The organism is Brucella sp. MAB-22, from assembly GCF_025908475.1.
In the GTDB taxonomy this organism is placed as follows: Bacteria; Pseudomonadota; Alphaproteobacteria; order Rhizobiales; family Rhizobiaceae; genus Brucella; species Brucella anthropi.
The window spans coordinates 1430550-1542510 of sequence record NZ_CP109782.1 but is presented as its reverse complement, the minus strand read 5'-3'; the positions used below and the strand labels follow the sequence as shown (position 1 = coordinate 1542510).

Sequence of the window (111961 nt, the reverse complement as noted above, 5' to 3'; positions counted from 1 at the left end):
TGATGAGGTCTATCCGTTCTTCGTCGAGATAGGCAGCAAGCCCATCAACACCTCCGAAGCCACCGCTTCGAACCGTTCCGGTCAGTTTGGCTGGATTGCTGGTACGCCCGGCAAGCGAGGTAATGGCATTGACGGGCAGCCCTGCGAAGGCCGTTGCAAGTGCCGCAGCCTCGGTCGTTCCGCCGAGAATGAGTATCTTGGGGTCAGACGCGCGCAAGGATATTCCCACTGCGATCAGTTACGATAATCTCGACCGCGACCGGCGCGCCGCGAAGGGTTTCGAGCGCGGTTTCCTTCGCCTTGAGCGCAATTGGCGTGGCCATGTCGAGGCCGATTGATTGAGTCAGTTCAAGTACTTCCAGCGCAGTGTTCGCAAAGAGAATCTGATCCTTCATGCTTTCCGGCGCGCCAGCCTTTTCGGCGAGGGTCCAAAGGAAACTCTTGTCCACTTGCGACCGTGAAGAATGGAGGTCGAGCGCACCTTGCGCAAGCTTCGTCAGCTTGGCGAAACCGCCTGCGATCGTAAGTTTGTCGATAGGGTGCTCGCGCAGATATTTGAGCACACCGCCAGCGAAATCGCCCATGTCGAGAATGGCAAAATCGGGCAGATCATAGAGCGCCTGCGCGGCATCCTCGGACGTCGAACCGGTCGCGCCGAGGACATGTTTCTGCCCGGCTGCGCGTGCAACGTCGATGCCGCGATGGATCGAATGAATCCAGGCCGAGCAGGAAAACGGATGAACCACACCCGTGGTGCCGAGAATGGAAATGCCACCGACGATACCGAGACGCGGGTTCCATGTCTTTTTGGCAATCTCTTCGCCGCCGGGCACTGATATCGTAATGACGATATCCGCGGGCAGGCCGTATTCGGCGCAAATCTGCTCGCAGATTTCGGTCATCATGCGGCGCGGGACCGGATTAATAGCTGCTTCGCCCGGAGGGATTTGAAGGCCAGGTCGCGTAACTGTGCCAACGCCTTCACCTGCACGAAAGACGACGCCGGTTCCGGGTGGGGCCGGGAATACGGTCGAGATGATCGTGGCACCATGGGTCACGTCAGGATCGTCGCCTGCATCCTTGACGATGCCTGCCATCGCATAGCCATCGCCCAGCCCTTCATAGGCGAGCTGGAAATAGGGTACTTCCCCCTTGGGCAGAATTATACCGACGGGATCAGGAAATTCACCGGTAATAAGCGCCGTCAATGCCGCCTTGGTGGCAGCGGTTGCGCAGGCGCCCGTGGTCCAGCCGCGGCGGAGCTCGGCTTTTTCCTGACTTTTATTCGTTGGAGCGGTTTCGTCATTCATGGACGCCTTATAATGTATCTGATAGCTGTGCCGCCAGATAGAATAGTGGTTGATGAAAATGAACAAGGCTGAAGAAACGGCTGCATGTGTCATTGCGAGGAGCAAAGTGACCTTGCCTGCGATGGAGCCCGGCCATGTCTGGCTCGTTGGGGGCGGGCCGGGCGATCCCGGTCTTTTGACGCTTCACGCTGTCAACGCCCTGCAACAGGCGGATTTCATCGTTTACGACGCGCTGGTGGATGATGCCTGCCTGTCTCTCAAGAATGCAGATGCTGTTCTGGAATATGCAGGCAAGCGCGGCGGCAAGCCTTCGCCGAAGCAGCGTGATATATCCCTGCGGCTTGTTGAACTTGCGAAACAGGGCAAGAAGGTGCTTCGCCTGAAAGGCGGCGATCCGTTTGTTTTCGGACGGGGAGCAGAAGAGGCGCTGACCTTGGTGGAACACGGTGTTCCGTTCCGCATCGTTCCCGGAGTGACCGCAGGAATCGGCGGCCTTGCCTATGCAGGCATTGCAGCCACCCATCGCGATATCAATCAATCGGTGACCTTTCTGACCGGTCACGATGCCAGCGGCTCGATGCCTGACGGAATCAACTGGACTGGGATCGCCAAGTCTGCGCCGGTTATCGTCATGTATATGGCGATGAAACATATAGACCTTATCGCCGGGCGGCTGATCGAGGCCGGGCGTTCGCCGGATGAGCCTGTCGCCTTCGTGTGTAATGCAAGCCTCCCCAACCAGACCGTACTTGAAACGACATTGGCGCGGGCTGCAAAAGATGTTGAAGCGGCGGGGCTGAACCCGCCTGCAATTGTGGTCGTAGGTGAAGTGGTTCGTCTGCGTGCCGGGCTGGACTGGATGGGGGCGTTGAACGGCAAAGCCCTGTCCAGCGATCCGCTTGCCAGACGAAATCAAAATGAGGGAGTGCGAAGCGCATGAAGGGGTTCATGATAGCAGCGCCGGCTTCCGGGTCTGGCAAGACAACGGTAACGCTGGGTTTGCTGCGCGCCCTGAAACGGCGGGGAGAAGCGCTTGCGCCGGTCAAGGCCGGTCCCGACTATATCGACCCCGCCTACCACAAGGCTGCAAGCGGGGTGGATTGCTTCAATCTGGACCCTTGGGCGATGCGCCCTGAACTTATCAGTGCACTGTCCTCCCGCATGACGGAAAGTGGTGCCAAGCTATTGGTTGCCGAGGGCATGATGGGGCTCTTTGACGGAGCGATGGACGGCAAAGGTTCATCTGCCGATCTTGCCCGGCTTCTCGATCTGCCGGTGGTGCTGGTGGTGGATTGTGCCCGGCAATCACATTCCATTGCCGCTCTTGTCTGGGGTTTCAGCCAGTTTCGCAAGGATGTGCTGATTGCGGGCATCATCCTCAATCGCGTTGGCAGCTCCCGGCATGAGGCTATGTTACGCGGCGCATTGGAGCCGCTCCGTATTCCGGTTCTTGGTGCATTGCCCCGCGATACTGCTCTTTCCTTGCCGGAAAGGCACCTGGGGCTGGTGCAGGCGGGCGAGCACTCTGATCTTGAGAGCTTTCTCGAACACGCTGCAGATGCAATGAAAACGCATATCGATCTCGATGCGTTGCAAACGATCTGGTCGCGACCGAAGCGCTTCGATGCGATGGCCAATGTGCCGCGCTTGAAGCCGCTGGGCAACCACATTGCCGTTGCCCACGATGACGCATTTGCCTTTGCCTATGCGCATTTGTTTGAAGGCTGGCGCAGGCGAGGGGTGGAGATTTCATTCTTCTCACCGCTCGACGATGAGTCTCCGAGACAGGATGCCGATGCAATCTATCTGCCGGGCGGCTATCCTGAATTGCATGCAGGGCGTTTGGCGCAGGCAGGACGTTTTGAGGCGGGCATGCGCGAAGCTGCAGCCCGTGGGGTAACAGTTTACGGCGAATGTGGCGGCTACATGGTTCTCGGCGAAAGCTTGCAGGATGCAGAGGGTGTCATACACCCGATGCTGGATCTTCTGCCGCTAGAAACGAGCTTTGCAAAAAGAAAGCTGCATCTCGGCTACCGCATGCTGGAACCGCTTGCAGGTGCGCCTTGGACCGAGACATTGAAGGCGCATGAGTTTCACTATGCCAGCATCGTGCGTGAAGGAAAGGCTGATCGTCTTTTCCGTGTGCGTGATGCTGTCGGCGACGATGTTGGCGAGGCAGGCCTGAGAGTCGGCTCCGTTTCAGGCTCGTTCATGCATGTCATCGATTTTTGCGGAGAGAAAGCTTGAGTGCAGAAATCGAGCATGGCGGCGCGCTCGACAAGGCCGTCGCGCGTTTTGGTGGCAGGCCGCAAGACTGGCTCGACCTTTCGACGGGCATCAATCCAGAGCATTTTCCGCTTCCCGAACTGACACCTGAAATCTGGAACCGTCTGCCTGATGAAGGATTGTTACAGGAAACGTTGCGACTGGCCCGCAGCTATTATCGGCTGAACGAGAAAGCACCGATCGTTGCAGCGCCGGGCACGCAGGCTTTGATCCAGCTCGTTCCAACGCTGATCGCGCCGTCGACGGTAGCCATCCTCGGACCGACCTATCAGGAACACGCTGCTTCGTTCGCCGCTTCCGGCTGGAAGGTTGTGCAATGTGTGACGCTTGATGAAATTCCGAATGAGGCAACAGCGGCAGTCATCGTTAATCCGAACAATCCCGATGGTCGCGTGATTTCGAAAGAGGCTCTCCTGCAACTTGCACAGAAACTCGGTGCTCGCGGCGGGTTTCTGGCTGTTGATGAGGCGTTCGCCGACGCGCATGAGGCTGTCAGCATTGCGGCAAATGCGGAAGATGCACCGATGATCGTGCTGAAATCCTTCGGCAAGTTTTTCGGGCTTGCTGGCGTTCGTCTGGGCTTTGCAATTACAGGCGGTCGTCTTGTTGAAGCGTTGGAGCGGCGGCTTGGACCATGGGCGGTTTCTGGCCCGGCACTGGCAATCGCCAATCATGCTTTCAGCGATGCCGGAACGCTTGCGGATTATCGCGCCCGTGTTGATCTGCGGCGGGCGGAGTTGTCGGCTGTTCTGGACAAAAGCGGTCTGAAGGAAATTGGCGGCACGGCGTTATTTTCTCTCGTCGAACACGTGGATGCAATCGGGATTTACACCAGATTGTGCGAGAGACATATTCTGATCCGGAAATTCGATTACGCCCCGCGCTGGTTGCGCATTGGTTTGCCTTTGGATGATGTGGCGCTTGCGCGGTTCGAAAAGGCGTTGAAATTTTGATTCAGTTTTTCTGGTCAAGCTCATGGAAATAAAGCTGATTATTCTTTCGCTGGCGCTTCTTCTGGATCGCTTTGTCGGCGACCCGCCGCAGCTATGGCAGAAGGTGCCGCACCCCGTCGTCCTGTTCGGGAAAGCAATTTCGTGGGGCGAAAAGCGCTGGAATAATCGCAATCTCTCTGCCTCAGAACTTCGCCGAAACGGCATGTGGCTGACGATCGGGCTGGTGATGGCCTGTGTGGTTCTGGGGCTCGTCCTTGAACTCTCGTTACCCTTCGCCGGGACTGCCGGTGCAGTTGCCGAAATCCTGATCGTGACGGTGTTGCTTGCACAGAAAAGCCTTGCCGATCATGTGCAGGCGGTCGCACTGGCATTGCGTGAGGAAGGGATCGAAGGCGGTCGTCGGGCTGTGTCCATGATCGTCGGGCGCAATCCCGAACATCTCGATGAAGGCGGTGTCAGTCGTGCAGCGATAGAAAGCCTCGCGGAAAACGCTTCAGATGGTATCGTTGCACCTGCGTTCTGGTTTCTGGTCGGTGGGCTACCCGGTTTGTTCGCCTACAAGCTGATCAATACCGCTGATTCCATGATCGGCCATCTGAATGATCGCTATCATGACTTTGGTCGTTTTGCCGCAAAGCTGGACGATGTCGCTAATTATATCCCAGCCAGACTGACCGGACTGCTCGCCTCCCTTGCCACCGCGATCACGAAAGACAGGCTTTCAGGCAAAGAAGCGTTTTCCGTTATGCGCCGTGATGCACGTCTGCATCGCTCGCCCAATGCTGGCTGGCCGGAATCGGCTTTTGCAGGCGGGCTGGGGCTGGCGCTTGCCGGTCCGCGCCAATATGGGGCGGAGAAAGTCGAAGGGCCGATGCTGAATGCATCCGGCAAGCGCGACGCCAACGCTGATGATATCGATGCCGCGCTTCATCTTTTCTGGTCGACGATGAGCCTGATGACCGGACTGATGATTGCTGCAAGCCTGATTGGGCTACTTGTCGGCTAGCACGAACCGCTTGCCATCGAACCGCTGCAGGCGGTTCGGGTTGTCGGTTCGGACACCATTGCCATCGAACTTGATCGAGCCAAGAACGGTTTCAAAGGAATTATTGCGGAGTGTGTCGATAATCGGCAGCTTCTGCTCGTCGGCACGCTTGATCACATCCGCAGGGATTTCCGCACTGGCATAGCCAATGATTGCATAGGCGTCTGCAAGTTTCCCGGCTTGACGCAATGCATCGATTGCTGGCTTTGCCGTCGAGAGTTCCTGCGGACGGAGCGGGGCAATCATCAACGTGCCCTGACTTAGGGGTTGTGTGCCGGGTGCTGCGTCAAGAAGACTGCCGCCTGCAATTGTCAGCGGGTAGTTGAGCGCGGTAGCGCTTGCGCCTATAGCCGCGATATCGTCGCGTTCACCGCCGACATAAACATGGGTAGCGCCTGCGCGCCGCAGCCGGGCGACCAGAGCATTCTGGTTATCGAGACCCGGTCTGTAGGTGTCTGTGAAAACCGGCTGTAGTTGTTGCTCTTTAAGGCTGGCTAGAACGCGTGCAGCTCGTTCGCGTCCTTCGATGGTACCATCATCGATGATTGCGAAGGATTGCGCGCGCCAAAGGCTGCCAAGGAAGCTCCCGGTTGCCTGTGTTTCCTTGTCGAGGCCGGTTGCAAGACGGAATACCGCCATCGGCACGGGGGCACGTCTTTCAGTCAACGTGGCTTCGCTGACGCCTGATGTCACAACAGGTATGTTGCTGGCTGCGAGAACCGGAAGTGCTGCTTCAAGCGCTTCCGGGCACAGAAAGCCGGTGACGACCCGGACGTTTTCCTTGACGAAGCGTTCTGCGGCTTCCTTGCCGCCTTCAGCATCGCAGCGATCATCGAAAATAACGAGTTCTGCGCCTTTTGCAGTGGCGGCTACACGAGCGCCTTCCGCCAGCTGATTGCCCAATGGAGCGAACGTTCCGGACAGCGGTGCTGCGAGCCCGACGCGCATATCCTCCGCCTGCGCCAGTACTGAACTGGCCAGCAGTATAAGGATGATACTTGTCAGTACTGCGGTCGGACGTTTCCCAAGCTCGATCACGTGATCCGTCTTCATTAAACAATTCGTGGCATTTTCAACGAAAAGTGGGTAGCTGTTTCCTGGCCTTTGTGCAATGCCCGTTATGTGGGGCCCTTATTTGGGCTCGTTATGCGGGCTTGTTACCAGGGTAGCTGGCTTCAGATAACATGCCATAGGGCGAGACGGATTCTGTTGGACGTGCAAACGATTAAGAACATCATTTCAAGTGCAGCTTCGGTGGAATCCAAGTCCTATCGGGATGCCATGAGCCATTACGCCGGCGCAGTACAGATCGTCACGACTGCCGGTAGTGCGGGAAGGCGTGGTCTGACGCTGACGGCGGCCTGTTCGGTTTCGGATAATCCGCCGACGATCCTGATTTGCCTGCAAAAGATTCATGAAGAAAACCGGCTGTTCATCGAAAACGGCGTGTTCGCCGTCAACACGCTCGCGGGGTCGCACCAACAGCTCGCAGACGCTTTTTCGGGCCGTATCGGCCTGACCCAGGATGAGCGGTTCGAACTGGCGCGCTGGGATGTTCAGGTGACCGGAGCACCCATATTGCAGGGTGCACTTGCTGCTTTCGATTGCCGGGTGGTCAGCGTGCAGGATCACTCCACGCATCACGTCCTTTTCGGGGAAGTCGTGGGCCTGCGGTCCAAAGCCGAGGACGAGGCGCTGGTCTATCTCAACAGGCGCTATCATACGCTGGAGCTGTAATCCGATGAGTCATAGAATGTTGAAGCATGGAATAGGTGGCCTGTTTGGGGCATTGTTTCTGTTTTCAACTGTGATGGCATCCGGGGCAGCGTCTTTGCCGCCATACAAGGACGATTATTTCGCCTATCCCGGCATTATCAGCAGCGCTGACAATGGTGATTACAAGGTTATCGATTACAACGAGATGCGCGATATCAACGGGCGCGATGCGGTGCCTGAAAAGCGCGTGAAAGATGCCTATGTCTCGCTGAAGGCGCGCGCTTACCAGAAGGACGTTACCTTTCAGACTGCTGCCGGGTCGGTGAAGGCCATGACAGCAGGCAAGCGCGAAGGCGCGTCCTTTATCGTCATCTACCTGCATGGTAGGGGCGGTAATCGCCTGCAAGGTATGAATGATTTTACCTTTGGCGGCAATTTCAACCGTGTGAAGAATCTCGCGGCACTGAATGGCGGTCTCTATATCACGCCGGATTTCAAGGATTTTGCCGATGCGGGTGAGGCGCAGATTGCCGGATTGATCGAAGCAGCCAAGGCATCATCACCGAGCGCTCCGTTGATCCTGTCCTGCGGCTCGCAAGGCGGAACACTATGCTGGCGCATAGCGGCTAATGAAAAGGCGGGCAACCAGCTCGCAGGCCTTATTCTGCTCGGCTCGCTTTGGGATGACGGATTTTTCAAGTCACCCGCATTCAAGAAACGTGTGCCAGTCTTCTTCGGACATGGCAGCCGTGATCCGGTTTTTGCAATCGACAATCAGGAGGCTTTCTATCGCGAGATCCGCAAGCGCGCGCCGGGTTATCCGGTCCAGTTCCGGCGTTTCGAAAGTGGTAATCACGGCACGCCGATCCGCATGTCCGACTGGCGCGAGATACTGAACTGGATTCTCGCAAAACAGTGATGCCAGACTGTGGATGCGAATCGAAATTCTGGCAATGTGACCTTCCTGCCACTCGACAATCGAGCAAAACCGAATAGTTATCGAACTTAAAATTTTACCTACTCAGCAGATCCTATGAGGTAGATCATGTACGGACGCGCCCGCACCGGAGCCCGTTTTCTAGCCATTGCCATGTTGGCCCCGCTTGCCGCTGCCTGCACGACGACTGTACCAACCACGACGGCGACGCCGGGCAAGACCGATGCCCCGATCAGCGCGCCGACGATTTCGATGCCTCGCTTCACGCCGACGGCTTATGTCGATCCGGCGCTCGCGCAGCCGTGCATCACTGCTGCTGCCAACAAGTATTTCCTGCCGGAACACGCTATCTCTGCCATCAACTCCCGTCCGGGTGCAGCAGGCGGCACCGATGTCGATCTCAAGGTCGATCTGCGTACCGCTGTTTGCCAGCTGACCGCCAAGGGCGGTGTGCGCGCTGTTATCGATACGTCGCCGAAGAGCGCCGATCAGGTTGCAGCTGAAGCGGCAGCAGCCAAGGCCGATGCAGCCGCCGCTGCCCAGCCGAAAAAAGCTAAGGCGAAGAAGAACTGATTCAACAATCAGGGATAACACATGAAAAAGGCAGGGTTTTCCCTGCCTTTTTTGTTTGTCATTTCTCTGGCTTTTCGCCGTACCAGCGCGGTGTATAAACCCACTCCCTGCCATCAGACTTCGCAAAAACTTGCGTGTGGGACGAGCCGACAATCACAACGGTTCGCATATCGACATCATCTGGTGTCAGTGCGCCGAGCATGGTTGTCCGTGTAGTCTCAGCCGGTCTGCCTATGTCGCGCCCAAGGACAACGGGCGTTTCGGGAGACCGATATTGCCGCAGGATTTCAAGCGCGCGACCAAGCTGATGCGGACGTGCCTTGGAGATGGGATTGTAGAACGCCATGGCGAGATCGGCTTCGGCGGCAAGCGCAAGGCGCTTCTCGATAATTTCCCAGGGTTTCAGATTGTCCGATAGCGAAATAATGCAGAAGTCGTGTCCAAGCGGCGCTCCGATCCGCGATGCGGCGGCCATTGCAGCGGAAATGCCGGGCTGGATGACGAGCTCCACGCCGTGCCATGCCGCATTTTCCGTTTCGTGAAGCGCCTCCACGACTGCCGCAGCCATGGCGAAGACACCGGGATCGCCCGAGGAAACCATGGCGACATGTCGCCCGGAAGCAGCGAGTTCGAATGCATGACGTGCCCGCTGCATTTCTTCCCGATTATCAGTCATATGAACGATCTGATCGGCGCGGAAAGGACGAAGGTTTTCTTCCGCCATCCGCACATAGGTCTCATAGCCGAGAATGTCTTCGGCCTGTTCCAGTTCGTGCTGAACGGCAGGCGTCATCAGCTCTCGTGATCCGGGCCCAAGGCCGATGACGACGAGCTTGCCGCGTTTTCGACCGACAAACAGAACATCTGCCGGGCTGGCAGCCACCGCAATGGCAAGCCCCTTGGGCTCTGTCAGCTCGACCGGGTGTTCCACCGAATGAAGAACGATCGCACGAGCATCGGTTGCATTCGCCACATAGCGCAGAGGAACACCGAGGTTCGCCGCAGCCTCTTGGAGCCGCGGCGAAGTGCAGTCTTTTTCGCGGGCGAGAAGCAATGCCAGAGAGGCCGGGGCAATGCCTGCATTGGCGAGAGCATCTTCAATATCGTTCTGAATGTTCTCGCTGACCCTATCGATGCCAATCGCCACACTGCGTGGATGATAAATAAGCTCGTCTGGCTGAGGCGTACGAATATGGGGCGTTATGCTAATCGTCAACGCACCGTCATTGGCGAAAGGCAGTTTTGAATTTTCAAGCCAGCGTGATGTTCCGTCAAACCGCACCTTCTGTCCCGCAAGCAGGTTCGACGTGAATTTTTTTGCGTCGTCAGGATTAGCAAGGGTCAGTTCGGCTGGTGGGTGCAGGAGGTTGATCCCGAAGCGTAGCTCGCCGGATGTGGTGATGGCAGGAGCGACCTCAAGTGCTGCTGCAATCTGCCGAGCCATGTCATTGACACCGGAGAGACCACCCAGAAGCGGCACAACTGCGCTTCCATCTTCGGCGACAGCAAGAACCGGCGGTTCGACACGTTTGTTGTGCAGAAGCGGTGCGAGTGCGCGAATGATGATACCGGCTGCGCAAAGCGCAATGATGGGGCGGCCCTCCTCATAAAGCGACCTGACCGCATCGCCGAAATGCACGAAGGTTTCATCCAGCGACGCAACACGGTTCTGGAGGCCGCGTACTTCGGCGCGTTCCAGCACCGATGCGATCCGCCGCGCGGCAGGAACCGCCGCTTCTCCAAGAACCAGAATTGCGGGAATCACGCGCCGTTCCATTTTTGCCCCGGAACGAGAATGATTGAGAAATAGGGACAGTCGCTACCATTGACTTCGGCGAGCGGCACAATGCGCTGATTGGCCATGGTGGCGCGCTCAACATAGAGCGCACGGTCCATGAGACCGAGTTCGCCCAAAACAACACGAACCTTATCGAGGTTTTTGCCAAGCTTCATGATAGCTGCAGCGCCTGTATCCGCGAGCCGCCGCGTCAATTCTTCCGCGCTCATGACGCCGGAGAGAACGGACAATGTCTGATTGCGATAGACCAGTGGCGCGCCCAGCACAGCCGAAGCGCCAAGAACGGAGCAGACGCCGGGGACTATTTCCGTTTCATACTGGTCGGCAAGCCGGTCATGAATATACATGAACGAGCCATAGAAAAATGGATCACCTTCCGCGATCACGGCTACATCCTGACCGCTATCGAGGTGGCTCGCTATCGTGCTCGTTATCTCGCCGTAGAAATCGCTGACGATCTGTTCGTAATCCATATGCGCGGGAAGCTTTTCCGTCGTCACTGGATAGATCAACGGCACCAGAACCTGTTCCGGTGAAAGATATTCCTCGACTATTGTGAGGGCATTGCCCTTCTTCCCCTTGGCGGCGTGATAAGCCACAACCGGTGCGCTTTTGAGGAGGCGCAGGGCTTTCAGCGTTATCAGTTCGGGATCGCCGGGGCCGACGCCCAGACCAAACAGTCTGCCTTTTACCGTCATTATTCGCGCTCCGACGCGAGTGCATTGACTGCCGCTGCCGTCATGGCACTGCCACCGCGTCTTCCCCGTATAATCACATAAGGTACACCGCGGCTGTTTGTGGCGAGTTCGTCTTTGGATTCTGCCGCGCCGACAAAGCCGACCGGCATGCCGATGATGAGCGCAGGTTTTGGCGCGCCAGCATCCAGCAATTCGAACAGGCGGAAGAGGGCGGTCGGTGCATTGCCGATTGCAACAATGCTGTTGCCGAGATGCGGGAGCCAGAGGTCGAGCGCTGCAGCCGAGCGGGTATTGCCGATCTTCGTTGCAAGCTCAGGAACCGATGGGTCGTTCAGCGTGCAGATGACTTCATTATTGGCAGGCAGACGAGAGCGGGTAATGCCTTCGGCCACCATGCGTGCATCACAGAGAATGGGCGCACCGGCGAGCAGAGCGTCGCGTCCGGCTTTGCCGGCTCCTTGCGAGAAAGCGAGGTCACTGACCACATCCACCATGCCGCAGGCATGAATGACACGGACTGCAAGCTTTTCCAGATCGGCTGGTATCCGGCTTAGATCGGCCTCGGCGCGAATGATGGCGAAGGACCGGTCGTAAATGGCCTGCCCATCGCGAATATAGTCTGTCATGGTGACCGCTCTAATCAGTGTCTGGCGTTCAGAAGGCACGCCGCTTCGTCAATGGTGATATCAGTCGCCAATAGCCGTCCAAAGCGCGATGGTCCAGCCCCGTCTTGCGGAAACGTCTCTTGCGCGTAAAGATCGTAGCGACCTGTCGAGCGCGCCAGAAGCGTGTGCGGCAAAGGTGCAAGTGCTGCGCATGACTTGGCGCATCCCGTGATGTGCACGGATGATTTTCCCGGCGCCAGATATGTTGCCAGCCTTTTACCGTCTGTCTGTGTGTCGGCGAGTGCGGAGACGCAGCCATTTGATCCCGAACAGGCACGAAGCCGCGCATGTGGGGCCTCGGCTTTCGTTTCGAGGTCAAGCGAACGAAGTTTTTCGGTTACTTCACCAATCTGGGTTTCGCCTACATAAGACAGGATAACGCCTTGCCACGGCATCAGACGCAGTTCACGCCTTCCGCTGTCGGAGAGGTCTGCCAGACCTGCTAGTTGCGCCGATGTCAGGCGTCCCATGAGCGGCATGGCGCCGACATAAAATGAACCGTCAGACTGCTGGTTGTTGCCGAGATGCGAAAATGGCATCGGTGCCTTGCGCTTCCAGCCGGTTGCGGGATGAATCGGGAACGACAATTCCCGGCTCAGACCTGCCACAAACTCTGATGCTGGGATGGCTTCAAACAGATGTTTCATCCGCGCAAAGCTGCCATGGCGTAAAAAACGATGCAGCATCGCTTCGATGAAGGGCAGGGCATGTTGCGCGTCTACAGCCCCCAGCGCTTCCCTGTCGGGAGACGAAGCAAGGCCAAAAGCAAAGGTTTCGCCGTCTATCGCCGAAAGCCAGATGTCACCCGGATGAGAAATCATCGCGCAGTCTTCGCCGCCGTCGATCTGCAGCGAGAATTTCGGCGACAGGGCGTAAAAGGCCTCATTCGCCTGCAGCATGTCCAGCACAGACGATGCCAGTCCGGTGACGTCGCATATCTGGCCCCGGTCGATGCCAGCGGTGGGGCTGACCATCACATTGCGAATATCATCCGCGCCGGGATTGTCGGCGCCAAGGCCAGCCGCCTGAAGTGCCGCGACGGCATTGTTCCAATGTCTGGGCGCAATACCGCGCAACTGGATATTGGAGCGAATCGACAGCTCTATCGCGCCCGCATCGAAACGTTCGGCTATTGCTGCAATTGAACGCGCCTGATCGGCAGAAAGGCGACCGAGCCTCAGTTTGATACGGGCAATAGCCCCATCCCTGGCCATAACCATACGCGAAAGACCGGGGCAGGCGTTGCGCCTGTCGGGTTGGGCTTGCCGCGACTGAGTGATTTGTTGGCTCGACATTTGAGCCTTATACGCCTTGCCGCTTGCACTTGCTACTGCCCCGCCATACGAACAGGGAAAAGGAGCATCGCGCATGGCACGCTGGCTGACAGTGATCGGAATCGGTGAAGATGGACTGGATGGGCTTGGGAAAACGGCCCTCGCGGCGCTCAATTCCGCTGCGGTCATTTTTGGCGGCAAGCGTCATCTGGATTTTCTGAGTGGCGATATCAAAGCTGAACGCGTGGCCTGGCCATCTCCATTCGACGAAGCTTTCGCGATGATTGAGGCGTATCGCAGCCAGCCGGTGGTTGTGCTGGCAAGCGGCGATCCAATGTTTTTTGGTGTGGGAGCGACTTTGTCCCGGCATTTCTCGCCAGAGGAAATGCTTGTTCTTACCTATCCGTCCTCTCTTTCGCTTGCTGCTGCACGCATGGGCTGGCCGCTTCAGGATGTGCGAACAGTCAGTGTGCACGGTCGCCCGTTCGAGCTTTTGCTCCCGCACATTCTGCCGGGCGAGAAACTTCTTGTGCTCAGCAATGACGGTTCGACGCCAGCAAAAGCCGCGGCAATGCTCAAGGACAAGGGTTTTGGCCAAAGCCTGATGACGGTGCTTGAACATATTGGCGGGCCGAAGGAAGGCCGGGTTCAGGGTTCCGCCGAAAACTGGTCGCACGGGCGATGTGCTGATCTTAATGTGCTGGCAATCGAATGTGTCGCTGCGCCGGAAGCGAACGTGTTTTCTCCCGTCGCCGGTCTGCCCGATGAAGCGTTTGAGAATGACGGACAACTGACCAAGCGCGACGTTCGTGCTGTCACTCTATCGCGATTGCAGCCATTGCCGCGGCAACTGCTCTGGGATGTCGGCGCCGGTTGCGGATCGATCGGTATTGAGTGGATGCGCGTTCATCCTTCATGCCGCGCGATTGCCATCGAAGCGAATGAACAGCGGCAGGAGATGATCGAGCGAAATCGCGGGGCATTGGGCGTTCCGGGATTGCAGTTGGTTAGGGGCGAAGCACCGTTAGCGCTGGAAGGGCTGAATGCGCCGGATGCGATCTTCATCGGTGGTGGCGTAACGGATGACGGCGTGCTGGAAGCCTGCTGGAACGCGCTGAAACCGGGTGGCAGGCTTGTCGCGAATGCGGTGACCTTGCAAAGCGAGATGCTGCTTTTCAACTGGCGTGAGAAATTCGGCGGAGAATTGACGCGTCTTGGCGTTGCGCAAGCGGGTGCACTTGGCTCTTTCGATGTCTGGCGACAGGCACTGCCCGTCACAATTTATTGCGGGTTCAAATCGAAATGATGACTTGAATAGTCATGTTATATTCGGGTAAGGCTGGGGAAATTGTTTCCCAAAGGAGGACGGGCATGTCCGAACTCAACGCCAATACCCGCTTTGCGCTCACAAATGCCGGTCATGTGGTCAATCAGCTCCTCGATCATTTTGTCGAGCATGCCGACGTGCATCGGCAGGGCAGCACGGCCAAGCTGGTGCTGAGCTTCGGTCAGGCTGATGTGCAATGGGATGATGAAACGGTTAGCGTCGACGTCAAAAGCGAGGACGAAACCGGTCTTGCCTATATGAAATATTCCATCGCCGAGCATGTGCTGGAATTTCTCGACAAGGGCAGCGCCAAACCGAAAATCATCTGGGAAGGTGATGGGGCCGCCGGGTTGCCGCTGCCTTACTTCCGCGAGATGCAGGTCGTTGCAGTATCGAACGTAACGCCGCATATGCGTCGTATTCGTCTGAAGGGCGACAACCTGTTCCGCTTCTCGCAGTTGGGTCTTCATATCCGCCTGCTGTTTCCGCCGGAAGGTCTTGCCAAACCGCAATGGCCCACAACCGGCGAAGATGGCCGTCCTGTCTGGCCGGATGGCGAAGCCAAGCTTGCCACACGTGTCTATACGATCCGCAACATCGATAGCGTAGCCGGCTGGGTGGATATCGATATGGTCGTCCATGGCGATGATTGCGACGCGCCGGGTTCCGGCTGGGCTGTCAGCGCCAAGCCGGGCGATATTGTCGGGATGACCGGTCCGGGCGGCGGTGATGCAGGCGATGCGAAGTGGTATCTGCTGGCGGGCGATGAAACCGCGCTGCCCGCCATCGGGCGCATTCTGGAACGGTTGCCGGAAGGCACCAAGGCGGTTGTGCGCGTCGAGATCGGCAGTGCTTCAGAACAGCAGGAACTTGTCTCGCGAGCTGATGTCGATCTGCAGTGGCTGAACCGTGATGGCGCGGAAGCCGGAACGACGACATTGCTGCAGGATGCGGTGCGTGCGGTCGAACTACCGGAAGACGAGGAAGACATTTACGTCTGGGCCGGTTGCGAGTTCAACGCATTCCGGTCGATCCGCACCTATATGCGCAAGGAACGTAATGTTGCGAAGGATCGCCAGCTTATTGTCGCCTATTGGCGGCGCGGGCAGGATGGCGACACACCGCGCAAGGCATCCGACGATTGATGCAATGAAAAAGGGGACCGGCAGGTCCCCTTTGTTTTTTCGCATGTCTTTATCCCCCAAACCGGTTGCCACTTTGGGGAGGCAGGTCGTTGGTTTACCTGCGGAAGCCTTCGCTGGCCCGCATCAGGTTCTTCGTATAGTCGGCATGGATATTGCCGCTGACAAGATCGTCTGCCTGCAGCTGTTCCACGACCTCTCCATTACGCATGACAGCAAGCCGGTCGCACATATGGGTCACAACGCCAAGATCGTGGCTGACCATGACGAAGGTCAGGTTGCGGTCACGCCGAACCTGTTCGAGCAGGTTCAAGACTTCCGCCTGAACCGATGCGTCGAGCGCTGAGGTCGGTTCATCGAGCAGCAATATGCTGGGTTCAACGATCAGGGCGCGGGCAATGGCGATACGCTGGCGCTGGCCGCCTGAAAGCTGGTGCGGATAGCGAAAGCGGAAGCCGGAACCGAGGCCGACTTCATCGAGCGCCTTCACGATGCGCTGTTCGGTGTCGCCGACGCCGTGGATGGCAAGCGGTTCCAGCAGCAGCCGGTCCACCGTTTGCCGGGGATGCAGCGAGCCATAAGGGTCCTGAAACACCATCTGGACATTGCGATAGAATGCCTTGTCGCGCGGCGTCTTCAGCAATTGCCCGTCTATGCGGATTTCGCCGTCTTCAACGGGTGCCAGTCCTGCAACGGCACGCAGCAGGGTCGACTTGCCGGAACCGGATTCCCCCACGAGACCGTAGGATTCGCCACGCGCTACGTCGATGCTCACCGATTTCAGCGCATGGAAATGGTCGAAATAGACGTCGATATTGTCGACGCTCAGTGCAGATGCCGTGCTCATAGTTTCCCCTGTCATAGCTTCCAAGCCTCCTCGCGCTGCAAGGTTGGCAGGGGATGGCGATCGGCTCCGATTTTCGGCATGCAGTTCAGCAATCCTTGCGTATAGGGATGTTTCGCATTGGCGAGGTCCTTTGCCGCAATTTCCTCCACGATCTTGCCCGCATACATGACGATAACGCGGTCGCAGAATGAAGAAACGAGGCGCAGGTCGTGGCTGACAAAGATCAGACCCATGCCGCGCTCGGCAACCAGCTTATCCAGAATGCCGAGCACTTCGAGCTGAACCGTCACGTCGAGGGCCGAAGTCGGCTCGTCGGCGATCAGCATTTCCGGCTCGGCCACCAGCATCATGGCGATCATCACGCGCTGGCCCATACCGCCCGAAACTTCGTGCGGATAAAGGCTCATGACGCGTTCAGCATCACGAATCTGCACGGCTTCGAGCATGGCGATTGAGCGCTTGCGGATTTCATCGCTGCTGAATTTACCATGGGCCTTCAGCGTTTCGGCGATCTGCTTGCCGATAGTCATGACAGGATTGAGCGAATATTTCGGGTCCTGCAACACCATGGCTATGCGGCCACCGCGCAAGGCGCGGCGTTCACGTGCCGATGCCTTTAGAAGATCGATGCCATCGAACTCAAGTTTTCTGGCGGTGATCTTCGCATGGAGCGGGGTAAGCCCCATGATGGCGCGGCCGGTCTGGGATTTGCCAGAACCGGATTCGCCAACAATGCCGAGACGCTCGCGGCCAAGCTCGAAGCTGACACCGCGCACGGCCTCGATTGCGCCTGTGCGCGTCGGGAAGGTGACACGCAGGTCTTCAACGGTCAGAAGAGGCTTCATTGGTTGTTACCCCGCGGATCGAGCGCATCGCGCAGGCCATCGCCCAGAAGATTGAAGCCAAGGCTGACGATCAGGATCGCAATGCCCGGCATGGCGGCAACCCACCACTGGTCGAGAATGAAGCGGCGACCGGAGGCGATCATCGCGCCCCATTCAGGCAATGGCGGCTGAGCGCCGAGGCCGAGGAAGCCGAGGCCCGCTGCCGTCAGGATGATGCCTGCCATGTCGAGCGTCACACGCACGATCAGCGAAGATGTGCAGAGTGGCATGATGTGGCGCACGACGATACGGATCGGCGAAGCGCCCATCAGGCGAACAGCGGAGATATAATCCGAGTTGCGCACCGTGAGCGTTTCCGCACGCGCAATACGCGCATAGGGTGGCCATGAGGTGATCGCGATGGCGATGATAGCATTTTCGATGCCGGGTCCGAGAGCAGCAACGAAGGCCAGCGCGAGAATGAGCTTCGGGAAGGCAAGGAAGATATCGGTGATGCGCATCAGTACGGCATCGACCCAACCACCGGCATAACCGGCGACAGTACCGACCAGAAGGCCGATAGGCGCGGCGATGATGGCGACCAGCAACACCACATAGAGGGTGAGGCGGGAGCCATAGATCAGACGCGAAAGAATATCGCGGCCCTGATCGTCGGTGCCGAGCAGATAGCCGGGTGTTCCCGGCGGCAGCAGGCGGGCATTGGCGAGATCGCCGATAACCGGCGAATGCGGCGCCAGCACATCGGCCAGCGCTGCGACGACGAGCAGGCCGATGATAATCAGAAGGCCGAGGACGGCCAGCTTGTTGGCGGTGAAACGCCGCCAGACCATATAGGCGCGGCCAAGACGGGCCTGGGTGCGCGATTGGGGTCGCTCGGTAAGCAGCCATTCACGCCATGAGAGGTTGGAAATATCTGTCATTTGGCTCATCGTACGCGCGTCCTTGGATCGAGAACCCGATAGAGAAGATCGGACACGAGGTTGAGCGCGATAAAGACCGACCCGATAACGATAGTGCCACCGAGAACGGCATTCATATCAGCGTTTTGGAGGGAATTGGTGATGTAGAGTCCGAGGCCGGGCCAGGAGAAGATGGTTTCGGTCAGAACCGAACCTTCCAGAAGTCCGGCATAGGAAAGCGCAATCACAGTCACGAGCGGGACGGCGGCATTGCGCAGCGCATGGCCCCAGATGATGCGGGTTTCCGAAATACCCTTGGCGCGAGCAGCAACGATATATTCCTGTTCCAGCTCATTGAGCATGAAGGAACGGGTCATGCGGCTGATATAGGCCAAGGAGAAGTAGCCGAGCAAAGCCGACGGCAGGATAAGGTGGGAGACGATATCCTTGAGAGCTGGCCAGTCGCGCTGGATGATCGCGTCGATCAGGTAGAAACCGGTGATCGGAGTGAACGTGTATTCGAATGTGATGTCGATACGTCCGGGACCCGAGGTCCAGCCGAGCCGCGCATAGAAGATCAGAAGTGCCAGCATACCGAGCCAGAAGATCGGCACCGAATAGCCAACGAGGCCGATCACGCGCACAATCTGGTCGACGAGGCTACCACGCTTCACGGCGGCGAGAACGCCGAGCGGAATGCCGAACAAAGCGCCGATGATGGTGCCGACGGTAGCGAGTTCCATGGTCGCCGGGAAAACGCGGCGAATGTCGGTCATGACCGGATTGGTCGTCAGTACCGAAGTGCCGAAATCGCCTTGCAGCACGCCCTTAACGTAAAGATAGAACTGCTGGTAATAGGGCAGGTTGAAGCCCATCTCTTCCCGCACGCGCGCCACGACATGCGCAGGAGCACGGTCGCCGACGATGGCAAGCACGGGGTCGATCGGCACCACACGGCCAATAAAGAATGTGACGGCCAGAAGGCCCAGATAGGTCGTGATGACGATAACCAGAAAGCTGGCTAACGACGCGGCAAGGACCGTTGAACGCCGGGGCGCTCGCCTTACCTTTTTCGTGGTTACAGTGTTACTCAATGTTTTGACCGCTTCCGACAATGAGAACATTTCAGAACAGGGGTGATCTGAAGTCCCAGTCATCTTTGCTTGAAAAGCCCTAGAACGGTTTTGATGAGCCGTTCCATTTCGTGTTGTGACGCATTTCCGGACACGAAAAAGGTTCGCTGGAAACGCTCTGGAGCGGCTTTCCTTTTTGATTCAGAAAACCGCTCCATCTTCTTGTTTTTAGGCCGATTCAGCGCATGAAAAACTTTCATGCGCCAAGGCGTGACCGACTATTCCTTGCTGACGTTCGCCAGGAAGTTGGAGTCGAATGTCGGGCCGAGCTTGTAGCCCTTCACGTTGCCGCCAATGCCGGCAACTTCAACCTGCTGGAACAGCATGACGAACGGGCTCTGGTCGAGAGCTTCCTGTTGAAGCTTCTTGTACTGTTCAGCACGCTTGTCGTTGTCGCGTTCCAGAAGAGCTGCCTGCGTCTGCTTGGTTAGTTCCGGGATGTCCCAGGCGTTGCGCCATGCAAGCGTCTTGGTCGATGCGTCGTCGCTATTATCCGGGTTGCTGGTGAAAGCTTCGGCGTTGGAATTCGGATCCCAATAGTCCATGCCCCACTGGCCGATATACATGTCGTGGTTACGGGCACGATACTTGGTCAGCGTCTGCTTGCCGTCGCCGGGGATGATTTCGATCTTCACGCCAGCCTGAGCCGCAGTCTGCTGGAAGGATTCGGCAATGCCGGTGACCGGCTGGCCGTTACGGACGTCGAACGTGACCGAGAGACCGTCCTTCAGACCCGCCTTGGCGAGAAGTTCCTTCGCCTTGGCAACGTCGAGCTTGTAAGGCGCAGCATCGAGAGAACCAAGAACGCCCTTTGCCTGATAGGTCTGGCGGATTTCACCAATGCCCTTGATGAGGGTCGAGCCGATTGCATCATAATCGACCAGATATTTGAACGCTTCGCGAACTTCCGGCTTGGCCAGATTTGCGTTCTTCTGGTTGAGGCTGATGTAATAAACCGTGCCCTTGGCAGCGCTGGCGGTCGTCAGCTTGTCGTTCTTCAGAACGGCTTCGTAGTCGCCCGGCTCCAGATTGCGTGCCACATCGACGTCGCCGGATTCAAGCATCAGGCGCTGCGTCGCGCTTTCCTTGACGTGACGATAGAAGACGCGCTTGAGCTTGGCCTTTTCGCCGTAATAATTGTCGTTGCGTTCCAGAATGACGACTTCATTGGCGCGCCATTCGCGGATCGCGAACGGGCCCGAACCTGCCGACTTGGTCTTCAGCCATGCGTTGGCATAGTCGGTGTCGTATTTGTAGTCGTCGGTCGGCGTAACCTTCTCGGCGTGTTCTTCGAGGAGCTTCTTGTCGACGACAGCAGCGACGGTCGCGGTCAGGCAGTTCAGCACGAAGCTTGGTGCATACGGCTTGTCGACGGTGAAGACGAAGGTAGTATCGTCAACAGCTTTCGCCTTTTCGTTGACGTTATCCTTGGTCAGGCCGAACTGGGTCAGGATGAAGGCCGGGCTCTTGTCGAGACGCACGGCGCGTTCGAAGGAATAAGCCACGTCAGCGGAGGTAATCGGGTTGCCGGAAGCGAACTTGATGTCCTTCTTCAGCTTGAACGTATAGGTGAGACCATCGTCGGAAACGGTCCAGCTTTCAGCGACGCCCGGTATGACTTTCGACGTGTCGTTGATATCGAGGCGAACGAGCATGTCATAAGCGTTGCCGATGAATTCGGCCGGGCTCAGTTCGAAGGATTCTGCCGGGTCCAGCGTGATCGTGTCATCGATGGCCCATGCCTGAACCAGCGTGTCGGCTGGCGTGGCCGACCAGGCTGGATTTGCGGCCAGTACCGCGGCAAGTGCTGCACCCGCAGCCAGAATACGAAAACGTCCGAAATGCATCATGTTGAGAGTCCCCTTCCTATGATTTTGTTTGGGATTTTGTCTTTGTTTTTTCGCACATCTTGTTCCGAAAACCGTTTCACACTTTTCGGGATGCGCACCAGATCAGGCCGCTTCGTGCCAAGCCTGTTTCAGAACCCGTACCCAATTGTCCTGGCAAAGTTTTGCTAGCTCTTGTTCACTATAGCCCGCTTTTCGCAGTGCATCGACAAGGTTTTGCGTGCCTGCGGCATCGCCGATTTCGGCTGGAATTGTTGCGCCGTCATAGTCCGAACCGAGCGCTACGCAGTCGATGCCCATGCGTTCAACCATGTAATCCACGTGGCGAACTACATCGGACAGCGGCGTGTTGGCGTCTTCCTTACCGTCCGCGCGCAGCATCGTCGTGGCGTAGTTCAGTCCGGCAAGACCCTTGCTCTCGCGGATCGCATCAAGCTGACGGTCGGTCAGGTTGCGGGCGACAGGGGTGAGGGCGTGTGCGTTGGAATGGCTGGCGACCAGCGGCTGATCGCTCAGTTTGGCCACATCCCAGTAACCTTTTTCGGTGATATGCGCCAGGTCGATCAGAATGCCCTTGGTGTTGCACGCTTTGACCAGGCGCTTGCCTGCATCGGTCAAGCCCGGGCCAGTATCGGGGCTCATCGGATAGGCGAATGGAACACCGTGAGCGAAAACGTTGTTGCGGCTCCACACCGGTCCGAGTGAACGCAAGCCGGCAGCATAAAAGACCTCAAGAGCAGCCAGATCGGCATCGATGGCTTCGCAACCTTCCATGTGCAGCACAGCGGCGAATGTGTCGCTGTTCAGCGTTTCGTCAAGGTCGCGGCCATTGCGGCAAAGCTTCCAGCCTCCGGCAGCTTCCAGCTTCAACGCGATGGCTGCGATTTCGAGAGCTATGTCGAGGGAGGGGCTGCGTTCCAGCGGCACTGAAAGCGGCGTTTCGTAGTGGCCATTGGCATCCGGCTTGCCCAGTTCGATATGCTCGCCCGAAGGTATGTAGATGGCGCATATTCCACCGGCGAGACCGCCTTTGCGCGAACGGGGCAGATCGATATGGCCGATATCCGTCCCGTCGATAAATTCCTTGATCGGGTCTTGGCCCTTGCGGGCATTTTCCCAAAGCCGCAGAAGGACATCGTTGTGTCCGTCAAAAACGCGCTGCATTCTTTCATTCCTGACTGCATGGTCTGCGACAGCAGAGCCACATATCCAAGTGTTCAGGCGCGAGGAGACAACACGGCAAGGTAAGATAACCTCCCGATATGGTGGTTGAGCTTTTCGCTCTTATTGTTCCCCGCACTTCCACTACCAATTTATAATCGGTTAGTGCCTGTCGGAGTCAAGCCATCGAATGACGTAGTCAGACTGCGAAATGAAGATAAATTTATGCAAAACGAAAGGGCTGCGCTATGAAACGCAGCCCTTTGTGCAAATGCAGAATTGCTTGATGCTAAAACAGAATGAAGTTTCGCATCGGATTGCGAGGTCTCAAGCATTTCCTGTTTCGCTTGAATCGTCGGAAATGCTCTAGCTGCTTGTTTTTAAGCATGTCCTTATCCCGAAACCGGTTCCCACTTTCGGGAGACATGCTCTAGAACTTGTAGTTCAGACCGGCCTTGATCGAATGGTTCTTCAGATTGTTGCGCTGTTCCACGCCGTTGACGCGGGACTTCACGTCGTTAAAGCGCTGGAAGTCATATTCGGCCTTTACGGAAAGCGGGCCGCTCAGGGCCTGTTCAACACCAGCGCCAACCAGTGCGCCACCTTCCCAGCCCGGAGCCGAGGTGGTGTTGTCCTTGGCCTTGAAGCGGGTCACGCCGTAACCAGCCGTGCCGTAAACGAGCGTCTTGTCGAAAGCATAGCCGACCTTGCCCTTGGCATTGCCGTTCCATGACTGCTGAAGGCTGCCGCCATTGCCGATGCGATGTTCGGCTTCGGCGAAGTTTCCTTCGAGTTCTCCGCCAAACACGATATTGCCGCTCTGCATGTTTTTGCCCACGACAACGCCGCCAAGAGCACCAGTGCGGTTGGTGAAAGGACCGGGGACTCTGGACGAAGAAGCGCCGACCTGTGCGCCGATATAGTTGCCGGACCAGTCATGCGGGCCTGCGGCGACAGGATCATTATAGGAATAGTCGGTTGCTCCCATCATGTCGGCAGCGAAAGCCGAACCTGCAAAAGCAACGATTGCGGCGCCAAGCGCCACTGCGGTGATAGAACGCTTCAACATTTTTTACTCCGATTTTCCCGTCTGGAAACGCTGGCGGGAAACATGCCTGAATTCATTATATCCATCGAAAGGCTGTGCCTTCGAACTGGCTCTCGTCTCACCTCTGATTGTGTCCAAATTTAAGAAAATTCGAGCGATTTCCATGCAATGCGCAACCATTCTTCGCGCTATGCTTAACAATCGGTAACTGCTGGATGCGGAAATTTTTGTTAGATCAATCCCAGTCCACGGAAGCTGGCATGGCCGTGCTTTCCGACAATGACATGATCATGCACCGTGATGTTGAGTGCTTTGGCAGCGTTGACGAGCTGTTTGGTCATGTCGATGTCGGCGCGCGATGGTGTCGGATCACCGGAAGGATGGTTGTGGACCAGAATAATGGCGGTGGCGGAGAGTTCCAGAGCCCGTTTGACTACTTCGCGCGGATAGACCGGCGTGTGGTCCACCGTGCCTGTCTGCTGGACTTCATCGGCGATCAGTTTGTTCTTCTTGTCGAGAAACAGGATGCGGAACTGCTCGCGGGTCTCGTAAGCCATGGCCGCGGTGCAATATTCGATCACCTTGTTCCAAGAGCCAAGTACTTCGCGCTCCATGACGGTGCTGCGCGCACTTCGCTTGGCGACAGCCTCTACAAGCTTGAGTTCATGCGCCACAGTGGGACCGGCGCCGGGAACTTCGGCTATCAGCTTTTCGGGGGCGGCCAGTACTTCGGCAATCGAGCCGAACCGCATCAGCAGAGCTTTGGCGAGCGGCTTGGTGTCGGCGCGACGAATGGCGCGAAACAACAACATTTCGAGCAGTTCATAGTCCGCCAGCGCATCGGGAGTATCCCGAAAGCGCTGTTTGAGACGATCACGATGTCCGGCATAATGCGGCTTGTCGATCTTCGGCGTCAGTTGAAGTGTATCACTGAAACCGGGCAACTCAATGTTACCCGGCTCATTCTTGCTCTTTGCCATCCTGTTTAAACCCCCGCAAAAACAGACCAGACAATTATCGAGGCGATATCTCTTCGCCGTTATCTCATGGAAGATGGGCCGAAGACATTGGCCGGAGAGAGTGTAAATATCTCGCAGCCGTCCTTCGTAACACCCACCGTATGTTCATATTGTGCCGTCAGCGAACGGTCTCTGGTAACTGCGGTCCAGCCGTCGGCGAGAACCTTCACGTGCGGTTTGCCGAGATTGATCATCGGCTCGATCGTGAAGATCATGCCTTCCTTGATCTCGACACCTTCATTCGGCGTGCCGTAATGGAGGATATTCGGCGCATCATGGAACAGCTGCCCTACGCCGTGACCACAGAAATCGCGCACAACGGAGCAGCGCTCGCCTTCGGCAAAAGTCTGAATTGCGGCGCCGATAGCGCCGGTTTTCACGCCAGGCTTTACGGCGGCAATCCCACGCAGAAGGCTTTCATAGGTGACTTCAAGCAGCCGCTCAGCGGCGCGCTTGATTTCGCCTACCGCATACATGCGGCTTGAATCGCCGTGCCAGCCATCAAGGAGATAAGTCACGTCGATATTGACGATATCACCCTCGCGCAGTGGCTTCTCGTTCGGAATGCCATGGCAGACGACGTGATTGATCGACGTGCAGGTTGATTTCGTGTAGCCGCGATAGTTCAGCGTTGCCGGAAACGCGCCGTGATCCATGCCGAACTCGAACACGAAGCGGTCGATTTCATTGGTGGTCACGCCCGGCTTGACGATATCGTTGAGGGCATCGAGACAGCGTGCCGTCAGGTTGCAGACCGTGCGCATACCCTCGAAAGCCTCGGGGCCATAGAGCCTGATCTGGCCCGTATATTTCATGGGTGCGCTTGTTGCTTCGATATAGGTTACCATCACTCGATCCGTCTTAATCTACTCAATTGGCACCAGCTCACTGGCATCAATGCTTTTGTCCGTTATGTGGCACCGAACGGCCCAAGCCTCAACCCCGTTTGCACGCGCACGTTCAAAAGCGCGTGCGTAAGTGGGGTCGAGATCACCCGAAATGCTGAATCTGCTACAATCGTTTCGCTGGATAATAAACAGCATCACGCCCCGATGACCAGCGGCAACAACGTCGACGAGTTCATCAAGATGTTTTGCGCCTCGCGCCGTCACCGTATCGGGGAATTCCGCCAATCCGAGCGTGCGAATAAAGTGTACATTCTTGACCTCGACATAGGCTCGCTGGCGCGGGCCGTCATCCAGTAAAAGGTCGATGCGCGAGTTGCGGCCATATTTCTGTTCACGCTTGAGGCTGGCATATCCTGCGAGGTCAGGAATAAGACCGTTGAGGATTGCTTCTTCGGCGATCCTGTTCGGCAAGCCGGTGTTCACGCCGACCAGTGTGTTATCCGCTTCGACAATCTGCAGCGTATGGGCATATTTGCGGTGAGGAGCATCCGAAACACTCAGCCAGACGCGGGAACCCGGAGCGGTCAATCCGAACATGGAGCCGGTATTGGGCACGGAAGCAGTGATGAAACGCCCATCGTCAAGTGTGACGTCGGCCAGAAATCTTTTGTAGCGGCGTTCCAGCCTGCCGGTAACCAAAGGTGTTTGAAAAATCATGTGCCGATTTAGAGTAGTTCGGCGCGTGCGCGAAAGGCTTTTCTGATTACGTTGCGAAATTAGTCAGTGAACGAGAGCAGTTGGCCTAGAACAGCGCCTTAACGACGTCGGCCCAGCTCATATCCGCACCGAGAACCATTGCTGCTGCAACGAGACCGGCGCCGAGAAAGGTGAGGGTGGTTCTTGTTTCGCTTGTCATTATTCTTCCCCATCAAATCACTTGTTCGAAGTTGGGAAGAATTTCGCGGGAGAATTTGCCCGGATTGTGATGCGATAATGGCTATTCCGGGCAATTTGCGGGCTTTTTACAGATAGGGTAAACGCCGCCCCGCTTTTGTTACTGTTTTACCCAATTGAAGACGAGTTCCTCGCGGAAAGCGAAGCGGACGACGTGACTTGCCACGACCTCTTCGAGGCGGGCGAGGTTTTCTTCCGAGGTTTCAACCGTTGTGGTCAGTTTTTCCGCATCGGCATCGAGAATCACGAGACGATTCTCGCCGAGATCGATGGTGCCGTGTTCCGGCGTGAATTCGACTGCGAATTTGTGCGCCCAATGTTTGCAGAGCTGCTGAAGGTAGCGGCTGGCATGGGCGGTGGGAACGATTGCTGTTGCTTTCGACATTATGCTGTCCTTTCGAAAAGGTTGCAGCCCGGCGCGTAACAGCATCCTGGCAATTCAGCCAGTAATATTTGCGTCAATTCTAAAGGAAAAGAAAAACCAGCAATGGTACGCCCAAGGGGAATCGAACCCCTGTCTGCGCCGTGAAAGGGCGCTGTCCTAACCGCTAGACGATGGGCGCCTGCTGGTGTGGGGCGCTTATAGTCAGGAAATTTCTGACATGCAAGCCCCTTTTTTCGCTTGTCTGTGAATAAGTTCAGGCAGCACGAAACGGCGCCAATCAGGCGCTAATGGATTGAATTGTAAGGGGAAAAGAAAAACCAAGCAATGGTACGCCCAAGGGGAATCGAACCCCTGTCTGCGCCGTGAAAGGGCGCTGTCCTAACCGCTAGACGATGGGCGCCTGCTGGTGTGAGTGGGCTTATATTCAGGAAGGTTCTGACTCGCAAGCCCCAAAAAACACTTTTCTGAAAAAAATCGAATGTACTGCAAAAATGGGGGAAACTTCGGCGGGTGGATTCCTTATTTCCTTGAATATAAAGACAAAAGAAAAAGCCGGATCATATGATCCGGCTTCCATGTATCCCTGGGACGCCTCTTTTTTAGCCCTTGCAGCGCCAGTTCCAGTCGCGTTCCGGCCCAACGTCGACGTGAACCGAAGTCGTGTGGCAATAGGTGCCGACGCCGCCACGTCCCGACATGGACCGGGCGAAGCGAGCGACTTCCCACTTGGAAACGCCATCGATCTGAATATCGGCGGCGGCGCAGATCATATGGAGCGATTTGCGGGCACCATTGACTTTCCGGTTATAGGACGGGCTGCGATAGCCCGAAGTTACCATTACCGGACGGCGGAAATGCCGCTCCATGGTTTTCAGCATGGATACGAGCTGCGGCTTGAGACAGGCAACATCCACGGTCTGTCTTTGTACTTTCAGGCCATTGGGCGCAAGGCGGGCAAGACCAGGAGCCGAAGCAAGTGTTACGCTCGCAAATTCATCATCTTCGTTCGCGTCAATATCGCTATCGTCATAAAGACTGTTGCGATGCTTGATTTCAACGCCGCCATTGGGGCGCACGCCCGGCAGCGAATAATTGTATTCATGCTTTGCAGATGGCGAAACCGGTTTGGCGACAGCAAGCTTCTTGTTTTCGGTTCTGTCTGAGCGTTTTCCGGTCGATTCGTCCGAGAAAAGTCGGGATATGCTGCCTTGCGAAGCCGTTGGGCGTTGCGGCGAGGCGTAAGCGCTCTTCGTGGAGCCGAACAATGAAGCGACCTGAACGGGCTTTTCAGCTTCGGCAGGTTTTGCCGCTGCGGTTTGCTGTGTTTCTGCAGCTTCGGCAGGCTTTTCGTCCTTTGCCGGTTCCTGCTGCTTTTTCGCGGTTTCAGCTGGAGCGGCTGCCGCAGGCTGTTCTGCGGCTTGCGCAGGTTCAGGTTCAGCGGGCTTGTTGCCACCGAACATGCCGAAAAGCGATGAACTCTTCGGCTGCTGCGGGGCGAGGGCTGCTACCTGTGCCGGCTGTTGTTCCGTGGCAGTTGCAGTCTCGACCGGTTTTGCCTGCTCTTTATTATTGGTGTTTGTCGCTTCAGCCGCTGTGGCGGGTTTAGTTTCGCCCGGCTTGGCTTCGGCCTTTTTCTCTTCTGTTGATGGAGTTGCAGCCGTCGCTTCTGCGGCAGCTGTCTGATCGGCGGCACTTTGCAATGTGTCCGCAATCATGGAGCCACCGGTTGCAGAGGTCATCTGGAGCGGTTTACCGTCAAGGCCTGTACCGGTTGACGTGCAGGACGTGACAAGAAGCGCAAGCAAAGCCACGCTGCCTGAAAGAAACCTGCCGGTGGTCCGGTGTGTAGAATGCGCAAATTTCAACAGTCTGCTCCAGCTCGATTTCCCTGACCAGTTTGGCGACCCGAATCCATTCGAGCCTACCTGGTTTCGGGAGATCGGCTCTCCCGTGCGAGGCTGACATCATCCCTGATGGCTATCGTCCCCACAGCTCCCGACTGTTCGTGCCGGGAAAGAAATTCAGAAATATCAGCGTGTTATGATGGTCACTTCAGAGTTATGACTGTCATTTCGCTGTATTGGACAAATCACCTGATTGGCAATTGGTTACCAATTTTTAAGTTTTTTAATCGCCGAGCGCAACTATTGATGCGCATTTAGAGTTAAAAGACTTCGCGGTCCGTGCGGAATATTCGCTAATAACGAAATATTACTTTATGTAACCATTGGTTACATTCGCTGTTCCTATCCGTCGCGCACTATAGTCTGCGAGCCCTGATCCGGCTTCACGGCAAGGCGAATTTCCGATTTACATCACTCACTTGTTGACAGGGTGCCTCGACTTGGTGCTATCCCTTCGCAATTGCTTTATCTTTGTCTGGTGTTGTGGCCAACAGCACCTTATGCGGCATTAACCGGGAACAGAAACATGACCAATCGCACGCGGCAGATCGCCAATCTTTTGCTGGCAGCAACGGCGGCGGCGATGCTCACGGCATGCGCGGGCGGAAAAGAGTTTCAGGGTACGCCGCAGGAAGGTGCTTCGCGCACCGGTGTTTTCCCCACATTCGGCCATATGCCGAAGGCTGCGACCACGCAGATCACCGCAGAAGAAAAGCAGCAGCTTACAACCAAGCTTGATGCCGACCGCACGCGTCTGGCGGCATCCAGAGGCACCGGCGCCGGCTTCACGCCCGCCGAGGCTGCGAGCTTGCGTCAGCAGGCGCAGCAGGAAACGGACGCCACCCTGAAACAGATCGAAAGCGGGGAAGAGTAAATCCTCTTCCTTGGTTTTTGGCGCGCATCTTATCCGAAATCCGTTTCACACTTTTCGGGATGTGCTCTAAAGACGAAATCCGCGTCCTTTGACGCGGCAACACGTCTCGACCCGATTCGAGAACAGGTGTATAGCTCCATTGCGGCGCATACGCGCCATTACGTTCAACCCTCCACTGGAACAGGATCATGTCGGAAGAATTCCATAAAGTCCGTCGTCTGCCCCCTTATGTCTTTGAACAGGTCAACCGTCTGAAGGCATCGGCGCGAGCGGCGGGTGCCGACATCATTGATCTGGGCATGGGGAACCCCGATCTGCCGACCCCGCAGAACATTGTCGACAAGCTGTGTGAGGCCGTGCAGGATCCGCGCGCGCATCGTTATTCCTCATCCAAGGGGATTCCGGGGCTGCGTCGCGCGCAGGCACAATATTATGCGCGCCGCTTCGGTGTGAAGCTCAATCCCGATACGCAGGTCGTTGCCACGCTCGGTTCCAAGGAAGGTTTCGCCAATATGGCGCAGGCCATCACCGCGCCGGGCGATGTGGTTCTGTGCCCCGACCCGACCTATCCGATTCACTCCTTCGGCTTCATCATGTCGGGCGGGGTGATCCGTTCAGTTCAGGCCAAGCCGGATGATACCTTCATTCCGACGCTTGAGCGCGGCGTGAAGCATTCGATCCCGAAGCCGATCGCATTGATCCTGAATTTCCCGTCCAACCCGACGGCCTATGTAGCAACGCTTGATTTCTACAAGGATGTCGTCGCATTTGCCCGCAAGCATGACATCGTCATCCTGTCGGACCTTGCCTATTCGGAAATCTACTTCGATGGCAATCCGCCGCCATCGGTGCTGGAAGTGCCGGGCGCCATGGATGTGGCGGTGGAGTTCACTTCCATGTCGAAGACGTTTTCCATGCCGGGCTGGCGCATGGGGTTTGCGGTTGGCAATGAGCGCCTGATCGCGGCTCTTACCCGCGTGAAGTCCTATCTCGACTATGGTGCGTTCACACCAATCCAGGTTGCCGCGACGGCAGCGCTGAATGGTGACGGTTCGGACATCGCCTATGTGCGCAATGTCTATAAACAGCGCCGCGATGTGCTGGTCGAAAGCTTCGGTCGGGCGGGCTGGGATGTTCCGCCGCCAGCGGCAACCATGTTCGCCTGGGTTCCGATCCCTGAACGCTTCCGTCCACTGGGTTCACTCGAATTTTCCAAGCTTCTGGTCGAGCAGGCCGATGTGGCCGTTGCGCCGGGCATTGGTTTTGGCGAACACGGCGACGATTATGTGCGTATCGCGCTGGTCGAGAACGAACATCGCATTCGTCAGGCAGCGCGCAACATCAAGCGGTTCCTCTCCACCAAGGATGAGAACCTGCAGAATGTGATACCGCTCGAAGGTCGTCGCGGATAATATTTCAAAAGGCTACGGGCAGCATCATGCAGCCCGTGGCATCCCACCCGATAAGCCACTCCATACAGAAGGTCGATATAATGAGTGATGCATTACGGATCGGCGTTGCCGGGCTCGGCACCGTTGGTGCTTCGGTGTTGCGTATCCTGCGTGACAAGTCCGAAATGCTCACGCGCCAGTGCGGCAAGCCTGTAACGGTTACGGCGGTCAGCGCCCGCGACCGCACGCGGGACCGCGGTATCGATCTTTCCGGTATTGCCTGGTTCGACGATCCGGTCGAACTGGCCAAATCTGCCGATATCGACGTTTTCGTCGAGCTGATCGGCGGCGAGGACGGTCCGGCCAAGGCTTCCGTCGAAGCGGCTCTGCGCGCCGGTCGTCATGTCGTGACCGCCAACAAGGCCCTGCTTGCGCGCCATGGCGTTGCGCTTGCCAAGATCGCCGAAGACAAGGGCGTTCTGCTCAACTTTGAAGCGGCTGTTGCGGGTGGCATTCCGGTTATCAAGGCGATGCGTGAATCGCTGACCGGCAACACGGTTTCGCGCGTCTATGGCATCATGAACGGCACCTGCAACTACATCCTGACTCGGATGTGGGAAGAGGGGATTTCGTTTGAAGACTGTCTCACGGACGCGCAGCGCCTCGGTTATGCCGAAGCTGATCCGACTTTCGACATCGAAGGCAACGATACGGCGCACAAGCTGGCGCTCTTAACCAGTCTTGCCTTCGGTACGCAGATCGCTGCCGATGATATCTATCTGGAAGGCATCAGCAATATCTCGCTGGCCGATATTCGCGCCGCTGATGAACTCGGCTATCGCATCAAGCTTCTGGGCGTCGCGCAGAAGACCGATACGGGCATTGAACAGCGCGTGCACCCGACCATGGTGCCGACCTCGTCGGTCATCGCGCAGGTTCATGGCGTGACCAACGCCGTGGCAATCGAAACCGATCTTCTGGGCGAGCTTTTGCTTTCCGGCCCCGGGGCAGGTGGCAATGCGACGGCTTCCGCCGTGATCGGCGATGTTGCGGATATCGCCAAGAGCCGTCCGGGCTTCCAGCATGGTCCGGTGTTCGGCACGCCTGCCAAGGCATTGCAGCCTTACAAGCGCGCCAAGATGCGCAAGCACGCGGGCGGTTACTTCATCCGCCTGACCGTCCTTGACCGCATTGGCGCTTTTGCGGCCATTGCCAAGCGCATGGCTGAAAACGATATTTCGCTGGAATCGATTGTCCAGCGTCCACCAATGGATGGCGCAGCCAACGAAGGCATCAAGACGGTCATCCTCGTCACGCATGAGACGACTGAAGCAGCCGTCAAGAAAGCGCTGGAAGCAATCCTCAAGGACGATCATCTGGTCGATAAACCGCAGATGATCCGCATCGAACGCGCCGGGTGAGAACCGGCGTGACTGCCTCTCTTGCAGGTTGGATTCACCTTTGTTATGAAAGCCGGGTCGGATTTGATCCGGCTTAATTCGTTTCAAGAGACAAAATAGGAAAAGGAGGGCTGTATGATGTATGTGACGCGTCATGATCATCACCGTCAGCATGGCCCCGATTTTGCCCTGCATAAGTAACTTGTGCAGGGCGGAAAAAGACTGAAATCACTGTCTTATTCTGCCTTTTCCTGAAGGCGCGGTCGTTGAACCGCTGCCGGACATTCGCCAGCACATCTATTCGTGTCACGGTTTGGAAACCGGGCATTCGTGTGTGGCAGAATCGGGCTGATTGCCATGTCTCTTGTTTCTATCCAGAATCTTTCCCTGACCCTTCATGAACCTCTGTTTGCCAATCTCGATCTCGTCATAGGCGAGGGCGAGCGGCTTGGCATTGTCGCTGCCAACGGGCGCGGCAAGACCAGTCTTCTGCGTCTCCTTGTCGGGGAGGGCGATCCGACGCTTGGCACCATCACGCGGTCGCGCGGTTTGAAGATCGGCTATGTCAGCCAGTATGTGCCCGAAAAATTGTTCAATCGCAGTTTCTATGAGGTTGTGCTGGATGGGCTTGACGAAGAAGCGCGCGATTATGAAAGCTGGCGCGCCGATATCGTGCTGGATGACCTCAACGTCACCGAAGAACTGCGGCAGCGCCCCATCGGGCAGTTGAGCGGCGGCTGGCAGCGACTTGCACTTCTGGCGCGCGCTTGGGTTTCCGAACCTGATGTTCTTCTTCTCGACGAACCGACCAACCATCTGGATCTTGAAAAAGTGCGGTTGCTGGAAGATTGGCTGAATGCGCTGCCGCGTTCGGTTGTGGTGGTCGTCAGCAGTCACGACCGCGCTTTCCTTGATGCGGTTACGAAGCGAACGCTGTTTCTGCGGGCGGAAAAATCACCGGTTTTCGCCTTGCCATATAGTCAGGCGCGTGTTGCGCTTGATGAAATCGACGCGGCCGATGCCCGGCAATTTGAAAAGGACATGAAGATAGTCCAGCAGTTGCGCAAGCAGGCGGCGAAGCTCAACAATATTGGCATCAATTCGGGTAGTGATCTGCTTGTGATCAAGACCAAGCAGTTGAAAGCGCGGGCCGACAAGATTGAGGAAAGCGCCAAGGCGGGGCATGTGGAGCGCTCAGCCGGCAAGATTATACTGAGCAGTCGAGGCAGCCACGCCAAGGCGCTGGTTGTTCTCGATCAGGCCGAAATTGCCACGCCCGATAGGCGGCTTCTCTTCAAGACAGGACAGCTTTGGATCAATCCGGGCGACCGAATTGTTCTGCTGGGGGCCAATGGCATGGGCAAGACCCGGTTGCTGACGCTTGTGCGTGAGGCCATTCTTGCGCCGGATCAGGCACAGGCAGGAATCAAGGCGACGCCCTCGCTGGTGCTTGGATATAGCGATCAGGCCTTGTCGGAGCTGCGCCCGGACTGGACACCATTCGAGACGATTGCAAGAAGGTTCGATATTGGCGACCAGCGGACGCGATCCTTGCTGGCCGGGGCGGGCATGACGCTTGAAATGCAGGCCAAACCGCTGGAACGTTTGTCCGGCGGGCAGAAGGCGCGACTTGCCATGCTGGTTCTGCGGCTGACCAATCCGAACTTCTATATTCTTGATGAACCAACCAATCATCTCGATATCGAAGGTCAGGAAGCGCTGGAAGTGGAACTGCTGCGCAACGAGGCGGCGAGCCTGATCGTCTCGCATGACCGCAGTTTTGTTCGCAATGTCGGCAACCGTTTCTGGATGATCGAAAGAAAAAAGCTGGTCGAAGTGGAAAGTCCGGAGTTTTTCTTTGATGGAATCGGAAGCTGATTGCCCGCAACATCTTTTGGTTGTTTAACAATTTCTGCAACTTCTGGCCGGGTTTGAGCGTTCACATCCGGCCCGGACATGAAACGAAGCGTGTATAGCTTAAATCGATTAAGAGTTTGAGCGTACATTGTTTTTAGCTCTCTCGCCCTTGCAGGGGGCGGGGGACTTTGACAAAAGGTTTGCACAGTGTCGCTATAAGAGGCGGCAATCGCGGGCTTCATGTGCCGCGTCCACGCAATTCGAATTCAGGACTTTGTTCAAATGGCCAAGACCGCAGAGCAGCACCCCCACGGACTGGATCGCATTCTCACACTCGAACTGGTCCGTGTGGCCGAGCGTGCAGCGGTCGCCGCGGCGAGGCTGCGTGGCCGTGGCGACGAAATGGCTGCTGATCAGGCCGCCGTCGATGCCATGCGTCAGGAATTGAACCGTCTTCCGATCGCCGGAACGGTTGTTATCGGTGAAGGCGAGCGTGACGAAGCGCCGATGCTCTATATTGGCGAAGAAGTTGGCACCAAGCAGGGACCGGACGTCGATATCGCGCTTGATCCGCTGGAAGGCACCACGATTTGCGCCAAGAATCTGCCGAACTCGCTTGCTGTTATCGCGATTGCCGAGAAGGGCAACCTGCTTTACGCGCCTGATGTCTACATGGAAAAGATCGCCGTTGGTCCGGGCTACTCGAAGGGCGTCGTGGACCTTGATGCCAGCCCGACGGACAACATCATGTCCGTCGCCAAGGCGAAGGGCGTGAAGCCGAATGAAATCACCGCCTGCATCATGGATCGACCGCGCCATGCCCGTTTGATCGAGGAAGTGCGGGCGACCGGCGCTGCCATCCGCCTCATCGGCGACGGGGACGTGGCCGGTGTGATGCACACGACCAACCCGGACGAAACCGGTATCGACATCTATATCGGTATTGGCGGCGCGCCTGAAGGCGTTCTGGCTGCGGCAGCGTTGCGCTGCATTGGTGGCCAGATGCAGGGTCGTCTTCAGCTCAATACCGATGAAAAGATCGCTCGTGCCGCGAAGATGGGCATTGCGGACCCGAAGAAGGTCTATTCGCTGGAAGAAATGGCCAAGGGCGACGTTCTTTTTGCCGCTACCGGCGTGACGGATGGCAACATGCTTTCCGGCGTGAAATTCGCCCGTGACTATATCCAGACGCACACCATCGTCATGCGTTCAAGCTCGCAGACAGTGCGCGAGATCAAGGCGCGACATCAGGATCTGTCCAAGTTCTAGGTGATTGCGCGAGAACGGTTCAGCCTAAGCCTTGGCAGGATTGAGCGTAGAATAGTCAAAGGCGGCATTGCAAAAATGCCGCCTTTTGTGTCTTTAGAAACTTATGACGACAGAGCGCTTTTTCCTCGGAATAAAACAATCCGCAACCGGACAGAAATGGGTAGACCGGCTTGGCCTGCGTGAGGCCAATACGGCGCTTGCCATTGCGCAGCATCACGGCATTTCCGATCTGGTTGCACGCGTGCTTGCCGGGCGGGGGGTGTCGGTAGAAAATGCGCCGGAATTTGTCGATCCGACGCTGCGCAATCTCATGCCCGACCCGGCGACGCTCACAGATATGGAAAATGCGGCCAGCCGTATTGCCGATGCCATTCTGCGTCGCGAGACCGTGGCCATTTTTGGCGACTACGATGTCGATGGGGCGTGTTCTTCCGCCTTGATGGCGCGTTTTCTCAAACATTACGGCATTCAGCACTCCATCTATATTCCCGACCGGATTTTTGAAGGTTACGGCCCCAATCCCGATGCCATGCGCGATCTGGTCGCCAAGGGTGCAACACTTATCGTCACAGTCGATTGTGGCACCAACAGCGCACCGTCGATTACAGCCGCCAAGCAGGCTGGAGCGGATGTCGTCGTGCTCGATCACCATCAGGTCGGCGGTGATCTGCCTGAAGATGCGGTGGCTATCGTCAATCCCAACCGGGAAGACGATATTTCGCAGCAGGGGCATCTTTGTGCCGCAGGCGTGGTCTTTCTGACATTGGCACAGGTGACCAAAATCCTGCGTGAGCGTGGCAAGGGACCAGGCCCTGATCTTCTTTCCCTGCTCGATATGGTGGCGCTGGCAACGGTTTGCGATGTGGTGCCGTTGACCGGCGTCAACCGCGCTTTCGTCGTCAAAGGACTGGTCGTTGCGCGGTCGCAGAGCAATGTCGGCCTTGCGGCTTTGGCGCGCGTTGCCCGCATTGGCGAGCCGCTCAATGTCTTTCACCTCGGCTATCTTATCGGGCCGCGCATCAATGCTGGCGGGCGTATCGGCGATGCGGGGCTTGGCGCTCGATTGCTGACGCTGGATGATCCCGCAACGGCGGATCGTATTGCCGTGGAACTTGACCGGCTCAATCAGGAGCGTCAGGCCATGGAAGCCGAGATGCTTATGGAGGCGGAAGCGGAAGCTTCGCTGGAAATATCCGGCGGTGCGGGCGCATCGGTGATCGTGACGGCAAGTGACCGCTGGCATCCCGGTATCGTTGGGTTGCTGGCCTCGCGGCTTAAGGAAAAGGCCCGGCGACCAGCCTTTGCCATTGCTTTCAACGCCAATGGTGTCGGATCGGGTTCGGGGCGTTCGATCATGGGGCTTGATCTTGGCAAGCTGGTGCGGGGCGCGGTGGAACGCGGGCTGCTCGTCAAGGGTGGTGGCCATGCCATGGCGGCCGGTATCACCATCGAACGCGCAAATCTTGGCGCGTTGCGTGCCTATCTTGAAGAAGAATCGGCGCATATCGTTTCGCGCCTGCGCGAAAACCAGAGCCTGTCCATCGACGGCGCGCTGGCCGCATCGGGCGCGACAGTGTCGCTCTATGAAGCCTTGCAGAAGGCTGGGCCCTATGGTTCTGCGCATCCGCAGCCCATATTGGCGCTGCCGCATCATATATTGGCTGATGTGCGCGGCGTGGGGCGCGATCATGTGCGTGTCGCGTTGCGTGGTGCGGATGGAAAGCGCGTCAATGCCATCGCCTTCCGGGCGGCGGAAGGCGATCTGGGGCGGTTCCTGTTCAACAATATCGGTCAGAGCGTCCATGTGGCAGGCAATCTGTCACTAAATCATTGGAATGGCTCGGTCACGCCTCAGATACAGATTCTGGATGCCGCTTTGCCTGTTTAAAGTTCCCGGCTCGTTTGAAGGTTCTGGGTCCATTTGAAATTTCTGGATTTTTTGTCTTCACGCTCTTGTGAGATGTGGGGGCGAATTCCCATATGAGCACTGATTTAAACATTCAGACATGACTCTAAGTGGGAGAAACCGATGCCGGGTTCCGGAAGCCGCCTGACCAAACTGACAGCTGCAATGGTATTGGGGCTGATTGCCTCTTTTGCTGCGGTCGATTTCGCCGAGGCTCGCCGTGCGGGCGGTGGCGGTTTCGGCAGCCGTGGCGCGCGCACCTATCAGGCGCCAGCGCCGACGCGCACTGCACCTAACAATGCCGCGCCGATGGAACGTTCGATGACGCCGAATACCGGCGCGACGCAGACCAACCGTCCGGGCGCAACAGGTACGCAGAATGCTGCGCAGGCACAGCGTTCCGGCGGTATGTTCGGTAACTTCGGTCGTTCCATGCTGGGCGGTCTTCTCGTCGGTGGCCTGATCGGCATGCTGCTCGGCAACGGCCTTGGCGGTCTTGCCGGGATGTTCGGCCTGTTGTTGCAGGTTGCGGTGATCGCGCTCATTGCGATGTTTGTCATGCGTATGTTCGCAAATCGTCGCCAGCCTGCAGCGGCAGGTGCCGGTAACGCAGGCGCGCAGCCTTTCGGTGCTGCAAAGACCGCAGCCCCGCAAGCTGGTTCACAGGCCGGTTTTGGTGGCCGTACGCCTTCGGTGAACCCGTTCGAGACCAAGCAGGCAGCCGCTCCGGTCACCCCCGCCGCTCCGGCGGTTGAAGATGAACCGATGGATGTCGGTCAGGAGGATCTGGATCGTTTCGAACAGATGCTTGCTGAAGTCCAGACCGCTTATGGCCGTGAGGATTATGCAGCGCTGCGCAAGCTCGCTACCCCGGAAGCCATGTCCTATCTGGCCGAAGAACTGGGCGAGATCGCTTCCAGCGGCATGCGCAACGAAGTGAAGGACGTCAAGCTTCTGCAGGGTGACGTTTCCGAAGCCTGGCGCGAAGGCGATGTCGAATACGCAACCGTTGCAATCCGTTATTCGGCGATCGACGTGATGCTGGATCGTAATACCAGCGCTGTCGTCGAAGGCAATCCGGATGAGCCGGTGGAAAGCGTTGAACTTTGGACGTTCACCCGCACGGATGGCGGCGAATGGCTTCTCGCAGCCATTCAGGGAACGGAATAATTGTTCAGAATTGAGAAAAAGCCCCGCCCTTGTGGCGGGGCTTTTTTATTACCAGTTACCGATATTTTCGGCTGAAGCCCAAGGCTCCTGCGGCGCCAGACGGTCGCCTTTCTGGATCAGTTCGATGGAAATGCCATCGGGCGATTTGATGAAGGCCATGTGCCCGTCACGCGGCGGACGATTGATGGTGACGCCTGCATCCTGCAGCTTCTGGCAAGTGGTGTAGATGTCATCGACCATATAGGCGAGATGTCCGAAATTGCGGCCGCCCGTATAGGTCTCCGGATCCCAGTTGAAGGTGAGTTCCAGTTCCGGCGCCCGCTCTGCCTTCGCCCGATCCGTATCAGAGGGCGCAGCGAGAAAAATCAGCGTGAAGCGGCCTTTTTCATTTTCGGTGCGGCGGATTTCTTCGAGGCCGAGTTTGTTTACATAAAAATCGAGAGATTCGTCGATGTCGCGAATTCGGACCATCGTGTGCAGATAGCGCATAGTCTTTTCCTCGGCTGTTGTAATTCGGGCGGTTGACGTTCGGGAAATGCAAGTACATCGAATCCGATGTCGGAGGCCGAACGTCAAGTTATCATGGACAGAGTGACGTTCAAAAATTTTGAGCAGCAGATGTGACCGGAAATGTCCTGAACACGTCATTGCCAAATTGACGACCGGCCATATTTCAGGTGGTGGGTCAGTTTCAAACGCTGCTGTGCCGGGAAAAGTAACCATGAAGTTGTGAAGTCTGTGGTCTTCATGGGGACGGATGCAAGTTTGGGCTTGCCGCCTCCGGTTAAGGAAGTGTTATTCTTTGGACAAGAATCAGGTCGGAATCGCAACGGAAGAACAGAGGAGGGGCGAACGCATGGCGGACAAGTCTGTGTCTAATGACCAGTTTCACAGCCAGCACGCCTCGGAAGAGCTGGGCGATATCATCGAAGTCTCGGGCCATATCAAATGGTTCGACGTAGCCAAGGGCTACGGCTTCATTGTTCCAGACCAGCCGGGCCTTAATGACATTCTTCTCCATGTGACGTCACTGCGTCGCGACGGCTTCCAGACTGCTCTGGAAGGTGCGCGCATCGTTTGTGAAGTTCGCAATGGCGATCGCGGCCTGCAATGTTTCCGCGTCCTGTCGATGGATACGTCTACCGCCGTTCATCCGGCGCAGATGCCGCCGCAGCGCACTCATGTGACTGTTACGCCGTCGAGCGGCCTTGAGCGCGTGATCGTCAAGTGGTTCAACCGCACCAAGGGCTTCGGCTTCCTGACGCGCGGCGAGGGGACGGAAGATATTTTCATCCATATGGAAACGCTGCGTCGTTTCGGCATGATGGAGCTGCGCCCCGGTCAGGTCGTGCTTATTCGCTTCGGCGAAGGCGACAAGGGCCTGATGGCGGCGGAAATCCATCCGGATATCGGCACGGCAATCCCGGTTTCGCATTAGAGCGCGCCAAATTTCTCAATTCTTGTAACAAGCAGGTGAAGGCCGCTTTGTGCGGCCTGAGCGGTCTTGTCGTCACTCCGTCCCGTTGCTAGGTTCCAGGCCTGTTTGTTTACAAGCCAGTTTGTTTATCTGAGTGGGCAGGGTATGGGCCGCATTTTTCTCGCTTTTGCATTTGTTTTCTTCGCATTCGTTGCTCAGGCCGATGAGACACAGCCGATGCGGCTGCCGGTCGACAAGGAACCGCTGACATTCATTACCTCCAATGGCAACAAGGTAAATTTTGCGCTGGAAGTGGCTGAAAGCGACGATGCACGTGTGCGCGGCCTGATGTGGCGCACGGATTTTCCCAAGGATCGCGCCATGATCTTCGTGTTCGGAGAAATGCGCCGTGTCATGATGTGGATGCAGAATACACCGTCGCCTCTTGATATGGTTTTCCTCGATGACAAGGGACGCGTATCGGCCATTCACGAAAATGCGGTGCCATTCTCCGAAAATATCATTTCATCTGAAGTTCCGGCAGCGTATGTCGTGGAGGTTCTGGCCGGTACGGTTAAAAGAACCGGCATAAAGATTGGTGACAAAGCGGTCCATCGTGTGATTTGTGGCGAATGCCGGTCGTGACGCTGCTGTAATAAAATCAAGAGGAATAATCAGGTGAGTGCCCTCGATATCGAATATTTCGAACATGACGGTTTGCGTCTGGCATATCGTCAGGACGGAGAAGGCGATCCGATCCTGCTCATTCATGGCTTTGCTTCTTCAAGTCTCGTCAACTGGGTTTCGCCCGGCTGGTTCCGTACGCTGACCGAAGCCGGATACCGCGTTATCGCCATCGATAATCGTGGGCACGGGCTTTCCGCGAAGCCCCACGACGCAGACGAATACACGCCGACCAAAATGGCGGCTGATGCCGCAGCCCTGCTCGATCATCTCGGGATCGAAAAGGCGCATGTCATGGGCTATTCCATGGGCGCACGCATCACCGCATTTCTGGCGATTGAACACGCCGAGCGCGTTCATAGCGCTGTTTTCGGTGGGCTTGGCATCGGTATGGTGACTGGCGCTGGCGACTGGGAACCTATTGGCGAGGCGCTGCTTGCAGAAGATCCGACCACGATCACCCATCCACGTGGGCAGATGTTCCGCAAATTTGCCGACCAGACCAAGAGTGATCGTATAGCCCTTGCAGCCTGCGTGATTACCTCCAAGGAGCTGGTTCCCGCGGCCGCGATTGCGCGCATCATGCAACCTGTTCTCGTTGCCGTTGGTACGACCGACGATATTGCGGGCAGCGCACAGGAACTCGCCGATCTTCTGCCAAATGGACAGGCCGTCGATATTCCGGACCGCGACCATATGCTGGCCGTTGGTGACAAGGTCTACAAGCAGGCGGTGTTGAAATTTTTGAAAGAAAATCGACTCTGAAGCGAATTTGATTTCTGACAAAGAATGCGCCGACGGGGCGCGTCAAATTCGGCTGTGTCAAGGCAAAGCATTTTAAGTTATGCTGCGCGCCGAACTCGTATTGCGGCGTGGGGATTGAGCGAAAAGTTCGGCTGTCGTCTCCTCCTCGCGCGGTGCAAAACTGGAGTATGCATATGTCCGTTCGCACATCAGCGAAAGCGACCCCCGGTCTAGGTCAGGTCGATCCCATCTGGCATTCCATCCGTGCCGAAGCGGAGGAAGCGGCCAAGAACGATCCCGTGTTGGGCACGTTCCTCTATGCGACGATCCTCAACCAGCCGAGCCTGGAAGATGCGGTCATGCATCGTATCGCCGAGCGTCTCGGGCACGCCGATCTGAGCGCCGATATTCTGCGCCAGACCTTTGACGCGATGCTGGATGCCAATCCTGAGTGGTCCCAGATTGTCCGCGTCGATATTCAGGCGGTTTATGATCGCGATCCGGCCTATAGCCGCTTCATGGATCCGATCCTTTACCTGAAGGGTTTCCATGCGATCCAGACCCATCGTCTGGCGCATTGGCTTTACCATGAAGGCCGCAAGGATTTTGCCTATTACCTGCAAAGCCGCTCGTCATCGATCTTCCAGACCGATATTCATCCGGCCGCACGGCTGGGCAGCGGCCTTTTCCTTGATCATGCGACCGGACTTGTGGTCGGCGAAACAGCGTTGATCGAAGACAATGTTTCGATTCTTCACGGTGTCACACTCGGCGGCACGGGCAAATCGAGCGGCGACCGTCATCCGAAAATCCGTCACGGTGTGCTGATCGGTGCTGGCGCGAAAATTCTCGGCAATATCGAAGTCGGTCATTGCTCGAAAATCGCTGCTGGTTCCGTGGTTCTGAAGCCTGTTCCGAACAATGTCACGGTAGCCGGTGTGCCAGCCCGGATCATGGGTGATACGGGTTGCGCCGAGCCTTCCCGCGTCATGGACCAGATGCTGGGCGAGGGGATTTAGGCGATACATCGTATCGTTGCAGCTTGAACAAGGCCGCTTGCTGGTTTTTTCCAGTGTGCGGCCTATATTCTGTCTAAAGAGGCTATTGGACGCCAACATCCCTTGAGTCCCCGTTTATCGGGGGTTTACATAGGAAATTGCCGGGTGCAATAAACCGGCTCAATTCAATATCAGGAGAAGCCGGTTGAAACCCGAAGAACTCAAAAAACTGGACGCCTATTTCAAACGGACTTTCAATAATCCCGGCCTGCAGGTGAAGGCGCGTCCGCGCAAGAACGACTCCGCCGAGCTTTACCTCAACGACGAATTCCTGGGCCTGGTCTATAAGGACGAGGATGAAGGCGAACTCTCCTACAATTTCTCGATGGCCATTCTCGACGTCGATCTTTGATCGGTCGCGGTAATCGCGTCGCAAACGACGCTGATGCCGGGCAGGGATGTTCTTTGACGCCCTTTCCTATGGAGAGGGCGTTTTGTTGTCCAGATATGACTCCAGATATGACTAATGAGGATTCATGAAGATCATCGCTGCCACGCTGGCCCTTTCTGTCATGCTGCCATCAGTCGTCCGTGCGCAGGCTATCGAGGATGACGGAACCTGCCCGAAGCTCGCAGAGAACTTCAAGACCATCTATTTCGGGTTTCCCGATATCAAGAAGGATACCATCGAGCGGATCGCGAGTTGGAAAGCCTCTTGCGCGAGCAAGGCGCCCGTCGGCAAGGAAAATGTCGTCGCTTTATGTACCGCCCATTTGACGAGCGAAGGCAGCGTTTTCTTCTGGATCAAGGCGGGCGTGGAATCAGAGCTGAGCGGTTATGAGATTTGCGATTATCCCTGAGAACGCCAGATAGTTTTGACCCTTGGGTGTCTTTATGAAATTCGGTTTTTCATTGGCCATGCTTTTGGTGGCCCTGTCCTTAGCGGCGCGCGCAGAAGTCCTCGGCACTATCGAAACCGAGCAGGACGATGGCTCACGGTCGGTCATTGAGATCCTCGATGAACCGCAAAGCATCGGGAAATGCGACGGCGCTTACGCCGCCGCAGCCTATGTCATGGACCACAACTACTCGCTTCTCGCAGGAAAAGGATGCTGGAAGTTTCTTGGGTCGGCAGAAATACTAAAGCTGGAGATCGTGCTGGCTGCCACGGAGGAGCATCTTTTGAGCGGAGTTCCGCTCAGCCAGATCAAGTTCAGGGAAGATGGACGAAGAGCTTTCCAGGAGTTGAACGGGGAGTAGAGGCGCTCAGGACTGCCGATGTCGTTCCAGTCCATCGACTAATAGCATCAAGCCAAAATCGAACAGATTTTCTGCGCCGTCTGCATCCAGTATTGCAATGGCTTGGGCAATTTCCGATGTCGCAGTGATGCTTACGGCATCGCCCGGCACGCTTTCGTAGATGTCGGCCTGTTGTTCCAGCGCTGAACCGACAACATAATGGCTTATGGCGATTAGCGCGCGTGCTGCATTTGCGGGTGCAAAGCCTGCCTGAATCAAAAACTCGATCTGGGTTTCCGCCTGTCCCGCCTGATTGTTATTCGGGCGGGTTCCGGCGTGAATGTGCGCACCGTCACGATAAGTCAGCAATGCCCGTCGGAAACTATGTGCATTTTCAATTAGAAAATGACGCCAGTTCTCCCCAGCGCGCGGTAAGGCGTGGTCGTGATGCTCTGCCAAAATCGTTTCTGCAAGGGCATCCAGCAGCACACGTTTGTTTTTAAAGTGCCAGTAGAGAGCGGGTTGTTGCACACCCAGCCGTTCCGCCAGACGACGGGTCGTCAGGCCTTCTTCACCGACCTCATTCAATAGTTCCAGTGCCGTTTTTATCACGGCATCACGGTGCAGTTTTGCCAATGTGCTCACCAATCAGTTGAGTCTTGACAACTTATCATTGATAAATTTTAAGTCCAGTTCCTTATCGTTGATAAATTGTGAGACTGGCATGAAACGCACATTGATGATTGTTCTCGCCGTTACTGCTTTGGACGCGGTGGGAATCGGGCTGGTGATGCCTGTCCTGCCCAGTTTGCTGCGGGATGTGGCTCATTCCGACGATGTGGCGGGGCACTATGGCGTGTTGCTGTCTCTTTATGCACTGATGCAGGTGTTCTTTGCCCCAATTCTAGGGGGAATGTCCGACCGGTTTGGCCGGAAGCCGATCCTGCTTGGCTCGCTCATTGGTGCGATGATCGACTATGCCATCATGTCTGCCGCCCCTCATCTCTGGGTTCTTTATGCCGGGCGCATCCTATCGGGCATGATGGGGGCAACGATGGCGGTTGCAGGGGCTTGCATAGCGGATACGGTGGAAGAGGGCACACGTGCTCGAGCTTTTGGCTGGCTGGGTGCATGTTATGGCGGCGGTATGATTCTTGGACCGGTCGTTGGCGGCGCGTTAGGAAGTATATCACCGACAGCTCCATTTGCGGCCGCCGCCGCGGTCAACGGTCTCATGGCCCTATCTGTCTACCTTGTGATGCCGGAGGTACGCCGAACAACCAAACCGGAGCCTCAGGCGAAGGGACTTCATGGCGCTCTTATGCCATCGGGTGTGCAGAAGGGGCTGAAACCGTTGCTATGGGTTTTCTTTCTCCTGCAATTGGTAGGGCAAATACCAGCTGCCTTATGGGTGATGTTCACTGAAGATCGTTTCCATTGGGATACGACATATGTCGGCTTGTCACTTGCGGCGTTCGGTTTGCTGCATGCTATGTTTCAATGGCTTGGTACGGGGCGTCTCGTCGCAACAATTGGAGCTGGATATACGATAATCATCGGAATAGCGGCTGACGGGCTGGGCATGGCATCTCTCGCGATCGCGACAGAAGGATGGATGACTGTGCCAATTCTCGTCTTGCTGGCATTTGGCGGGATAGCGATGCCAGCTCTGCAATCCGTCCTGTCGGATAAGACCAGTCAAGACGAGCAAGGCGCGCTTCAGGGGATGTTGGCAAGTCTTACAAATATCAGTGCCGTCGCAGGGCCGGTTATCTTTACAGCCTTTTATATGAGGACTGCAGCCAGCTGGAACGGATGGGTGTGGCTGTTTGGGCCCGCAATCTATCTGGCGGCCGCTCCATTACTCATTTTCGTTCGGCGTCAGTCGGCGGGCTTGCCGTCAAGGAGATGAGCGTTGGCAAAATCGACGATCGCCTTGTCCAGTGACTTCCATTCGCCAAGCATGGAGCGGGGGAAGCGATAAAGTATCTGCAAGTCGCGGCCGAACTGGACGTCGCGCTCGCATGAATTGAAGCTTTCCGCACCGCTATCCGCAAGACATCGTGCAACGAATTCCGGCTTGCCGCTGCTCGGATCGGACAGGACCAGTTCCTCGCCCTTGTAACCGCTGCTTTCCAGAAAACGGTGTACCGTCAGGTTTCCGGGGGCGGTTTCCCCGTTCGGGTCTATCAGCTCGGCATAGATGGGCAGATAGCGCCCGCTCATGTCGCGGGACATGGTTCGCTGTTCGATAGACATGAAAATGAGATGCCGTTTCGGGGTCAAAAGGTTGAAGATGGCGCGGTCGCGTTCCGTATAGCCGGTAAGCCCCGGCCAGCGGGCATAAAGATCGAGACGCCCCGTCACCCCGTCACGTCGCTGGTTCGAAAAGCGGATCATATTGGCTGGAATCGACAGGACATTGTTGCCAATGATGATTTCATACGCGTGCGTGCTGTCGGAGTGTCCGCCGCGCGCAATCAGCGGACCAAGCAGACGCCCGCCAACATTTACGGCAACCGAAAGCAGAATCAGAACGATAACCGCCAACAGCAGCCAGCCGAAGAGGCGGCTTCCCATTTTCGAGGCGGTGTAATTTGGTGCTGTTTCCATCTGGGTGTCATGGTGATGATATTGCAAAAGAATATCGGTCTTTTATGGTTAACAGAGCGTGAAGTCGTGCTTGTATGACTGCTTGAAACGGCTTAGCGATTCAATATCGAGTTTGCTGATGGAGGAAGAACATGCCGATCTATGCATATAACGGGCACAAGCCGCTATTCGCGGACCGCAGCAGTAACTGGATCGCGCCCGATGCGACCCTGATCGGCAAGATCGTTGTGGGTGAGAATGCCGGGTTCTGGTTCGGTGCCGTTTTGCGCGGCGATAATGAGCCGATCACCATTGGCGATGACACCAATGTTCAGGAACACACCATCATGCATACCGATATCGGCTTTCCGCTCACAGTCGGTGCAGGGTGTACCATCGGGCATCGGGCCATACTTCATGGCTGCACCGTTGGCGACAACACATTGATCGGTATGGGAGCCATTGTTCTCAATGGCGCGAAGATTGGAAAAAACTGCCTGATCGGGGCAGGGGCGCTTGTGACAGAGGGCAAGGAAATACCGGATAATTCGCTGGTCGTCGGTTCTCCTGCGCGGATCCTCCGGGAACTGGACGATGCTGCGGTCGATAAACTCAGACTTTCCGCAGAGCATTACGTCGAGAAGGCCCGATCTTTCATGCGTGGGCTGGAGCTGGCCTGAAAAGAAAAAGGACGGGGCCAGAGGGAGACTGACGACCCGTCCTTGTTCGATTAATCTGTTGATTAGTTCTTGATGCTGCCAACCAAGAGTTCGCGGTCGCTCTTGATTGAGACCCAGCTACCGGTGTTCGTGGTCGACTGGCGCTTGAGATAGGTATAGTCGGTCTTGTTCCAGGCGAGAACGCGGGTATCGAGATTGTCGAGAATGAAGTCGCCACGGTCGGTGCGAACGGTCAGAACCGCATGGCCTTCACCGTTTGGCTGGCGAACCACTGTGAAAAGCAGCGTATTTGCCGGGATGCCGAGCGCCATCAGTTCACGACGCTTCAAAAGCATGTAGTCGTCGCAGTCGCCGACTGTTGTCGGATATTCCCAGTATTCCTCGCGACCCCAGGCTTCCATATCGGTCATCGGCGCAATCTTTTCGTTGACGCTCGCATTGACCGCAATGATCTGCTTCCAGATTTCCGGCGTCAGTTTCAGCATATTGCTGTTGCGGCTGGTGATGTTGCATTCGGACTTGTAGCGATCGCAGAATTCGTAGTGGCCAATCGGCTGCGAAGTGCGTTCGCCGGTCGTCATCCACGGTGAATTGGAGGCGGGGCTTGCTGCCTCTGCCAGTCCGATTCCGAGCAGCATCAGGATGGCTGCGATGATGGTTTGCTTTGTCATTCTTTTGTCTCCCTGTTGGAGACCAAGATGACTTAGACAATTTGAAGGCACGCAAATTTGCGCACGAAAATGCGAGTCAAATTCGATTAAAAGTGCAAATAACGCTGAAACTTTTTGTCAACGAACGGACAAATTCAGGGCAAAATGGGCTGTTTTTGCGGTTTTTTCGTGATTGCGGGCATTTCGCGGTTTGCCATTCCGTAACCTTGACGCGCGTTCATCTTTTGGGCGGATGCTTTCAGCCGAAAAGATTGTCCAGCGTTGTGCTGGTCTGGATGGTGGCGAACTCGATTGCAAAACCGCCCTGGAAATGACGGACGACAGTTCCCCGGATCGGTCCAAGCATGACGCCGCTCTTGATCGCGGGCTTGAACTCGCTTTCGATTGCCGCACCGGAAAGCGAAAGGTCCGCAATGCGGCACAGTCTCTGGGCGCCATCGGCAAAAGTAATGTTCTGCTGGGTTTTGCGCGGCACAACACGTTCGTGACGGCGATCTTCCGGCAGGGCAAGTTCGTGCTTGTTGGCAAGCCAGGTCAACTGTGCGGAAAGCTTGTCTTTCTTCTGTTCGGAGGTCGACAGGAGAATGTGGAAACCTTCGGATGTAACCTCGTTGGCAATTCCTTCAATCCGTCCCACGTGATCGATATAGGCGATGATCCGTTCACCGTTGCGCGGCGTTGCAATACCGCTCATGAGCGCAGTTCCAGGCGACATGCGCTTGATGATGCAGGGAAATTCGCTGCGATTTTCCAGCATGTAGCGACCGTTGAGATCGACATTCACGGCGTTGAAATTTTCCTGCCGCACATTGCTTGCAGTAGATGCCGCAGCAAATCTATTCATCAAAGCCGATCCATCTCGAAATTGGGTACTCTTAATTATCCGCCACAATACAGTAGCCGTCGATAAAGAGAAATCGCGATTTCAACCCTAAGTCAGGCTTTGCCGCCCTTGATGACGCGCAATTTCGGAGCGGCGTGCTCCTGTAGCTGCGTCAGGCGAACATTCGTCCACTCCCGGCCTGTTCGGGGTGCATTCACCGTGATGGCAGCCGATTTTCGGATGTCATCCGCAAGAATCAGATCGGGCGCCACCGGGTCGATGGAATTTAAATGCCCGAGGACGATTGGATCGGCTCCGACCCATGCGACGGAATCAAGCACGGCGATGCTGCCAAGCAGGCTGATCTGCCCGTTTGGCGCCTCCAGCGGGGCGAGAAACATTTCCAGCCCGAGGCTTCGCCCGGACATGCTGATTCCCACATGCGACACGAGGGCAGGGACTTCCAGGCTACTTACATTTTCCGACAGTTCGCCAAGGGCTGCCCGGTCTCGCTCGGACCAGAGTGAGAGAAACCGTGTGTTCTTCAGTTCGCGACCGAAAAGGGTGCAGATGCGTGTTCCCGCCAGACGAAACGACAGGTCGCCGTCTTTTTCAGCCTCAAGGAAGAAGAGGTCGGACAGATGGCGCCCGAGCTTGCGCGGCTCGATCTGTTCGCGCATCGGCGCGCGAAAGAAACCGCTTTCAGTGCGGGCCAAACGCTGCCATTCGGCGAAAATCGCGATCGTACTGCGGTGTTTCATCATGCGCCGTTGATTTGTCCGTTGCACGCGGAGGCTGGCTCCGCTGTTGAACGCATTAAAATAGTATTAACGGCGAGGATGCCAGTTTAACCCTTTCTTCATCCACCGGGCTCGTTCGTTAAGGTTAATAATAAGTAATGGTTGCACGGCACTGAAAGACGCGCTTTGATAGGGCATCAGACGAAGCCTTTGACTTGGTTGGCGTTTTTCTGAGCTCCAGATTTAATTTCGCGAAAGATTTCTGTTCGCGTGAAGGCCGACCGGGAACCTCCGTCGGCCTTTATTTTTAACAAATTCTGCCCTATCAACATGCATCGACCAGACGCAAAAGGCTCCTTCGGTCCAATTGCGGTGCTTCGCATAAAATAGAAAGCAGCAGTTCATGAGCGTTCCCCAGCCGGAAATGAACGGCAGTAACCGCCGGTCGGGCGGTAGTGAGCCGATGTTCAATATTCCGGGCGTTGTTCTCGCTCTGATTGGCCTCTGCGCCGCAGTCTATATTTATCAGAACTACCTCATCAGCGAGCAGCAGAACTATGAATTCATGCTGAACTTCGCGCTCATTCCGGCGCGGTTCTCGCTGGCGGACGGGTTCACCGATCCCGCCGCACTTTTTACGCTCATCAGCTATTCCTTCATGCATGGCGGCTTCGCCCATATTGCCGTCAACATGATCTGGCTTGCGGCTTTCGGTTCCCCGCTGGCCGGGCGCATCGGTACCGGACGAATGATCGTTTTCTGGATATTCACTTCGGTGATTGCCGGGTTGACCCATTACGCGATCTATCCGGACAGCGTTTCGCCACTGGTGGGCGCATCGGGCGCGATTTCGGGAATGATGGGTGCAGCGGCGCGTTACGGTTTTCGTCGCATCGGCCATGGACGCAGATCGGAATTCGCAGGCCCCGTTCTTCCGGTAGGGCTGACCCTGACGCTGAAGCCCGTCCTGACTTTTGTGGGTGTCTGGTTCCTGATCAACATCATTACCGGTCTTTACTCGACTGGCGGGGCGGACCTTTCCAGCATTGCCTGGGAAGCGCATATAGGCGGCTTCATCGCCGGCTTTTTCGGTATTTCACTGATGGACCGCCCACGCAGCTATGATGCCGTGCTGAGGCGATAGGGTTCTGCACTCTTTTGGCTTTGACAAAGCCTTCTCCCCATTTGATGCCACTTGCTAATCGGACGATCGAAGCGCACCATCATGGAACGTGGTGGGAGGAACTGCGTTCTGCTTCATATGGCGTTTGAACGCCAGAAGCAGCGAGTGCTAAATCTTGGAGGGACTTTGGCATGACCGTAAGATCGATTCTCGAGACAAAGGGCAGGGATGTAGTGGTTATCGCACCTGCCGATACACTATCTCACGCTGTCGCCATGTTGAACAAACACAAGATCGGCGCTCTGGTGGTGTGCGACGAGGCCGGTCGAATCAAGGGAATCCTGTCAGAGCGCGATGTGGTGCGTGCTGTCGCCGCTCAAGAAACCAAGGCCATGAGTATGCCGGTCACCGAGGTCATGACGGCAAAAGTGCAGGTTTGTCGCGAACATCACACGATCAATCAGGTGATGGAAATCATGACACGAAGCCGATTCCGCCATATGCCGGTGGAAGAACATGGCAAGCTCGTGGGAATCATCTCGATTGGTGACGTTGTGAAGCGGCGCATCGAAGATGTTGAGCGCGAGGCGGAAGATATTCGCACCTATATCGCCACTGCCTGAGAGTATTTCCAGCGAAAGTGTGAAGCGGTTTCGCGTAGGATAATGCGTACAAACAAAGAGATAGAGCGGTTCCACGCTTCTGTTTGAGCTGGAACCGCTCCGGGTCATCGCGATTCGATATCTATATCTCCGGGAAGGCCAACCGGCCGGGAGGCATTTCATTGAAGGGTCATACTCGAATCAACGTGCGCGCAGATATCGCTCAGCAGCATAAAGCGAGATTGCAGCCGCATTCGATACGTTGAGCGACTTGATTTCACCCGGCATGTCGAGGCGGGCAAGCGCGGTGACTGTTTCGCGCGTCTTTTGACGCAGGCCTTTGCCTTCTGCACCCAGTACCAGGGCGATTCGTCCGCCGGACAAGGTGGCTTCCATTTCCTGCGGTCCTTCCGAATCAAGACCGATGGTCTGGAACCCGAGGCTGTGCAGCTCTTCAATCGCTTCGGCCAGATTGCGCACTTCGATATGAGAGATCATTTCGAGTGCACCGGAGGCGGCCTTTGCCAGAACGCCGGTTTCCTGCGGGCTGTGACGGCTTGTCGTAATCAGCGCGCCAGCACCGAAGGCGACGGCTGAACGCATGATAGCGCCGACATTGTGCGGATCCGTCACCTGATCGAGAACGAGAAGCAGCGGGCTGTCCTTCAGTTCGGACAGTTTACGGGCGCGCAGCGGTTCAGCTTCTATCATGACGCCCTGATGGACGGCCTCGGAACCGGTTTCCTTGTCGATATCGCGCGGATCAACGATTTCGACAGGGAAGGGGAGAGATTCAGCCTCTCCGATCTCAAGTCGGGCGAATCCGTTTCGTGTCGCGCGCATGCGCAATATCTTGCGTTCCGAGTTTTCCACGGCGGCGCGGACTGTATGCAGGCCATAAAGCCGTACGGTTCCCTCAGTCACGGCGCCTGCCGAAATGGAAGGACGCTGCGGTTTGCGCGGTGATTTGCCTTCGGTCACGGCCTTCTGGTCGCGATGCTGGCGGCGCAGGCGCGCATAATGAGAATCTTTTGGGGTGCGGGGCGAGTTTTGATCGGTCATGGCGTGCTTATAACTCTTTAGGTGAGCGGAAGATAGCGACTTCACCTGTGATTGCTATCAGGCTGTTCTGATTGCAAAATAATCTCTGATGGCTGGAAAATCCTGAGAAATGCGGGCGTTTGAGCCTATGGAACAGGAGCGTGGAAGAGGATCTTTCCACGACGTTGTGGACGGACATGCATTCTTTTCGCTTTTACCCTGTTGACAGGGGATAAGCTTATCGTCATAAGGCCCCTCGCGGATCGACGGCTGGCCCAACAGTCAGCCAGAAGCCCCGCGGAAATGCCTAGTCGCTCGACTCTGCTGATAGTGATATCTGGAGGGATGCCCGAGTGGTTAAAGGGGACGGACTGTAAATCCGTTGGCTATGCCTACGTTGGTTCAAATCCAACTCCCTCCACCACTGTCGGATCAGAGTTAAGAGTGCGCGGGTATAGCTCAATGGTAGAGCAGCAGCCTTCCAAGCTGAATACGCGGGTTCGATTCCCGCTACCCGCTCCAAATTTTTCAGAGCGGTTTGGCGTGTAAGGAATCATCGACGGGCGGTTCGCCGTTCCGTTTTGGCATAAATGCTGGCCCGGAAGCCAAAAGGCTTTTGTGCTGGCGCTTGAGCGGTTCTAGAACAAAGAGAACAACGGCGATGGCAAAGAGCAAATTCGAACGTACGAAGCCCCACGTTAACATCGGCACGATTGGTCACGTTGACCATGGCAAGACGTCGCTGACTGCAGCGATCACGAAGTTTTTCGGCGAGTTCAAGGCGTATGACCAGATCGACGCCGCTCCTGAAGAGCGCGCCCGCGGCATCACGATCTCGACGGCACACGTCGAGTACGAAACGCCGAACCGTCACTATGCACACGTCGACTGCCCAGGTCACGCTGACTATGTGAAGAACATGATCACCGGTGCTGCCCAGATGGACGGCGCAATTCTGGTTGTTTCGGCCGCTGACGGCCCGATGCCGCAGACCCGTGAGCACATCCTGCTCGCTCGTCAGGTTGGCGTTCCGGCAATCGTCGTGTTCCTGAACAAGTGCGACCAGGTTGACGATGCAGAACTGCTCGAACTGGTTGAACTGGAAGTACGCGAACTTCTGTCGAAGTACGACTTCCCGGGCGACGAAGTTCCGATCATCAAGGGCTCGGCTCTTGCTGCTCTGGAAGATTCTTCGAAGGAACTGGGCGAAGACGCCGTTCGTTCGCTGATGGCCGCTGTTGACGATTACATTCCGACCCCGGAACGTCCGATCGACCAGCCGTTCCTGATGCCGATCGAAGACGTGTTCTCGATCTCGGGCCGTGGTACGGTTGTGACGGGTCGCGTTGAGCGCGGTATCGTCAAGGTTGGTGAAGAAGTTGAAATCGTCGGCATCAAGGCGACGGCGAAGACGACGGTTACCGGCGTTGAAATGTTCCGCAAGCTGCTCGATCAGGGCCAGGCTGGCGACAACATCGGCGCTCTGATCCGCGGCGTTGGCCGTGAGGACGTTGAACGCGGCCAGGTTCTCTGCAAGCCGGGTTCTGTGAAGCCGCACACCAAGTTCAAGGCAGAAGCCTACATTCTGACCAAGGACGAAGGTGGCCGTCATACGCCGTTCTTCACGAACTACCGTCCGCAGTTCTACTTCCGCACGACGGACGTGACCGGTGTTGTCACGCTGCCGGAAGGCACGGAAATGGTTATGCCTGGCGACAACGTCGCTATGGACGTCACCCTGATCGTGCCGATCGCCATGGAAGAGAAGCTCCGCTTCGCTATCCGTGAAGGCGGCCGCACCGTCGGTGCAGGCATCGTCTCCTCGATCATCGAGTAATCAATTTGACTGGCGGTTACGCTGCCAGTCTGGCATTCTGCCGATCAGGCATTGCAATGCCGCATAGGGGTATAGCTCAGTTGGTAGAGCGACGGTCTCCAAAACCGTAGGTCGCGGGTTCGAGCCCTGCTGCCCCTGCCATTTTATAACGGGTGCTCATGGCTTGACTATGGGCGCCCGTTTTCTATATTATAAGTTAGGCGGCAATCTATGCCGCCTTACCTTTTCGACGGTGGCGCAGGCTTCGGCAAGGCGACGTCGTTGAAAATGATAATTCCCTGCGGGATTTGTTGGCCGGGTAGGGAAGGATCGCCGCCGCACGATTGGATGGTGCGCCGAGTGATATTCGCAAGGATCGGATTTCCGATAAGCCTGTATGGTATTCTTTTAACCTTTGGGCTTGTTTTTTTCGGGAATCGATTCTATGTAGCGTCAACAGACACGCGGCGCGTGGGGCTGAATTTTCAGCTTTGCGTGCCGTATACGCGTGACTTCAGGCTTCTGATTCGTTTCGACGGGTTAGGGTTTGGGGGTAGCGCCGGATCAATGACAGAGCGGCAGATGGCATCCAAAACGAATCCGATCACCTTTTTTCAGCAGGTTCGCGCCGAAACGGCGAAGGTGACCTGGCCTACACGGCGTGAAACGGTCATCTCCACCATTATGGTGGTGATTATGGCGTTTCTGGCTGCCGCGTTCTTTTTTCTTGCCGACCAGCTTATGGCCTATGGCGTAGAATTTATTCTCGGCCTTGGTCGATAAGTTAGGATTGGGGAGTTTTTAGATGACGGCGCGCTGGTACATCGTTCACGCCTATTCCAATTTCGAAAAGAAGGTCGCCGAGGATATCGAAGCCAAGGCGAAGCAGAAGGGTCTGTCCGAGCTGATCGAGCAGATCGTTGTGCCGACCGAGAAGATCGTTGAAGTGCGCCGCGGCCGCAAGGTTGACGCAGAGCGCAAGTTCTTCCCGGGTTACGTGCTGGTTCGTGCAACCCTCACGGATGCCGTCTTCTCGCTTATCAAGAATACCCCGAAAGTCACCGGTTTCCTTGGCGATTCCAAGCCTGTTCCGGTTTCCCAGAAGGAAGTCGACCAGATTCTGAACCAGGTTCAGGATGGTGTCGAACGTCCAAAGACTTCGGTATCCTTCGAGATTGGCGAAAACGTTCGCGTTTCCGATGGTCCGTTCGCTTCGTTCAACGGCATCGTTCAGGAAGTCGACGAAGAGCGTGCGCGTCTCAAGGTTGAGGTTTCCATCTTCGGGCGCGCAACGCCTGTGGATCTGGAATACGGTCAGGTCGACAAGCTCTGATCGTTTTGCCCGCAAGGGCATTCACCCTGACCGAATTTCGGGCAGGGTGAAATGGTGGAAGGGAAGGCGGCTTAGCCGGTCGTCGAGCTCCGAACCACCGAACTGCCCGCCAGTTCAGCTGGCGTCAGTCGAGAGCCGGAGTTTCCGGCATTAATCGAGAAAGCCGGATTTTCCGGCAAATTAAAAAGGCAGAAAGCAATGGCTAAGAAAATTGCAGGCCAGCTTAAGCTCCAGGTAGCGGCAGGTGCGGCCAATCCGTCGCCCCCGATCGGTCCGGCCTTGGGTCAGCGCGGCATCAACATCATGGAATTCTGCAAGGCGTTCAACGCTGCCTCGCAGGAAATGGAAAAGGGTTCGCCGATTCCAGTCGTGATCACCTATTACCAGGACAAGTCTTTCACTTTTGTGATGAAGACCCCTCCGGTGACCTACTTCCTCAAGAAGGCCGCTAACCTCAAGTCCGGTTCGAAGACCCCGGGCAAGGCGAGCGCCGGCACGATCTCCCGCGACAAGGTTCGCACGATCGCTGAAGCGAAGATGAAGGATCTGAACGCCGCTGATATTGAAGCAGCGATGCGCATGATCGAAGGTTCTGCCCGTTCGATGGGCCTGGAAGTGGTGGGCTGAGACGATGGCGAAGATTTCCAAGCGCATTAACAAGATCCGTGAAGGCGTCGATCGCAACAAGCTGTACGATCTGTCGGCTGCTATCGGCCTCGTCAAGGAACGTGCTGTCGCCAAGTTCGATGAAACCATCGAAATCGCGATGAACCTCGGCGTCGATCCGCGTCACGCTGACCAGATGGTTCGCGGCGTTGTCAACCTGCCGAATGGCACGGGCCGTACGGTTCGCGTTGCTGTTTTCGCTCGCGGCGACAAGGCTGAAGAAGCCAAGAAGGCTGGCGCCGACATCGTCGGTGCGGAAGAACTGTTCGAAATCGTCAATGGCGGCAAGATCGACTTCGATCGCTGCATTGCAACCCCGGACATGATGCCGCTCGTTGGCCGTCTCGGTAAGGTTCTCGGCCCGCGTGGCATGATGCCGAACCCGAAGGTTGGCACCGTCACCACCGACGTTGCAGCCGCTGTTGCTGCTTCCAAGGGCGGTGCAGTCGAATTCCGCGTCGAGAAGGCTGGTATCATCCATGCCGGTATCGGCAAGGTTTCCTTCGACAATGCCAAGCTCGAAGAAAACATCAAGGCTTTCGCTGACGCCGTCATCAAGGCAAAGCCGTCGGCTGCCAAGGGTGAATACGTCAAGCGCGTATCGCTTTCCTCGACCATGGGCGTTGGCGTCAAGGTCGATCCGGCAACCGTCAAGGTCGTCGCCTAAGTTTTCATGGGCTCTGGTTCGCCGGAGTCCAAGCCTTTCCGGTTGGGGAGGCGTGGCTGCCAGCCAGTCCTGTAAAGCAGGGCGAAAGGCAAAAATTCCGGATCGCACGATCCGGATAGCCGGACGAAAGTCCGGTTATCCTGTCCGAGATTGCAGGCGGATCATCATCTTCGGATGATTGTCCTTAAACATGTGGCCTGCATGAGACGTGGAATAACCCTGTTTCGCGTGAATACGCATGCAAGGTTTGAACCGTAGTTGCCTTTGAGTGACGCCTGGCTTCCAGGATAGCTGAAGGGGACAGGATCCTCGAACGTCGGGCTGACTGTGAAGTTCGTCCGGCAAAGGCAACCCGGCAGGGCCATGTGGTCCTGCCTACTGGAGAGAGACAGTGGATAGAGCGGAAAAACGCGAATTTGTCTCGTGGCTGAACGGCGCTTTTAAAGAGTCCGGTTCGGTCGTCGTGGCCCACTATACCGGTCTCACCGTTGCGCAGATGAGCGATCTTCGCTCGAAGATGCGTGATGCAGGTGGGTCCGTTAAAGTCGCGAAAAACCGCCTTGCCAAGATCGCTCTTCAGGGCACGGAATCGGAAGGCATTTCTGATCTGTTTACAGGTCAGACGGTTGTTGCTTACGCAAACGACCCGATTGCTGCTCCGAAAGTAGCCGTCGAATTCGCCAAGGCTAACGACAAGCTCGTTATCCTCGGTGGTGCAATGGGTGCAACGACGCTTAACGCCGATGGCGTCAAGTCGCTTGCTTCGCTCCCGTCGCTCGACGAACTGCGCGCAAAGCTGGTTGGAATGATCCAGACCCCGGCTCAGCGTCTCGCAGTACTTACCAGCGCACCAGCGGGCCAGATCGCTCGCGTAATTGGCGCGCACGCCCGGAAGAACGAGGCGGCGTAAGGCCGTTTTTCGCTGTCAATTGTTCAAACCTTGAAACTAAGGAAATACCAAAATGGCTGATCTCGCAAAGATCGTTGACGACCTGTCGGCACTGACCGTTCTCGAAGCTGCAGAGCTTTCGAAGCTTCTCGAAGAGAAGTGGGGCGTTTCGGCTGCTGCTCCTGTTGCAGTTGCTGCTGCTGGTGGCGCTGCTCCTGCCGCTGCTGCTGAAGAAAAGACCGAATTCGACGTCGTTCTCGTCGATGGCGGCGCTAACAAGATCAACGTGATCAAGGAAGTGCGCGCAATCACCGGTCTCGGCCTCAAGGAAGCTAAGGACCTCGTCGAAGGCGCTCCTAAGGCTGTCAAGGAAGCCGCTTCGAAGGACGAAGCTGAGAAGATCAAGGCACAGCTCGAAGCTGCTGGCGCCAAGGTCGAACTCAAGTAAGTTCGGACTATTCTGGCGGATGGTTTTCCATCCGCCAGTTCCCGCCGGACTTTCCTGGTGGGTCGGATGACTGGAACCCTTTTCCTGAGTGCCGGAACGGCTTTCAGGAAACGGGTTTTAGCCCGTTAAGAGCGCCGCGTGCCGGTAACGATGCGGAAGGCAGCTCTGGAAAGTTTGCACATGATCCTTTTCGATCCATCCGATCTGAAGGGGCCGATCTGAAGGACCATGTGCTCGAAGGACCGCCGAAGGGCGGCGCATGATAAAGGCCGCAAGGCGTGAGCAAGCCGCAAGGCTATAGAACGAGGAGCGACGATGGCTCAGACCCATTCATTCAATGGTCGCAAGCGCGTACGCAAATTTTTCGGCAAGATCCCAGAGGTCGCCGAGATGCCGAACCTTATCGAGGTTCAAAAGGCATCTTACGACCAGTTCCTTATGGTTGAAGAACCATCCGGTGGGCGTTCTGACGAGGGTTTGCAGGCGGTTTTCAAGTCTGTTTTCCCAATTCAGGATTTCTCCGGCGCTTCAATGCTCGAATTCGTTCGCTACGAATTCGACGCACCAAAATTCGACGTTGACGAATGCCGTCAGCGCGATCTGACGTATTCGGCGCCACTCAAGGTGACGCTGCGTCTTATCGTGTTCGATATTGACGAAGATACCGGCGCGAAGTCGATCAAGGACATCAAGGAGCAGGATGTCTACATGGGCGATATGCCGCTCATGACCGACAACGGCACCTTCATCGTCAATGGCACCGAGCGCGTGATCGTTTCGCAGATGCACCGTTCGCCGGGCGTCTTCTTCGACCACGACAAGGGCAAGACCCATTCTTCGGGCAAGCTCCTGTTCGCCGCGCGCGTCATTCCTTACCGCGGTTCCTGGCTCGATATCGAGTTCGATTCCAAGGACATCGTCTACGCACGTATCGACCGCCGCCGCAAGCTGCCGGCCACCACGCTGCTGATGGCTCTCGGCATGGACGGCGAAGACATTCTGTCGACGTTCTACAAGACTGTCACCTATACGCGTGACGGCGACAACTGGCGCATCCCGTATTCGGCTGACCGCTTCAAGGGCATGAAGATCATCTCCGATCTCATCGATGCGGACACCGGTGAAGTCGTTCTTGAAGCTGGCAAGAAGCTGACCGCCCGTTCGGCCAAGCAGCTTGCTGAAAAGGGCCTCAAGGCCATCAAGGCGACGGAAGACGATCTGTTCGGTTCGTATCTTGCGGAAGATGTCGTCAATTACGCAACCGGCGAGATTTATCTCGAAGCCGGTGACGAAATCGACGAGAAGGTCCTCAAGACTCTGATCGACACCGGCGAGACGGAAATCAACGTCCTCGACATCGATCATATCAACATCGGTGGCTACATCCGCAACACGCTGGCTGTCGACAAGAACGAAAGCCGTCAGGAAGCCCTGTTCGACATCTATCGCGTCATGCGTCCGGGCGAACCGCCTACGATGGATTCCGCCGAAGCGATGTTCAACTCGCTGTTCTTCGACGCTGAGCGCTACGACCTTTCGGCCGTTGGTCGCGTCAAGATGAACATGCGTCTGGATCTCGACGCGGAAGATACCGTGCGCGTTCTGCGCAAGGAAGACATCCTGGCCGTGGTCAAGATGCTGGTGGAACTGCGTGACGGTCGCGGCGAAATCGACGACATCGACAATCTCGGCAACCGCCGTGTGCGTTCGGTCGGCGAACTGATGGAAAATCAGTATCGCGTCGGTCTGCTCCGTATGGAGCGCGCGATCAAGGAACGTATGTCCTCGATCGAAATCGACACGGTCATGCCGCAGGATCTGATCAACGCGAAGCCGGCTGCTGCAGCCGTGCGCGAGTTCTTCGGTTCCTCGCAGCTGTCGCAGTTCATGGATCAGACCAACCCGCTTTCGGAAATCACCCACAAGCGCCGTCTCTCGGCTCTTGGACCGGGCGGTCTGACCCGCGAGCGCGCTGGCTTCGAAGTCCGCGACGTGCATCCGACCCACTATGGCCGTATCTGCCCGATTGAAACGCCGGAAGGCCCGAATATCGGTCTGATCAACTCGCTTGCAACTTTTGCCCGCGTCAACAAGTACGGCTTCATCGAAAGCCCGTACCGCAAGGTTGTCGACGGCAAGGTAACGAACGACGTTGTCTATCTGTCGGCGATGGAAGAAGCCAAGCACTCGGTTGCGCAGGCTAACGTCGAGCTGGACGAGCGGGGCGGTTTCGTTGACGAATTCGTCATCTGCCGTCATGCAGGCGAAGTGATGATGGCTCCGCGTGAAAACGTGGATCTGATGGACGTGTCGCCGAAGCAGCTCGTTTCGGTTGCTGCGGCTCTCATCCCGTTCCTTGAAAACGACGACGCCAACCGCGCTCTCATGGGCTCGAACATGCAGCGTCAGGCTGTGCCGCTCGTTCGCGCTGAAGCGCCGTTCGTCGGTACGGGCATGGAAGCTGTCGTTGCGCGTGACTCCGGTGCCGCTATTGCAGCACGCCGTGGCGGTGTGGTCGATCAGGTTGACGCAACGCGTATCGTTATCCGTGCGACTGAAGATCTCGATCCGTCCAAGTCGGGCGTCGATATCTATCGCCTGATGAAGTTCCAGCGTTCGAACCAGAACACCTGCATCAATCAGCGTCCGCTCGTACGCGTTGGCGATCCCATCCAGAAGGGTGACATCATCGCTGACGGTCCGTCGACGGATCTGGGCGATCTGGCTCTCGGCCGTAACGTGCTCGTCGCGTTCATGCCGTGGAACGGCTACAACTACGAAGATTCGATCCTTCTTTCCGAGAAGATCGTTTCGGACGACGTGTTCACTTCGATCCACATCGAGGAATTCGAAGTAGCTGCCCGCGACACCAAGCTTGGACCTGAGGAAATCACCCGCGACATTCCGAACGTTTCGGAAGAAGCGCTGAAGAATCTCGACGAAGCCGGTATCGTGTACATCGGTGCCGAAGTGCATCCTGGCGACATTCTTGTCGGCAAGATCACGCCGAAGGGTGAAAGCCCGATGACGCCGGAAGAGAAGCTCCTGCGCGCCATCTTCGGTGAAAAGGCATCGGACGTCCGTGACACCTCCATGCGTATGCCGCCCGGAACCTACGGTACGGTTGTGGAAGTTCGCGTTTTCAATCGCCACGGCGTTGAAAAGGACGAACGCGCCATGGCTATCGAGCGCGAGGAAATCGAGCGTCTCGCCAAGGACCGTGACGACGAACAGGCTATCCTGGATCGCAACGTCTATGGCCGTCTTGCCGACATGATCGATGGCAAGATCGCTGCAGCGGGTCCGAAGGGCTTCAAGAAGGGCTCGACGATCACCCGTGAACTGATGACCGAGTATCCGCGGTCGCAGTGGTGGCAGTTTGCTGTCGACGATGAGAAGCTCCAGGGCGAACTCGAAGCTCTGCGTGGCCAGTATGACGAATCCAAGAAGCTGCTCGAAGCACGCTTCATGGACAAGGTCGAGAAGGTACAGCGCGGCGACGAGATGCCTCCAGGCGTCATGAAGATGGTCAAGGTCTTTGTCGCTGTGAAGCGCAAGATCCAGCCAGGCGACAAGATGGCTGGCCGTCACGGCAACAAGGGTGTGGTTTCCCGCATTCTGCCAGTCGAGGACATGCCGTTCCTCGAAGACGGTACGCATGCCGACATCGTGTTGAACCCGCTTGGCGTTCCGAGCCGTATGAATGTGGGCCAGATTCTGGAAACCCACCTCGGCTGGGCATGCGCTGGCATGGGCAAGAAGATCGGTGAGCTCATCGACGTTTATCGCAAGACGGCCAATATCGAGCCGCTGCGCGATACGCTGGAGCACATCTATCCGGACAACGACCGCAACGAACCGGTCCGGTCTTATGACGACGATTCCGTCCTCATGCTGGCCAACCAGGTGAAGCGCGGCGTGTCGATCGCAACGCCGGTCTTCGACGGTGCGGTGGAAGCCGACATCAACGCGATGCTGACGGATGCGGGTCTTGCAACGTCTGGTCAGTCGACGCTTTACGATGGCCGTACGGGTGAGCCGTTCGACCGTCAGGTGACCATGGGCTACATCTATATGTTGAAGCTCCACCACCTGGTCGACGACAAGATCCACGCACGTTCGATCGGACCTTACTCGCTCGTTACGCAGCAGCCTCTGGGCGGTAAGGCCCAGTTCGGTGGCCAGCGCTTCGGCGAAATGGAGGTCTGGGCTCTGGAAGCATACGGTGCGGCTTACACGCTGCAGGAAATGCTGACCGTCAAGTCGGACGACGTGGCAGGCCGTACCAAGGTCTACGAAGCGATCGTGCGCGGCGACGACACGTTTGAAGCAGGCATTCCGGAGAGCTTTAACGTTCTCGTCAAGGAAATGCGTTCGCTCGGTCTCAATGTCGAGCTGGACGATACACGCGACGAACAGCAGCAGGCCCTGCCTGACGCTGCGGAATAAAGCTCAAGGGCGCGCCACGGTATTGCCGCGGCGCGCCCGTATAATCGTTTCCAGAATATGCGGAACACGGTTCCGCACCGGAAACGAAACTACGGCAAGCCAGTTCATAACTGCGTAGTACCGCGATTTCTTTTCAGGATGGCAAGGATTTTCAGCTTGTCATCGACGACACAGGGCGACGGATCGCCCTCAAGGAGAACGGCATGAACCAAGAGGTCATGAATCTTTTCAATCCTCAGGCTCCGGCACAGACGTTCGATTCCATCAGAATCTCGATTGCCAGCCCTGAGAAGATTCTGTCCTGGTCATACGGCGAGATCAAGAAGCCGGAGACGATCAACTACCGCACGTTCAAGCCTGAACGCGATGGTCTCTTCTGCGCGCGCATCTTTGGCCCGATCAAGGACTATGAATGCTTGTGCGGCAAGTACAAGCGTATGAAATACAAGGGCATCATCTGCGAAAAGTGCGGCGTGGAAGTCACGCTCTCGCGCGTTCGTCGCGAGCGCATGGGCCACATCGAACTCGCAGCCCCGGTTGCCCACATCTGGTTCCTGAAGTCGCTGCCGAGCCGTATCGGCACGCTCCTGGACATGACGCTCAAGGATATCGAGCGCGTCCTGTACTTCGAGAACTACATTGTTACCGAACCGGGCCTGACCTCGCTGAAGGAGCATCAGCTTCTTTCGGAAGAGGAATACATGATCGCCGTCGATGAATTCGGCGAAGATCAGTTCACGGCTCTCATTGGTGCTGAGGCTATCTACGAGCTTCTGGCTTCGATGGAACTCGAAAAGATTGCCGCTGATCTGCGCGTCGATCTGGCCGAGACCACCTCGGACCTGAAGCAGAAGAAGCTGATGAAGCGTCTGAAGATCGTCGAAAACTTCCTGGAGTCGGGAAACCGCCCGGAATGGATGATCATGAAGATCGTTCCGGTTATTCCGCCGGATCTGCGTCCGCTCGTGCCGCTGGATGGCGGTCGTTTCGCGACGTCGGATTTGAACGATCTCTATCGCCGCGTCATCAACCGTAACAACCGTCTGAAGCGCCTGATCGAACTGCGCGCTCCGGGCATCATCATCCGTAACGAAAAGCGCATGCTGCAGGAAGCTGTGGACGCGCTGTTCGATAACGGCCGTCGTGGTCGCGTCATCACGGGTGCTAACAAGCGTCCGTTGAAGTCGCTGTCCGATATGCTCAAGGGCAAGCAGGGTCGCTTCCGTCAGAACCTGCTCGGCAAGCGCGTCGACTATTCCGGTCGTTCGGTCATCGTGACCGGTCCGGAACTCAAACTGCACCAGTGCGGCCTGCCGAAGAAGATGGCGCTCGAACTGTTCAAGCCATTCATCTACGCGCGTCTTGACGCCAAGGGTTACTCCTCGACCGTCAAGCAGGCGAAGAAGCTGGTTGAAAAGGAACGTCCGGAAGTCTGGGATATCCTCGACGAAGTGATCCGTGAGCATCCGGTTCTTCTGAACCGCGCGCCTACGCTGCACCGTCTTGGTATCCAGGCCTTCGAACCCACCCTGATCGAAGGCAAGGCTATCCAGTTGCATCCGCTCGTTTGTACGGCGTTCAACGCCGACTTCGACGGTGACCAGATGGCTGTTCACGTTCCGTTGTCGCTCGAAGCCCAGCTTGAAGCACGCGTGCTGATGATGTCGACCAACAACATCCTGCATCCGGCCAACGGCGCACCGATCATCGTTCCTTCGCAGGACATGGTTCTCGGCCTCTATTATCTGTCCATCGTGGCAGACAAGGAGCCGGGCGAGGGCATGATGTTCGCCGATATGGGCGAGCTGCAGCATGCGCTTGAAAACAAGGTCGTCACGCTGCACACCAAGATCAAGGGCCGTTTCAAGACGGTCGATGCCGAAGGCAAGCCTGTGTCGAAGATCTACGACACGACGCCTGGCCGCATGATCACCGGTGAGCTGCTGCCGAAGAACGTCAACGTGCCTTTCGACATCTGCAATCAGGAGATGACAAAGAAGAACATCTCCAAGATGATCGATCACGTCTACCGCCATTGCGGTCAGAAAGAGACGGTTATCTTCTGCGATCGCATCATGCAGCTCGGCTTCGCGCATGCCTGCCGTGCAGGCATTTCCTTCGGCAAGGATGACATGGTCATTCCGGATACGAAGGCGAAGATCGTTGCCGACACCGAAGCGCTTACGACCGAATACGAACAGCAGTACAATGACGGCCTGATCACTCAGGGCGAAAAGTACAACAAGGTCGTCGACGCCTGGGGCAAGGCTACCGACAAGATCACCGAAGAGATGATGGCGCGCCTGAAGGCCGTCGAATTTGATCCGGTGACCGGTCGCCAGAAGCAGATGAACTCGGTCTACATGATGTCGCATTCGGGTGCCCGTGGTTCGGTCAACCAGATGCGTCAGCTGGGCGGCATGCGTGGCCTTATGGCCAAGCCGTCGGGTGAAATCATCGAAACCCCGATCATCTCGAACTTCAAGGAAGGCCTGACCGTTAACGAGTACTTCAACTCGACCCACGGCGCCCGTAAGGGTCTGGCAGACACCGCCTTGAAGACGGCTAACTCGGGCTACCTGACCCGTCGTCTCGTTGACGTTGCACAGGATGCGATCATTTCGGAAGTCGATTGCGGCGCCGAAATCGGTCTCACCATGCAGCCGATCGTCGACGCTGGCCAGATCGTGGCTTCGATTGGCCAGCGCGTTCTGGGTCGTACGGCTCTCGATCCGATCCTGCATCCGACCACTGGCGAAGTCATCGTCGAGGCTGGCCGCATGATCGAGGAAAAGGACGTCGAGATCATCGAGAAGGCTGCCATCCAGTCGATCCGCATCCGCTCGGCCTTGACCTGCGAAACCCGCAACGGCGTTTGCGCCAAGTGCTATGGTCGCGACCTTGCACGCGGTACTCCGGTCAACCAGGGTGAAGCTGTCGGCGTTATCGCCGCTCAGTCGATCGGCGAGCCGGGCACTCAGCTCACCATGCGTACCTTCCACCTTGGCGGTACTGCACAGGTTGTTGACAGCTCGTATCTCGAAGCTTCGTACGAAGGCACCGTCAAGCTGCGTAACCGCAATGTGGTTCGCAACTCCGATGGCAACCTCGTGGTGATGGGCCGTAACATGGCTGTGCTGATCCTCGACAATACGGGCAAGGAACGTGCGGTCCATCGCGTGACCTACGGTTCGCGTCTGTTTGTTGATGAGGCCGACACGGTCAAGCGCGGCCAGCGTATTGCCGAGTGGGATCCGTACACCCGTCCGATCATGACCGAAGTTGAAGGCTACGTTGAGTTCGAAGATCTCGTCGATGGTCTCTCGGTTTCGGAATCGGCTGACGAGTCGACCGGTATCACCAAGCGCGTCGTTATCGACTGGCGTTCAACCCCTCGCGGTTCGGACCTCAAGCCTGCCATGGTCATCAAGGACAAGGCTGGCAAGATCCTGAAACTGTCGAAGGGTGGCGATGCCCGCTTCATGCTCTCCGTGGAATCGATCCTTTCGGTCGAGCCGGGCGCGCATGTTAAGGCTGGTGACGTTATCGCCCGTCTGCCGATGGAAAGCGCCAAGACCAAGGACATCACCGGTGGTCTGCCGCGCGTTGCGGAACTGTTCGAAGCACGTCGTCCGAAGGACCATGCCGTCATCGCCGAGATCGATGGTACCGTTCGTTTCGGTCGCGACTACAAGAACAAGCGTCGCATCATCATCGAGCCGAACGACGACACGATCGAGCCGGTCGAGTATCTCATTCCGAAGGGCAAGCCGTTCCATCTTCAGGACGGTGACGTCATCGAAAAGGGTGAGTACATCCTCGACGGTAACCCGGCACCGCATGACATTCTGGCGATCAAGGGCGTCGAAGCTCTGGCTTCGTACCTCGTGAACGAAATCCAGGAAGTCTATCGTTTGCAGGGCGTTTTGATCAACGACAAGCACATCGAAGTGATTGTTCGTCAGATGCTGCAGAAGGTGGAAATCACGGAATCCGGCGATACCGGTTACATTCCGGGCGACCACGTCGACCGTATCGAGCTGGAAGAGATCAACGAACGTCTTATCGAAGAAGGCAAGAAGCCGGGTTCCGGTAATCCTGTCCTCCTCGGTATCACCAAGGCTTCGCTGCAGACGCCTTCGTTCATCTCGGCTGCGTCGTTCCAGGAGACGACCCGCGTGCTTACCGAAGCTGCGGTTGCCGGCAAGATGGACACGCTGCAGGGTCTCAAGGAAAACGTTATTGTCGGCCGTCTTATCCCGGCCGGTACTGGCGGCATGACCAACCAGATCCGTCGCATCGCAACTGCACGCGACGAGCTGATTATCGATGAGCGCCGCAAGTCTTCGGGTTCTACCGAAGCCAATGCAATGCTGGTCGATATGACCAACAACGCTGCCGAGTAAGATCGACAGATATGAAACTGAAAAAGGCCGCCTTTCGAGGCGGCCTTTTTGCATTTCGATACTTCCTGCAGAAGCGGTGCTGTTTGATGCTGGATAAAAAATGCCGGTCGGAACCGGCACTTTCTTCTGATACTTATTCTTCTTCGTCGTCGCCGTCGAACTCGATCAGCGCGACTTCGCCGCTGAGCGCGGTGGCCCAGGCACTCTTGTGCGGCTCTTCTTCCGGTTCTTCGGTCAGCGTGCCCATCTCGAGAAGCTCGGCTTCATGGTAGCCTTCTTCGGCAAGAATGCTGAGGACCGTCTGGACGAGATCTTCATCCTCGTCCGATTTCAAAAGCAGGTGCACTTCTACCGGAGATTCTTCACCTTCATTCCAGACGTCAGCAATGACGAGATGGACGGTTGGCGAATCGTCGCCGGCTGTTGGGGATGTGGAAGACATTGAGAAACCCTTAATATTCTGTTGCGTTTCGACTCAGATGTGCTTCAATAACCTTTACCAAGTGGCTGCGCCATGCTTGCATAGGAAAATGACGGTTTTGATCGCGAAATATTAGCGAATAGACGTCAAATGCGGCGCAATAACCTGTCCGGGCGAAGCCAAAACGCTGGTTTCGGACCTTCGTTGAAGAAACTTGAGCCGCTGCCCTTGACGAAACGTCGCTAAAGACGTATCAGCACCCCATCTGAGCCGATGTGAGACAAGCTTTTTCGGGGCGACGCGCCCTGAAGTTCATCTCAAACAGGGTTCGTTTTACGATCGAAATGCAACTTGCCGTTCGCATGAAGCGTCAGCTTCCTCTGCTTTTGTTCGGGGTGGTCACCGGTTGTCGTGACTTGTCCCGAATTCGTGCATCAGCATGGCGGTGAAACGGCCCGTATGGGCGTGGATACGAGATTTTTTATAGAGGAAGGTTGTATGCCAACCGTAAACCAGCTTATCCGCAAGCCGCGCATTGCGCCGGTAAAGCGTAATAAGGTTCCTGCACTGCAGGCAAACCCTCAGAAGCGCGGCGTTTGCACCCGCGTTTACACGACGACCCCGAAGAAGCCGAACTCGGCTCTCCGTAAGGTTGCCAAGGTTCGTCTGACGAACGGCTTCGAAGTCATTGGTTATATCCCTGGTGAAGGGCATAACCTGCAGGAGCACTCCGTCGTCATGATCCGCGGCGGTCGTGTAAAGGACTTGCCGGGTGTGCGTTACCACATCATCCGCGGCGTTCTCGATACCCAGGGTGTCAAGAACCGCAAGCAGCGCCGTTCGAAGTACGGTGCAAAGCGTCCGAAGTAAGATTTTCCGGGGATACCGGCCGCCAGAGGGCGAGCTGAGCCCGATGTAATTGAAAGAAGAGACGAAATGTCCAGACGCCATAAGGCTGAGAAGCGTGAGATCAATCCGGATCCGAAGTTCGGCGATCTCGTTATCACGAAGTTCATGAATGCAGTCATGCTTCATGGCAAGAAGTCGGTTGCTGAAAGCATCGTTTACGGTGCGCTCGATGTAATCGAAGCTAAGGCCAAGTCCGAGCCGGTCGCGCTGTTCCATCAGGCGCTCGACAACGTAGCTCCGCACATCGAAGTCCGTTCGCGCCGCGTTGGTGGTGCAACCTATCAGGTTCCGGTTGATGTGCGTCCAGAACGCCGCCAGGCACTTGCCATCCGTTGGCTCATCAATGCTGCTCGTGGCCGTAACGAGACGACGATGATCGATCGTCTTTCCGGTGAGCTGCTTGACGCTGCTAACAACCGTGGTTCTGCTGTGAAGAAGCGTGAAGACACGCACCGCATGGCTGAAGCCAACCGCGCCTTCTCGCATTACCGCTGGTAATCGTCGAAACCTATTCAAAGAGCGACTATCATGGCCCGCGAATATAAAATCGAAGACTACCGCAATTTCGGTATCATGGCTCACATCGACGCCGGTAAGACGACGATGACCGAGCGCATTCTGTTCTATACCGGTAAGAACCATAAGATCGGCGAAACCCACGATGGTGCGTCGACCATGGACTGGATGGAGCAGGAGCAGGAACGCGGTATCACCATCACGTCCGCTGCCACGACCACGTTCTGGCAGGGTCAGGATGGCAAGAAGCGCCGCTTCAACATCATCGACACGCCGGGCCACGTTGACTTCACGATTGAAGTTGAACGTTCGCTCCGCGTTCTCGACGGCGCAATTGCACTGCTCGACGCCAACGCTGGCGTTGAGCCTCAGACCGAAACCGTGTGGCGTCAGGCTGAAAAGTACCACGTCCCGCGTATGGTCTTCGTCAACAAGATGGACAAGATCGGTGCCGATTTCTACCGTTGCGTAGAAATGGTCGGTTCGCGTCTTGGCGCAGTAGCACTTCCGGTTCAGCTGCCGATCGGCGCTGAAAACGAGTTCGAAGGCGTCATCGACCTGATCGAAATGAAGGCTCTGACCTGGGATGGCACGATCGGCGCAGCTGCGACCGTTGGTGAAATTCCTGAGCACCTCAAGGATCAGGCTGAAGAATACCGCGAAAAGCTCATCGAGCTGGCTGTGGAAATCGACGAAGCTGCCATGGAAGCTTACCTCGAAGGCACAATGCCTACGAACGAACAGCTCCGTGCGCTGATCCGTAAGGGCACCATCGAGGTCAAGTTCCACCCGATCCTTTGCGGTACCGCGTTCAAGAACCGTGGCGTTCAGCCGCTTCTCGACGCTGTTGTGGAATTCCTTCCAGCTCCGACCGACGTGCCAGCGATCAAGGGCATCGACGTCAAGACGGAAACCGAAACCACTCGTGAATCTTCGGATGAAGCACCGCTTTCGATGCTCGCATTCAAGATCATGAACGACCCGTTCGTTGGTTCGCTGACCTTTGCTCGTATCTACTCGGGCAAGCTGACCAAGGGCGTTTCGCTCGAAAACACCGTCAAGGGCAAGCGTGAGCGTATCGGCCGTATGTTGCAGATGCACTCCAACAGCCGTGAAGACATCGAAGAAGCCTTTGCAGGCGACATCGTTGCTCTGGCTGGCCTCAAGGAAACCACCACTGGCGATACGCTCTGCGATCCGCTGAAGCCGGTTATCCTCGAGCGCATGGAATTCCCGGATCCGGTTATCGAAATCGCTATCGAGCCGAAGACCAAGGCCGACCAGGAAAAGATGGGCATTGCGCTCAATCGTCTGGCAGCCGAAGATCCTTCTTTCCGCGTCAAGTCGGACGAAGAATCCGGTCAGACCATCATCGCCGGCATGGGCGAACTTCACCTCGACATTCTCGTCGATCGCATGAAGCGCGAATTCAAGGTTGAAGCCAACGTCGGTGCCCCGCAGGTTGCTTACCGTGAATCGATCACCCGTCAGGCTGAAATCGATTACACCCACAAGAAGCAGTCGGGTGGTTCGGGTCAGTTCGCTCGTGTTAAGATCATCTTCGAACCGCATGATGGCGACGATTTCATCTTCGAATCGAAGATCGTCGGCGGCTCGGTTCCGAAGGAATACATTCCGGGTGTCCAGAAGGGTATCGAAAGCGTCATGGGTGCAGGCCCGCTGGCTGGCTTCCCGATGCTCGGCGTGAAGGCCACCCTGATCGACGGCGCATACCATGACGTTGACTCGTCTGTTCTCGCCTTCGAAATCGCGTCCCGTGCAGCGTTCCGTGAAGGTGCGCAGAAGGCAGGCGCTCAGCTCCTCGAGCCGATCATGAAGGTCGAGGTTGTCACGCCGGAAGATTACGTTGGTGACGTTATCGGCGATCTGAACTCGCGTCGCGGTCAGATTTCCGGCACCGAAGCCCGCGGCATCGCCACGGTCGTCAATGCAAATGTTCCACTCGCCAACATGTTTGGTTACGTGAACAACCTGCGTTCGATGTCCCAGGGCCGTGCACAGTACACGATGCAGTTCGACCATTATGAGCCGGTTCCGACGGCGGTCGCACAGGAAATCCAGAAGAAGTTTGCGTGACCTAAGGGTCACGCTCCCAATTAAAAGAATGCCTGAGCAGGCTAAATTTACGGAGAGCTCAAATGGCAAAGAGTAAGTTTGAACGTACGAAGCCCCACGTTAACATCGGCACGATTGGTCACGTTGACCATGGCAAGACGTCGCTGACTGCAGCGATCACGAAGTTTTTCGGCGAGTTCAAGGCGTATGACCAGATCGACGCCGCTCCTGAAGAGCGCGCCCGCGGCATCACGATCTCGACGGCACACGTCGAGTACGAAACGCCGAACCGTCACTATGCACACGTCGACTGCCCAGGTCACGCTGACTATGTGAAGAACATGATCACCGGTGCTGCCCAGATGGACGGCGCAATTCTGGTTGTTTCGGCCGCTGACGGCCCGATGCCGCAGACCCGTGAGCACATCCTGCTCGCTCGTCAGGTTGGCGTTCCGGCAATCGTCGTGTTCCTGAACAAGTGCGACCAGGTTGACGATGCAGAACTGCTCGAACTGGTTGAACTGGAAGTACGCGAACTTCTGTCGAAGTACGACTTCCCGGGCGACGAAGTTCCGATCATCAAGGGCTCGGCTCTTGCTGCTCTGGAAGATTCTTCGAAGGAACTGGGCGAAGACGCCGTTCGTTCGCTGATGGCCGCTGTTGACGATTACATTCCGACCCCGGAACGTCCGATCGACCAGCCGTTCCTGATGCCGATCGAAGACGTGTTCTCGATCTCGGGCCGTGGTACGGTTGTGACGGGTCGCGTTGAGCGCGGTATCGTCAAGGTTGGTGAAGAAGTTGAAATCGTCGGCATCAAGGCGACGGCGAAGACGACGGTTACCGGCGTTGAAATGTTCCGCAAGCTGCTCGATCAGGGCCAGGCTGGCGACAACATCGGCGCTCTGATCCGCGGCGTTGGCCGTGAGGACGTTGAACGCGGCCAGGTTCTCTGCAAGCCGGGTTCTGTGAAGCCGCACACCAAGTTCAAGGCAGAAGCCTACATTCTGACCAAGGACGAAGGTGGCCGTCATACGCCGTTCTTCACGAACTACCGTCCGCAGTTCTACTTCCGCACGACGGACGTGACCGGTGTTGTCACGCTGCCGGAAGGCACGGAAATGGTTATGCCTGGCGACAACGTCGCTATGGACGTCACCCTGATCGTGCCGATCGCCATGGAAGAGAAGCTCCGCTTCGCTATCCGTGAAGGCGGCCGCACCGTCGGTGCAGGCATCGTCTCCTCGATCATCGAGTAATGAAGGTTTGTGCAGGAACGCTCGCTTTGGAGCGAGCGTTCCCGCGTAACAAGGAACAGATGAAATGAACGGTCAAAACATCCGCATTCGCCTCAAGGCGTTTGATCATCGGATCCTTGACGCTTCGACGCGGGAAATCGTGTCGACTGCCAAGCGTACCGGTGCAAATGTGCGCGGACCGATCCCGCTTCCTACGCGGATCGAGAAGTTCACGGTTAACCGGTCGCCGCACATCGACAAGAAGAGCCGCGAGCAGTTCGAGATGCGCACGCACAAGCGTCTTCTCGATATCGTTGACCCGACCCCGCAGACGGTGGACGCGCTGATGAAGCTCGATCTGTCCGCCGGTGTCGATGTCGAGATCAAGCTTTAATCGGCTTGAGGACGGAAGGAACGAACCCGATGCGTTCAGGTGTTATTGCACAGAAGCTGGGCATGACCCGCGTCTATAACGACGCCGGCGAGCATGTGCCGGTGACGGTTCTCCGCATGGAGAATTGCCACGTGGTAGCTCAGCGTACAGTTGAAAAGAATGGTTACACGGCTGTTCAGCTTGGCGTTGGACTTGCCAAGGTAAAGAACACGTCCAAGGCTATGCGCGGTCATTTCGCGAAGGCCGAGGTCGAGCCGAAGGCGAAGGTCGCGGAATTCCGCGTTTCGCCGGACAACCTCCTCGAAGTCGGCGCTGAAATCACCGCCGAACACTTCGTCGCCGGCCAGAAGGTCGATGTGACGGGTACTTCGATTGGTAAGGGCTTTGCTGGTGTTATGAAGCGTCATAACTTCGCCGGTCATCGCGCTTCCCATGGTAACTCCATTACCCACCGCGCTCACGGCTCGACCGGTCAGCGTCAGGACCCGGGTAAGGTGTTCAAGGGCAAGAAGATGGCTGGTCACATGGGCCAGACCCGCGTAACCACGCAGAATATTGAAGTTGTCTCGACGGACAGCGATCGCGGCCTCATTCTGGTTCGCGGTGCGGTTCCTGGCTCCAAGGGCGCCTGGATCATCGTGCGCGATGCGGTAAAGGTCTCGCTGCCTGAGAACGCGCCGAAGCCGGCCGCTCTGCGTGCAGGTGCCGCGAAGGCTGAAGCTGTCGCGACTGAGGGAGCCGAATAATGGATCTCACGATTACCACTCTTGAAGGCAAGGATGCCGGCAAGGTCAAGCTGAACGAAGAAATCTTCGGCCTCGACCCGCGTGACGACATTCTTCAGCGCGTTGTACGCTGGCAGTTGGCTCGCCGCCAGCAGGGCTCCCATAAGGCTCAGGGCCGTGGCGACGTAAGCCGCACCGGCGCAAAGATGTACAAGCAGAAGGGTACGGGTCGCGCTCGTCACCATTCCGCTCGCGCTCCGCAGTTCCGCGGTGGTGGTCAGGCTCACGGACCGGTTGTCCGTTCGCACGATCACGATCTGCCGAAGAAGGTTCGCGCTCTTGGCCTGCGTCATGCCCTGTCTGCAAAGGCAAAGGCATCTGACCTGATCATCATCGATGATCTGGCTGCAACGGAAGCCAAGACGAAGCAGCTTGTTTCGCAGTTCGCCAAGCTCGGTCTTGAAAATGCACTCGTCATCGGCGGTGCAGAGATCGACGTGAACTTCCAGCGCGCGGCTTCGAACATCCCGAACATCGACGTTCTGCCGGTGCAGGGCATCAATGTTTACGACATCCTTCGCCGCGGCAAGCTCGTTCTTTCCAAGGCGGCTGTCGAAGCCCTCGAGGAGCGTTTCAAATGACTGATCTTCGCCATTACGACGTGATCGTCAGCCCGGTTATCACCGAGAAGTCCACCATGGTTTCCGAACACAACCAGGTTGTCTTCAACGTAGCCCGCAAGGCAACGAAGCCGGAAATCAAGGCTGCAGTCGAAGCGCTGTTCGGCGTCAAGGTTACCGCAGTCAACACTGCAGTGCGCAAGGGTAAGGTTAAGCGGTTCCGCGGCCTTATCGGGCGCCAGAGCGACGTCAAGAAAGCGATCGTTACTTTGGCCGAAGGCCAGAGCATCGACGTTTCGACCGGTCTCTGAGAGGCCATGGAGTAAGAGACAATGGCACTCAAGCATTTTAATCCGATCACGCCAGGCCAGCGTCAGCTGGTCATCGTGGACCGTTCGGGACTCTACAAGGGCAAGCCGGTCAAGTCCCTGACCGAAGGTCTGTCCAAGAAGGGTGGCCGTAACAACACCGGTCGTATCACTGTTCGCTTTCAGGGCGGTGGTCACAAGCGTACGTACCGTTTCATCGATTTCAAGCGTCGCAAGCTTGACGTCGTCGGCACTGTCGAACGTCTGGAATACGATCCGAACCGCACCGCGTTCATCGCGCTGATCCGTTACGAAGACGGTGAACTGGCATACATCCTGGCTCCGCAGCGTCTGGCTGTTGGTGACAAGGTTGTTGCAGGCAACTCCGTCGACGTGAAGCCGGGCAACGCAATGCCGCTCGCTTCCATGCCGGTTGGCACGATCGTTCACAACGTCGAACTGAAGCCTGGCAAGGGCGGTCAGATCGCTCGTTCGGCTGGCACCTACGCCCAGCTGGTTGGTCGCGATCAGGGCATGGCCATTCTGCGCCTCAACTCCGGTGAACAGCGTCTGGTTCCAGGTGCCTGCTTCGCTTCGGTCGGTGCAGTGTCCAACCCGGACCACGGCAACATCAACGACGGTAAAGCCGGTCGTTCGGTGTGGCGTGGCAAGCGTCCGCACGTTCGCGGCGTTGCAATGAACCCGGTCGATCACCCGCATGGTGGTGGTGAAGGTCGTACCTCGGGTGGTCGTCACCCTGTCACTCCGTGGGGCAAGCCTACGAAGGGCAAGAAGACGCGCTCGAACAAGTCGACCGACAAGTTCATCATGCGTTCGCGCCATCAGCGCAAGAAGTAAGAGAGGTAGTCTGAAGTGGCTCGTTCAGTTTGGAAAGGTCCGTTCGTCGATGGCTATCTTCTCACGAAGGCTGAGAAGGTACGCGAAGGCGGTCGTAATGAAGTTATCAAGATGTGGAGCCGTCGCTCCACCATCCTGCCGCAGTTTGTCGGTCTGACTTTCGGCGTCTACAACGGCAACAAGCATGTGCCGGTGTCGATTTCGGAAGAAATGGTCGGACACAAGTTCGGTGAATTCGCGCCTACACGTACCTATTACGGTCACGGCGCGGACAAGAAGTCGAAGAGGAAGTAACGATGGGCAAGGCTAAAGCTCCCCGTCAGCTCAAGGACAACGAAGCGCAAGCTGTTGCCCGTACGCTGCGCGTCAGCCCGCAGAAGCTGAACCTTGTTGCGAGCATGATCCGCGGCAAGAAGGTGAATGCGGCTCTTGCCGATCTGACGTTCTCGCGCAAGCGGATCGCCGATACGGTTAAGAAGACGCTCCAGTCCGCAATTGCGAACGCAGAAAACAACCATGACCTCGACGTCGATTCTTTGATCGTCGCCGAAGCCTATGTAGGTAAGTCGATCGTCATGAAGCGCTTCCACGTCCGTGGCCGTGGCCGCGCGAGCCGTATCGAGAAGCCGTTTTCGCATCTCACCATTGTTGTCCGCGAAGTCGCGGAAAAAGGGGAGGCCGCATAATGGGTCAGAAGATTAATCCGATCGGTCTTCGCCTCGGCATCAACCGCACCTGGGATTCGCGTTGGTACGCGAATACCGGTGAGTACGGCAAGCTGCTGCATGAAGATGTCAAGATCCGCGAATTCCTCACCGAGGAACTGAAGCAGGCTGCGATCTCCAAGATCGTAATCGAGCGTCCGCACAAGAAGTGCCGCGTGACGATCCATTCGGCTCGTCCGGGCATCATCATCGGCAAGAAGGGTGCAGACATCGAAAAGCTCCGCAAGAAGCTTTCCGAGATGACCAATGCCGATACGTCGCTCAACATCGTTGAAGTTCGCAAGCCGGAAATCGACGCTACGCTGATCGCTCAGTCGATCGCTCAGCAGCTCGAACGGCGTGTGGCATTCCGTCGCGCCATGAAGCGTGCCGTTCAGTCGGCAATGCGTCTTGGAGCCGAAGGTATCCGTATCAACTGCTCGGGTCGTCTGGGTGGCGCGGAAATCGCTCGCATGGAATGGTACCGTGAAGGTCGCGTTCCGCTTCATACGCTTCGCGCCGATATCGACTACGGTACGGCAGAAGCGAAGACCGCTTATGGTATCTGCGGCGTGAAGGTCTGGGTCTTCAAGGGCGAGATTCTTGAACACGATCCGATGGCTTCCGAGCGTCGTGCGGTCGAGGGTGACAATCAGGGTTCCTCGTCGAACCGCCGCCGCGAAAACGCTTAAAAAGCGGGCCGCGGGCGAGAAATTTGGAGTAGAGAACAATGATGCAGCCTAAGCGCACCAAGTTCCGCAAGCAGTTCAAGGGCCGTATTCACGGCAACTCGAAAGGCGGCACGGATCTGAATTTCGGTGCATTCGGTTTGAAGGCCGTTGAGCCGGAACGCGTCACTGCACGTCAGATCGAAGCGGCCCGCCGCGCGATCACCCGTCACATGAAGCGTGCCGGCCGCGTGTGGATCCGCATCTTCCCTGACCTGCCAGTTACGTCGAAGCCTACCGAAGTCCGTATGGGTAAAGGTAAGGGTTCGGTTGACTACTGGGCATGCCGTGTGGCACCAGGTCGCGTGATGTTTGAGCTTGACGGCGTACCCGAAGATGTGGCACGCGAAGCCCTCAGACTCGGCGCAGCAAAGTTGCCGATCAAGACGCGCTTTATCCAGCGCATTGCTGAATAAGAGAGAGGCAACTATGAAAGCCGCAGACGTTCGGGCGAAGAGCCTCGATCAACTGAATGACGAGCTGGGCACCCTGAAGAAAGAGCAGTTCAACCTGCGCTTTCAGAAGGCCACCGGCCAGCTCGAAAAAACCGCGCGCGTGAAGCAGGTTCGCCGCGACATCGCGCGTATTAAGACTATTGCCCGCCAGAAGGCGGCCGCAAGCAAGGCATAAGGAAAAATATAATGCCTAAACGCGTTCTGCAGGGCGTTGTCGTCAGCGACAAGAATGACAAGACTGTTGTGGTCAAGGTTGAGCGCCGCTATTCGCATCCGCTCCTCCAGAAGACCGTGCGTCAGTCTAAGAAGTACAAGGCGCATGACGAAAACAACCAGTTCAAGGTTGGCGATCTCGTTTCCATTCAGGAATCGGCTCCAATCTCGAAGGACAAACGCTGGGTCGTTCTCACGAACGAAGCAGCAGGCTAAATTATAAACACGCAGCTTAGGTAGGGCAGGAGCCCTTAACCAGCTGAGAGGAAAGAAGGCGGCCAGTCATGATTCAGATGCAAACAAACCTCGACGTGGCGGATAACTCCGGCGCACGTCGTGTCATGTGCATCAAGGTGCTGGGCGGCTCGAAGCGGCGTTACGCTTCCGTTGGCGACATCATTGTGGTGTCGATCAAGGAAGCTATTCCGCGCGGCCGCGTCAAAAAGGGTGATGTGATGAAGGCGGTTGTTGTACGCACCGCCAAGGACATCCGTCGTCCGGACGGCAGCGTTATTCGTTTCGATAACAATGCAGCCGTTCTCATCGATAACAAGAAAGAGCCGATCGGCACGCGTATCTTCGGACCGGTTCCGCGCGAACTTCGCGCAAAGAACCATATGAAGATCATCTCGCTGGCCCCGGAAGTTCTGTAAGGAAGCAAGACGATGCAGAAGATTCGCAAAGGCGACAGCGTTGTCGTGCTGTCCGGTAAGGACAAGGGCCGTAAAGGCGAAGTTCTCAAGGTTATGCCTAAGGACGAGCAGGCGCTCGTTCGCGGTATCAACGTTGTGAAGCGTCATCAGCGTCAGACCCAGACCCAGGAAGCCGGCATTATCTCCAAGGAAGCGCCGATCCACCTGTCTAACCTGGCAATTGCTGATCCCAAGGACGGTAAGCCGACCCGCGTCGGTTTCCGCGTCGAGGACGGCAAGAAGGTTCGTGTCGCAAAACGTTCTGGAGCGCTGATCGATGGCTGAAGCTAAGGCACTTCCCCGCTTCAAGAAGCTTTACAACGAAAACATTCGTAAGGCTCTGCTTGAAGAATTCAAATACGACAACGAGATGCAGATTCCACGCATCACCAAGGTTGTCCTCAACATGGGCGTTGGCGAAGCCACTGGCGACTCCAAGAAGCCGGCTGTAGCTGCTGAAGACCTTGGCTTGATTGCTGGTCAAAAGGCTGTTATCACCCGCGCCCGTAACTCGATCGCAACATTCAAGTTGCGTGAAGGCATGCCGATCGGCACGAAGGTCACCCTTCGCCAGGACCGCATGTACGAATTCCTTGATCGTTTCATCACGATCGCTCTTCCTCGCGTTCGCGACTTCCGCGGCCTGAACCCGAAGAGCTTTGACGGACGTGGCAACTATGCCATGGGTATCAAGGAGCACATCGTGTTTCCGGAAATCAACTACGATAAGGTTGATCAGATCTGGGGCATGGACATCATCGTTTGCACGACCGCCAAGACGGATGATGAAGCGCGCGCTCTTCTGCGTGCATTCAACTTCCCCTTCCGGCAGTAACGGCAAGCGTAGCGAGGTATAATAATATGGCCAAGACTAGCGCAGTCGAAAAAAACAAGCGCCGCGAAAAGTTGGTTAAGCGTCATGCTGACAAGCGTGCACGTCTGAAGGCGATCGTAATGGATCAGGGCCTTCCGCTGGAGGAGCGCTTCCGCGCCACTATCCGGCTTGCCGAACTGCCGCGCAATTCATCGAAGGTTCGTATTCGCAATCGTTGCGAAGTTTCGGGCCGTCCGCGTGGTTATTACCGTAAACTGAAGATGTCGCGTATTGCGCTCCGTCAGTTGGGTTCGCTCGGTCAGATCCCGGGCATCGTCAAGTCGAGCTGGTAAGGAGTAGCATATGTCTGTGTCAGATCCTATCGGCGACATGCTGACCCGTATTCGTAACGCAGTAGGCCGCAAGAAGACCAAGGTTTCGACCCCGGCTTCCAAGTTGCGCGCTCGCGTTCTTGATGTTCTTCAGTCTGAAGGTTACATCCGCGGATACACGCAGAGTGAATTCGTGAACGGCAAAGCCGAGATCGAAATCGAACTGAAGTACTATGAAGGCGTTCCAGTCATTCGTGAACTGACCCGCGTTTCGAAGCCTGGCCGCCGTGTATACGTGTCGGTCAAGTCGATCCCGCAGGTTGCGAATGGTCTTGGCATCTCGATCCTGTCCACCCCTAAGGGTGTGATGGCTGATCATGAAGCCCGTGAACAAAACGTTGGTGGTGAGCTGCTCTGCCGCATCTTCTGATGCGGTTGACAGCGAACAGATAAAAGACAGGTATTAAAATGTCTCGTATCGGTAAAAAACCCGTGCCGGTCCCGGCAGGCGTGACCGCCAGTGTTGATGGGCAGATCGTCAAGGCCAAGGGCGCGAAGGGTGAACTCTCCTTCGTCGTGCACGATGAAGTTCTGGTCAAGATGGAAGACGGCGCTGTCAGCGTCGATCCGCGCGACCAGTCGAAGGAAGCTCGTTCGAAGTGGGGCATGTCCCGCACGATGATCTCCAACATTTTTGTTGGCGTGAAGGACGGCTTCGAAAAGAAGCTCGAAATCAGCGGCGTCGGTTACCGCGCTGCCATGCAGGGCAAGAACCTGCAGCTTTCGCTCGGCTTCAGCCACGAAGTGGTCTACGACGTGCCTGCTGGCATCACTGTTGCCGTTCCGAAGCCGACGGAAATCGTCGTCACCGGTATCGACAAGCAGCAGGTCGGTCAGGTCGCGGCTGAGATCCGCGAATATCGCGGCCCCGAGCCTTACAAGGGCAAGGGCGTCAAGTATGCTGGCGAGAAGATCGTCCGCAAAGAAGGCAAGAAGAAGTAAGGGAAGCGCGTCATGGCATCGCCAAAAGAAACTTTGCAGCGTCGCGCTGCTCGTGTACGCCGTCAGGTCAAGGCTGTCGCAAACGGCCGTCCACGTCTCAGCGTGCACCGCTCTTCCAAGAACATCTACGTTCAGGTTATCGACGACGTTCGCGGTGTTACCATCGCCGCTGCTTCGACCCTGGATGGCGACCTGAAGGGCAAGCTCAAGACCGGCGCCGACTCCGCAGCAGCTGCTGCAGTTGGCAAGCTGGTTGCCGAGCGTGCCGTTAAAGCAGGCGTCAGCGAAGTAGTGTTCGACCGTGGTGCATTCATTTACCACGGCCGTGTGAAGGCTCTCGCCGAAGCTGCCCGCGAAGGCGGACTGAGCTTCTAATAGCATTTTGTGCTTCCGGAAAAGAAAAAGGAAATCAGGATATGGCACAGAGAGAACGTAACCGCGAAGATCGCGGCCGTGAGGAGCGCGACAGCGAATTCGTCGATAAGCTCGTTCACATCAACCGCGTCGCCAAGGTCGTCAAGGGCGGCCGTCGCTTCGGTTTTGCTGCGCTCGTCGTTGTTGGCGACCAGAAGGGCCGCGTAGGCTTCGGTCATGGCAAGGCTCGTGAAGTGCCGGAAGCTATCCGTAAGGCTACGGAAGCTGCTAAGCGCGACATGATCTTCGTACCGCTGCGTTCGGGCCGTACGCTGCACCACGATGTTGAAGGCCGTCACGGCGCCGGCAAGGTTCTGCTCCGCGCAGCTCCTGCTGGTAAGGGTATCATCGCCGGTGGTCCGATGCGTGCAGTGTTCGAAACGCTCGGCGTTCAGGACGTTGTCGCCAAGTCGCTCGGTTCGTCGAACCCTTACAACATGGTTCGTGCGACGTTCGATGCTCTGAAGCATCAGATGCATCCGAAGGACATCGCTGCACAGCGCGGCATCAAGTACTCGACCCTTCAGGCTCGCCGCCATGATGTGGTCGGTTCGGAAGAGTAGCCGATAGTTTGTGTTCGTCCGGGGCCGCACAGGCCACCGGATACGCCATAGACAAGGGATTTGAGTGATGGCTGAGAAGAAGGGCAAGACGGTTACGGTCGAGCAGATCGGAAGCCCAATCCGTCGTCCAGCCGAGCAGCGTGCAACGCTGATCGGTCTGGGTCTTAATAAAATGCACCGCCGCAGCACGCTGGAAGATACTCCGGCAGTTCGTGGCATGATCGCCAAGCTTCCACACCTCGTCCGAGTTGTGGACGAGGCGTGATAGCGCAGGAGATAGAGATATGAAACTCAACGATCTGCGTGACAAGCCAGGTTCGGTCAAAGCACGCAAGCGTGTTGGCCGCGGTATCGGTTCGGGCACCGGCAAAACCGGTGGTCGTGGTGTCAAGGGTCAGAAGTCCCGTTCGGGCGTCGCGATCAATGGCTTTGAAGGCGGCCAGATGCCAATCTACCGCCGTCTGCCGAAGCGCGGCTTCACCAACATCTTCGCAAAGAGCTTCAACGTTGTATCGCTCGGCCGTGTTCAGGCCGCTATCGATGCAGGTAAGCTTGATGCCAAGGCAGTTGTGAACCTCGATTCGCTGAAGGCTGCTGGCGTGATTCGTCGTGCCAAAGACGGCGTTCGCATCCTTTCGGACGGCGAGCTGAAGGCAAAGGTTGCTTTCGAGGTAGCCGGTGCTTCCAAGGCTGCGGTCGAAAAGATCGAAAAGGCTGGCGGTAGCATCAAGCTTCCTGAAGCCGCTGCCGAATAAGGCTTCGATACAAAAATAAAAAGCGGCGGCCTCAGTGCCGCCGCTTGCACATTTATGCCAATGCGCATATCTGGGTAGGGTCTTTTTAGTCTCGAGGCGCGACCGCAATAGATTGCGCTGACGGGGGCGGAGGACCGGAGACTTTTCACCGGAGAAATTTAATGGCATCGGCTGCTGAACAGCTAGTTTCCAATCTCAATTTTTCAGCTTTCTCGAAAGCAGAAGAACTCAAGAAGCGCATCTGGTTCACGCTGGGTGCTTTGCTCGTATACCGGTTCGGCACCTATATTCCGCTTCCCGGCATCAATCCTGACGCGCTTGCGCAGGCTTTCCAGCAGCATAGCCAGGGTGTGCTCGGGCTTTTCAACATGTTCGCCGGTGGCGCCGTCGGTCGTATGGCCATTTTCGCGCTCGGCATCATGCCTTATATCTCTGCCTCCATCATCGTGCAGCTCATGACGTCGGTTGTTCCGTCTCTTGAAGCGCTGAAGAAGGAAGGCGAGGCAGGTCGCAAGATCATCAATCAGTATACGCGTTACGGCACGGTGCTTCTGGCGCTTGTTCAGGCCTACGCGATTTCCGTTGGCTTGCAGTCCGGTAACGGTATTGTCACCAATCCGGGACCGTTCTTCGTCGTTTCGTCGGTGATCACCCTTGTTGGCGGCACGATGTTCCTGATGTGGCTCGGCGAGCAGATCACTGCACGCGGTATCGGCAACGGTATCTCGCTGATCATCTTCTCCGGTATCGTGGCCAACCTGCCGCACGCTATTTCCGGCACGCTGGAACTTGGCCGTACCGGCGCGCTGTCGACGGGACTCATTCTGGGCGTTATCATTCTTGCCATCGTGCTGATTGCGGTCATCGTATTCGTTGAACGTGCGCAGCGTCGCCTTCTGATCCAGTATCCGAAGCGTCAGGTCGGCAACCGCATGTTCCAGGGCGATACGTCGCATCTGCCGTTGAAGCTCAATACCGCAGGCGTCATTCCTCCGATTTTCGCCTCGTCGTTGTTGCTTCTGCCTGCGACGGTCGCCGGTTTCGCCAACACGACAGAAATGCCGGCCTGGGCTACTACCGTTCTCAATGCACTCGGTCATGGTCAGCCGCTTTACATGCTGTTCTATGCCGCATTGATGGCATTCTTCTGCTTCTTCTACACGGCCATTGTGTTCAATCCCAAGGACACTGCTGACCAGCTCAAGAAGCATTCCGGCTTTATTCCGGGCATTCGTCCGGGTGAGCGTACCGCCGAATACATAGACTATGTGCTGACACGCATCACTGTTGTCGGCGCCATCTATATCGTGCTTGTCTGTCTCCTGCCGGAATTCCTGATTTCCGCAACCGGTGTGCCGTTCTATCTTGGTGGCACCTCACTGCTGATCGTTGTGAGCGTAACGCTTGACACGGTTGCGCAAATTCAGGGACATCTGATCGCCCATCAGTATGAAGGGCTGATCAAGAAGTCCAAACTCAGAGGTGGGAAACGCAATAAATGAGACTGATACTTCTTGGGCCGCCCGGAGCAGGTAAGGGGACGCAGGCTGGACTTCTTACCAAGAAGCATGGAATTCCTCAGCTCTCGACCGGCGACATGCTGCGTGCAGCAGTCGCCCAGCAGAGCGAGATCGGGAAGCGCGCCAAGGCCGTGATGGACGCCGGGCAACTGGTTTCCGATGAGATCGTGAACCAGATCGTTTCGGAGCGCATCGATGCGCCTGACTGCGCGAACGGTTTCATCCTTGACGGTTATCCACGCACCGTTCCACAGGCTCAGGCTCTGGGAACCATGCTGGCGGGGAAGGGCCTAAAGCTCGATGCAGTCATTGAGCTGAAGGTTGACGAGAATGCTCTGGTCAAGCGGATGGAGAGCCGCGTGGCTGAAACGATTGCCAAGGGTGGTCAGGTCCGTTCGGACGACAATCCAGAAGCGTTCCGCAAGCGTCTCGTGGAATACCGCGAAAAGACTTCGCCGCTTTCGAGCTATTATGCCGGAACTGGTGAACTGCGCGTCATCAATGGCATGGCGCCGGTTGAAGAAGTTACTGCCGAAATCGAGAGAATTCTGGTTCCGGCATGAAAATTGAAGAGGCTTGAAGAAGCCTCATTCCATTGCGGGCAGGGAAAGCGTGAAGCGTTTTCTGCCCGTTTATTGCTTCCAGAAGTTGCTTGAGTTGCCTGTCAGGCCGGTTTGATGGCTTTACGGACAGTTAAGAGTTGACTTTTTCGGGCGATTCCGTCAAAGACTGCGCCACTTCAACTGGTTTTGAATGGCGGGTATCGGCGGAAATCGAAAGAGGCCGGTACCGGTCGTTTAATGCTGTCTGGTTGATCGCATCTGCCAGATGGAAATTTTTATAACTCAAGGAGAACAGACGTGGCACGTATCGCTGGCGTCAACATCCCGACGAACAAGCGCGTTGTTATTGCGCTTCAGTACATTCACGGGATCGGACCGAAATTTGCTCGGGAAATCGTAACGAAGGTCGGCATTGCTGACGATCGTCGCGTTAACCAGCTGTCGGATGCTGAAGTCCTTCAGATCCGCGAAGCAATCGATGCTGACTACCAGGTCGAAGGTGACCTGCGTCGTGAAGTTTCGATGAACATCAAGCGCCTGATGGACCTGGGCTGCTACCGCGGTCTGCGTCATCGTCGTTCGCTGCCGGTTCGCGGCCAGCGCACGCACACCAACGCACGCACCCGCAAGGGTCCAGCGAAGGCAATCGCAGGCAAGAAGAAGTAATTTCGACGGGACATTTGTTCCGTCGGGCCTTTCCGGTGCGCCGGTTGGGTTTGATGCTGGTCCTTTCTTGAGGACCGGTGTAGCCGCTGGAATTACGGCGGTGTAGAGATCGATTGAAAGGACTGTCATGGCCAAGGAAGCCACGCGCGTTCGCCGTCGCGAGCGTAAAAACATCTCGTCGGGCGTTGCCCACGTAAATTCGACGTTCAACAACACCATGATCACCATCACGGATGCTCAGGGCAATGCGATTGCCTGGTCGTCTGCCGGTGCTCAGGGGTTCAAGGGTTCGCGTAAGTCGACCCCGTTCGCCGCTCAGATCGCTGCCGAAGATTGTGCCAAGAAGGCTCAGGAACACGGTATGCGCTCCCTCGAAGTCGAGGTTTGCGGACCGGGTTCTGGCCGTGAATCCGCGCTGCGCGCCCTTCAGGCTGCCGGCTTTGTGATCACGTCGATCCGCGATGTTACGCCGATCCCGCACAACGGTTGCCGTCCGCGCAAGAAGCGCCGGGTCTAATCCTCGTTCACATGCCGTACGAGCCTCGGGCTTTTCAAGTTCGGGGCTCCTCTGCGGTTTCTACACTTGATCGCTACGATAGGATGGTAGCGACGATTGATAGAGGGATACTTACATGATCCAGAAGAACTGGCAGGAACTCATCAAGCCGAACAAGGTAGATTTCATCACCAACGGCTCCCGCACGCATGCAACCGTCGTTGCTGAACCGCTGGAACGCGGCTTCGGTCTGACGCTCGGTAATGCTCTGCGTCGCGTGCTTCTGTCGTCGCTTCGCGGCGCTGCCGTGACCGCCATTCAGATCGATGGCGTTCTGCATGAATTCTCTTCGATCCCGGGCGTCCGCGAAGACGTTACGGATATCGTTCTGAACGTCAAGGAAATCGCCATCCGCATGGAAGGCGAGGGCCCGAAGCGCATGGTCGTCCGCAAGGAAGGCCCAGGCGTCGTTACGGCTGGCGACATTCAGACTGTCGGCGATGTCGAGATCCTTAACCCGGATCACGTCATCTGCACGCTGGACGAAGGCGCTGAAATCCGCATGGAATTCACCGTCAACACCGGCAAGGGCTATGTGCCTGCCGACCGCAATCGTGCAGAAGATGCTCCGATCGGGCTTATCCCGGTTGACAGCCTCTATTCTCCGGTTCGCAAGGTGTCGTACAAGATCGAGAACACCCGTGAAGGTCAGGTTCTCGATTATGACAAGCTGACGCTGAACATCGAGACAAACGGCTCGGTCAGCGGTGAAGACGCAGTGGCGTATGCTGCTCGTATTCTCCAGGACCAGCTGGCGATCTTCGTCAACTTCGAAGAGCCTCAGAAGGAAGCTCCGCAGGAACAGGTTGCGGAACTGGCTTTCAACCCGGCTCTGCTCAAGAAGGTCGACGAGCTCGAACTGTCTGTCCGTTCGGCAAACTGCCTGAAGAACGACAACATCGTCTATATCGGCGATCTGATCCAGAAGACGGAAGCCGAGATGCTGCGGACTCCGAATTTCGGCCGCAAGTCACTCAACGAGATCAAGGAAGTACTGGCATCGATGGGTCTCCATCTCGGTATGGAAATCCCGTCCTGGCCGCCAGAAAACATCGAAGATCTCGCAAAGCGCTACGAAGACCAATACTGAGCATTTCCTGCGGAACCGGTAACCGGTTTCGCATCCTGAAATGCCTGGAACGAAAATGTGACCGGAAATATCCCGGCTAGAACTAATTAAGGAGAAGGCCATGCGCCACGGTAATGGACAGCGTAAGCTGAACCGCACTGCCTCGCATCGCAAGGCAATGTTCGCCAACATGGCGGCTTCGCTCATCGAGCATGAACAGATTGTGACCACGCTTCCTAAAGCTAAGGAAATCCGTCCGATCGTAGAAAAGCTTGTCACTCTCGGCAAGCGCGGCGATCTGCATGCACGCCGTCAGGCTATCTCGGCTATTCGCGACGTTAAGCTTGTTGCAAAGCTGTTCGATACGCTGGCTGCTCGCTATGCAACCCGCAACGGCGGCTACATTCGCATCATGAAAGCTGGCTTCCGCGCTGGCGACAACGCGCCTCTGGCTGTTGTTGAATTCGTGGAACGCGACGTCGATGCAAAGGGCAAGGCTGACCGCGCCCGCGTCGAAGCCGAACAGGCTGCTGAAGCAGACGCAGCATAATCTGCACTGTTTCTGATTATTGAAAAAGGGCCGCCTTGAGCGGCCCTTTTTTGTTTGTTTGTTGCTGCTGTTCGGCTCTTTCGAATCGATATGTTTCAAGAAAATTGCCGTGCGGCACTTCAAGGTCACAATGTGGCCCTTTATCCTTGTCCTCAGTTGACTACATATGGACGACGAATCTCATATTTTTTCACGGAAGATATGAGTGCCCTCGGAAAGCGCGGAGTATGTGCATGAATTGGCGACGTTTAGGTGTATTGGGTCTTATGCTGACATCCATCGGGCTGGTCATGCCGCAGGCAATGTCGCAGGATGCGCCTGCGACATCTCCCAAAGAAGTGCCGCTCAGCCGCGCTGATATGCAACTTTCCTTCGCTCCTCTCGTGAAAGAGACGACACCAGCTGTTGTGAATGTCTATGCGGCGCGACAAGTGCAGGCACGGGCACAATCGCCATTTGCAGGCGATCCGTTCTTCGAGCAGTTTTTCGGGCGGCAGTTCGGGGAAAGCAAACCACGTATCCAACAGTCGCTCGGTTCCGGCGTGATTGTCGATAGTTCAGGCATTGTCGTGACGAACAATCACGTCATCAAGGATGCCGACGAAATCAAAGTCGCCTTGTCGGACGGTCGCGAGTTCGAAAGCAAGCTGCTTCTGCGCGATGAAACCACAGACCTTGCCGTGTTGAAAATTGAAGCCAAGGACAAGTTTCCAGTGTTGGGCCTCGGCAATTCCGACGAAGTCGAAGTTGGTGATCTGGTGCTGGCCATCGGCAATCCGTTCGGCGTCGGACAGACTGTGACGAGCGGTATCGTGTCGGCGCAATCCCGAACACAGGTTGGCATTTCCGATTTTGATTTCTTTATCCAGACGGATGCGGCTATCAATCCCGGCAACTCCGGTGGCGCATTGATTGACATGCGCGGACGCCTGATAGGTATCAACACAGCGATCTATTCACGTTCTGGCGGTTCCGTGGGCATCGGCTTTGCTATTCCGTCCAATATGGTCCGCGCCGTCGTGGAAGCTGCGCAGAATGGCAGCAAAAGTTTCGAGCGCCCCTATATCGGCGCGACTTTCCAAGGGGTCACCTCCGATCTGGCCGAAGGGCTTGGAATGGAAAAGCCCTATGGTGCCCTGATCACAGCAGTTGCAAAAGGTGGTCCTGCAGAAGCCGCAGGACTGAAAATCGGCGATGTGGTTCTGTCCGTTCAGGGCGTTCGCGTCGATAATCAGGATGTGCTTGGTTATCGTCTGTCGACGGCTGGCATTGGTAACACCGTGTCGGTCGAAATCATGCGGGATGGAAAGAACCAGACCATCCCGGTGAAGCTTTCCAAAGCGCCCGAAGTCAAGGAAACTGCGCCACAGGTGATCAAGGGCGATAATCCCTTCGCCGGTGCAGCTGTTCTTGTGCTGACGCCATCCACGGCTAAAAAACTGCGTCTCAAGAGTGAAAGCCAGGGCGTGGTCGTTGTTGACGTCTATTCCGGCTCGCCGGCGGCACGGCTCGGATTGCGCCCGGGCGACATTGTTCGAAGCATCAACGGAAATCCTATCCGCTCCGTGGAGGAGATGACCGCGATTCTGGATGGGGGACGTGGTCTTGCCTGGCGGCTTGAGGTGGAACGCAACGGAACGTTGTTGCGTCAGTTCGTGCGTTAAAACTGTCGGCCAGTATATCGCCAAAAGTTGCATGCCGCTTCGGGTAGCATTATGCCTGAAGCGGCATTTAATTTATCGATCGAGCGAATGAAATGAGCGACCTTTTCTCAGCAGCGGCAGACCCGAACGCGGACCGCAACCGGCCGCTTGCTGATCGCTTGCGTCCGAAGCATTTGTCGGAAGTAACCGGTCAGGAACATCTGACCGGGCCAGAAGGTGTGCTGACGCGCATGATTGCATCCGGTTCGCTCGGTTCCATGATCTTCTGGGGACCTCCGGGAACCGGCAAGACGACCGTTGCCCGCCTGCTTGCCGGAGAAACTGATCTCGCGTTTGAACAGATTTCGGCGATCTTCTCCGGCGTTGCCGATCTCAAGAAGGTTTTCGAGACTGCTCGCGCGCGGCGTATGTCGGGACGCCAGACCCTGCTTTTCGTAGACGAAATTCATCGCTTTAATCGCGCCCAGCAGGATTCGTTTTTGCCGGTCATGGAAGACGGCACTGTTATCCTGATCGGCGCCACGACGGAAAACCCGTCTTTCGAGCTCAATGCTGCTCTTTTGTCCCGGGCGAGAGTGCTTACTTTTCATCCCCATGATGGCGAGAGTATTGCAACACTTCTGACCCGTGCCGAAGAGCAAGAAGAACGTCCATTGCCGCTGGACGAGGAAGCACGGGTAAGCCTTGTTCGCATGGCTGACGGCGATGGACGTGCTGCGCTGACGCTTGCCGAGGAAGTCTGGCGTGCGGCCCGTCCCGATGAAGTGTTTACTGCCGAAAAGCTGCAGGATGTCGTGCAACGTCGCGCCCCGGTTTATGACAAGGGGCAGGACGGGCATTACAATCTGATTTCGGCGCTGCATAAATCCGTGCGGGGATCGGACCCCGACGCAGCGCTCTACTATCTTTCCCGTATGTTCGATGCGGGCGAAGATCCGTTATATCTAGGGCGGCGGCTGGTGCGCATGGCGGTGGAAGATATCGGCTTGGCCGACCCGCAGGCACTGGTCATCTGCAACGCCGCCAAGGATGCCTATGACTATCTTGGTTCGCCGGAAGGCGAACTGGCGCTCGCACAGGCCTGTGTTTATCTTGCAACGGCTCCGAAATCGAACGCCGTCTATGTGGCCTATAAAGCCTCAATGCGTGCGGCCAAGGAGAACGGTTCCCTGCTGCCGCCGAAGCATATTCTCAACGCGCCAACCAAGCTTATGAAGAATGAGGGCTACGGCGACGGCTATGCCTATGACCACGACCAGCCAGACGCGTTTTCGGGACAGGATTATTTCCCGGAAAGCATGGGCAGGCAAAAATTCTATGATCCGCCGGAGCGGGGTTTTGAGCGAGATATCCGCAAGCGCCTCGAATACTGGGCGCGGTTGCGACAGGGGCGCCAGGGACGCCGTTGAAGTTTGGAGTGGTTCTGTTTCAGCGCAATCGCTCTAACCATTGGTTTTCACGCAGTTTCGACCGCTGAAAATGCGCTATCCCCATAGTTATCCACATTCATCCACAGTTTGGGCACAGTTCGTGCCGCCGTCATATTGGCAGCGGCTTTTACTTTGCTTCTTCACGCGAGTTTGAAGGTCCCCGGAAAGGGGTGACCTGTCGTTAGAAAGGTCTTCTTAATTTTTACGCTTTATCAATCTTTGCAAAGAGACGAGGTTTTCCATGATGCGCGTTTTGTTTCTCGTCGCGCTCGTGATCCTAGGAGGCTGCGCGACTGCCCCACGGCAGGTCAACAATGTGTGTGCGGTCTTCGATCAACGCGACGGTTGGTTCAATAACTGGCAGACGGCTGCCACGCGGGTTTCGCGCGAATTCGGCGTGCCGGTTCCGGTTCTGATGGCCACAATCTATACCGAATCCGGCTTCCAGCCCTATGCACGCCCGCCACGGACCAAGATTCTCTGGATCATACCGTGGAAGCGGGCTTCCAGCGCCTATGGCTATTCCCAGGCGCTGAACGGCACGTGGGATCGTTACAAGCGGGAAACCGGTCGCTGGACTGCATCACGCACCAATTTCGCGGACGCTATCCATTTCATTGGCTGGTATCACTATCAAAGCTATCTGAAAAACGGCATCAATCGCGCCGATGCATATAGCCTTTATCTCGCTTACTATTCGGGTCACGGCGGTTACGCTCGTGGTGTCTGGCGCGGGAATGCCACGGCGCTCAATGGCGCAAAACGTGCCCAATCCATGGCCAATCGTTACGCCACGCAGTTGCGCAGTTGCGGAGGCTTCAGTTAAAAAGCGAAAGGCTGGATTCAAACTCGCATTTGAGACACCATCCGGCCTTAATCGCTATTATCATGCGACGGATTCGCTAATTGAGGATGACCATTTCATGCTGAAGAAGATCGGTATTGCCCTTTTCGCCGCCACATTTCTGGCAGGCTGCACCACCGACCCCTATACCGGGGAACAGAAGATGTCGAACACCGCAGGTGGTGCTGCGATTGGCGCGGCTGTGGGCGCTCTCGGCGGCCTGATGGTCGGCGGTTCCAGCCGTGCACAGCGCAATGCCGTTCTGATTGGTGCCGGTATTGGTGCACTTGGCGGCGGCGCAATCGGCAATTACATGGATCGTCAGGAAAACGAGCTCCGTGCACAGCTGCAGGGCACCGGTGTGTCTGTGACCCGTAACGGCGACCAGATCATCCTTAATATGCCGTCCAGCATCACTTTCGATACCGATCAGGATCAGGTGAAGAGCCAGTTCTACCCGACGCTTAATTCGGTCGCGATTGTATTGCGCAAATTCAACCAGACGCTTGTGGACGTTTATGGCCACACCGATTCGACCGGTAGCGTCAGCCACAATCAGGCTCTTTCGCAGCGCCGCGCCGCGTCGGTCGCGAGCTATCTCGGTTCGCAGGGTATCGATCCGCGTCGCTTCGCCGTTATCGGCTATGGCGCGAGCCAGCCCGTTGCCACCAACGCAACACCGGAAGGCCGTGCGCAGAACCGTCGCGTGGAAATCCAGATTTCTCCGCTTCGCGCCGCCAGCTGATTCCCTTCCAAGGGTTAATAGGCTTCAAACAACGCAGTTCTTCGATAGAAGGGCTGCGTTTTTCTTTGCTTTTCCGAATCGGTGGATGGGCAGTTTGGTTTGAATTAAGTTAATTCGTGGATAGTTCGATTATTTTCGTAATTGCTGATGTTAGAGAACGATTATAGAACAAAATTTCGGAACTGTTTTTAATCAATGAGTTAGCCCTATTGTCAAATGAGAACAAAACGAATACAAATAGATCATAGCAACGAGCCTGCCGGGCTTCTAGCGAGACAAGAGGATGGTGTAAGATGTCTCAGAATTCATTGCGACTTGTTGAGGAAAATTCAGTGGACAAGACTAAGGCTCTCGATGCGGCATTGTCGCAAATCGAAAGGGCGTTCGGTAAGGGCTCGATCATGCGTCTGGGGAAAAATGCCCCGGTTATCGAGATCGAAACTGTTCCGACCGGCTCGCTTTCTCTGGACATCGCGCTGGGTGTCGGCGGCTTGCCCAAAGGACGTATTGTTGAGATTTACGGACCGGAAAGCTCCGGTAAGACGACACTCGCGCTGCACACGATTGCGGAAGCACAGAAGAAGGGCGGTATCTGTGCATTCGTCGATGCGGAACATGCGCTTGATCCTGTCTATGCACGCAAGCTGGGTGTCGATCTGGAAAACTTGCTGATTTCGCAGCCAGATACGGGTGAGCAGGCACTTGAAATTACCGACACGCTTGTGCGTTCGGGCGCCATCGACGTTCTCGTCGTCGACTCCGTCGCAGCCTTGACGCCACGTGCGGAAATCGAAGGCGAAATGGGTGACTCCTTGCCTGGTCTTCAGGCTCGTCTTATGAGCCAGGCGCTGCGCAAGCTTACCGCATCGATCTCGCGTTCGAACTGTATGGTGATCTTCATCAACCAGATTCGTATGAAGATCGGTGTGATGTTCGGTTCGCCGGAAACGACGACTGGCGGTAACGCTCTCAAGTTCTATGCTTCGGTTCGTCTCGATATTCGCCGTATCGGTTCGATCAAGGAGCGCGACGAAGTTGTTGGCAACCAGACCCGCGTGAAGGTCGTCAAGAACAAGCTTGCGCCGCCCTTCAAGCAGGTCGAATTTGACATCATGTACGGTGCTGGCGTTTCCAAGACCGGCGAGCTGGTCGATCTTGGCGTAAAGGCCGGTGTCGTCGAGAAGTCTGGTGCATGGTTCTCGTATAATTCCCAGCGACTGGGGCAGGGCCGTGAAAACGCCAAGCAATATCTCAAGGACAATCCGGAAGTAGCCCGCGAGATCGAAACCACGCTTCGTCAGAATGCCGGTTTGATTGCCGAACAGTTCCTCGAAGATGGCGGACCAGAAGACGATGCGGGTGACGCTGCCGAAATGTAAGATCGCCGGCATCGAATGAATTATCGAAGCCCCGTGCAATTGCACGGGGCTTTTTGTTTAGCAGTGGGTGTTTTGCGAAGTGAATGGTGCTGGTTTTATCGCTTTCCGGCAGAAATTGCTTTTATGGCGCAGCGTACTTATCTGGACAGAAAAGCAAGGCACCGCTAAAAGCGGTCAACCGAAAACTCCACTTCACCTCCTGGCAGTGCGGGAGAGCCTCGGGCCTTCAATAACGGTTGGCGGCTATGGGAGTTTGAACAGGATAATTGATACAGCTTTCTGCAGAGCTGTATCCGTGCAGGGCAAAAAAGCCCAAGGGTGACTTATGGCTGGCGTCAACGAGATTAGGTCCACATTCCTCGATTATTACCGCAAGAACGGGCATGAGGTCGTTCCATCGAGCCCACTTGTCCCGCGTAACGATCCGACGCTGATGTTCACCAATGCGGGTATGGTTCAGTTCAAGAACGTTTTTACGGGTCTTGAACACCGTTCCTACAATCGCGCGACGACTTCCCAGAAGTGCGTGCGTGCCGGTGGCAAGCACAACGATCTGGACAATGTCGGCTATACCGCTCGTCACCATACGTTCTTTGAAATGCTCGGCAATTTCTCGTTTGGCGACTATTTCAAGGAAGATGCCATCAGCTTCGCCTGGAACCTGATCACGAAGGAATTCGGCCTTCCGAAGGACAAATTGCTCGTCACCGTTTATCACACGGACGACGACGCTGCGAATTATTGGAAGAAGATCGCGGGCCTTTCCGATGACCGCATTATCCGCATCGCGACAAGTGATAACTTTTGGGCCATGGGCGATACTGGTCCATGCGGTCCGTGTTCAGAAATCTTCTTCGACCACGGCGACCATATCTGGGGTGGACCTCCCGGATCGGCTGACGAAGACGGTGACCGTTTCATCGAAATCTGGAACCTCGTTTTCATGCAGTTCGAGCAGATCACGCCTGAACAGCGCATCGACCTGCCGCGTCCGTCTATCGACACCGGAATGGGGTTGGAGCGGGTCGCTGCGGTTCTGCAGGGCGTGCACGACAATTACGATATCGATCTCTTCAAGGCATTGATCCGCGCTTCGGAAGAAGCAACCGGCGTGAAGGCTGAGGGCGAATTCCGCGCCAGCCACCGTGTGATTGCTGATCATCTGCGCGCTTCGAGCTTCCTGATCGCTGACGGTGTTCTGCCGTCCAACGAAGGCCGCGGCTATGTGTTGCGTCGCATCATGCGCCGTGCAATGCGTCATGCCCAGCTCTTGGGCGCGAAAGAGCCGTTGATGTGGCGCCTGCTGCCAGCCTTGATCCGCGAAATGGGACAGGCCTATCCGGAACTGATCCGCGCCGATGCCTTGATCTCCGAAACGCTCAAGCTTGAGGAAACCCGTTTCCGCAAGACGCTGGATCGCGGTCTTGGCCTCCTGTCGGATGCGACGGAAAGCCTTGTTGAAGGGGATCGCCTCGACGGCGAAACCGCTTTCAAGCTTTACGACACCTATGGCTTTCCGCTGGATCTGACGCAGGATGCACTTCGTCAGCGCGGTATTGCCGTCGATACGGATGGCTTCAGTGCCGCCATGGAGCGCCAGAAGGCCGAGGCCCGTGCGAACTGGGCTGGTTCTGGTGAAGCCGCAACCGAAACGATCTGGTTCGGCATCAAGGATAAGGTCGGTGCGACGGAATTTCTCGGATACGAGACCGAGGTTGCCGAAGGCGTTATCACTGCGCTTGTCCGCGATGGCGCGGAAGTACAGTCCGTTGCTGAAGGCGATGTTGTTTCGGTCGTAGTCAACCAGACCCCGTTCTATGGAGAATCCGGCGGCCAGCAGGGCGATACCGGCACGATCTCCGGAGAAGGTTTTGCTATCGCAATCAAGGATACGCAGAAGAAGGGCGAGGGCGTCTTCGTTCACATCGGCGAAGTCACCAAGGGGACGGCGAGGACCGGCGATGCTGTTGAGCTGAAAGTGGATTCGGTGCGCCGCACGCGCATTCGTTCCAACCATTCGGCGACGCACCTTTTGCATGAGGCGCTGCGTGAAACGCTCGGCAGTCATGTTGCGCAGAAGGGTTCGCTCGTTGCACCGGATCGTCTGCGCTTCGACTTTTCGCATCCGAAGCCGATTTCGGCTGAAGAGCTGACGCAGGTGGAAACCCTCGCCAACGAAATCATTTTGCAGAACGCTCCTGTCAGCACCCGCTTGATGGCTGTTGACGATGCCATTGCCGAGGGTGCCATGGCACTGTTCGGTGAAAAATACGGCGATGAAGTTCGCGTCGTTTCCATGGGCACCGCCAAGCATGGTTCGAAGGAGGGCAAGGCTTATTCGGTTGAGCTTTGCGGCGGTACGCATGTGCGCCAGACCGGCGATATAGGTCTTGTCCGCATCGTTTCGGAAGGTGCTGTTGCCGCTGGCGTTCGTCGTATGGAAGCGCTGACGGGTGAGGCAGCACGTCTTTACCTTGAAGAGCAGGACGAGCGCGTAAAGGCCATCGCCGGTGCACTGAAGACGACACCGTCCGAAGCGCTGGAACGTGTCAACGCACTGCTTGATGAACGCAAGAAGCTGGAACGCGAACTTGCTGATGCGCGCAAGAAGCTTGCGCTTGGCGGTGGTTCGGCAGATGGCGGCAGCGCCGTTGAAGCTGTGAATGGCGTCAACTTCCTCGGCAAGATCGTAACTGGCGTTTCCCCGCGTGATCTCAAGCCGCTTGCCGACGAAGGCAAGAAGCAGGTCGGCTCCGGTGTGGTGCTGTTCATTGGTATCGGCGAAGATAGCAAGGCCAGCGCGGTGGCTGCGGTGACGGAAGATTTGGTTGGTCGCTTTAGTGCGGTCGATCTGGTTCGCGCTGCTTCTGCGGCCCTTGGTGGCGCAGGTGGCGGCGGTCGCCCGGACATGGCGCAGGCCGGCGGGCCGGATGGCGATAAGGCCGACGCTGCGATTGCAGCAGTCAAGGCACTGATCATCTAATGCAAAAGGCCGGGTTAACCCGGCCTTTTTTATCGGTGGAATTAAGCCGCATGAATTGTGCGGCTGTCGTCAGGCGCTTCGCTTCGTTCATCCAGACCATAGTCACGCATGATGCTGGCTACACGCAAACGGTAGTTCTCAAAAACACCATTGCGTCCCTTTCCCTGTGCTGCCCGATGAGACGGCAGGTTGCGCCATTCACGCACCGCATCTTCGTCGCGCCAGAACGAGAGCGAAAGCAATTTGTCGGGATCAGCCAGGCTTTGAAAACGCTCGATCGACAGAAAACCGTCAATCCTGGAAAGATCTTCGCGCAGGCCTGCGGCAATATCGAGATACTGTTCACGTCTGTTGTCATCGGCTGGCCAGACTTCGAATATGACGGCAATCATGGCTTGATGAACTCCCCATGCGGTGCGGATTGGAGTTTGAGGAAGATGCGGTCTTCGGATCGGATGAATTGTTCTCTGCGCGCAAATTCGTAATTCTCGCGTCCCAGCGGATCGGCGGCAAGCCGTGCCCGATATGCTTCATACGCGGCAAGGTTTTCGACTGAATAGACGCCGTAGGCTGTGGTCGACGAACCTTCATGCGGCCCGAAATAGCCGATGAGATCAGCGCCGCAGCGCGGAATCGCCTGTCCCCAATTGCGCGCATATTCTGCAAAGGCATCCGCTTTGAACGGGTCGATCTGATAGCGGATGAAACAGGTAATCATGCGTGTCTCCTTCAAAAGCATGTCTTCGATGCTGACAATGTAGCAATTGAAATTTCTCCATAGTTCGGTTAGCATCGAAGTATGAAAGATGGCCCGATCATAGCTTCTGTTGCCGCGCTCCTTGGTGATCCGGCGCGTGCTAACATGCTCACGGCGCTGATGGATGGTCGTGCGCTGACTGTCAGTGAACTCGCGTCAGCCGCAGGCGTGACGCTGCAAACCGCCAGCGGACATCTTGCAAAGCTCGATGCGGCCAATTTGTTGGTTGCGGAGAAGCAGGGGCGGCACCGCTATTTCCGGCTTTCTGGAACAGACGTAGCGCAGGTCCTGGAAGGTTTGATGGGGCTTGCGCAACGCACCGGCGCTGTGCGGGTGCGGACCGGCCCGAAAGATCAGGCACTACGCAAGGCACGCATCTGCTATGACCATCTGGCCGGTGAGCGTGGCGTGGAAATGCTCGATGCCTCGCATCGGCTTGAGCTGATTGTTGACGACAATGAGCCGGTGCTGACAGAGAAGGGCAAGTCGTTTTTCAGTTGCCTTGGCGTTGATGTGACCACTCTGGAGCAGGGCAAGCGCCCGGTCTGTCGTCACTGCCTCGACTGGAGTGAGCGTCGCAACCATCTGGGCGGAGCGCTCGGTGCAGCGCTGTTGAACCATTTCATTTCAAATGGCTGGGCACGCCGCGAAGCGGGGCGTGTCATCGCGTTCTCGCCAAAAGGTGCACAGGCATTCTCACGCACGTTTGAGCTGGCTGGCCAGATTACGTGACCTGAACAGCCAGCATTATGTTGTTAATGCTGTGTGGCTGCGGCTGCTGCCTCGTCCAGCTCTGTGGCGCGTTTCATGGCGGGGCGATCTTTTAGTCGGTCCCAATAGGCGACGAACGCTCCTCTGGCAGGCAAAGTGCCGAAGCGCAGGCCCCAGCCGATGTGCGAGCCGACATAAACGTCAGCAGCCGTGAAGCGGTCGCCGGTGATGTATGGATGGTGCGAAACCGCTTTTTCCAATGTGTTGACCACTGTATCGTAATTGCCGTAGCCGACCATTCCCTGCTTGTCTGCGGGTATTTCAAAGCCGAGCGCATGGTTGGACAAGGCGGCTTCCACGGGACCAGATGTAAAGAACAGCCAGCGGAAGAAATCCGCGCGCTCATTGGGGTGAGGCGCCAGACCAACTTCGGGAAATGTTGTTGCCAGATAGGCGCAGATTGCAGCCACTTCCGTCACCACCGCATCGCCGTGGCGCAGGGCAGGAACTTTGCCCATCGGATTGATTGTGCAGTAGTCAGGCCCCTTCATCGGTGGCCCGAAATCCAGAATTTCCACATCATAGGGTTTGCCGATCTCCTCCAGCATCCAGCGCGCGATGCGTCCGCGCGACATCGGGTTGGTATAGAGCTTCAACTCAGCCATTTCATCCTCCCTGTAAGCGGTGGCAGGATGCGCTTTTTCCCTTGAAAAGGAAATGAAAAAACCCGGCAGCGAGGCTGCCGGGTTTTCCATATCGACGATAAGCGTCGAATATTTTATCAGGCGGCCATGGCCTTCTGAAGGTTCTCGTCGATCTTGTCGAGGAAACCGGTGGTCGAGAGCCAAGGCTGATCCGGACCGATGAGCAGAGCCAGATCCTTGGTCATGTAGCCGCTTTCGACGGTGTCGACGCAGACCTTTTCCAGCGTGTCGGCAAAACGCTTAAGCTCGGCATTGTTGTCGAGCTTGGCGCGGTGAGCGAGACCGCGGGTCCATGCGAAGATCGAAGCGATCGAATTGGTCGAGGTTTCCTCGCCCTTCTGATGCTGGCGGTAGTGACGGGTTACGGTGCCGTGTGCAGCTTCTGCTTCAACGGTCTTGCCATCCGGCGTCATCAGAACGGAGGTCATCAGGCCGAGCGAGCCAAAACCCTGAGCCACGATATCCGACTGCACGTCGCCGTCGTAGTTCTTACAAGCCCAAACATAGCCGCCGGACCACTTGAGCGCCGAAGCGACCATGTCGTCGATGAGGCGATGTTCGTACCAGATCTTTGCAGCCTTGAACTTGTCAGCGAACTCGGTCTGGTAAACTTCTTCGAAGATGTCCTTGAAGCGACCGTCATAAGCCTTGAGAATGGTGTTCTTGGTCGAGAGATAGACCGGGTAGTTGCGCTGCAAGCCGTAGTTCAGCGAAGCACGGGCAAATTCGCGGATCGATTCGTCGAGGTTGTACATGGCCATTGCCACACCAGCCGCCGGAGCCTGATAGACTTCGTGTTCGATGGTCTCGCCATCTTCACCGACGAACTTGATGGATAGCGTGCCCTTGCCCGGGAATTTGAAATCGGTCGCGCGGTATTGATCGCCGAAAGCATGACGGCCAACGATGATCGGCTGGGTCCAGCCCGGCACGAGGCGCGGAACGTTCTTGCAGATGATCGGCTCGCGGAAGATCACGCCGCCGAGAATGTTGCGGATCGTGCCGTTTGGCGACTTCCACATCTTCTTGAGCTTGAATTCTTCAACGCGGGCTTCGTCCGGGGTGATGGTTGCGCATTTTACGCCAACGCCGTGTTCCTTGATGGCATTAGCCGCATCAATGGTAACCTGGTCATTGGTGGCATCGCGGTGCTCGACTGACAGATCGTAATATTTCAGATCAATGTCGAGGTAGGGATGGATCAATTTGTCCTTGATGAACTGCCAGATGATGCGGGTCATTTCATCGCCGTCGAGTTCAACGACCGGGTTCGCAACCTTGATTTTTGCCATGGATGAAGCCTCTTTTTCAATGCGTCGCGCCCGTATAGCACTCACGACGAATAAGGCAAAGCGTAAGAGGCTTATTCTTTGGCCTATAGAGCGTTTAGGCGGTCAAAATTTCGGGAGAGACTTGCGAAAAGCGTGAAATGGCTTTTGACGGCACCGATTATGCGGCGCGGTGTGCAGCGCGATTGTCATCACGAGATTTCTCCCATGACGATTGCCGCTGGCGATAGTTTTCCTGTTCCCTGACCAGAATGGTATCTGCATCCAGTGTGGAGATGGCGGTCGACTTGTCTGTGGGAACAAGGCCGTTCAGCTGCAACGAAAGATAGCGTCCACAGCAGACCCGCAGGAACGACGCGAAATTGTCGAGGTCGTGCCCCTCATTGCGGGATTCATCGTAAAGTTTGCCGATAAGGCGGCTGACCGCGAGATTATCGCGTGCTGCAATATCTTCGAGAGCCCACCAGAAGAAATTCTCAAGCCGGACGCTTGTCACGACACCGTCGATGCGCAGCGAACGTGTTACGCTCAGCCAGAGCTCAGGATCGGCACCGATGAACAGCCTGCACATGATTTCCTCCGGATCATTCTCCCAAACTTACTGTCGCGCAGTTTCGCCCTGCCTGCAACCTTGTTGGGAAACAGGCAGGGCGTTGCGATCAGCTATGGGTGATCCTGGTGCCGAGCACAGTAAGGAACTGTGATAGCCATGCTGGATGAGCAGGCCATGCGGGCGACGTGACAAGATTGCCATCCGTAACCGCCTGATCAACCGGAATATCGGCATATTTGCCACCGGCGAGTTCAACTTCCGGGCGGCAGGCCGGGTAGGCGGAACAGGTGCGACCTTCCAGAACGCGCGCTGCGGCCAGCAATTGCGCGCCGTGGCAGACCGCAGCAACTGGCTTGTTCGCTTCGAAGAAATGCTTCACCACGGCGATAACCTTATCGTCGAGACGCAGATATTCCGGTGCCCGACCGCCGGGAATGACAAGAGCGTCATAGTTCTCAGGCTTAACATCAGTGAAGGTCGCGTTCAGCGTGAAGTTATGGCCGGGCTTTTCTGTATAGGTCTGGTGGCCTTCGAAGTCGTGAATCGCTGTCGCGATATGATCGCCAGCCTTCTTGCCGGGGCAGACCGCATGAACCGTATGACCAACAGTCAAAAGCGTCTGGAACGGGACCATGGTTTCATAGTCCTCACCAAAGTCGCCGCAAAGCATGAGTATCTTCTTACCGGACATGGTTTCCTCCCTTTGATCCTGTATCTGGTGGAACAGTCTGGCATGAATGGGCAGCAAATAGGTGTTATCGGGCTACTACACAGGCTTTTCCCTAAAACACGTAAGGGGAATCTTTGCGATTCTGCGTCAATTATGTAAGGGAAACGCCACGATACGATAGCTAATGCGGAAGAGATCATGGCAGGAACAGATAAACAGCGCCCCTTCATCGCGGAAGGACCGGCAATCGTGCTGGTGGAGCCGCAATTGCCGGAGAATATCGGCATGGTGGCGCGCGCCATGGCGAATTTTGGTCTGGCTGAATTGCGCCTCGTCAATCCGCGCGAAGAGTTTCCGAGTGAGAAGGCAAGGGCGGCAGCCAGCAAGGCCGATCATGTGATCGACAATGCGGTAGTCTATGACGACCTGCCGTCCGCTATCGCCGATCTCAATTTCGTCTATGCGACGACGGCACGTGAACGTGATGGCTTCAAGCAGGTTCGCAGCGCCGTGGAAGCGGGGGGCGAACTGCGCCGTCGTTTCCGGACTGGTGAGAAGACCGGCATCCTGTTTGGCCGTGAACGCTTCGGTCTCAGCAATGAAGAGGTCGGTCTTGCGGATGAACTGGTGACGTTTCCGGTCAATCCGGCTTTCGCATCGCTGAATATCGCTCAGGCCGTTTTGCTGATGTCCTATGAATGGATGAAGTCGGGCCTTGAGACGGAAACGGAGACCGTGTTCCGCGGGCCGGAGCTTGAGATGGCGCCAAAACAGGAGTTGCAGGGGCTCTTCAATCATCTCGAAGAAGCCCTTGATGTTCGGGGATATTTCCGTCCGGAAGCCCGCAAGGAAATCATGGTCAACAATCTGCGCGCCGTGTTGACGCGTGCTGGTTTCGCATCCGCAGAACTCAAGTTGCTGCGCGGTGTTGTCACGTCGCTTGACGTGTTCACGCCGAAGAAACCACGCGGTTCCGGTGCCCCGGAAGGACGTGCGCGTAAGCCTGCGAGTGAGGCTCCGGCAATGAAGGACGAGGACGAATGAAAAACGCACCCGCTGTGAGCTTTGCCGCCATGCCTTCTGCCGATGTCGAAAGACCTATTTTGGTTTTCGACAGCGGTATCGGAGGCCTGACGGTTTTGCGCGAAGCGCGGGTGCTTATGCCGGATCGCCGCTTTGTCTACGTTGCCGACGATGCCGGGTTTCCCTATGGCGGATGGGAAGAGGATGCGTTGAGGGAGAGGATTGTCGAGCTGTTCGGCAAGCTCATTGCCGCCTATGACCCCGAGATCGCGGTCATTGCCTGCAATACGGCCTCCACGCTGGTGCTGGATGATTTGCGGCAAGCCTATCCTTCGGTGCCGTTTGTCGGCACAGTGCCAGCAATCAAGCCCGCTGCAGAAAGAACATCGTCGGGGCTTGTTTCCGTGCTGGCGACCCCCGGTACCGTCAGGCGTGCTTATACGCGCGATCTCATTCAATCTTTCGCCACCCAGTGCCATGTTCGTCTCGTTGGTGCCGATCAGCTTGCGACAGTAGCGGAAGCCCATATTCGCGGCGAAAAGATCGACGAGGCGCTGGTCGTGGAACAGATCGCCCCCTGCTTCATTGAGCAGGATGGTAACCGGACCGACATTGTCGTGCTGGCCTGCACGCACTATCCGTTCCTTGCCAATGTGTTTCGCCGTCTTGCGCCATGGCCGGTTGACTGGCTCGATCCTGCGGAAGCGATCGCCCGGCGTACCGTCTCGCTGCTGAAACCACGCCGCGCCGATGAAGAGCTGCATCATCACAACGATCTGGCGGTCGTGACATCCCGCAATCCGGACTATGCCATCCGCAGGCTCATGCAGGGTTTCGGTCTGCATTTTGCTTGAGCCCTTGTTCTCAAGGTCTTGAATTTTCCGGCTATGTAGCGATCATGGCAATGATCGTTTCATAGGGGAAGATGCAATGACGGGAACCATATCACAGATCACCCTGCCTTCGGGCCAGACGGTTCCAGCGCTCGGGCAGGGCACTTGGTATATGGGTGAGGACAGCACGCAACGCCGCTATGAAATCGAAGCACTGAGAAGCGGCATCGATCTCGGGATGACGCTGATCGATACGGCGGAAATGTATGCTGATGGAGAGGCGGAAGACGTTGTTGGCGAAGCCATTACGGGCCGTCGCGATGATGTGTTTCTCGTCAGCAAGGTATTGCCGTTCAATGCGTCCTGGAAGGGCACAATCGAGGCCTGCGAGAGGAGCCTGCAGCGCCTTCGCACGGATCACATTGATCTGTATTTGCTGCATTGGCGTGGGCGATATCCGCTTGAGGAGACTGTCGCTGCGTTCGATGAATTACAGCATGCTGGAAAGATAGTGAGCTGGGGCGTCAGCAATTTCGATACGGATGACATGAAAGAACTCGTCGGTATAGCTGGCGGCAATGCCGTTGCAACGAACCAGATACTTTACAATCTGACGCGGCGCGGCCCAGAATTTGATCTGATGCCATGGTGTGCCGGGCGTAAAATTCCGCTGATGGCTTATTCGCCTATCGAGCAAGGTCGATTGCTGGGCAATTCCGTACTGGCGGAAATTGCAAGCGAGACGGGAGGAACGCCAGCCTCAGTTGCGCTTGCGTGGGCAATGCGCAGCGGCAATGTCATAGCAATTCCAAAGTCGTCCAACCTGCATCATGTGCGGGATAACAGAAAAGCCGCAGACTTGCGGCTTTCCGAAGATCAATTGAAACGTCTGGACCGGGCTTTCGCACCCCCATCCCGAAAGACGGCGTTGGAAATGCTCTAACCCGCGTCTTTCTGGCGAGTGTCCTTCTTCGCCTGAGCGACACTTGCGGCCTTACGGAGTCGTCCACGCTCTGCAGGGCGGACAAGACTGTCGTATTTCTCGTTCGGGATGTTACGCATGCCGTTCAGCGCATGACGCGTGTTGAAATCCTTGCCTTTCTTTTCGTTTGCTTCCTTGGTCGCAAGCGCTTTTCGGGCATTGGCGATCAGTTCGGCGCTGGCTGACATGCGACGACGGCGTTCAACTTCGGTGTTGATGCGACGCACGGCCATAGCCAGAACGGATACTTTCAGATGTGAACCTTCATCCGCCTTGGAGGGTGTCGCGCCACGAGCGGCTCCCTTTCCGCGCACTTCGCGCCTGCGCTGATGGGCCTGATCTTTCGCCTTCTTGCGGCGTTCGCGGATCAGTTTTGCCAGATGAGAAAGTTCTTCGTCGGGGACGTTCTGCAAAAAAGGATGGTGCGACTTTTCCACCAGCTCTTTTTCGTCGGCATTGAGAGCACGAGCTTCCTGCTTCTTGGTGACGGCCATGGGACATCCTTTCTGCTAATGATAAGAATTCTCCGGAGGGGATATAGGCGTGAACATCCCACCGGAAAGATCGGGTTGCTTATTCTGGTTCTTCGGTCGAGGTTTTTTTGCTTTGCTCTTCAAGGTGCTTCAAGATTGCCTTCAGCTTGTCGAGAGGAAGGTGTTCCGCACCTATGGTCTCACTCCTGGCTGTTGAGACGATGGTCAAAATTTCATCGAGTTTTGCCTGTGTCGCGCTTGCTTCGCGATCCTGTGCGTTCTGGATAAGGAACACCATCAGGAATGTGATGACTGTGGTCGATGTATTCACCACGAGTTGCCAAGTATCCGAGAAGTCAAAGAAAGGCCCGCTAATGCCCCATAACAGGATGAACAAGGTTGCCAGCCCGAATGCCAGATAATGGCCTGCAAGTTCGGCGGCTTTTTCGCTGAGCTTTGTGAAGAACTGTGACATCGCAACCTCCAGACGACAGGCGAGAAACGCTTGATGGAGGGGCGCGGTTCCGTAATTGCATAGATATGCGGAACTTTCAGGCGCTGGTCGACGTTTGATCCTCATAGAAAACGCGGAGGTCAAGCGATGGAAATTGTCGAAACCCGCATCAGTTCGGTTGGGGGCTTCAAGCTCTATATGGTGGAGTTCGTCACCGAGGGCGAAGAGAAGATCACTGTCAAGGTTGAGAACGAGACGGAAGCGGAACTGGCGCGCGATGAAGTGATACGTCGTGCCGCGATCAAGCTCGGCGAAGCGCTGGGCGTTGCATGTATGGAATGCGGCATTCAGCCTGAAAACCTGTTGACACGCCCCAGCGCGCGCCGCGCGGGTGACCGGGCAGAGCTGGAGCGCCAGCTTGAAGAGGGCTTGGAAGATACGTTCCCGGCCAGCGATCCAGTATCCGTTACGGGCTCGACGATTGCCGGTTTTGCCGGACCGAAAAACTGAATGATGGTTCTAGAGCGGTTTCGGTTAAAACGGAGTCGCTGGAACCGCTCTGAGTATTTTTTTGTCGCATTATCTGACGCATCGAAGCGGGATCAGAAATCAGTCCAGTGAACTGATTTCCCCGCGTAGACGCTTTGCACTTTTGCTGGAAATGCTCCAAGCAAGAAGCCGGGCTATTCACCCGGCTTCTGAAGTTGTTCAGAAAATGAGTCCTGTAAAGGGCATATCCATCTGAGAATACTACAGATTACGACGTTTGCCTTCCATCAGGTCGAGCACGGCGCGGGCACAATCAAGCACATTCGAGCCGGGGCCGAAAACCGCCGCCACACCGTGGTCGAACAGATACTGATAATCCTGACGGGGAACGACGCCACCACAGACGACAATGATATTTTCCGCGCCTTTCTTGCGGAGCGTGTCCACAAGCTGAGGCAGAAGTGTCTTGTGACCGGCTGCTAGCGACGAAACTCCAAGAACATGCACCTTGGACTTGATCGCCATATCGGCAGCTTCATCCGGCGTCTGGAACAGTGGTCCGGCCAATATGTCGAAGCCGATATCGCCGAAGGCTGACGCAATGATTTTGGCACCGCGATCATGGCCGTCCTGGCCGAGCTTTGCCACCATCACTTTCGGCGTTTCGCCGATCTGCTTTGAAAAATCGCCAAGTCGCTCAACCAGCGTCTGATATTCGGGCTCGTCCTTATAGGCCGCGCCGTAAACCTTCTTAACGACCTTCGGTACTGCAGCATGATCGCCAAATGCGCGGCGCATGGCGTCGGAAATTTCTCCGACGCTGGCGCGAGCACGGGAGGCTTCAACAGCGGCGGCGAGAAGATTGCCTTCGCCGGTCTTTGCAATTTTTTCCAGTTCTGCCAGAGCTGCTTCGACTTTTGCCTTGTTGCGCGTTTCCTTGATGCGATTGAGACGTGCAATTTGCGACTGGCGAACAGCCGAATTGTCGATTTCCAGAATGTCGATTTCGTCTTCCTGTTCCAGCCGGAACTTGTTGACCCCGACAATGATCTCTTCGCCCTTATCGACCGCCGCCTGCCGTTTGGTCGCTGCTTCTTCGATGAGGCGCTTCGGAAGGCCGCTTTCGACCGCCTTGGTCATGCCGCCCAGACCTTCGACTTCCTCGATCAGCGCCCAGGCCTTTTCGGCCAGCTCGTTGGTGAGGTTTTCGATGTAATAAGAACCTGCCAGCGGATCGACCACTTTGGTTACGCCGGTTTCGTTCTGGAGGATGAGCTGCGTATTGCGAGCGATACGAGCCGAAAATTCCGTTGGCAAAGCAATGGCTTCATCGAAGGAATTGGTGTGCAGCGATTGCGTACCGCCAAGAGCAGCTGACATGGCTTCAAATGCGGTACGGACGATATTGTTGTAAGGGTCCTGCTCCTGCAAAGAGACGCCTGAAGTCTGGCAATGCGTGCGTAGCATCAGCGAGCCGGGCTTCTTCGGATCGAATTCCTTCATGATGCGCGACCAGAGCAGGCGCGCGGCGCGCAGCTTGGCGATTTCCATGAAGAAATTCATGCCGATGGCGAAGAAGAATGACAGTCGTCCCGCAAATTCATCGACATTCAGGCCCTTGTTCAGGGCAGCACGCACATATTCACGCCCATCGGCAAGCGTGAAGGCGAGTTCCTGAACCAGTGTCGCGCCCGCTTCCTGCATATGGTAGCCGGAAATGGAAATCGAGTTGAACTTCGGCATTTCGGCTGCCGTATAGGCGATAATATCCGCAATGATCCGCATGGATGGTTCCGGCGGATAGATATAGGTGTTGCGGACCATGAACTCCTTGAGGATGTCGTTCTGGATCGTGCCGGAAAGCTGGGCGCGGGGCACGCCCTGTTCCTCGCCCGCCACGATGAAATTGGCGAGGATAGGGATCACCGCGCCGTTCATGGTCATGGAAACGGAGATTTTTTCCAGCGGAATGCCGTCGAAAAGGATTTTCATATCCTCGACGGAATCGATGGCAACACCAGCCTTGCCTACATCGCCTTCGACCCGTGGATGGTCGCTGTCATAGCCGCGATGCGTGGCAAGATCGAAGGCAACTGAAACGCCCTGCTGACCGGCGGCGAGAGCCTTGCGGTAGAAGGCATTCGATTCTTCCGCCGTCGAAAAACCGGCATATTGTCGGATCGTCCATGGACGACCCGCATACATGGTCGCACGAGGGCCTCGCAAGAAAGGCTCGAAACCGGGCAGAGTGCCAAGATGGTCGATGCCCTGCAGGTCGTCTTCCGTGTAGAGTGGCTTGACGTCAATGCCTTCCGGCGTATGCCAGGTGAGGCTGTCGACTGGCCGTTTCAGTTCCTTCTCGGCCAAGGTTTCCCAGTCTGCTCGGGTGGTGGGGCGCTCGCTCATATCGACCTCACTCAAATTCCATAATCAGTTCATCCACGGCGAGACTTGCACCTGCTTCCGCCGTAATGCGCTTTACGGTAGCACGGCGTTCCGCTCGCAGCACGTTTTCCATCTTCATGGCTTCTACGGTGGCCAGCGGCTGACCAGCCTCGACAGTTTCACCATCCTTGACGAGGATCGACGTGATGACGCCGGGCATCGGACAAAGCAACATTTTCGAAGTGTCTGGCGGCAGCTTTATCGGCATGAGTTTCGCCAGTTCTGCAATGCGTGGTTTGCGGACATGAATGACGACATCCATGCCGCGCCAGCGTAGGCGCCAGCCAGTGCCCACGCGCGAAACCTTGATGGCAATGGGCTTGCCGCCAACGGTAAATGAGCCCAGATGGCTACCGGGATGCCAGTCGCTGGCAACTGGCAGGCTGCCGCCATCCACGAAATTGATCGTCGTTCCGCCTTCGCCTTCCACAATGCGAACCGGCAGGGTGAACCCGCCAAGTGCCGCCACCCAATCAGTCGCGACCGATTGCTTTTCGCTGGAAATCCGTCCGGTAATCTGCATGTTGCGTTGCTCGATGGCCAGATTGATCTGGCTGGCAACTGCAGCAAGTACGCGCGCATCCTCTTCCGAAACCTGAACACCGGCGAAGCCGTCCGGATATTCCTCGGCGATGAATGCGGTTGTGATTGCGCCCTCGCGAAAGCGCGGATGATCCATCACTGCCGAGAGGAAGGGTAGGTTGTGGCCAATACCTTCAACTTCGAACGCATCCAGTGCATCTCCCATCGCCTCTATGGCACTGGCGCGATCCGGCCCCCAGGTGCAGAGCTTTGCGATCATCGGATCATAATACATCGAAATTTCGCCACCTTCGAACACGCCGGTGTCGTTGCGCACGATTGTACCATCCGGGTTGCGGCCTTCGACGGGTGGGCGATAGCGCGTCAATCTGCCGATCGAAGGCAGGAAGTTGCGATATGGATCTTCCGCATAGAGGCGGCTTTCCATAGCCCAGCCGTTGAGTTTAACGTCCGTCTGACCGAAACGGAGCTTTTCGCCCGATGCAACGCGGATCATTTCTTCCACGAGGTCGATACCGGTGATGAGTTCCGTCACCGGGTGTTCGACCTGCAAGCGCGTATTCATTTCAAGGAAGTAGAAGTTGCGGCTACCATCGACAATAAATTCCACCGTGCCTGCGGAGTAATAGCCGACGGCTTTTGCGAGAGCCACGGCTTGTTCGCCCATGGCTTTGCGGGTGGCTTCATCAAGGAATGGCGAAGGCGCCTCTTCAATGACCTTCTGGTTGCGGCGCTGGATGGAGCATTCGCGTTCGCCGAGATAGACGACGTTGCCGTGCTGGTCGCCCAGAACCTGAATCTCGATATGGCGCGGCTGGGTAACGAATTTTTCGATGAAGATGCGGTCGTCGCCGAAAGAAGACTTGGCCTCATTGCGCGAAAGCTGGAAACCTTCGCGGGCTTCGTCGTCGTTCCACGCGATACGCATGCCCTTGCCGCCACCGCCGGCGGATGCCTTGATCATGACCGGGTAGCCGATGGATGTGGAAATGCGAACCGCCTCGTCGGCGTCTTCGATCAAACCCATATGACCAGGTACGGTGGAAACTCCGGCTTCGGAGGCAAGCTTCTTCGAGGTGATCTTGTCGCCCATGGCCTCAATTGCGTTTACGGGCGGCCCTATGAAGGTGACATTGGCGACCTTCAATGCTTCGGCAAAGCGCGGGTTTTCCGAAAGGAAACCATAGCCGGGATGCACGGCATCCGCGCCGGTTTCCTTGATCGCCGCCAGAATCTTGTCGATGACGATATAGGACTGATTGGATGGCGCTGGTCCGATGTGCACTGCTTCGTCAGCCATTTTGACATGCAGGGCATTGCGGTCGGCGTCGGAATAAACAGCAACCGTTGCGATACCCATTTTCTTCGCCGTCTTGATGACCCGGCATGCGATTTCGCCGCGATTGGCAATGAGAATTTTCTTGATCATGTGCGTTTACTCAAATGAACCGGGGGATTACAGCGGGATGGTGTCGTGCTTCTTCCACGGCGTGCTTTGCTGCTTATTGCGCAGGCTGGCAAAAGCGCGGGCAATGCGGCGACGCGAGGAATGCGGCATGATGACTTCGTCGATGAACCCACGTTCAGCGGCCACGAACGGATTGGCGAAACGCTCCTCATATTCCTTCGTGCGCCCGGCGATTTTTTCGACATCACCCAGCTCGGAACGATAGAGAATTTCTGTTGCACCCTTGGCACCCATGACGGCGATTTCCGCCGTCGGCCATGCATAATTGATGTCAGCGCCGATATGTTTTGAGGCCATCACGTCATAGGCACCGCCATAGGCTTTGCGAGTGATGAGCGTGACCATGGGGACGGTGGCTTGCGAATAGGCGAAGAGCAGTTTTGCGCCGTGCTTGATGACGCCGCCATATTCTTGCGCCGTGCCGGGCAGGAAGCCCGGAACATCCACAAGGGTCAGGATAGGGATATTGAAGGCGTCGCAAAAGCGAACGAACCGGGCAGCCTTGCGCGATGAATCGATATCGAGGCAACCGGCAAGCACCATGGGCTGGTTTGCAACGACACCGATAGTCTGACCATCCATACGGATGAAGCCGGTAATGATGTTCTTTGCGAAAGCCTCCTGAATTTCAAAGAAATCGCTTTCGTCGGCCAGTGCGTGGATAAGCTCCTTCATGTCGTAGGGCTTGGTGGCGCTGTCTGGGATCAATGTGTCGAGGCGCATTTCCAGTCGCGACGGATCATCGAACACAGGGCGAACAGGCGGCTTTTCGCGATTGTTGAGCGGCAGGAAGTCGAACAGAATGCGGACCTGTTCCAGCGCTTCAATATCGTTCTCATAAGCGCCATCGGCGACTGATGATTTTCGGGTGTGGGTCGAAGCGCCGCCCAGTTCCTCCGCCGTGACAATTTCGTTGGTGACGGTTTTCACCACGTCAGGGCCCGTCACAAACATATAGGAACTGTCACGCACCATGAAGATGAAGTCGGTCATGGCTGGTGAATAGACTGCACCGCCTGCGCAAGGGCCCATAATGACTGAGATTTGCGGCACCACACCAGACGCATCCACATTGCGCTTGAACACGTCGGCATAGCCCGCGAGTGACGCGACGCCTTCCTGAATGCGCGCACCACCGGAATCGTTAAGGCCGATTACCGGCGCGCCGTTCTTCATGGCCATATCCATGATCTTGCAGATTTTCTGCGCATGGGTTTCGGACAATGAGCCGCCCAGAACGGTAAAATCCTGGCTGAACACGTAGACCTGCCGGCCGTTGATCGTACCCCAGCCCGTCACGACGCCGTCGCCAGCGACCTTCTGCTTTTCCATGCCGAAATCGGTGCAGCGATGGGTGACATACATATCGAACTCCTCGAACGATCCTTCGTCGAGAAGCACTTCGATCCTTTCGCGGGCAGTAAGCTTACCTTTGCCATGCTGGGCATCGATACGGCGCTGACCACCGCCAAGGCGGGCTTCCGTACGGCGGGCTTCGAGTTGCTCAAGAAGTTCCTGCATAAAGTCCCCACTTTTGGGCGGCCTTTGGAAGGCGAGTTATGAAACTGAAAAGATAGTCTTTTTCTCCTTCCTGCTTAAAATCCGAAGGCGTTCTGGAAAAGCTTGAAAAGGTGCGATTGTGTAAGATATAAATTTGCAAATAGCGAAATGCGAATTTGCGAAAATGGCACCGAGAAAACTTTATATCGGCAGAAAGATACGCGAAATACGCGAGCAACATAAGGCAACCCAGTCGGGCTTTGCTGAACGCCTCGGTATTTCAACGAGTTATCTCAATCAGATCGAGAATAATCAGCGGCCTGTTTCCGCAGCCGTTTTGCTCGCGCTGGCTGAAAACTACCAGATCGATATAGGCGCCATTTCACTGGGTGATGATGATCGATTGCTTTCAGCTGTTTCCGAGGCACTGGCTGACCCCGTTTTCGACAATTACAAGCCGAACCTGCAGGAACTGAAGCTCATTACGCAAAATGCGCCGGGGCTGGCTCATGCGCTGATTGCCTGCCATCAGGCCTATCGCCGCAACAGCGAACAGCTCGCAAGTCTGGATAATCAGCTGGGTCGCGCTCCGTCTACTGCGGAGCCTGCGCCTTATGAGGAAGTTCGCGACTTTTTCCATTTTATCGACAATTACGTACATGAGATTGATATTGCGGCAGAAAAGCTGGCAGCGGAGCTAAACATTCCGGGTCGGGACATCGGTGTAGCCTTGCCGCAATATATGGCGGAGCACCACCGCGTGCATATTGCGCGGGCCGGGCCGGAGGAGGCAGTCCTGCGCCGGTTCGATCCTGCGGCACGGGTGCTTTATCTCAATCCTTATTCACCCGCTTCGACCCGCAATTTCCAGATTGCGTTCCAGATCGCCGAACTGGAAATGGAAGAACTGGTGAGCACGATTGCTGGACGAGCGGATTTTCGCTCTGCCGAGGCTGTTGAAATTTGCAAGATCGGCTTGCGCAATTATTTCGCCGGGGCGCTGATGCTGCCCTATCAGACATTCCTTTCAGCAGCCAAGGAGCTGCGCCATGATCTGGAGCTGTTGGCATCGCGTTTCGGGGCAAGTCTGGAACAGGTTGCGCATCGGCTTAGCACCTTGCAGCGTTCCGGCCATCGGGGCGTACCGGTGTTTTTTGCTCGCATAGACAGGGCCGGAAACATTACGAAGCGACACAGCGCTGCCAAGCTGCAATTTGCGCGCTATGGTGCTGCGTGCCCGCTATGGAATGTGCATCAGGCATTCGAGACGCCGGGACGGATCATTCGGCAGCTTGCCGAAACGCCGGATGGTGCGCGCTATCTTTGCATTGCGACAGAGCTGACCAAGAGCGAGGGGGGATTTAATGCACCCCAGCGGCGCTACGCTATCGCCCTTGGCTGTGAGGTGGCCTACGCGCAGGATTTTGTCTATGCGGATGGGCTCGACATCGCAGTGCGCTCTGCCTTCGATCCGATTGGCGTTTCCTGCCGTATCTGTGAACGCGCTGAATGTGTGCAGCGCGCCGTTCCGCCGCTTAAAAGCAGATTGGCGGTCGATCACGACCGCCGCGGAATATTGCCTTATCGGCTGCTCTAGATATTTGTTTAACGCGCATCCCGAAAACCGTTTCACACTTTTCGGGATGCGCTCTGAACTTCAGAAGCCTGTATGTTCCTTGAGGAACTCGGTTTCCTCGTGGGTGGTATCGCGACCAAGCACCTTGTTGCGATGGGGAAAGCGTCCAAAGCGTTCGATGATATCGTGATGCTGGCGGGCGAAACCGAGTGAGAACTCGTCGCCGAGCCTTTCATAAAGATCGACGCAGCGCTTCTGGTCGCTCAGATGCTCACT

The 111961-nt window shown here is 56.4% G+C and carries 118 protein-coding genes and 5 tRNA genes (2 of these 123 only partly in view); 82 read left to right on the top strand and 41 right to left on the bottom strand.

From position 1 onward, the window contains the following. Positions 1–217: the 5' portion of a cobalt-precorrin-6A reductase gene (locus tag OHI65_RS17040; protein WP_012091865.1), read on the bottom strand. 530 nt of this gene lie to the left of the window's left edge; the window shows 217 of its 747 coding nt (coding positions 1–217); its start codon is at positions 215–217; the stop codon falls past the left edge of the window. After that, on the bottom strand, positions 204–1310 hold the full coding sequence (locus OHI65_RS17035; RefSeq protein WP_012091866.1) for a cobalt-precorrin-5B (C(1))-methyltransferase: 1107 nt from the start codon (positions 1308–1310) through the stop codon (positions 204–206). The genes OHI65_RS17040 and OHI65_RS17035 overlap by 14 nt, the downstream gene beginning before the upstream one ends. Before the next feature lie 58 nt (positions 1311–1368). On the opposite strand from OHI65_RS17035, the gene cobA reads away from it, so the two are divergent. Genes cobA through cbiB form a run of 4 tightly spaced genes read left to right on the top strand, consistent with a single transcriptional unit; the run spans position 1369 to position 5555 of the window. Beyond that, entirely contained in the window at positions 1369–2250 is an 882-nt protein-coding gene (gene cobA / locus OHI65_RS17030) for a uroporphyrinogen-III C-methyltransferase (RefSeq protein ID WP_125300152.1), read from the top strand. Further along, the gene (locus OHI65_RS17025; protein ID WP_125300153.1) at positions 2247–3557 is read left to right on the top strand and encodes a cobyrinate a,c-diamide synthase; all 1311 of its coding nucleotides are present in this window, start codon (positions 2247–2249) and stop codon (positions 3555–3557) included. Before cobA ends, OHI65_RS17025 begins: the two co-directional genes overlap by 4 nt. Next, positions 3554–4549 (top strand): threonine-phosphate decarboxylase CobD, encoded by a 996-nt coding sequence (cobD, locus tag OHI65_RS17020; RefSeq protein ID WP_125300154.1) that lies wholly within the window; start codon positions 3554–3556, stop codon positions 4547–4549. The genes OHI65_RS17025 and cobD overlap by 4 nt, the downstream gene beginning before the upstream one ends. Positions 4550–4571: 22 nt before the next feature. Continuing rightward, on the top strand, positions 4572–5555 hold the full coding sequence (gene cbiB, locus OHI65_RS17015) for an adenosylcobinamide-phosphate synthase CbiB (RefSeq protein ID WP_125300155.1): 984 nt from the start codon (positions 4572–4574) through the stop codon (positions 5553–5555). On the opposite strand, the gene OHI65_RS17010 is transcribed toward cbiB, so the two are convergent. Beyond that, positions 5541–6632, bottom strand: coding sequence for a branched-chain amino acid ABC transporter substrate-binding protein (locus tag OHI65_RS17010; protein WP_125300385.1), 1092 nt, complete (start codon positions 6630–6632; stop codon positions 5541–5543). The genes cbiB and OHI65_RS17010 overlap by 15 nt on opposite strands. Positions 6633–6809: 177 nt before the next feature. Here OHI65_RS17010 and OHI65_RS17005 point away from each other — a divergent pair, with 177 nt between their 5' ends. The 3 genes from OHI65_RS17005 to OHI65_RS16995 all read left to right on the top strand — a co-directional run bounded on the left by OHI65_RS17005 (position 6810) and on the right by OHI65_RS16995 (position 8820). Next, the gene (locus OHI65_RS17005) at positions 6810–7331 is read left to right on the top strand and encodes a flavin reductase (RefSeq protein ID WP_010659854.1); all 522 of its coding nucleotides are present in this window, start codon (positions 6810–6812) and stop codon (positions 7329–7331) included. A 16-nt stretch (positions 7332–7347) separates the two neighbouring features. Continuing rightward, the gene (locus tag OHI65_RS17000) at positions 7348–8229 is read left to right on the top strand and encodes an alpha/beta hydrolase (protein WP_125300156.1); all 882 of its coding nucleotides are present in this window, start codon (positions 7348–7350) and stop codon (positions 8227–8229) included. 126 nt (positions 8230–8355) lie between these two features. Next, positions 8356–8820 carry a hypothetical protein gene (locus OHI65_RS16995; protein WP_010659856.1) on the top strand — a complete coding sequence of 155 codons (465 nt, stop codon included), beginning with the start codon at positions 8356–8358 and terminating at the stop codon, positions 8818–8820. Between the two features lie 58 nt (positions 8821–8878). Here the strand turns inward: OHI65_RS16995 and cobJ are convergent, their stop codons facing one another. The 4 genes from cobJ to cobG are packed head-to-tail and all read right to left on the bottom strand — an operon-like array spanning position 8879 to position 13276. Next, the gene (cobJ, locus tag OHI65_RS16990) at positions 8879–10597 is read right to left on the bottom strand and encodes a precorrin-3B C(17)-methyltransferase (RefSeq protein ID WP_125300157.1); all 1719 of its coding nucleotides are present in this window, start codon (positions 10595–10597) and stop codon (positions 8879–8881) included. Continuing rightward, on the bottom strand, positions 10582–11316 hold the full coding sequence (locus tag OHI65_RS16985; protein WP_125300158.1) for a precorrin-2 C(20)-methyltransferase: 735 nt from the start codon (positions 11314–11316) through the stop codon (positions 10582–10584). Before OHI65_RS16985 ends, cobJ begins: the two co-directional genes overlap by 16 nt. Further along, positions 11316–11942: a precorrin-8X methylmutase gene (locus OHI65_RS16980; protein WP_125300159.1), complete on the bottom strand. Its 627-nt coding sequence runs from the start codon at positions 11940–11942 to the stop codon at positions 11316–11318. The genes OHI65_RS16985 and OHI65_RS16980 overlap by 1 nt, the downstream gene beginning before the upstream one ends. 14 nt (positions 11943–11956) lie before the next feature. Further along, positions 11957–13276 (bottom strand): precorrin-3B synthase, encoded by a 1320-nt coding sequence (gene cobG / locus OHI65_RS16975; RefSeq protein ID WP_125300160.1) that lies wholly within the window; start codon positions 13274–13276, stop codon positions 11957–11959. 73 nt (positions 13277–13349) lie between these two features. On the opposite strand from cobG, the gene cbiE reads away from it, so the two are divergent. Beyond that, entirely contained in the window at positions 13350–14561 is a 1212-nt protein-coding gene (gene cbiE / locus OHI65_RS16970; protein WP_125300161.1) for a precorrin-6y C5,15-methyltransferase (decarboxylating) subunit CbiE, read from the top strand. Between the two features lie 65 nt (positions 14562–14626). Continuing rightward, positions 14627–15727 carry a siderophore-interacting protein gene (locus tag OHI65_RS16965; protein WP_125300162.1) on the top strand — a complete coding sequence of 367 codons (1101 nt, stop codon included), beginning with the start codon at positions 14627–14629 and terminating at the stop codon, positions 15725–15727. A 94-nt stretch (positions 15728–15821) separates the two neighbouring features. Here OHI65_RS16965 and OHI65_RS16960 read toward each other — a convergent pair whose 3' ends face one another. From OHI65_RS16960 to OHI65_RS16895, 14 genes are all read right to left on the bottom strand, one after another. Beyond that, positions 15822–16571 (bottom strand): ABC transporter ATP-binding protein, encoded by a 750-nt coding sequence (locus tag OHI65_RS16960; protein WP_040129229.1) that lies wholly within the window; start codon positions 16569–16571, stop codon positions 15822–15824. Positions 16572–16582: 11 nt separating this feature from the next. Continuing rightward, positions 16583–17416, bottom strand: a complete 834-nt coding sequence (locus OHI65_RS16955) for an ABC transporter ATP-binding protein (RefSeq protein ID WP_125300163.1) — start codon at positions 17414–17416, stop codon at positions 16583–16585. Beyond that, positions 17413–18345 carry an ABC transporter permease gene (locus tag OHI65_RS16950; RefSeq protein ID WP_012091882.1) on the bottom strand — a complete coding sequence of 311 codons (933 nt, stop codon included), beginning with the start codon at positions 18343–18345 and terminating at the stop codon, positions 17413–17415. The genes OHI65_RS16955 and OHI65_RS16950 overlap by 4 nt, the downstream gene beginning before the upstream one ends. Further along, positions 18342–19439 (bottom strand): ABC transporter permease, encoded by a 1098-nt coding sequence (locus OHI65_RS16945; protein ID WP_012091883.1) that lies wholly within the window; start codon positions 19437–19439, stop codon positions 18342–18344. The genes OHI65_RS16950 and OHI65_RS16945 overlap by 4 nt, the downstream gene beginning before the upstream one ends. Positions 19440–19666: 227 nt before the next feature. After that, a complete protein-coding gene (locus tag OHI65_RS16940; RefSeq protein WP_012091884.1) occupies positions 19667–21298 on the bottom strand; it encodes an ABC transporter substrate-binding protein in 1632 nt (543 codons plus the stop codon). 102 nt (positions 21299–21400) lie between these two features. Beyond that, positions 21401–22459, bottom strand: a complete 1059-nt coding sequence (locus OHI65_RS16935) for a dipeptidase (protein ID WP_125300164.1) — start codon at positions 22457–22459, stop codon at positions 21401–21403. 427 nt (positions 22460–22886) lie between these two features. After that, complete coding sequence (locus OHI65_RS16930) at positions 22887–23525, bottom strand: outer membrane protein (protein WP_125300165.1); 639 nt, start codon at positions 23523–23525, stop codon at positions 22887–22889. 209 nt (positions 23526–23734) lie between these two features. Continuing rightward, a complete protein-coding gene (gene radC, locus OHI65_RS16925) occupies positions 23735–24484 on the bottom strand; it encodes a RadC family protein (RefSeq protein ID WP_010659870.1) in 750 nt (249 codons plus the stop codon). A gap of 59 nt (positions 24485–24543) precedes the next feature. Beyond that, complete coding sequence (gene map, locus OHI65_RS16920; RefSeq protein WP_010659871.1) at positions 24544–25371, bottom strand: type I methionyl aminopeptidase; 828 nt, start codon at positions 25369–25371, stop codon at positions 24544–24546. An 18-nt stretch (positions 25372–25389) separates the two neighbouring features. Then, the gene (gene sfsA / locus OHI65_RS16915) at positions 25390–26088 is read right to left on the bottom strand and encodes a DNA/RNA nuclease SfsA (RefSeq protein ID WP_125300166.1); all 699 of its coding nucleotides are present in this window, start codon (positions 26086–26088) and stop codon (positions 25390–25392) included. A gap of 337 nt (positions 26089–26425) precedes the next feature. Next, positions 26426–26710, bottom strand: coding sequence for a DUF2218 domain-containing protein (locus OHI65_RS16910; protein ID WP_010659874.1), 285 nt, complete (start codon positions 26708–26710; stop codon positions 26426–26428). Positions 26711–26813: 103 nt separating this feature from the next. Further along, positions 26814–26888 (bottom strand) — tRNA-Glu (locus OHI65_RS16905). 147 nt (positions 26889–27035) lie between these two features. Then, positions 27036–27110 (bottom strand) — tRNA-Glu (locus OHI65_RS16900). A gap of 199 nt (positions 27111–27309) precedes the next feature. Next, positions 27310–28575, bottom strand: coding sequence for a YcbK family protein (locus OHI65_RS16895; RefSeq protein ID WP_125300167.1), 1266 nt, complete (start codon positions 28573–28575; stop codon positions 27310–27312). A gap of 565 nt (positions 28576–29140) precedes the next feature. Here OHI65_RS16895 and OHI65_RS16890 point away from each other — a divergent pair. The 7 genes from OHI65_RS16890 (at position 29141) to OHI65_RS16860 (ending at position 38481) form a co-directional block, all read left to right on the top strand. Beyond that, positions 29141–29488, top strand: coding sequence for a hypothetical protein (locus OHI65_RS16890; RefSeq protein WP_010659876.1), 348 nt, complete (start codon positions 29141–29143; stop codon positions 29486–29488). Positions 29489–29676: 188 nt separating this feature from the next. Continuing rightward, a complete protein-coding gene (locus OHI65_RS16885) occupies positions 29677–30900 on the top strand; it encodes an LL-diaminopimelate aminotransferase (protein ID WP_010659877.1) in 1224 nt (407 codons plus the stop codon). 80 nt (positions 30901–30980) lie between these two features. Continuing rightward, entirely contained in the window at positions 30981–32300 is a 1320-nt protein-coding gene (locus tag OHI65_RS16880) for a homoserine dehydrogenase (protein WP_125300168.1), read from the top strand. A 336-nt stretch (positions 32301–32636) separates the two neighbouring features. Then, positions 32637–34157 carry an ABC-F family ATP-binding cassette domain-containing protein gene (locus OHI65_RS16875; protein WP_125300169.1) on the top strand — a complete coding sequence of 507 codons (1521 nt, stop codon included), beginning with the start codon at positions 32637–32639 and terminating at the stop codon, positions 34155–34157. Between the two features lie 261 nt (positions 34158–34418). Next, positions 34419–35405: a class II fructose-bisphosphatase gene (gene glpX / locus OHI65_RS16870; protein ID WP_010659880.1), complete on the top strand. Its 987-nt coding sequence runs from the start codon at positions 34419–34421 to the stop codon at positions 35403–35405. 103 nt (positions 35406–35508) lie between these two features. Next, positions 35509–37293: a single-stranded-DNA-specific exonuclease RecJ gene (recJ, locus tag OHI65_RS16865; protein ID WP_125300170.1), complete on the top strand. Its 1785-nt coding sequence runs from the start codon at positions 35509–35511 to the stop codon at positions 37291–37293. Between the two features lie 141 nt (positions 37294–37434). Continuing rightward, positions 37435–38481: a Tim44 domain-containing protein gene (locus OHI65_RS16860; RefSeq protein ID WP_125300171.1), complete on the top strand. Its 1047-nt coding sequence runs from the start codon at positions 37435–37437 to the stop codon at positions 38479–38481. Between the two features lie 48 nt (positions 38482–38529). Here the strand turns inward: OHI65_RS16860 and gloA are convergent, their stop codons facing one another. After that, on the bottom strand, positions 38530–38970 hold the full coding sequence (gloA, locus tag OHI65_RS16855) for a lactoylglutathione lyase (RefSeq protein WP_125300172.1): 441 nt from the start codon (positions 38968–38970) through the stop codon (positions 38530–38532). Positions 38971–39337: 367 nt separating this feature from the next. Between gloA and OHI65_RS16850 the strand changes: the two genes are divergently transcribed. From OHI65_RS16850 to OHI65_RS16820, 7 genes are all read left to right on the top strand, one after another. Beyond that, a complete protein-coding gene (locus OHI65_RS16850; RefSeq protein ID WP_010659886.1) occupies positions 39338–39919 on the top strand; it encodes a cold-shock protein in 582 nt (193 codons plus the stop codon). Between the two features lie 144 nt (positions 39920–40063). Beyond that, on the top strand, positions 40064–40543 hold the full coding sequence (locus OHI65_RS16845; RefSeq protein ID WP_029928863.1) for a DUF192 domain-containing protein: 480 nt from the start codon (positions 40064–40066) through the stop codon (positions 40541–40543). A gap of 33 nt (positions 40544–40576) precedes the next feature. Then, positions 40577–41347, top strand: coding sequence for an alpha/beta fold hydrolase (locus OHI65_RS16840; protein WP_264358753.1), 771 nt, complete (start codon positions 40577–40579; stop codon positions 41345–41347). A gap of 173 nt (positions 41348–41520) precedes the next feature. Continuing rightward, on the top strand, positions 41521–42345 hold the full coding sequence (gene cysE / locus OHI65_RS16835; protein WP_010659889.1) for a serine O-acetyltransferase: 825 nt from the start codon (positions 41521–41523) through the stop codon (positions 42343–42345). 184 nt (positions 42346–42529) lie between these two features. After that, positions 42530–42736, top strand: coding sequence for a DUF3126 family protein (locus OHI65_RS16830; RefSeq protein WP_010659890.1), 207 nt, complete (start codon positions 42530–42532; stop codon positions 42734–42736). Positions 42737–42860: 124 nt separating this feature from the next. Beyond that, a complete protein-coding gene (locus OHI65_RS16825) occupies positions 42861–43184 on the top strand; it encodes a hypothetical protein (protein WP_125300174.1) in 324 nt (107 codons plus the stop codon). Positions 43185–43218: 34 nt separating this feature from the next. Then, positions 43219–43584, top strand: coding sequence for a hypothetical protein (locus OHI65_RS16820; RefSeq protein WP_125300175.1), 366 nt, complete (start codon positions 43219–43221; stop codon positions 43582–43584). A gap of 6 nt (positions 43585–43590) precedes the next feature. Here the strand turns inward: OHI65_RS16820 and tetR are convergent, their stop codons facing one another. After that, positions 43591–44208: a tetracycline resistance transcriptional repressor TetR gene (gene tetR / locus OHI65_RS16815; protein WP_305038204.1), complete on the bottom strand. Its 618-nt coding sequence runs from the start codon at positions 44206–44208 to the stop codon at positions 43591–43593. 79 nt (positions 44209–44287) lie between these two features. On the opposite strand from tetR, the gene tet reads away from it, so the two are divergent. Beyond that, positions 44288–45475: a Tet(A)/Tet(B)/Tet(C) family tetracycline efflux MFS transporter gene (tet, locus tag OHI65_RS16810; RefSeq protein ID WP_125300177.1), complete on the top strand. Its 1188-nt coding sequence runs from the start codon at positions 44288–44290 to the stop codon at positions 45473–45475. On the opposite strand, the gene OHI65_RS16805 is transcribed toward tet, so the two are convergent. Further along, entirely contained in the window at positions 45445–46176 is a 732-nt protein-coding gene (locus OHI65_RS16805; RefSeq protein WP_125300178.1) for a hypothetical protein, read from the bottom strand. The two genes, tet and OHI65_RS16805, sit on opposite strands and share 31 nt — an antisense overlap. A gap of 131 nt (positions 46177–46307) precedes the next feature. On the opposite strand from OHI65_RS16805, the gene OHI65_RS16800 reads away from it, so the two are divergent. Continuing rightward, entirely contained in the window at positions 46308–46835 is a 528-nt protein-coding gene (locus OHI65_RS16800; protein WP_264358752.1) for a gamma carbonic anhydrase family protein, read from the top strand. Positions 46836–46897: 62 nt separating this feature from the next. Here OHI65_RS16800 and OHI65_RS16795 read toward each other — a convergent pair whose 3' ends face one another. The 3 genes from OHI65_RS16795 to OHI65_RS16785 form a co-directional block, all read right to left on the bottom strand. Further along, positions 46898–47506 carry a transglutaminase-like cysteine peptidase gene (locus OHI65_RS16795; RefSeq protein ID WP_010659895.1) on the bottom strand — a complete coding sequence of 203 codons (609 nt, stop codon included), beginning with the start codon at positions 47504–47506 and terminating at the stop codon, positions 46898–46900. Positions 47507–47744: 238 nt separating this feature from the next. Further along, on the bottom strand, positions 47745–48350 hold the full coding sequence (locus OHI65_RS16790; RefSeq protein WP_010659896.1) for a PilZ domain-containing protein: 606 nt from the start codon (positions 48348–48350) through the stop codon (positions 47745–47747). Positions 48351–48442: 92 nt separating this feature from the next. After that, positions 48443–49090 (bottom strand): PAS domain-containing protein, encoded by a 648-nt coding sequence (locus tag OHI65_RS16785; RefSeq protein ID WP_264359173.1) that lies wholly within the window; start codon positions 49088–49090, stop codon positions 48443–48445. A 382-nt stretch (positions 49091–49472) separates the two neighbouring features. Between OHI65_RS16785 and OHI65_RS16780 the strand changes: the two genes are divergently transcribed. Both OHI65_RS16780 and OHI65_RS16775 read left to right on the top strand, forming a co-directional pair. Further along, positions 49473–50213, top strand: coding sequence for a rhomboid family intramembrane serine protease (locus OHI65_RS16780; protein ID WP_029928849.1), 741 nt, complete (start codon positions 49473–49475; stop codon positions 50211–50213). Between the two features lie 170 nt (positions 50214–50383). Continuing rightward, positions 50384–50815 carry a CBS domain-containing protein gene (locus tag OHI65_RS16775; RefSeq protein ID WP_012091904.1) on the top strand — a complete coding sequence of 144 codons (432 nt, stop codon included), beginning with the start codon at positions 50384–50386 and terminating at the stop codon, positions 50813–50815. Between the two features lie 180 nt (positions 50816–50995). On the opposite strand, the gene rlmB is transcribed toward OHI65_RS16775, so the two are convergent. Next, entirely contained in the window at positions 50996–51856 is an 861-nt protein-coding gene (gene rlmB / locus OHI65_RS16770) for a 23S rRNA (guanosine(2251)-2'-O)-methyltransferase RlmB (protein WP_125300180.1), read from the bottom strand. Between the two features lie 318 nt (positions 51857–52174). Between rlmB and OHI65_RS16765 the strand changes: the two genes are divergently transcribed. The 12 genes from OHI65_RS16765 to rpoC all read left to right on the top strand — a co-directional run bounded on the left by OHI65_RS16765 (position 52175) and on the right by rpoC (position 66509). Continuing rightward, positions 52175–52259: transfer RNA gene (locus tag OHI65_RS16765), tRNA-Tyr, on the top strand. 24 nt (positions 52260–52283) lie between these two features. Further along, a tRNA-Gly gene (locus OHI65_RS16760) sits at positions 52284–52357 on the top strand. A gap of 139 nt (positions 52358–52496) precedes the next feature. Beyond that, positions 52497–53672, top strand: a complete 1176-nt coding sequence (gene tuf / locus OHI65_RS16755; RefSeq protein WP_012091906.1) for an elongation factor Tu — start codon at positions 52497–52499, stop codon at positions 53670–53672. 65 nt (positions 53673–53737) lie between these two features. Continuing rightward, a tRNA-Trp gene (locus tag OHI65_RS16750) sits at positions 53738–53813 on the top strand. Between the two features lie 420 nt (positions 53814–54233). Then, positions 54234–54434: a preprotein translocase subunit SecE gene (secE, locus tag OHI65_RS16745; RefSeq protein ID WP_002964376.1), complete on the top strand. Its 201-nt coding sequence runs from the start codon at positions 54234–54236 to the stop codon at positions 54432–54434. A 22-nt stretch (positions 54435–54456) separates the two neighbouring features. Further along, on the top strand, positions 54457–54984 hold the full coding sequence (nusG, locus tag OHI65_RS16740) for a transcription termination/antitermination protein NusG (protein WP_006467043.1): 528 nt from the start codon (positions 54457–54459) through the stop codon (positions 54982–54984). A 198-nt stretch (positions 54985–55182) separates the two neighbouring features. Beyond that, a complete protein-coding gene (rplK, locus tag OHI65_RS16735) occupies positions 55183–55611 on the top strand; it encodes a 50S ribosomal protein L11 (protein WP_010659903.1) in 429 nt (142 codons plus the stop codon). A 4-nt stretch (positions 55612–55615) separates the two neighbouring features. Then, on the top strand, positions 55616–56317 hold the full coding sequence (gene rplA, locus OHI65_RS16730) for a 50S ribosomal protein L1 (RefSeq protein WP_010659904.1): 702 nt from the start codon (positions 55616–55618) through the stop codon (positions 56315–56317). 391 nt (positions 56318–56708) lie between these two features. Continuing rightward, entirely contained in the window at positions 56709–57227 is a 519-nt protein-coding gene (gene rplJ / locus OHI65_RS16725; RefSeq protein ID WP_010659905.1) for a 50S ribosomal protein L10, read from the top strand. A 52-nt stretch (positions 57228–57279) separates the two neighbouring features. Continuing rightward, positions 57280–57654: a 50S ribosomal protein L7/L12 gene (rplL, locus tag OHI65_RS16720; protein WP_061346151.1), complete on the top strand. Its 375-nt coding sequence runs from the start codon at positions 57280–57282 to the stop codon at positions 57652–57654. A gap of 315 nt (positions 57655–57969) precedes the next feature. Beyond that, positions 57970–62103: a DNA-directed RNA polymerase subunit beta gene (rpoB, locus tag OHI65_RS16715; RefSeq protein ID WP_125300181.1), complete on the top strand. Its 4134-nt coding sequence runs from the start codon at positions 57970–57972 to the stop codon at positions 62101–62103. 203 nt (positions 62104–62306) lie between these two features. Next, positions 62307–66509, top strand: a complete 4203-nt coding sequence (rpoC, locus tag OHI65_RS16710) for a DNA-directed RNA polymerase subunit beta' (RefSeq protein ID WP_012091907.1) — start codon at positions 62307–62309, stop codon at positions 66507–66509. A gap of 133 nt (positions 66510–66642) precedes the next feature. On the opposite strand, the gene OHI65_RS16705 is transcribed toward rpoC, so the two are convergent. Further along, positions 66643–66951 (bottom strand): hypothetical protein, encoded by a 309-nt coding sequence (locus OHI65_RS16705; RefSeq protein ID WP_125300182.1) that lies wholly within the window; start codon positions 66949–66951, stop codon positions 66643–66645. 477 nt (positions 66952–67428) lie between these two features. Between OHI65_RS16705 and rpsL the strand changes: the two genes are divergently transcribed. The 37 genes from rpsL to alaS all read left to right on the top strand — a co-directional run bounded on the left by rpsL (position 67429) and on the right by alaS (position 95215). Next, positions 67429–67800, top strand: a complete 372-nt coding sequence (gene rpsL / locus OHI65_RS16700) for a 30S ribosomal protein S12 (protein ID WP_006471111.1) — start codon at positions 67429–67431, stop codon at positions 67798–67800. Positions 67801–67866: 66 nt separating this feature from the next. After that, positions 67867–68337: a 30S ribosomal protein S7 gene (gene rpsG / locus OHI65_RS16695; RefSeq protein ID WP_010659910.1), complete on the top strand. Its 471-nt coding sequence runs from the start codon at positions 67867–67869 to the stop codon at positions 68335–68337. A gap of 30 nt (positions 68338–68367) precedes the next feature. Then, positions 68368–70452, top strand: coding sequence for an elongation factor G (fusA, locus tag OHI65_RS16690; protein WP_010659911.1), 2085 nt, complete (start codon positions 68368–68370; stop codon positions 70450–70452). A 62-nt stretch (positions 70453–70514) separates the two neighbouring features. Next, a complete protein-coding gene (tuf, locus tag OHI65_RS16685; protein ID WP_012091906.1) occupies positions 70515–71690 on the top strand; it encodes an elongation factor Tu in 1176 nt (391 codons plus the stop codon). A gap of 64 nt (positions 71691–71754) precedes the next feature. After that, the gene (rpsJ, locus tag OHI65_RS16680) at positions 71755–72063 is read left to right on the top strand and encodes a 30S ribosomal protein S10 (RefSeq protein ID WP_002964363.1); all 309 of its coding nucleotides are present in this window, start codon (positions 71755–71757) and stop codon (positions 72061–72063) included. Between the two features lie 29 nt (positions 72064–72092). After that, positions 72093–72809, top strand: coding sequence for a 50S ribosomal protein L3 (rplC, locus tag OHI65_RS16675; RefSeq protein ID WP_012091910.1), 717 nt, complete (start codon positions 72093–72095; stop codon positions 72807–72809). Next, on the top strand, positions 72809–73429 hold the full coding sequence (gene rplD, locus OHI65_RS16670; RefSeq protein ID WP_010659915.1) for a 50S ribosomal protein L4: 621 nt from the start codon (positions 72809–72811) through the stop codon (positions 73427–73429). The genes rplC and rplD overlap by 1 nt, the downstream gene beginning before the upstream one ends. After that, positions 73426–73719, top strand: coding sequence for a 50S ribosomal protein L23 (locus OHI65_RS16665; RefSeq protein WP_006467028.1), 294 nt, complete (start codon positions 73426–73428; stop codon positions 73717–73719). Before rplD ends, OHI65_RS16665 begins: the two co-directional genes overlap by 4 nt. Positions 73720–73740: 21 nt before the next feature. Beyond that, the gene (rplB, locus tag OHI65_RS16660) at positions 73741–74574 is read left to right on the top strand and encodes a 50S ribosomal protein L2 (protein ID WP_010659916.1); all 834 of its coding nucleotides are present in this window, start codon (positions 73741–73743) and stop codon (positions 74572–74574) included. Positions 74575–74589: 15 nt separating this feature from the next. Further along, a complete protein-coding gene (rpsS, locus tag OHI65_RS16655; RefSeq protein ID WP_010659917.1) occupies positions 74590–74868 on the top strand; it encodes a 30S ribosomal protein S19 in 279 nt (92 codons plus the stop codon). Between the two features lie 2 nt (positions 74869–74870). Further along, positions 74871–75260, top strand: coding sequence for a 50S ribosomal protein L22 (rplV, locus tag OHI65_RS16650; protein WP_010659918.1), 390 nt, complete (start codon positions 74871–74873; stop codon positions 75258–75260). Then, entirely contained in the window at positions 75260–75970 is a 711-nt protein-coding gene (gene rpsC, locus OHI65_RS16645) for a 30S ribosomal protein S3 (protein WP_006467024.1), read from the top strand. The genes rplV and rpsC overlap by 1 nt, the downstream gene beginning before the upstream one ends. Positions 75971–76008: 38 nt before the next feature. Next, complete coding sequence (rplP, locus tag OHI65_RS16640) at positions 76009–76422, top strand: 50S ribosomal protein L16 (RefSeq protein ID WP_006467023.1); 414 nt, start codon at positions 76009–76011, stop codon at positions 76420–76422. A 13-nt stretch (positions 76423–76435) separates the two neighbouring features. Then, a complete protein-coding gene (gene rpmC, locus OHI65_RS16635) occupies positions 76436–76636 on the top strand; it encodes a 50S ribosomal protein L29 (protein WP_006467022.1) in 201 nt (66 codons plus the stop codon). 11 nt (positions 76637–76647) lie between these two features. Next, positions 76648–76890 (top strand): 30S ribosomal protein S17, encoded by a 243-nt coding sequence (gene rpsQ / locus OHI65_RS16630; protein WP_010659919.1) that lies wholly within the window; start codon positions 76648–76650, stop codon positions 76888–76890. 68 nt (positions 76891–76958) lie between these two features. Beyond that, positions 76959–77327, top strand: a complete 369-nt coding sequence (gene rplN, locus OHI65_RS16625; protein ID WP_004683923.1) for a 50S ribosomal protein L14 — start codon at positions 76959–76961, stop codon at positions 77325–77327. 12 nt (positions 77328–77339) lie between these two features. Next, on the top strand, positions 77340–77651 hold the full coding sequence (rplX, locus tag OHI65_RS16620) for a 50S ribosomal protein L24 (protein WP_010659920.1): 312 nt from the start codon (positions 77340–77342) through the stop codon (positions 77649–77651). Continuing rightward, the gene (rplE, locus tag OHI65_RS16615; protein WP_010659921.1) at positions 77644–78201 is read left to right on the top strand and encodes a 50S ribosomal protein L5; all 558 of its coding nucleotides are present in this window, start codon (positions 77644–77646) and stop codon (positions 78199–78201) included. The genes rplX and rplE overlap by 8 nt, the downstream gene beginning before the upstream one ends. 26 nt (positions 78202–78227) lie before the next feature. Next, positions 78228–78533, top strand: a complete 306-nt coding sequence (gene rpsN, locus OHI65_RS16610; protein WP_010659922.1) for a 30S ribosomal protein S14 — start codon at positions 78228–78230, stop codon at positions 78531–78533. A gap of 10 nt (positions 78534–78543) precedes the next feature. Further along, positions 78544–78942 carry a 30S ribosomal protein S8 gene (rpsH, locus tag OHI65_RS16605; RefSeq protein WP_007875325.1) on the top strand — a complete coding sequence of 133 codons (399 nt, stop codon included), beginning with the start codon at positions 78544–78546 and terminating at the stop codon, positions 78940–78942. A 38-nt stretch (positions 78943–78980) separates the two neighbouring features. Then, positions 78981–79514 carry a 50S ribosomal protein L6 gene (gene rplF / locus OHI65_RS16600; RefSeq protein ID WP_010659923.1) on the top strand — a complete coding sequence of 178 codons (534 nt, stop codon included), beginning with the start codon at positions 78981–78983 and terminating at the stop codon, positions 79512–79514. A 12-nt stretch (positions 79515–79526) separates the two neighbouring features. Further along, positions 79527–79889: a 50S ribosomal protein L18 gene (gene rplR, locus OHI65_RS16595; protein ID WP_010659924.1), complete on the top strand. Its 363-nt coding sequence runs from the start codon at positions 79527–79529 to the stop codon at positions 79887–79889. A gap of 41 nt (positions 79890–79930) precedes the next feature. Continuing rightward, the gene (gene rpsE / locus OHI65_RS16590; RefSeq protein WP_006467009.1) at positions 79931–80491 is read left to right on the top strand and encodes a 30S ribosomal protein S5; all 561 of its coding nucleotides are present in this window, start codon (positions 79931–79933) and stop codon (positions 80489–80491) included. 67 nt (positions 80492–80558) lie between these two features. Then, positions 80559–80756, top strand: coding sequence for a 50S ribosomal protein L30 (gene rpmD / locus OHI65_RS16585; protein ID WP_002967737.1), 198 nt, complete (start codon positions 80559–80561; stop codon positions 80754–80756). Positions 80757–80775: 19 nt separating this feature from the next. Continuing rightward, a complete protein-coding gene (gene rplO / locus OHI65_RS16580) occupies positions 80776–81246 on the top strand; it encodes a 50S ribosomal protein L15 (RefSeq protein WP_012091912.1) in 471 nt (156 codons plus the stop codon). 161 nt (positions 81247–81407) lie between these two features. Then, a complete protein-coding gene (gene secY / locus OHI65_RS16575) occupies positions 81408–82748 on the top strand; it encodes a preprotein translocase subunit SecY (protein ID WP_010659926.1) in 1341 nt (446 codons plus the stop codon). Continuing rightward, positions 82745–83329 carry an adenylate kinase gene (locus tag OHI65_RS16570; protein ID WP_010659927.1) on the top strand — a complete coding sequence of 195 codons (585 nt, stop codon included), beginning with the start codon at positions 82745–82747 and terminating at the stop codon, positions 83327–83329. Before secY ends, OHI65_RS16570 begins: the two co-directional genes overlap by 4 nt. A gap of 297 nt (positions 83330–83626) precedes the next feature. Further along, complete coding sequence (gene rpsM, locus OHI65_RS16565; protein WP_006467002.1) at positions 83627–83995, top strand: 30S ribosomal protein S13; 369 nt, start codon at positions 83627–83629, stop codon at positions 83993–83995. A 127-nt stretch (positions 83996–84122) separates the two neighbouring features. Then, the gene (rpsK, locus tag OHI65_RS16560) at positions 84123–84512 is read left to right on the top strand and encodes a 30S ribosomal protein S11 (protein WP_002964339.1); all 390 of its coding nucleotides are present in this window, start codon (positions 84123–84125) and stop codon (positions 84510–84512) included. A gap of 115 nt (positions 84513–84627) precedes the next feature. Continuing rightward, positions 84628–85641: a DNA-directed RNA polymerase subunit alpha gene (locus OHI65_RS16555; RefSeq protein ID WP_006467001.1), complete on the top strand. Its 1014-nt coding sequence runs from the start codon at positions 84628–84630 to the stop codon at positions 85639–85641. 100 nt (positions 85642–85741) lie between these two features. Continuing rightward, positions 85742–86170 carry a 50S ribosomal protein L17 gene (gene rplQ / locus OHI65_RS16550; protein WP_010659928.1) on the top strand — a complete coding sequence of 143 codons (429 nt, stop codon included), beginning with the start codon at positions 85742–85744 and terminating at the stop codon, positions 86168–86170. Positions 86171–86403: 233 nt separating this feature from the next. Then, a complete protein-coding gene (locus tag OHI65_RS16545) occupies positions 86404–87834 on the top strand; it encodes a DegQ family serine endoprotease (protein WP_125300183.1) in 1431 nt (476 codons plus the stop codon). A 92-nt stretch (positions 87835–87926) separates the two neighbouring features. Next, positions 87927–89243: a replication-associated recombination protein A gene (locus tag OHI65_RS16540; protein ID WP_125300184.1), complete on the top strand. Its 1317-nt coding sequence runs from the start codon at positions 87927–87929 to the stop codon at positions 89241–89243. 262 nt (positions 89244–89505) lie between these two features. Beyond that, the gene (locus tag OHI65_RS16535) at positions 89506–90090 is read left to right on the top strand and encodes a transglycosylase SLT domain-containing protein (RefSeq protein ID WP_010659931.1); all 585 of its coding nucleotides are present in this window, start codon (positions 89506–89508) and stop codon (positions 90088–90090) included. A gap of 97 nt (positions 90091–90187) precedes the next feature. Further along, positions 90188–90853, top strand: coding sequence for an OmpA family protein (locus OHI65_RS16530; RefSeq protein WP_010659932.1), 666 nt, complete (start codon positions 90188–90190; stop codon positions 90851–90853). Positions 90854–91146: 293 nt separating this feature from the next. Continuing rightward, on the top strand, positions 91147–92232 hold the full coding sequence (gene recA / locus OHI65_RS16525) for a recombinase RecA (RefSeq protein ID WP_012091915.1): 1086 nt from the start codon (positions 91147–91149) through the stop codon (positions 92230–92232). Between the two features lie 325 nt (positions 92233–92557). Next, positions 92558–95215 carry an alanine--tRNA ligase gene (alaS, locus tag OHI65_RS16520; protein ID WP_125300185.1) on the top strand — a complete coding sequence of 886 codons (2658 nt, stop codon included), beginning with the start codon at positions 92558–92560 and terminating at the stop codon, positions 95213–95215. A 41-nt stretch (positions 95216–95256) separates the two neighbouring features. Here the strand turns inward: alaS and OHI65_RS16515 are convergent, their stop codons facing one another. Both OHI65_RS16515 and OHI65_RS16510 read right to left on the bottom strand, forming a co-directional pair. Further along, positions 95257–95607 (bottom strand): antibiotic biosynthesis monooxygenase family protein, encoded by a 351-nt coding sequence (locus tag OHI65_RS16515; protein ID WP_012091917.1) that lies wholly within the window; start codon positions 95605–95607, stop codon positions 95257–95259. Further along, positions 95604–95933, bottom strand: coding sequence for an NIPSNAP family protein (locus OHI65_RS16510; protein WP_010659936.1), 330 nt, complete (start codon positions 95931–95933; stop codon positions 95604–95606). The genes OHI65_RS16515 and OHI65_RS16510 overlap by 4 nt, the downstream gene beginning before the upstream one ends. 81 nt (positions 95934–96014) lie before the next feature. On the opposite strand from OHI65_RS16510, the gene OHI65_RS16505 reads away from it, so the two are divergent. Beyond that, a complete protein-coding gene (locus OHI65_RS16505; protein WP_125300186.1) occupies positions 96015–96704 on the top strand; it encodes an ArsR/SmtB family transcription factor in 690 nt (229 codons plus the stop codon). A 23-nt stretch (positions 96705–96727) separates the two neighbouring features. On the opposite strand, the gene OHI65_RS16500 is transcribed toward OHI65_RS16505, so the two are convergent. The 4 genes from OHI65_RS16500 to OHI65_RS16485 form a co-directional block, all read right to left on the bottom strand. Beyond that, positions 96728–97348, bottom strand: coding sequence for a glutathione S-transferase family protein (locus tag OHI65_RS16500; RefSeq protein ID WP_125300187.1), 621 nt, complete (start codon positions 97346–97348; stop codon positions 96728–96730). A gap of 116 nt (positions 97349–97464) precedes the next feature. Continuing rightward, complete coding sequence (locus OHI65_RS16495) at positions 97465–98679, bottom strand: NADP-dependent isocitrate dehydrogenase (RefSeq protein ID WP_012091920.1); 1215 nt, start codon at positions 98677–98679, stop codon at positions 97465–97467. Between the two features lie 157 nt (positions 98680–98836). Further along, on the bottom strand, positions 98837–99247 hold the full coding sequence (locus OHI65_RS16490) for a ribbon-helix-helix domain-containing protein (RefSeq protein ID WP_125300188.1): 411 nt from the start codon (positions 99245–99247) through the stop codon (positions 98837–98839). Positions 99248–99335: 88 nt separating this feature from the next. Then, on the bottom strand, positions 99336–99920 hold the full coding sequence (locus tag OHI65_RS16485; RefSeq protein ID WP_029924622.1) for a DJ-1/PfpI family protein: 585 nt from the start codon (positions 99918–99920) through the stop codon (positions 99336–99338). Positions 99921–100097: 177 nt separating this feature from the next. Here OHI65_RS16485 and OHI65_RS16480 point away from each other — a divergent pair, with 177 nt between their 5' ends. From OHI65_RS16480 to OHI65_RS16470, 3 genes are all read left to right on the top strand, one after another. Next, positions 100098–100943, top strand: coding sequence for an RNA methyltransferase (locus OHI65_RS16480; protein ID WP_010659942.1), 846 nt, complete (start codon positions 100098–100100; stop codon positions 100941–100943). Beyond that, positions 100940–101776: a glutamate racemase gene (murI, locus tag OHI65_RS16475; protein WP_010659943.1), complete on the top strand. Its 837-nt coding sequence runs from the start codon at positions 100940–100942 to the stop codon at positions 101774–101776. The genes OHI65_RS16480 and murI overlap by 4 nt, the downstream gene beginning before the upstream one ends. 76 nt (positions 101777–101852) lie before the next feature. Continuing rightward, positions 101853–102698, top strand: coding sequence for an aldo/keto reductase (locus tag OHI65_RS16470; protein ID WP_125300190.1), 846 nt, complete (start codon positions 101853–101855; stop codon positions 102696–102698). Here OHI65_RS16470 and OHI65_RS16465 read toward each other — a convergent pair. Then, positions 102695–103231: a hypothetical protein gene (locus OHI65_RS16465; RefSeq protein WP_010659945.1), complete on the bottom strand. Its 537-nt coding sequence runs from the start codon at positions 103229–103231 to the stop codon at positions 102695–102697. The two genes, OHI65_RS16470 and OHI65_RS16465, sit on opposite strands and share 4 nt — an antisense overlap. 79 nt (positions 103232–103310) lie before the next feature. Continuing rightward, the gene (locus tag OHI65_RS16460) at positions 103311–103685 is read right to left on the bottom strand and encodes a low affinity iron permease family protein (RefSeq protein WP_010659946.1); all 375 of its coding nucleotides are present in this window, start codon (positions 103683–103685) and stop codon (positions 103311–103313) included. A 126-nt stretch (positions 103686–103811) separates the two neighbouring features. On the opposite strand from OHI65_RS16460, the gene OHI65_RS16455 reads away from it, so the two are divergent. Further along, positions 103812–104174, top strand: a complete 363-nt coding sequence (locus OHI65_RS16455; RefSeq protein ID WP_012091928.1) for a hypothetical protein — start codon at positions 103812–103814, stop codon at positions 104172–104174. 240 nt (positions 104175–104414) lie between these two features. On the opposite strand, the gene scpA is transcribed toward OHI65_RS16455, so the two are convergent. Genes scpA through OHI65_RS16440 form a run of 3 tightly spaced genes read right to left on the bottom strand, consistent with a single transcriptional unit; the run spans position 104415 to position 110130 of the window. Beyond that, positions 104415–106559, bottom strand: coding sequence for a methylmalonyl-CoA mutase (gene scpA / locus OHI65_RS16450; RefSeq protein ID WP_125300191.1), 2145 nt, complete (start codon positions 106557–106559; stop codon positions 104415–104417). Between the two features lie 7 nt (positions 106560–106566). Continuing rightward, a complete protein-coding gene (locus OHI65_RS16445; RefSeq protein ID WP_125300192.1) occupies positions 106567–108570 on the bottom strand; it encodes an acetyl/propionyl/methylcrotonyl-CoA carboxylase subunit alpha in 2004 nt (667 codons plus the stop codon). A gap of 27 nt (positions 108571–108597) precedes the next feature. After that, a complete protein-coding gene (locus OHI65_RS16440) occupies positions 108598–110130 on the bottom strand; it encodes an acyl-CoA carboxylase subunit beta (RefSeq protein ID WP_012091931.1) in 1533 nt (510 codons plus the stop codon). Positions 110131–110293: 163 nt separating this feature from the next. On the opposite strand from OHI65_RS16440, the gene OHI65_RS16435 reads away from it, so the two are divergent. Beyond that, positions 110294–111706 (top strand): helix-turn-helix domain-containing protein, encoded by a 1413-nt coding sequence (locus tag OHI65_RS16435; RefSeq protein ID WP_010659951.1) that lies wholly within the window; start codon positions 110294–110296, stop codon positions 111704–111706. A 60-nt stretch (positions 111707–111766) separates the two neighbouring features. Here OHI65_RS16435 and OHI65_RS16430 read toward each other — a convergent pair whose 3' ends face one another. Continuing rightward, positions 111767–111961: the final stretch of a DUF924 family protein gene (locus tag OHI65_RS16430; protein WP_125300193.1), read on the bottom strand. The gene runs 348 nt beyond the window's last position; only the last 195 of its 543 coding nucleotides appear in the window; its start codon lies beyond the right edge, outside the window; the stop codon is at positions 111767–111769.

What these genes read in the sequence shown, in the direction of transcription:
- rplA (WP_010659904.1), top strand. Translation starts at nt 55,616, where the DNA reads ATGGCGAAGATTTCCAAGCGCATTAACAAGATCCGTGAAGGCGTCGAT.
- rplR (WP_010659924.1), top strand. Translation starts at nt 79,527, where the DNA reads ATGGCATCGCCAAAAGAAACTTTGCAGCGTCGCGCTGCTCGTGTACGC.
- cbiB (WP_125300155.1), top strand. Translation starts at nt 4,572, where the DNA reads ATGGAAATAAAGCTGATTATTCTTTCGCTGGCGCTTCTTCTGGATCGC.
- OHI65_RS16440 (WP_012091931.1), bottom strand. Translation starts at nt 110,130, where the DNA reads ATGCAGGAACTTCTTGAGCAACTCGAAGCCCGCCGTACGGAAGCCCGC.
- rplL (WP_061346151.1), top strand. Translation starts at nt 57,280, where the DNA reads ATGGCTGATCTCGCAAAGATCGTTGACGACCTGTCGGCACTGACCGTT.
- OHI65_RS16780 (WP_029928849.1), top strand. Translation starts at nt 49,473, where the DNA reads ATGAGCGTTCCCCAGCCGGAAATGAACGGCAGTAACCGCCGGTCGGGC.
- tuf (WP_012091906.1), top strand. Translation starts at nt 70,515, where the DNA reads ATGGCAAAGAGTAAGTTTGAACGTACGAAGCCCCACGTTAACATCGGC.
- OHI65_RS16875 (WP_125300169.1), top strand. Translation starts at nt 32,637, where the DNA reads ATGTCTCTTGTTTCTATCCAGAATCTTTCCCTGACCCTTCATGAACCT.
- rplE (WP_010659921.1), top strand. Translation starts at nt 77,644, where the DNA reads ATGGCTGAAGCTAAGGCACTTCCCCGCTTCAAGAAGCTTTACAACGAA.
- rpsJ (WP_002964363.1), top strand. Translation starts at nt 71,755, where the DNA reads ATGAACGGTCAAAACATCCGCATTCGCCTCAAGGCGTTTGATCATCGG.
- rpsG (WP_010659910.1), top strand. Translation starts at nt 67,867, where the DNA reads ATGTCCAGACGCCATAAGGCTGAGAAGCGTGAGATCAATCCGGATCCG.
- rpsH (WP_007875325.1), top strand. Translation starts at nt 78,544, where the DNA reads ATGTCTGTGTCAGATCCTATCGGCGACATGCTGACCCGTATTCGTAAC.
- rplC (WP_012091910.1), top strand. Translation starts at nt 72,093, where the DNA reads ATGCGTTCAGGTGTTATTGCACAGAAGCTGGGCATGACCCGCGTCTAT.
- rpmC (WP_006467022.1), top strand. Translation starts at nt 76,436, where the DNA reads ATGAAAGCCGCAGACGTTCGGGCGAAGAGCCTCGATCAACTGAATGAC.
- OHI65_RS16795 (WP_010659895.1), bottom strand. Translation starts at nt 47,506, where the DNA reads ATGACAAAGCAAACCATCATCGCAGCCATCCTGATGCTGCTCGGAATC.
- cobJ (WP_125300157.1), bottom strand. Translation starts at nt 10,597, where the DNA reads ATGGAACGGCGCGTGATTCCCGCAATTCTGGTTCTTGGAGAAGCGGCG.
- OHI65_RS16850 (WP_010659886.1), top strand. Translation starts at nt 39,338, where the DNA reads ATGGCGGACAAGTCTGTGTCTAATGACCAGTTTCACAGCCAGCACGCC.
- OHI65_RS16825 (WP_125300174.1), top strand. Translation starts at nt 42,861, where the DNA reads ATGAAGATCATCGCTGCCACGCTGGCCCTTTCTGTCATGCTGCCATCA.
- OHI65_RS16775 (WP_012091904.1), top strand. Translation starts at nt 50,384, where the DNA reads ATGACCGTAAGATCGATTCTCGAGACAAAGGGCAGGGATGTAGTGGTT.
- OHI65_RS16890 (WP_010659876.1), top strand. Translation starts at nt 29,141, where the DNA reads ATGACCAATCGCACGCGGCAGATCGCCAATCTTTTGCTGGCAGCAACG.
- OHI65_RS16910 (WP_010659874.1), bottom strand. Translation starts at nt 26,710, where the DNA reads ATGTCGAAAGCAACAGCAATCGTTCCCACCGCCCATGCCAGCCGCTAC.
- OHI65_RS16950 (WP_012091882.1), bottom strand. Translation starts at nt 18,345, where the DNA reads ATGAGCCAAATGACAGATATTTCCAACCTCTCATGGCGTGAATGGCTG.
- OHI65_RS16555 (WP_006467001.1), top strand. Translation starts at nt 84,628, where the DNA reads ATGATCCAGAAGAACTGGCAGGAACTCATCAAGCCGAACAAGGTAGAT.
- rpmD (WP_002967737.1), top strand. Translation starts at nt 80,559, where the DNA reads ATGGCTGAGAAGAAGGGCAAGACGGTTACGGTCGAGCAGATCGGAAGC.
- OHI65_RS16860 (WP_125300171.1), top strand. Translation starts at nt 37,435, where the DNA reads ATGCCGGGTTCCGGAAGCCGCCTGACCAAACTGACAGCTGCAATGGTA.
- OHI65_RS16790 (WP_010659896.1), bottom strand. Translation starts at nt 48,350, where the DNA reads ATGAATAGATTTGCTGCGGCATCTACTGCAAGCAATGTGCGGCAGGAA.
- rpsC (WP_006467024.1), top strand. Translation starts at nt 75,260, where the DNA reads ATGGGTCAGAAGATTAATCCGATCGGTCTTCGCCTCGGCATCAACCGC.
- OHI65_RS16960 (WP_040129229.1), bottom strand. Translation starts at nt 16,571, where the DNA reads ATGAGCACGGCATCTGCACTGAGCGTCGACAATATCGACGTCTATTTC.
- OHI65_RS16785 (WP_264359173.1), bottom strand. Translation starts at nt 49,090, where the DNA reads ATGAAACACCGCAGTACGATCGCGATTTTCGCCGAATGGCAGCGTTTG.
- rpsQ (WP_010659919.1), top strand. Translation starts at nt 76,648, where the DNA reads ATGCCTAAACGCGTTCTGCAGGGCGTTGTCGTCAGCGACAAGAATGAC.
- rpsN (WP_010659922.1), top strand. Translation starts at nt 78,228, where the DNA reads ATGGCCAAGACTAGCGCAGTCGAAAAAAACAAGCGCCGCGAAAAGTTG.
- rplV (WP_010659918.1), top strand. Translation starts at nt 74,871, where the DNA reads ATGGGCAAGGCTAAAGCTCCCCGTCAGCTCAAGGACAACGAAGCGCAA.
- rplO (WP_012091912.1), top strand. Translation starts at nt 80,776, where the DNA reads ATGAAACTCAACGATCTGCGTGACAAGCCAGGTTCGGTCAAAGCACGC.
- OHI65_RS16455 (WP_012091928.1), top strand. Translation starts at nt 103,812, where the DNA reads ATGGAAATTGTCGAAACCCGCATCAGTTCGGTTGGGGGCTTCAAGCTC.
- cobA (WP_125300152.1), top strand. Translation starts at nt 1,369, where the DNA reads ATGAACAAGGCTGAAGAAACGGCTGCATGTGTCATTGCGAGGAGCAAA.
- OHI65_RS16945 (WP_012091883.1), bottom strand. Translation starts at nt 19,439, where the DNA reads ATGTTCTCATTGTCGGAAGCGGTCAAAACATTGAGTAACACTGTAACC.
- OHI65_RS16545 (WP_125300183.1), top strand. Translation starts at nt 86,404, where the DNA reads ATGAATTGGCGACGTTTAGGTGTATTGGGTCTTATGCTGACATCCATC.
- radC (WP_010659870.1), bottom strand. Translation starts at nt 24,484, where the DNA reads ATGGCAAAGAGCAAGAATGAGCCGGGTAACATTGAGTTGCCCGGTTTC.
- gloA (WP_125300172.1), bottom strand. Translation starts at nt 38,970, where the DNA reads ATGCGCTATCTGCACACGATGGTCCGAATTCGCGACATCGACGAATCT.
- OHI65_RS16480 (WP_010659942.1), top strand. Translation starts at nt 100,098, where the DNA reads ATGGCAGGAACAGATAAACAGCGCCCCTTCATCGCGGAAGGACCGGCA.
- cysE (WP_010659889.1), top strand. Translation starts at nt 41,521, where the DNA reads ATGTCCGTTCGCACATCAGCGAAAGCGACCCCCGGTCTAGGTCAGGTC.
- OHI65_RS16460 (WP_010659946.1), bottom strand. Translation starts at nt 103,685, where the DNA reads ATGTCACAGTTCTTCACAAAGCTCAGCGAAAAAGCCGCCGAACTTGCA.
- OHI65_RS16465 (WP_010659945.1), bottom strand. Translation starts at nt 103,231, where the DNA reads ATGGCCGTCACCAAGAAGCAGGAAGCTCGTGCTCTCAATGCCGACGAA.
- rplQ (WP_010659928.1), top strand. Translation starts at nt 85,742, where the DNA reads ATGCGCCACGGTAATGGACAGCGTAAGCTGAACCGCACTGCCTCGCAT.
- OHI65_RS16980 (WP_125300159.1), bottom strand. Translation starts at nt 11,942, where the DNA reads ATGACAGACTATATTCGCGATGGGCAGGCCATTTACGACCGGTCCTTC.
- rplP (WP_006467023.1), top strand. Translation starts at nt 76,009, where the DNA reads ATGATGCAGCCTAAGCGCACCAAGTTCCGCAAGCAGTTCAAGGGCCGT.
- rpoB (WP_125300181.1), top strand. Translation starts at nt 57,970, where the DNA reads ATGGCTCAGACCCATTCATTCAATGGTCGCAAGCGCGTACGCAAATTT.
- map (WP_010659871.1), bottom strand. Translation starts at nt 25,371, where the DNA reads ATGGTAACCTATATCGAAGCAACAAGCGCACCCATGAAATATACGGGC.
- nusG (WP_006467043.1), top strand. Translation starts at nt 54,457, where the DNA reads ATGACGGCGCGCTGGTACATCGTTCACGCCTATTCCAATTTCGAAAAG.
- rplF (WP_010659923.1), top strand. Translation starts at nt 78,981, where the DNA reads ATGTCTCGTATCGGTAAAAAACCCGTGCCGGTCCCGGCAGGCGTGACC.
- cobG (WP_125300160.1), bottom strand. Translation starts at nt 13,276, where the DNA reads ATGTCGAGCCAACAAATCACTCAGTCGCGGCAAGCCCAACCCGACAGG.
- OHI65_RS16540 (WP_125300184.1), top strand. Translation starts at nt 87,927, where the DNA reads ATGAGCGACCTTTTCTCAGCAGCGGCAGACCCGAACGCGGACCGCAAC.
- OHI65_RS17035 (WP_012091866.1), bottom strand. Translation starts at nt 1,310, where the DNA reads ATGAATGACGAAACCGCTCCAACGAATAAAAGTCAGGAAAAAGCCGAG.
- OHI65_RS16965 (WP_125300162.1), top strand. Translation starts at nt 14,627, where the DNA reads ATGTCCGAACTCAACGCCAATACCCGCTTTGCGCTCACAAATGCCGGT.
- OHI65_RS16995 (WP_010659856.1), top strand. Translation starts at nt 8,356, where the DNA reads ATGTACGGACGCGCCCGCACCGGAGCCCGTTTTCTAGCCATTGCCATG.
- OHI65_RS16530 (WP_010659932.1), top strand. Translation starts at nt 90,188, where the DNA reads ATGCTGAAGAAGATCGGTATTGCCCTTTTCGCCGCCACATTTCTGGCA.
- cbiE (WP_125300161.1), top strand. Translation starts at nt 13,350, where the DNA reads ATGGCACGCTGGCTGACAGTGATCGGAATCGGTGAAGATGGACTGGAT.
- OHI65_RS16570 (WP_010659927.1), top strand. Translation starts at nt 82,745, where the DNA reads ATGAGACTGATACTTCTTGGGCCGCCCGGAGCAGGTAAGGGGACGCAG.
- OHI65_RS16505 (WP_125300186.1), top strand. Translation starts at nt 96,015, where the DNA reads ATGAAAGATGGCCCGATCATAGCTTCTGTTGCCGCGCTCCTTGGTGAT.
- OHI65_RS16470 (WP_125300190.1), top strand. Translation starts at nt 101,853, where the DNA reads ATGACGGGAACCATATCACAGATCACCCTGCCTTCGGGCCAGACGGTT.
- OHI65_RS16885 (WP_010659877.1), top strand. Translation starts at nt 29,677, where the DNA reads ATGTCGGAAGAATTCCATAAAGTCCGTCGTCTGCCCCCTTATGTCTTT.
- OHI65_RS16435 (WP_010659951.1), top strand. Translation starts at nt 110,294, where the DNA reads ATGGCACCGAGAAAACTTTATATCGGCAGAAAGATACGCGAAATACGC.
- OHI65_RS16495 (WP_012091920.1), bottom strand. Translation starts at nt 98,679, where the DNA reads ATGGCAAAAATCAAGGTTGCGAACCCGGTCGTTGAACTCGACGGCGAT.
- OHI65_RS16510 (WP_010659936.1), bottom strand. Translation starts at nt 95,933, where the DNA reads ATGATTACCTGTTTCATCCGCTATCAGATCGACCCGTTCAAAGCGGAT.
- secY (WP_010659926.1), top strand. Translation starts at nt 81,408, where the DNA reads ATGGCATCGGCTGCTGAACAGCTAGTTTCCAATCTCAATTTTTCAGCT.
- rpoC (WP_012091907.1), top strand. Translation starts at nt 62,307, where the DNA reads ATGAACCAAGAGGTCATGAATCTTTTCAATCCTCAGGCTCCGGCACAG.
- alaS (WP_125300185.1), top strand. Translation starts at nt 92,558, where the DNA reads ATGGCTGGCGTCAACGAGATTAGGTCCACATTCCTCGATTATTACCGC.
- OHI65_RS16500 (WP_125300187.1), bottom strand. Translation starts at nt 97,348, where the DNA reads ATGGCTGAGTTGAAGCTCTATACCAACCCGATGTCGCGCGGACGCATC.
- recJ (WP_125300170.1), top strand. Translation starts at nt 35,509, where the DNA reads ATGACGACAGAGCGCTTTTTCCTCGGAATAAAACAATCCGCAACCGGA.
- OHI65_RS16800 (WP_264358752.1), top strand. Translation starts at nt 46,308, where the DNA reads ATGCCGATCTATGCATATAACGGGCACAAGCCGCTATTCGCGGACCGC.
- OHI65_RS16845 (WP_029928863.1), top strand. Translation starts at nt 40,064, where the DNA reads ATGGGCCGCATTTTTCTCGCTTTTGCATTTGTTTTCTTCGCATTCGTT.
- rpsL (WP_006471111.1), top strand. Translation starts at nt 67,429, where the DNA reads ATGCCAACCGTAAACCAGCTTATCCGCAAGCCGCGCATTGCGCCGGTA.
- rpsK (WP_002964339.1), top strand. Translation starts at nt 84,123, where the DNA reads ATGGCCAAGGAAGCCACGCGCGTTCGCCGTCGCGAGCGTAAAAACATC.
- rplD (WP_010659915.1), top strand. Translation starts at nt 72,809, where the DNA reads ATGGATCTCACGATTACCACTCTTGAAGGCAAGGATGCCGGCAAGGTC.
- fusA (WP_010659911.1), top strand. Translation starts at nt 68,368, where the DNA reads ATGGCCCGCGAATATAAAATCGAAGACTACCGCAATTTCGGTATCATG.
- OHI65_RS16515 (WP_012091917.1), bottom strand. Translation starts at nt 95,607, where the DNA reads ATGATTGCCGTCATATTCGAAGTCTGGCCAGCCGATGACAACAGACGT.
- OHI65_RS16535 (WP_010659931.1), top strand. Translation starts at nt 89,506, where the DNA reads ATGATGCGCGTTTTGTTTCTCGTCGCGCTCGTGATCCTAGGAGGCTGC.
- OHI65_RS16490 (WP_125300188.1), bottom strand. Translation starts at nt 99,247, where the DNA reads ATGTGCAGGCTGTTCATCGGTGCCGATCCTGAGCTCTGGCTGAGCGTA.
- OHI65_RS16930 (WP_125300165.1), bottom strand. Translation starts at nt 23,525, where the DNA reads ATGTTGAAGCGTTCTATCACCGCAGTGGCGCTTGGCGCCGCAATCGTT.
- rlmB (WP_125300180.1), bottom strand. Translation starts at nt 51,856, where the DNA reads ATGACCGATCAAAACTCGCCCCGCACCCCAAAAGATTCTCATTATGCG.
- murI (WP_010659943.1), top strand. Translation starts at nt 100,940, where the DNA reads ATGAAAAACGCACCCGCTGTGAGCTTTGCCGCCATGCCTTCTGCCGAT.
- tet (WP_125300177.1), top strand. Translation starts at nt 44,288, where the DNA reads ATGAAACGCACATTGATGATTGTTCTCGCCGTTACTGCTTTGGACGCG.
- OHI65_RS16485 (WP_029924622.1), bottom strand. Translation starts at nt 99,920, where the DNA reads ATGTCCGGTAAGAAGATACTCATGCTTTGCGGCGACTTTGGTGAGGAC.
- scpA (WP_125300191.1), bottom strand. Translation starts at nt 106,559, where the DNA reads ATGAGCGAGCGCCCCACCACCCGAGCAGACTGGGAAACCTTGGCCGAG.
- recA (WP_012091915.1), top strand. Translation starts at nt 91,147, where the DNA reads ATGTCTCAGAATTCATTGCGACTTGTTGAGGAAAATTCAGTGGACAAG.
- rplK (WP_010659903.1), top strand. Translation starts at nt 55,183, where the DNA reads ATGGCTAAGAAAATTGCAGGCCAGCTTAAGCTCCAGGTAGCGGCAGGT.
- OHI65_RS17025 (WP_125300153.1), top strand. Translation starts at nt 2,247, where the DNA reads ATGAAGGGGTTCATGATAGCAGCGCCGGCTTCCGGGTCTGGCAAGACA.
- secE (WP_002964376.1), top strand. Translation starts at nt 54,234, where the DNA reads ATGGCATCCAAAACGAATCCGATCACCTTTTTTCAGCAGGTTCGCGCC.
- OHI65_RS16935 (WP_125300164.1), bottom strand. Translation starts at nt 22,459, where the DNA reads ATGCAGCGCGTTTTTGACGGACACAACGATGTCCTTCTGCGGCTTTGG.
- OHI65_RS16665 (WP_006467028.1), top strand. Translation starts at nt 73,426, where the DNA reads ATGACTGATCTTCGCCATTACGACGTGATCGTCAGCCCGGTTATCACC.
- OHI65_RS17000 (WP_125300156.1), top strand. Translation starts at nt 7,348, where the DNA reads ATGTTGAAGCATGGAATAGGTGGCCTGTTTGGGGCATTGTTTCTGTTT.
- OHI65_RS16705 (WP_125300182.1), bottom strand. Translation starts at nt 66,951, where the DNA reads ATGTCTTCCACATCCCCAACAGCCGGCGACGATTCGCCAACCGTCCAT.
- OHI65_RS16805 (WP_125300178.1), bottom strand. Translation starts at nt 46,176, where the DNA reads ATGGAAACAGCACCAAATTACACCGCCTCGAAAATGGGAAGCCGCCTC.
- OHI65_RS16820 (WP_125300175.1), top strand. Translation starts at nt 43,219, where the DNA reads ATGAAATTCGGTTTTTCATTGGCCATGCTTTTGGTGGCCCTGTCCTTA.
- tuf (WP_012091906.1), top strand. Translation starts at nt 52,497, where the DNA reads ATGGCAAAGAGCAAATTCGAACGTACGAAGCCCCACGTTAACATCGGC.
- glpX (WP_010659880.1), top strand. Translation starts at nt 34,419, where the DNA reads ATGGCCAAGACCGCAGAGCAGCACCCCCACGGACTGGATCGCATTCTC.
- OHI65_RS16445 (WP_125300192.1), bottom strand. Translation starts at nt 108,570, where the DNA reads ATGATCAAGAAAATTCTCATTGCCAATCGCGGCGAAATCGCATGCCGG.
- rpsE (WP_006467009.1), top strand. Translation starts at nt 79,931, where the DNA reads ATGGCACAGAGAGAACGTAACCGCGAAGATCGCGGCCGTGAGGAGCGC.
- OHI65_RS16985 (WP_125300158.1), bottom strand. Translation starts at nt 11,316, where the DNA reads ATGACGGTAAAAGGCAGACTGTTTGGTCTGGGCGTCGGCCCCGGCGAT.
- rplB (WP_010659916.1), top strand. Translation starts at nt 73,741, where the DNA reads ATGGCACTCAAGCATTTTAATCCGATCACGCCAGGCCAGCGTCAGCTG.
- OHI65_RS16940 (WP_012091884.1), bottom strand. Translation starts at nt 21,298, where the DNA reads ATGATGCATTTCGGACGTTTTCGTATTCTGGCTGCGGGTGCAGCACTT.
- OHI65_RS16880 (WP_125300168.1), top strand. Translation starts at nt 30,981, where the DNA reads ATGAGTGATGCATTACGGATCGGCGTTGCCGGGCTCGGCACCGTTGGT.
- rplX (WP_010659920.1), top strand. Translation starts at nt 77,340, where the DNA reads ATGCAGAAGATTCGCAAAGGCGACAGCGTTGTCGTGCTGTCCGGTAAG.
- OHI65_RS16955 (WP_125300163.1), bottom strand. Translation starts at nt 17,416, where the DNA reads ATGAAGCCTCTTCTGACCGTTGAAGACCTGCGTGTCACCTTCCCGACG.
- rplN (WP_004683923.1), top strand. Translation starts at nt 76,959, where the DNA reads ATGATTCAGATGCAAACAAACCTCGACGTGGCGGATAACTCCGGCGCA.
- sfsA (WP_125300166.1), bottom strand. Translation starts at nt 26,088, where the DNA reads ATGATTTTTCAAACACCTTTGGTTACCGGCAGGCTGGAACGCCGCTAC.